105 protein-coding genes (1 of these 105 cut by a window edge) are annotated in these 112,669 nt (G+C 61.9%); 44 read left to right on the forward strand and 61 right to left on the reverse strand.

What is annotated here, in order from left to right; all coding sequences use genetic code 11:
• The first annotated feature begins 38 nt into the window (after positions 1 to 38).
• Positions 39 to 1,307 (forward strand): OmpP1/FadL family transporter, encoded by a 1,269-nt coding sequence (locus AC1Q6D_RS04890; protein ID WP_103405426.1) that lies wholly within the window; start codon positions 39 to 41, stop codon positions 1,305 to 1,307.
• Positions 1,308 to 1,355: 48 nt separating this feature from the next.
• Entirely contained in the window at positions 1,356 to 2,045 is a 690-nt protein-coding gene (locus AC1Q6D_RS04895) for a DUF3313 domain-containing protein (protein WP_103405427.1), read from the forward strand.
• On the opposite strand, the gene ligD is transcribed toward AC1Q6D_RS04895, so the two are convergent.
• Entirely contained in the window at positions 2,046 to 4,133 is a 2,088-nt protein-coding gene (gene ligD, locus AC1Q6D_RS04900; protein WP_103405428.1) for a DNA ligase D, read from the reverse strand.
• Positions 4,134 to 4,314: 181 nt separating this feature from the next.
• On the opposite strand from ligD, the gene AC1Q6D_RS04905 reads away from it, so the two are divergent.
• Positions 4,315 to 4,773 (forward strand): cupin domain-containing protein, encoded by a 459-nt coding sequence (locus tag AC1Q6D_RS04905; RefSeq protein ID WP_103405429.1) that lies wholly within the window; start codon positions 4,315 to 4,317, stop codon positions 4,771 to 4,773.
• A gap of 104 nt (positions 4,774 to 4,877) precedes the next feature.
• Here the strand turns inward: AC1Q6D_RS04905 and AC1Q6D_RS04910 are convergent, their stop codons facing one another.
• Positions 4,878 to 5,615 carry a tellurite resistance TerB family protein gene (locus AC1Q6D_RS04910; RefSeq protein ID WP_103405430.1) on the reverse strand — a complete coding sequence of 246 codons (738 nt, stop codon included), beginning with the start codon at positions 5,613 to 5,615 and terminating at the stop codon, positions 4,878 to 4,880.
• Between the two features lie 261 nt (positions 5,616 to 5,876).
• On the opposite strand from AC1Q6D_RS04910, the gene pcsA reads away from it, so the two are divergent.
• The gene (gene pcsA / locus AC1Q6D_RS04915; RefSeq protein WP_103405479.1) at positions 5,877 to 6,599 is read left to right on the forward strand and encodes a phosphatidylcholine synthase; all 723 of its coding nucleotides are present in this window, start codon (positions 5,877 to 5,879) and stop codon (positions 6,597 to 6,599) included.
• A 4-nt stretch (positions 6,600 to 6,603) separates the two neighbouring features.
• On the forward strand, positions 6,604 to 6,990 hold the full coding sequence (locus AC1Q6D_RS04920; protein ID WP_103405431.1) for a DUF488 domain-containing protein: 387 nt from the start codon (positions 6,604 to 6,606) through the stop codon (positions 6,988 to 6,990).
• 70 nt (positions 6,991 to 7,060) lie between these two features.
• On the opposite strand, the gene AC1Q6D_RS04925 is transcribed toward AC1Q6D_RS04920, so the two are convergent.
• Positions 7,061 to 7,879 (reverse strand): class I SAM-dependent methyltransferase, encoded by an 819-nt coding sequence (locus tag AC1Q6D_RS04925; protein WP_103405432.1) that lies wholly within the window; start codon positions 7,877 to 7,879, stop codon positions 7,061 to 7,063.
• Positions 7,880 to 7,916: 37 nt separating this feature from the next.
• A complete protein-coding gene (locus AC1Q6D_RS04930; RefSeq protein ID WP_103405433.1) occupies positions 7,917 to 8,186 on the reverse strand; it encodes a DUF4242 domain-containing protein in 270 nt (89 codons plus the stop codon).
• 187 nt (positions 8,187 to 8,373) lie between these two features.
• Between AC1Q6D_RS04930 and AC1Q6D_RS04935 the strand changes: the two genes are divergently transcribed.
• Positions 8,374 to 9,342 carry an AraC family transcriptional regulator gene (locus tag AC1Q6D_RS04935; protein ID WP_207291546.1) on the forward strand — a complete coding sequence of 323 codons (969 nt, stop codon included), beginning with the start codon at positions 8,374 to 8,376 and terminating at the stop codon, positions 9,340 to 9,342.
• Positions 9,343 to 9,348: 6 nt separating this feature from the next.
• Here AC1Q6D_RS04935 and AC1Q6D_RS04940 read toward each other — a convergent pair whose 3' ends face one another.
• The 3 genes from AC1Q6D_RS04940 to AC1Q6D_RS04950 all read right to left on the reverse strand — a co-directional run bounded on the left by AC1Q6D_RS04940 (position 9,349) and on the right by AC1Q6D_RS04950 (position 11,221).
• Positions 9,349 to 10,566 carry a cytochrome c biogenesis protein DipZ gene (locus AC1Q6D_RS04940; RefSeq protein ID WP_103405434.1) on the reverse strand — a complete coding sequence of 406 codons (1,218 nt, stop codon included), beginning with the start codon at positions 10,564 to 10,566 and terminating at the stop codon, positions 9,349 to 9,351.
• An 89-nt stretch (positions 10,567 to 10,655) separates the two neighbouring features.
• Complete coding sequence (locus AC1Q6D_RS04945) at positions 10,656 to 10,910, reverse strand: hypothetical protein (RefSeq protein ID WP_103405435.1); 255 nt, start codon at positions 10,908 to 10,910, stop codon at positions 10,656 to 10,658.
• 47 nt (positions 10,911 to 10,957) lie between these two features.
• A complete protein-coding gene (locus AC1Q6D_RS04950; protein WP_103405436.1) occupies positions 10,958 to 11,221 on the reverse strand; it encodes a DUF2790 domain-containing protein in 264 nt (87 codons plus the stop codon).
• Positions 11,222 to 11,526: 305 nt separating this feature from the next.
• Here AC1Q6D_RS04950 and AC1Q6D_RS04955 point away from each other — a divergent pair, with 305 nt between their 5' ends.
• Both AC1Q6D_RS04955 and AC1Q6D_RS04960 read left to right on the forward strand, forming a co-directional pair.
• On the forward strand, positions 11,527 to 12,267 hold the full coding sequence (locus AC1Q6D_RS04955; RefSeq protein WP_047530534.1) for a response regulator: 741 nt from the start codon (positions 11,527 to 11,529) through the stop codon (positions 12,265 to 12,267).
• Entirely contained in the window at positions 12,264 to 13,583 is a 1,320-nt protein-coding gene (locus tag AC1Q6D_RS04960; protein WP_103405437.1) for an ATP-binding protein, read from the forward strand. Before AC1Q6D_RS04955 ends, AC1Q6D_RS04960 begins: the two co-directional genes overlap by 4 nt.
• A gap of 48 nt (positions 13,584 to 13,631) precedes the next feature.
• Here AC1Q6D_RS04960 and AC1Q6D_RS04965 read toward each other — a convergent pair whose 3' ends face one another.
• From AC1Q6D_RS04965 to AC1Q6D_RS04975, 3 genes are all read right to left on the reverse strand, one after another.
• Positions 13,632 to 15,257 (reverse strand): methyl-accepting chemotaxis protein, encoded by a 1,626-nt coding sequence (locus AC1Q6D_RS04965; protein WP_103405438.1) that lies wholly within the window; start codon positions 15,255 to 15,257, stop codon positions 13,632 to 13,634.
• A gap of 241 nt (positions 15,258 to 15,498) precedes the next feature.
• Positions 15,499 to 16,257 (reverse strand): HvfC family RiPP maturation protein, encoded by a 759-nt coding sequence (locus tag AC1Q6D_RS04970; protein WP_103405439.1) that lies wholly within the window; start codon positions 16,255 to 16,257, stop codon positions 15,499 to 15,501.
• Positions 16,235 to 17,089 carry an HvfB family MNIO-type RiPP peptide maturase gene (locus tag AC1Q6D_RS04975; RefSeq protein WP_103405440.1) on the reverse strand — a complete coding sequence of 285 codons (855 nt, stop codon included), beginning with the start codon at positions 17,087 to 17,089 and terminating at the stop codon, positions 16,235 to 16,237. Before AC1Q6D_RS04975 ends, AC1Q6D_RS04970 begins: the two co-directional genes overlap by 23 nt.
• Before the next feature lie 426 nt (positions 17,090 to 17,515).
• Between AC1Q6D_RS04975 and AC1Q6D_RS04980 the strand changes: the two genes are divergently transcribed.
• Entirely contained in the window at positions 17,516 to 18,562 is a 1,047-nt protein-coding gene (locus AC1Q6D_RS04980) for a class I SAM-dependent methyltransferase (protein WP_103405441.1), read from the forward strand.
• Between the two features lie 108 nt (positions 18,563 to 18,670).
• Complete coding sequence (locus tag AC1Q6D_RS04985; protein ID WP_103405442.1) at positions 18,671 to 19,516, forward strand: NAD-dependent protein deacetylase; 846 nt, start codon at positions 18,671 to 18,673, stop codon at positions 19,514 to 19,516.
• 124 nt (positions 19,517 to 19,640) lie between these two features.
• On the opposite strand, the gene AC1Q6D_RS04990 is transcribed toward AC1Q6D_RS04985, so the two are convergent.
• Positions 19,641 to 20,543, reverse strand: coding sequence for a LysR family transcriptional regulator (locus AC1Q6D_RS04990; protein WP_047530549.1), 903 nt, complete (start codon positions 20,541 to 20,543; stop codon positions 19,641 to 19,643).
• 175 nt (positions 20,544 to 20,718) lie between these two features.
• Between AC1Q6D_RS04990 and AC1Q6D_RS04995 the strand changes: the two genes are divergently transcribed.
• The 3 genes from AC1Q6D_RS04995 to AC1Q6D_RS05005 are packed head-to-tail and all read left to right on the forward strand — an operon-like array spanning position 20,719 to position 23,312.
• On the forward strand, positions 20,719 to 21,417 hold the full coding sequence (locus AC1Q6D_RS04995; RefSeq protein WP_047530551.1) for a CoA transferase subunit A: 699 nt from the start codon (positions 20,719 to 20,721) through the stop codon (positions 21,415 to 21,417).
• Positions 21,418 to 21,453: 36 nt separating this feature from the next.
• Positions 21,454 to 22,119 (forward strand): CoA transferase subunit B, encoded by a 666-nt coding sequence (locus AC1Q6D_RS05000; RefSeq protein WP_103405443.1) that lies wholly within the window; start codon positions 21,454 to 21,456, stop codon positions 22,117 to 22,119.
• A gap of 11 nt (positions 22,120 to 22,130) precedes the next feature.
• Complete coding sequence (locus AC1Q6D_RS05005; RefSeq protein ID WP_103405444.1) at positions 22,131 to 23,312, forward strand: acetyl-CoA C-acetyltransferase; 1,182 nt, start codon at positions 22,131 to 22,133, stop codon at positions 23,310 to 23,312.
• A gap of 99 nt (positions 23,313 to 23,411) precedes the next feature.
• On the opposite strand, the gene AC1Q6D_RS05010 is transcribed toward AC1Q6D_RS05005, so the two are convergent.
• The gene (locus AC1Q6D_RS05010; protein ID WP_103405445.1) at positions 23,412 to 24,014 is read right to left on the reverse strand and encodes an NADPH-dependent F420 reductase; all 603 of its coding nucleotides are present in this window, start codon (positions 24,012 to 24,014) and stop codon (positions 23,412 to 23,414) included.
• Positions 24,015 to 24,128: 114 nt separating this feature from the next.
• Here AC1Q6D_RS05010 and AC1Q6D_RS05015 point away from each other — a divergent pair, with 114 nt between their 5' ends.
• Positions 24,129 to 25,031 carry a LysR family transcriptional regulator gene (locus AC1Q6D_RS05015; RefSeq protein WP_103405446.1) on the forward strand — a complete coding sequence of 301 codons (903 nt, stop codon included), beginning with the start codon at positions 24,129 to 24,131 and terminating at the stop codon, positions 25,029 to 25,031.
• Between the two features lie 58 nt (positions 25,032 to 25,089).
• Here AC1Q6D_RS05015 and AC1Q6D_RS05020 read toward each other — a convergent pair whose 3' ends face one another.
• Positions 25,090 to 26,409, reverse strand: a complete 1,320-nt coding sequence (locus AC1Q6D_RS05020; RefSeq protein ID WP_103405447.1) for an Nramp family divalent metal transporter — start codon at positions 26,407 to 26,409, stop codon at positions 25,090 to 25,092.
• A 254-nt stretch (positions 26,410 to 26,663) separates the two neighbouring features.
• On the opposite strand from AC1Q6D_RS05020, the gene AC1Q6D_RS05025 reads away from it, so the two are divergent.
• The 6 genes from AC1Q6D_RS05025 (at position 26,664) to AC1Q6D_RS05050 (ending at position 29,993) form a co-directional block, all read left to right on the forward strand.
• Positions 26,664 to 27,458, forward strand: coding sequence for a hypothetical protein (locus AC1Q6D_RS05025; RefSeq protein WP_103405448.1), 795 nt, complete (start codon positions 26,664 to 26,666; stop codon positions 27,456 to 27,458).
• A 132-nt stretch (positions 27,459 to 27,590) separates the two neighbouring features.
• The gene (locus tag AC1Q6D_RS05030) at positions 27,591 to 28,265 is read left to right on the forward strand and encodes a glutathione S-transferase family protein (RefSeq protein WP_103405449.1); all 675 of its coding nucleotides are present in this window, start codon (positions 27,591 to 27,593) and stop codon (positions 28,263 to 28,265) included.
• 27 nt (positions 28,266 to 28,292) lie between these two features.
• Entirely contained in the window at positions 28,293 to 28,619 is a 327-nt protein-coding gene (locus tag AC1Q6D_RS05035) for a putative quinol monooxygenase (RefSeq protein ID WP_103405450.1), read from the forward strand.
• 255 nt (positions 28,620 to 28,874) lie between these two features.
• On the forward strand, positions 28,875 to 29,066 hold the full coding sequence (relB, locus tag AC1Q6D_RS05040; protein WP_103405451.1) for a type II toxin-antitoxin system RelB family antitoxin: 192 nt from the start codon (positions 28,875 to 28,877) through the stop codon (positions 29,064 to 29,066).
• Entirely contained in the window at positions 29,056 to 29,325 is a 270-nt protein-coding gene (locus AC1Q6D_RS05045; RefSeq protein ID WP_090462998.1) for a type II toxin-antitoxin system RelE/ParE family toxin, read from the forward strand. The genes relB and AC1Q6D_RS05045 overlap by 11 nt, the downstream gene beginning before the upstream one ends.
• A gap of 95 nt (positions 29,326 to 29,420) precedes the next feature.
• Entirely contained in the window at positions 29,421 to 29,993 is a 573-nt protein-coding gene (locus AC1Q6D_RS05050; protein ID WP_103405452.1) for a DcrB/PsbP domain-containing protein, read from the forward strand.
• A gap of 3 nt (positions 29,994 to 29,996) precedes the next feature.
• Here the strand turns inward: AC1Q6D_RS05050 and AC1Q6D_RS05055 are convergent, their stop codons facing one another.
• From AC1Q6D_RS05055 to AC1Q6D_RS05065, 3 genes are all read right to left on the reverse strand, one after another.
• Positions 29,997 to 30,713, reverse strand: coding sequence for an alpha/beta hydrolase (locus AC1Q6D_RS05055; RefSeq protein ID WP_103405453.1), 717 nt, complete (start codon positions 30,711 to 30,713; stop codon positions 29,997 to 29,999).
• Between the two features lie 147 nt (positions 30,714 to 30,860).
• On the reverse strand, positions 30,861 to 31,973 hold the full coding sequence (locus AC1Q6D_RS05060; RefSeq protein WP_103405454.1) for a succinylglutamate desuccinylase/aspartoacylase family protein: 1,113 nt from the start codon (positions 31,971 to 31,973) through the stop codon (positions 30,861 to 30,863).
• A gap of 137 nt (positions 31,974 to 32,110) precedes the next feature.
• Positions 32,111 to 32,890: an ABC transporter substrate-binding protein gene (locus tag AC1Q6D_RS05065; protein WP_047530580.1), complete on the reverse strand. Its 780-nt coding sequence runs from the start codon at positions 32,888 to 32,890 to the stop codon at positions 32,111 to 32,113.
• A 320-nt stretch (positions 32,891 to 33,210) separates the two neighbouring features.
• Here AC1Q6D_RS05065 and AC1Q6D_RS05070 point away from each other — a divergent pair, with 320 nt between their 5' ends.
• Positions 33,211 to 33,855 (forward strand): type 1 glutamine amidotransferase, encoded by a 645-nt coding sequence (locus AC1Q6D_RS05070; protein WP_103405481.1) that lies wholly within the window; start codon positions 33,211 to 33,213, stop codon positions 33,853 to 33,855.
• A gap of 98 nt (positions 33,856 to 33,953) precedes the next feature.
• Here the strand turns inward: AC1Q6D_RS05070 and AC1Q6D_RS05075 are convergent, their stop codons facing one another.
• Positions 33,954 to 34,388 (reverse strand): rhodanese-like domain-containing protein, encoded by a 435-nt coding sequence (locus AC1Q6D_RS05075; protein WP_047530586.1) that lies wholly within the window; start codon positions 34,386 to 34,388, stop codon positions 33,954 to 33,956.
• 101 nt (positions 34,389 to 34,489) lie between these two features.
• Here AC1Q6D_RS05075 and ftrA point away from each other — a divergent pair, with 101 nt between their 5' ends.
• Complete coding sequence (ftrA, locus tag AC1Q6D_RS05080) at positions 34,490 to 35,464, forward strand: transcriptional regulator FtrA (protein WP_103405455.1); 975 nt, start codon at positions 34,490 to 34,492, stop codon at positions 35,462 to 35,464.
• Between the two features lie 54 nt (positions 35,465 to 35,518).
• Here ftrA and cobF read toward each other — a convergent pair whose 3' ends face one another.
• Both cobF and AC1Q6D_RS05090 read right to left on the reverse strand, forming a co-directional pair.
• The gene (gene cobF, locus AC1Q6D_RS05085) at positions 35,519 to 36,274 is read right to left on the reverse strand and encodes a precorrin-6A synthase (deacetylating) (RefSeq protein WP_103405456.1); all 756 of its coding nucleotides are present in this window, start codon (positions 36,272 to 36,274) and stop codon (positions 35,519 to 35,521) included.
• On the reverse strand, positions 36,271 to 36,846 hold the full coding sequence (locus AC1Q6D_RS05090) for a histidine phosphatase family protein (RefSeq protein WP_103405457.1): 576 nt from the start codon (positions 36,844 to 36,846) through the stop codon (positions 36,271 to 36,273). The genes cobF and AC1Q6D_RS05090 overlap by 4 nt, the downstream gene beginning before the upstream one ends.
• A gap of 293 nt (positions 36,847 to 37,139) precedes the next feature.
• Here AC1Q6D_RS05090 and AC1Q6D_RS05095 point away from each other — a divergent pair, with 293 nt between their 5' ends.
• The 4 genes from AC1Q6D_RS05095 (at position 37,140) to AC1Q6D_RS05110 (ending at position 40,503) form a co-directional block, all read left to right on the forward strand.
• Positions 37,140 to 37,271, forward strand: a complete 132-nt coding sequence (locus AC1Q6D_RS05095) for a hypothetical protein (RefSeq protein ID WP_256590340.1) — start codon at positions 37,140 to 37,142, stop codon at positions 37,269 to 37,271.
• Positions 37,272 to 37,384: 113 nt separating this feature from the next.
• Positions 37,385 to 38,401 (forward strand): arginine N-succinyltransferase, encoded by a 1,017-nt coding sequence (locus AC1Q6D_RS05100; RefSeq protein WP_103405458.1) that lies wholly within the window; start codon positions 37,385 to 37,387, stop codon positions 38,399 to 38,401.
• 61 nt (positions 38,402 to 38,462) lie between these two features.
• Positions 38,463 to 39,497 carry an arginine N-succinyltransferase gene (astA, locus tag AC1Q6D_RS05105; RefSeq protein WP_103405459.1) on the forward strand — a complete coding sequence of 345 codons (1,035 nt, stop codon included), beginning with the start codon at positions 38,463 to 38,465 and terminating at the stop codon, positions 39,495 to 39,497.
• Positions 39,498 to 39,633: 136 nt separating this feature from the next.
• On the forward strand, positions 39,634 to 40,503 hold the full coding sequence (locus AC1Q6D_RS05110; protein ID WP_047530601.1) for an isocitrate lyase/PEP mutase family protein: 870 nt from the start codon (positions 39,634 to 39,636) through the stop codon (positions 40,501 to 40,503).
• A 178-nt stretch (positions 40,504 to 40,681) separates the two neighbouring features.
• Here the strand turns inward: AC1Q6D_RS05110 and AC1Q6D_RS05115 are convergent, their stop codons facing one another.
• A complete protein-coding gene (locus tag AC1Q6D_RS05115; protein ID WP_103405461.1) occupies positions 40,682 to 41,755 on the reverse strand; it encodes a diguanylate cyclase in 1,074 nt (357 codons plus the stop codon).
• 190 nt (positions 41,756 to 41,945) lie between these two features.
• Here AC1Q6D_RS05115 and AC1Q6D_RS05120 point away from each other — a divergent pair, with 190 nt between their 5' ends.
• The 3 genes from AC1Q6D_RS05120 to hglS all read left to right on the forward strand — a co-directional run bounded on the left by AC1Q6D_RS05120 (position 41,946) and on the right by hglS (position 45,863).
• Entirely contained in the window at positions 41,946 to 43,400 is a 1,455-nt protein-coding gene (locus tag AC1Q6D_RS05120; RefSeq protein ID WP_103405462.1) for a flavin-containing monooxygenase, read from the forward strand.
• Positions 43,401 to 43,422: 22 nt separating this feature from the next.
• Complete coding sequence (locus AC1Q6D_RS05125; RefSeq protein ID WP_047530608.1) at positions 43,423 to 44,379, forward strand: alpha/beta fold hydrolase; 957 nt, start codon at positions 43,423 to 43,425, stop codon at positions 44,377 to 44,379.
• A 104-nt stretch (positions 44,380 to 44,483) separates the two neighbouring features.
• A complete protein-coding gene (gene hglS / locus AC1Q6D_RS05130; protein WP_103405463.1) occupies positions 44,484 to 45,863 on the forward strand; it encodes a 2-oxoadipate dioxygenase/decarboxylase HglS in 1,380 nt (459 codons plus the stop codon).
• Between the two features lie 67 nt (positions 45,864 to 45,930).
• Here the strand turns inward: hglS and AC1Q6D_RS05135 are convergent, their stop codons facing one another.
• The 5 genes from AC1Q6D_RS05135 to AC1Q6D_RS05155 form a co-directional block, all read right to left on the reverse strand.
• Positions 45,931 to 46,608 carry a type 1 glutamine amidotransferase domain-containing protein gene (locus tag AC1Q6D_RS05135; RefSeq protein ID WP_103405464.1) on the reverse strand — a complete coding sequence of 226 codons (678 nt, stop codon included), beginning with the start codon at positions 46,606 to 46,608 and terminating at the stop codon, positions 45,931 to 45,933.
• Positions 46,609 to 47,259: 651 nt separating this feature from the next.
• Positions 47,260 to 47,853: a hypothetical protein gene (locus tag AC1Q6D_RS05140; RefSeq protein ID WP_103405465.1), complete on the reverse strand. Its 594-nt coding sequence runs from the start codon at positions 47,851 to 47,853 to the stop codon at positions 47,260 to 47,262.
• Positions 47,854 to 48,016: 163 nt separating this feature from the next.
• Positions 48,017 to 49,090: a lipocalin-like domain-containing protein gene (locus AC1Q6D_RS05145; protein ID WP_103405466.1), complete on the reverse strand. Its 1,074-nt coding sequence runs from the start codon at positions 49,088 to 49,090 to the stop codon at positions 48,017 to 48,019.
• Entirely contained in the window at positions 49,080 to 51,551 is a 2,472-nt protein-coding gene (locus AC1Q6D_RS05150; RefSeq protein ID WP_103405467.1) for an ABC transporter permease, read from the reverse strand. The genes AC1Q6D_RS05145 and AC1Q6D_RS05150 overlap by 11 nt, the downstream gene beginning before the upstream one ends.
• Before the next feature lies 1 nt (position 51,552).
• Positions 51,553 to 52,221, reverse strand: a complete 669-nt coding sequence (locus AC1Q6D_RS05155) for an ABC transporter ATP-binding protein (protein WP_103405468.1) — start codon at positions 52,219 to 52,221, stop codon at positions 51,553 to 51,555.
• A 311-nt stretch (positions 52,222 to 52,532) separates the two neighbouring features.
• Here AC1Q6D_RS05155 and AC1Q6D_RS05160 point away from each other — a divergent pair, with 311 nt between their 5' ends.
• The 3 genes from AC1Q6D_RS05160 to AC1Q6D_RS05170 all read left to right on the forward strand — a co-directional run bounded on the left by AC1Q6D_RS05160 (position 52,533) and on the right by AC1Q6D_RS05170 (position 54,043).
• Complete coding sequence (locus AC1Q6D_RS05160; protein ID WP_103405469.1) at positions 52,533 to 53,324, forward strand: ChbG/HpnK family deacetylase; 792 nt, start codon at positions 52,533 to 52,535, stop codon at positions 53,322 to 53,324.
• A gap of 123 nt (positions 53,325 to 53,447) precedes the next feature.
• Positions 53,448 to 53,741, forward strand: coding sequence for a type II toxin-antitoxin system RelE/ParE family toxin (locus tag AC1Q6D_RS05165; protein ID WP_103405470.1), 294 nt, complete (start codon positions 53,448 to 53,450; stop codon positions 53,739 to 53,741).
• Positions 53,742 to 53,743: 2 nt separating this feature from the next.
• The gene (locus tag AC1Q6D_RS05170) at positions 53,744 to 54,043 is read left to right on the forward strand and encodes an addiction module antidote protein (protein WP_090319312.1); all 300 of its coding nucleotides are present in this window, start codon (positions 53,744 to 53,746) and stop codon (positions 54,041 to 54,043) included.
• 32 nt (positions 54,044 to 54,075) lie between these two features.
• Here AC1Q6D_RS05170 and AC1Q6D_RS05175 read toward each other — a convergent pair whose 3' ends face one another.
• Positions 54,076 to 54,879, reverse strand: coding sequence for a class I SAM-dependent methyltransferase (locus AC1Q6D_RS05175; RefSeq protein WP_103405471.1), 804 nt, complete (start codon positions 54,877 to 54,879; stop codon positions 54,076 to 54,078).
• A 178-nt stretch (positions 54,880 to 55,057) separates the two neighbouring features.
• Here AC1Q6D_RS05175 and AC1Q6D_RS05180 point away from each other — a divergent pair, with 178 nt between their 5' ends.
• Positions 55,058 to 55,441, forward strand: coding sequence for a hypothetical protein (locus AC1Q6D_RS05180; RefSeq protein ID WP_103405472.1), 384 nt, complete (start codon positions 55,058 to 55,060; stop codon positions 55,439 to 55,441).
• Between the two features lie 64 nt (positions 55,442 to 55,505).
• Here the strand turns inward: AC1Q6D_RS05180 and AC1Q6D_RS05185 are convergent, their stop codons facing one another.
• From AC1Q6D_RS05185 to AC1Q6D_RS05205, 5 genes are all read right to left on the reverse strand, one after another.
• Entirely contained in the window at positions 55,506 to 56,936 is a 1,431-nt protein-coding gene (locus AC1Q6D_RS05185) for a sigma-54-dependent transcriptional regulator (RefSeq protein ID WP_103405473.1), read from the reverse strand.
• On the reverse strand, positions 56,905 to 58,398 hold the full coding sequence (locus AC1Q6D_RS05190; RefSeq protein ID WP_103405474.1) for a sensor histidine kinase: 1,494 nt from the start codon (positions 58,396 to 58,398) through the stop codon (positions 56,905 to 56,907). Before AC1Q6D_RS05190 ends, AC1Q6D_RS05185 begins: the two co-directional genes overlap by 32 nt.
• A 101-nt stretch (positions 58,399 to 58,499) precedes the next feature.
• Positions 58,500 to 59,615, reverse strand: a complete 1,116-nt coding sequence (locus AC1Q6D_RS05195) for an SCO family protein (protein WP_256590342.1) — start codon at positions 59,613 to 59,615, stop codon at positions 58,500 to 58,502.
• Between the two features lie 17 nt (positions 59,616 to 59,632).
• Positions 59,633 to 62,437 (reverse strand): multicopper oxidase domain-containing protein, encoded by a 2,805-nt coding sequence (locus AC1Q6D_RS05200; RefSeq protein WP_103405476.1) that lies wholly within the window; start codon positions 62,435 to 62,437, stop codon positions 59,633 to 59,635.
• A gap of 185 nt (positions 62,438 to 62,622) precedes the next feature.
• Entirely contained in the window at positions 62,623 to 64,071 is a 1,449-nt protein-coding gene (locus AC1Q6D_RS05205; protein WP_103405477.1) for a sensor histidine kinase, read from the reverse strand.
• Positions 64,072 to 64,363: 292 nt separating this feature from the next.
• Between AC1Q6D_RS05205 and AC1Q6D_RS05210 the strand changes: the two genes are divergently transcribed.
• The 4 genes from AC1Q6D_RS05210 to AC1Q6D_RS05225 are packed head-to-tail and all read left to right on the forward strand — an operon-like array spanning position 64,364 to position 69,989.
• Complete coding sequence (locus AC1Q6D_RS05210; RefSeq protein ID WP_103406624.1) at positions 64,364 to 65,710, forward strand: hypothetical protein; 1,347 nt, start codon at positions 64,364 to 64,366, stop codon at positions 65,708 to 65,710.
• Positions 65,711 to 65,745: 35 nt separating this feature from the next.
• Positions 65,746 to 67,992 carry an Ig-like domain-containing protein gene (locus AC1Q6D_RS05215; protein WP_103406625.1) on the forward strand — a complete coding sequence of 749 codons (2,247 nt, stop codon included), beginning with the start codon at positions 65,746 to 65,748 and terminating at the stop codon, positions 67,990 to 67,992.
• A 59-nt stretch (positions 67,993 to 68,051) separates the two neighbouring features.
• Positions 68,052 to 68,513, forward strand: coding sequence for a curlin (locus AC1Q6D_RS05220; protein ID WP_103406626.1), 462 nt, complete (start codon positions 68,052 to 68,054; stop codon positions 68,511 to 68,513).
• A gap of 27 nt (positions 68,514 to 68,540) precedes the next feature.
• Positions 68,541 to 69,989 (forward strand): curlin, encoded by a 1,449-nt coding sequence (locus AC1Q6D_RS05225; RefSeq protein WP_103406627.1) that lies wholly within the window; start codon positions 68,541 to 68,543, stop codon positions 69,987 to 69,989.
• 870 nt (positions 69,990 to 70,859) lie between these two features.
• Here AC1Q6D_RS05225 and AC1Q6D_RS05230 read toward each other — a convergent pair.
• The 20 genes from AC1Q6D_RS05230 to AC1Q6D_RS05325 all read right to left on the reverse strand — a co-directional run bounded on the left by AC1Q6D_RS05230 (position 70,860) and on the right by AC1Q6D_RS05325 (position 93,237).
• Complete coding sequence (locus AC1Q6D_RS05230; RefSeq protein WP_103406628.1) at positions 70,860 to 71,723, reverse strand: CsgG/HfaB family protein; 864 nt, start codon at positions 71,721 to 71,723, stop codon at positions 70,860 to 70,862.
• Between the two features lie 31 nt (positions 71,724 to 71,754).
• The gene (locus AC1Q6D_RS05235; RefSeq protein WP_103406629.1) at positions 71,755 to 72,174 is read right to left on the reverse strand and encodes a curli assembly protein CsgF; all 420 of its coding nucleotides are present in this window, start codon (positions 72,172 to 72,174) and stop codon (positions 71,755 to 71,757) included.
• A complete protein-coding gene (csgE, locus tag AC1Q6D_RS05240; protein ID WP_047530662.1) occupies positions 72,171 to 72,560 on the reverse strand; it encodes a curli production assembly/transport protein CsgE in 390 nt (129 codons plus the stop codon). Before csgE ends, AC1Q6D_RS05235 begins: the two co-directional genes overlap by 4 nt.
• On the reverse strand, positions 72,557 to 73,096 hold the full coding sequence (locus AC1Q6D_RS05245) for a type II secretion system protein (RefSeq protein ID WP_047530665.1): 540 nt from the start codon (positions 73,094 to 73,096) through the stop codon (positions 72,557 to 72,559). The genes csgE and AC1Q6D_RS05245 overlap by 4 nt, the downstream gene beginning before the upstream one ends.
• Positions 73,071 to 73,445, reverse strand: coding sequence for a type II secretion system protein (locus AC1Q6D_RS05250; RefSeq protein WP_047530667.1), 375 nt, complete (start codon positions 73,443 to 73,445; stop codon positions 73,071 to 73,073). Before AC1Q6D_RS05250 ends, AC1Q6D_RS05245 begins: the two co-directional genes overlap by 26 nt.
• A 4-nt stretch (positions 73,446 to 73,449) precedes the next feature.
• Positions 73,450 to 73,923 (reverse strand): type II secretion system protein, encoded by a 474-nt coding sequence (locus AC1Q6D_RS05255; protein ID WP_047530670.1) that lies wholly within the window; start codon positions 73,921 to 73,923, stop codon positions 73,450 to 73,452.
• Positions 73,924 to 73,925: 2 nt separating this feature from the next.
• Entirely contained in the window at positions 73,926 to 75,761 is a 1,836-nt protein-coding gene (locus AC1Q6D_RS05260) for a secretin GspD/PilQ domain-containing protein (RefSeq protein WP_103406630.1), read from the reverse strand.
• On the reverse strand, positions 75,758 to 76,276 hold the full coding sequence (locus tag AC1Q6D_RS05265; protein WP_103406631.1) for a hypothetical protein: 519 nt from the start codon (positions 76,274 to 76,276) through the stop codon (positions 75,758 to 75,760). Before AC1Q6D_RS05265 ends, AC1Q6D_RS05260 begins: the two co-directional genes overlap by 4 nt.
• Complete coding sequence (locus tag AC1Q6D_RS05270) at positions 76,276 to 76,824, reverse strand: GspMb/PilO family protein (protein ID WP_103406632.1); 549 nt, start codon at positions 76,822 to 76,824, stop codon at positions 76,276 to 76,278. The genes AC1Q6D_RS05265 and AC1Q6D_RS05270 overlap by 1 nt, the downstream gene beginning before the upstream one ends.
• Positions 76,811 to 77,356 (reverse strand): PilN domain-containing protein, encoded by a 546-nt coding sequence (locus AC1Q6D_RS05275; protein WP_103406633.1) that lies wholly within the window; start codon positions 77,354 to 77,356, stop codon positions 76,811 to 76,813. The genes AC1Q6D_RS05270 and AC1Q6D_RS05275 overlap by 14 nt, the downstream gene beginning before the upstream one ends.
• Before the next feature lies 1 nt (position 77,357).
• Positions 77,358 to 78,161 (reverse strand): hypothetical protein, encoded by an 804-nt coding sequence (locus tag AC1Q6D_RS05280; RefSeq protein WP_103406634.1) that lies wholly within the window; start codon positions 78,159 to 78,161, stop codon positions 77,358 to 77,360.
• Positions 78,142 to 79,848: a GspE/PulE family protein gene (locus AC1Q6D_RS05285; RefSeq protein ID WP_103406635.1), complete on the reverse strand. Its 1,707-nt coding sequence runs from the start codon at positions 79,846 to 79,848 to the stop codon at positions 78,142 to 78,144. Before AC1Q6D_RS05285 ends, AC1Q6D_RS05280 begins: the two co-directional genes overlap by 20 nt.
• An 84-nt stretch (positions 79,849 to 79,932) precedes the next feature.
• Positions 79,933 to 80,466, reverse strand: a complete 534-nt coding sequence (locus AC1Q6D_RS05290; protein ID WP_103406636.1) for a response regulator — start codon at positions 80,464 to 80,466, stop codon at positions 79,933 to 79,935.
• 223 nt (positions 80,467 to 80,689) lie between these two features.
• Positions 80,690 to 81,643, reverse strand: coding sequence for a peptidylprolyl isomerase (locus AC1Q6D_RS05295; protein ID WP_103406637.1), 954 nt, complete (start codon positions 81,641 to 81,643; stop codon positions 80,690 to 80,692).
• A gap of 13 nt (positions 81,644 to 81,656) precedes the next feature.
• On the reverse strand, positions 81,657 to 83,207 hold the full coding sequence (locus AC1Q6D_RS05300) for an ABC transporter substrate-binding protein (RefSeq protein WP_103406638.1): 1,551 nt from the start codon (positions 83,205 to 83,207) through the stop codon (positions 81,657 to 81,659).
• Between the two features lie 9 nt (positions 83,208 to 83,216).
• Positions 83,217 to 83,843, reverse strand: coding sequence for an SCO family protein (locus AC1Q6D_RS05305; protein ID WP_103406639.1), 627 nt, complete (start codon positions 83,841 to 83,843; stop codon positions 83,217 to 83,219).
• A complete protein-coding gene (locus AC1Q6D_RS05310; protein WP_103406640.1) occupies positions 83,840 to 84,496 on the reverse strand; it encodes an SCO family protein in 657 nt (218 codons plus the stop codon). Before AC1Q6D_RS05310 ends, AC1Q6D_RS05305 begins: the two co-directional genes overlap by 4 nt.
• A gap of 13 nt (positions 84,497 to 84,509) precedes the next feature.
• Positions 84,510 to 86,462 carry a YncE family protein gene (locus tag AC1Q6D_RS05315; protein WP_103406641.1) on the reverse strand — a complete coding sequence of 651 codons (1,953 nt, stop codon included), beginning with the start codon at positions 86,460 to 86,462 and terminating at the stop codon, positions 84,510 to 84,512.
• A gap of 152 nt (positions 86,463 to 86,614) precedes the next feature.
• Complete coding sequence (mnxG, locus tag AC1Q6D_RS05320) at positions 86,615 to 92,422, reverse strand: manganese-oxidizing multicopper oxidase MnxG (RefSeq protein WP_103406642.1); 5,808 nt, start codon at positions 92,420 to 92,422, stop codon at positions 86,615 to 86,617.
• A 206-nt stretch (positions 92,423 to 92,628) separates the two neighbouring features.
• Complete coding sequence (locus AC1Q6D_RS05325; protein WP_103406643.1) at positions 92,629 to 93,237, reverse strand: lytic transglycosylase domain-containing protein; 609 nt, start codon at positions 93,235 to 93,237, stop codon at positions 92,629 to 92,631.
• 206 nt (positions 93,238 to 93,443) lie between these two features.
• Between AC1Q6D_RS05325 and gspG the strand changes: the two genes are divergently transcribed.
• The 3 genes from gspG to AC1Q6D_RS05340 all read left to right on the forward strand — a co-directional run bounded on the left by gspG (position 93,444) and on the right by AC1Q6D_RS05340 (position 95,824).
• Complete coding sequence (gspG, locus tag AC1Q6D_RS05330) at positions 93,444 to 93,878, forward strand: type II secretion system major pseudopilin GspG (RefSeq protein ID WP_047530712.1); 435 nt, start codon at positions 93,444 to 93,446, stop codon at positions 93,876 to 93,878.
• Positions 93,879 to 93,892: 14 nt separating this feature from the next.
• Entirely contained in the window at positions 93,893 to 95,080 is a 1,188-nt protein-coding gene (locus tag AC1Q6D_RS05335) for a type II secretion system F family protein (RefSeq protein WP_103406644.1), read from the forward strand.
• 159 nt (positions 95,081 to 95,239) lie between these two features.
• The gene (locus tag AC1Q6D_RS05340) at positions 95,240 to 95,824 is read left to right on the forward strand and encodes a hypothetical protein (protein ID WP_492618451.1); all 585 of its coding nucleotides are present in this window, start codon (positions 95,240 to 95,242) and stop codon (positions 95,822 to 95,824) included.
• Positions 95,825 to 95,940: 116 nt separating this feature from the next.
• Here the strand turns inward: AC1Q6D_RS05340 and AC1Q6D_RS05345 are convergent, their stop codons facing one another.
• Positions 95,941 to 96,858: a LysR family transcriptional regulator gene (locus AC1Q6D_RS05345; RefSeq protein WP_103406816.1), complete on the reverse strand. Its 918-nt coding sequence runs from the start codon at positions 96,856 to 96,858 to the stop codon at positions 95,941 to 95,943.
• 161 nt (positions 96,859 to 97,019) lie between these two features.
• On the opposite strand from AC1Q6D_RS05345, the gene AC1Q6D_RS05350 reads away from it, so the two are divergent.
• Positions 97,020 to 98,039, forward strand: a complete 1,020-nt coding sequence (locus AC1Q6D_RS05350; protein WP_103406815.1) for an alpha/beta hydrolase — start codon at positions 97,020 to 97,022, stop codon at positions 98,037 to 98,039.
• Between the two features lie 66 nt (positions 98,040 to 98,105).
• Positions 98,106 to 99,533 carry a mechanosensitive ion channel family protein gene (locus AC1Q6D_RS05355; RefSeq protein ID WP_103406814.1) on the forward strand — a complete coding sequence of 476 codons (1,428 nt, stop codon included), beginning with the start codon at positions 98,106 to 98,108 and terminating at the stop codon, positions 99,531 to 99,533.
• A 93-nt stretch (positions 99,534 to 99,626) separates the two neighbouring features.
• Here the strand turns inward: AC1Q6D_RS05355 and ycaC are convergent, their stop codons facing one another.
• From ycaC to AC1Q6D_RS05380, 5 genes are all read right to left on the reverse strand, one after another.
• Complete coding sequence (ycaC, locus tag AC1Q6D_RS05360; protein WP_047530725.1) at positions 99,627 to 100,253, reverse strand: isochorismate family cysteine hydrolase YcaC; 627 nt, start codon at positions 100,251 to 100,253, stop codon at positions 99,627 to 99,629.
• A 69-nt stretch (positions 100,254 to 100,322) separates the two neighbouring features.
• The gene (locus tag AC1Q6D_RS05365) at positions 100,323 to 102,161 is read right to left on the reverse strand and encodes an amidohydrolase (protein ID WP_103406813.1); all 1,839 of its coding nucleotides are present in this window, start codon (positions 102,159 to 102,161) and stop codon (positions 100,323 to 100,325) included.
• On the reverse strand, positions 102,158 to 102,769 hold the full coding sequence (locus AC1Q6D_RS05370) for an antibiotic biosynthesis monooxygenase (protein WP_103406812.1): 612 nt from the start codon (positions 102,767 to 102,769) through the stop codon (positions 102,158 to 102,160). Before AC1Q6D_RS05370 ends, AC1Q6D_RS05365 begins: the two co-directional genes overlap by 4 nt.
• The gene (locus AC1Q6D_RS05375; protein WP_103406811.1) at positions 102,762 to 103,178 is read right to left on the reverse strand and encodes a DoxX family protein; all 417 of its coding nucleotides are present in this window, start codon (positions 103,176 to 103,178) and stop codon (positions 102,762 to 102,764) included. The genes AC1Q6D_RS05370 and AC1Q6D_RS05375 overlap by 8 nt, the downstream gene beginning before the upstream one ends.
• Before the next feature lie 788 nt (positions 103,179 to 103,966).
• On the reverse strand, positions 103,967 to 104,887 hold the full coding sequence (locus AC1Q6D_RS05380; RefSeq protein WP_103406810.1) for a LysR family transcriptional regulator: 921 nt from the start codon (positions 104,885 to 104,887) through the stop codon (positions 103,967 to 103,969).
• A 226-nt stretch (positions 104,888 to 105,113) separates the two neighbouring features.
• Here AC1Q6D_RS05380 and AC1Q6D_RS05385 point away from each other — a divergent pair, with 226 nt between their 5' ends.
• The gene (locus tag AC1Q6D_RS05385) at positions 105,114 to 105,530 is read left to right on the forward strand and encodes a helix-turn-helix domain-containing protein (RefSeq protein WP_103406809.1); all 417 of its coding nucleotides are present in this window, start codon (positions 105,114 to 105,116) and stop codon (positions 105,528 to 105,530) included.
• 107 nt (positions 105,531 to 105,637) lie between these two features.
• Here AC1Q6D_RS05385 and AC1Q6D_RS05390 read toward each other — a convergent pair whose 3' ends face one another.
• The gene (locus tag AC1Q6D_RS05390; protein WP_103406808.1) at positions 105,638 to 106,462 is read right to left on the reverse strand and encodes an alpha/beta fold hydrolase; all 825 of its coding nucleotides are present in this window, start codon (positions 106,460 to 106,462) and stop codon (positions 105,638 to 105,640) included.
• Positions 106,463 to 106,475: 13 nt separating this feature from the next.
• Positions 106,476 to 107,072 carry a flavodoxin family protein gene (locus tag AC1Q6D_RS05395; RefSeq protein WP_103406807.1) on the reverse strand — a complete coding sequence of 199 codons (597 nt, stop codon included), beginning with the start codon at positions 107,070 to 107,072 and terminating at the stop codon, positions 106,476 to 106,478.
• 358 nt (positions 107,073 to 107,430) lie between these two features.
• Between AC1Q6D_RS05395 and AC1Q6D_RS05400 the strand changes: the two genes are divergently transcribed.
• Complete coding sequence (locus AC1Q6D_RS05400) at positions 107,431 to 110,235, forward strand: ATP-binding protein (protein ID WP_103406806.1); 2,805 nt, start codon at positions 107,431 to 107,433, stop codon at positions 110,233 to 110,235.
• On the opposite strand, the gene AC1Q6D_RS05405 is transcribed toward AC1Q6D_RS05400, so the two are convergent.
• Both AC1Q6D_RS05405 and AC1Q6D_RS05410 read right to left on the reverse strand, forming a co-directional pair.
• Entirely contained in the window at positions 110,200 to 111,684 is a 1,485-nt protein-coding gene (locus tag AC1Q6D_RS05405; protein WP_103406805.1) for an ATP-binding protein, read from the reverse strand. The two genes, AC1Q6D_RS05400 and AC1Q6D_RS05405, sit on opposite strands and share 36 nt — an antisense overlap.
• A gap of 157 nt (positions 111,685 to 111,841) precedes the next feature.
• Positions 111,842 to 112,669, reverse strand: the 3' portion of a protein-coding gene (locus tag AC1Q6D_RS05410; RefSeq protein ID WP_103406804.1) for a GlxA family transcriptional regulator. Its footprint extends 123 nt past the window's final position; 828 of the gene's 951 nt are visible here — the last part of the coding sequence; its start codon lies off the right edge, out of view; it ends in the stop codon at positions 111,842 to 111,844.

Raw genomic sequence — 112,669 nt, forward strand, 5'->3', positions numbered from 1 at the left:
TCTTCGACGGATGTTTATCGACGCAATAAGGAATCCGTATGCAGATAAAGACCTCCGCCCTGCCTGCCGCCACTCTGCTCGCCCTGTGCTGCCAGCAAGCCTGGGCCGGCGGCATCATGCTCTACGAAATCGGCACCGATAACACCGGCCTGGCCAATGCCGGCGCCGCCGCCAGGGCCCAGGGCCCCTCGACGATTGCCAGCAACCCGGCGGGCATGAGCTACCTGCCTGGCACGCAAATCACCGCCGGCCTGCAGGTGCTCTATGGCGACCTGAGCTTCGATCGCGATTCCAACACCAATGTCCCGGGCAGCGGCAGCGGCAATGCCCTCGACCCAATCCCCGGCGGCAGCTTTTTCGTCACCCATCAACTCGATGATCACTGGAGCGTCGGCTTCGGTCAGTACGGCGACTTCGGGCTGGCGGAAAATTACGACAACAACTGGTCCGGGCGCTACTTCGCGCAAAACGCCAGCGTGCTCGGTGTGTCGATGGTGCCGAGCGTGGCCTACCGCTTCAACGACCAATGGTCAGTCGGCATCGGCGTGAAAGCCATGTACGGCATGCTCAAAGCCGACACCGCCATCGACCGCTCGCCCTTCGGCCTGACCGACCGCAGCGACGGCCAGTTCAAGTACAGAGACAACGATTGGGGCTTTGGCGCCAACGTCGGGGTGATCTACGCCCCGCAACCCGGCACCCGTCTGGGCCTGACCTACACCAGCAAGGTTGATCTGAACTTCGAAGACAAGCTGGACGTCAAGGGCGACGGTCCGTTACTGCGACGGCTGGACAACGCCAATACCCAACTCGACATGACGGTGCCACAAACCGTCACCCTGAGCCTGTTCCAGCAACTGGACCGGCAGTGGGCCTTGCTGGCCTCGGTCAACTGGCAGGACTGGTCGGAGTTCGGCCAGGTCGGGGTACAGGTCGACACTACGGCGAACAACGCGCAATCAACCACGATCGACGCCAACTACAAGGACACCTGGCACCTCTCCCTCGGCGCGCAGTACCAGGCCACGCAACAGCTGTTGTGGAACGTCGGCGTGGCGTACGACAGCAGTGCCGTTTCGGACAGCAATCGCACGGTCACCGTGCCGATGGCCGAATCCTGGCGCATTGCGACAGGAGCCACCTATGCTCTTAACAAGGACACCGACGTTAACGTGAGTTGGGCGATGGTCTGGCTGGGTGACATGCCGGTGGATCAGAGCAAAACCCTGTCAGGCGATCGAATTTCCGGTCAATTCGACAATGCCTGGATTCAAGCGGTGACCGGAAACATGACCTGGCGTTTCTGATTTCTGCTGACGAAGAAAAACGACTTTATCCAAGGAGCACACAGCATTATGAACCTGTCCCGAAACTTGCTTATCGGCGCCGCACTGACCGGCCTGCTACTCAGCGGTTGCACCTCGAAGGTCACCGAGAAAACGCAGTACTCCGGCTTCTTGTCCAGTTACGACAACCTGCAAGAAGTACAAACGCCCAGCGGTGGTACGGCGATGCGCTGGGTGAGCCCGTCGTGGAACCCCAATGCCTACGACACGGTAGCGTTCAACAAGCTGGAGCTTTATCCGGCGCCCAAGCCCGATGAGCGGGTCAACCAGCAGACGCTCAACGATATCCAGAACTACATGACCACCAAGGCCAAAGGCACGTTGGGTCAGAAGTACCGCGTGGTGACCACGCCGGCCTCCGCCCCCAAGGGCTCGAAACTGTTGATCATGCGTGCGGCGATCACCGGGGTGAATGCCGAAAACGAAGGCATGAAGTGGTATGAAATCGTTCCGATTGCCGCCGTTGTAGGTGGTGTCAGCGCCGCGACCGGCCACCGGGACCAGGACACCACCCTGTTTATCGAAGCCGAGTTCATCGACGCGAAAAGCAACCAGACCGTGGGCAGGGTTGTGCGCAAAGTGTTCGGCAGCACCCTGGAAAATGATAGCCAGAAGATCACCGCCAAGGATTTCAAAGCGGCCATCGACAAGCTGGGTGCCGACTTCCAGGCCTTCATCAACAAACCTCAAGCGTACTGATTACTGCTTCATGCCGACCCGCCGACGCATGTCGGCGGTGATCGACTGCCGGGTTTTCTTCAGATCCGCCCAAGGCTCATTGCCGACCTCCGCCAGGCGTTCATGCAGGTTATGAATGTTCCACTGGTTGCCGCCCTTGAGCGACTCTACCTCTTCACGAAAGATCGGCACCGACACCGGCAAGCCTTCGCGGGTACGCGCGGCATAGGCGCAGATGGTGGTCGCGCCCAGACCATTGCGCAGGTAATCGATGAAAATCCGCCCGACCCGATTCTTCGGCCCCGACACGGCGGAAAAACGCTCCGGCAGCAGTTTGGCCATGTGGCTGACAATCGCGTGGCTGAAGTCCTTGACCTCATCCCAGCCCGACTTGCGGGTCAGTGGCACCACCAGGTGAATGCCCTTGCCTCCGCTGGTCTTGAGAAACGCCTTGAGTCCCAGTTCATCGAGCACCGAAAGGGTCAACTGGGTCGCCTCGACCATGCGCGTCCATGGCAATGCCGGATCCGGGTCGAGGTCGAGGACGAAGCGGTCGGGCTTGTCGAGATTGTCTGATGTGGCGTTCCAGGTGTGCAGCTCCACGGTGCTCATCTGCACCGCACCGATCAGGGCTTCGGCGTTGTTGATGACCATCATCGGCTGGCCGGTGAGTTTCTGGTCCAGGGTAGTGATGCCGGGAATGGCCAGGTGCTCGGCGTTCTTCTGGAAGAACAATTCGCCGGCAATCCCGTCCGGGGCCCGCACCAGTGCCACGGGGCGGTCCTTGAGCTCCGGCAAAATCCACTCGGCGACACTGGCGTAATATTGCGCCAGTTGCATCTTGGTGCTGCCACTGCTGGCATCGATGATCCAGTCCGGGTGAGTGATACGGACCTTGCCCTTGTCCAGGCCGATTTGTGAGGGCGCGGGGTCGGGATTCTTTTGCGCGGCGGATTTGGCAGCGCTGCTTTTTTTTGTCGGGGCAGTTTTCACGGTCGTCGCACGCTCCTCGGTGATGTCTTTGGCAGGCTTGTCGTCACGCAGGCCATGGAACACGGCATGGCGTACCGAGCCGTCGCGGGTGATTTCGGCAAAGGCCACTTCCGCCAGCAGCCGCGGTTTGAGCCAGTGCATCGTCTTGAACTCGACACCGTCGGGCGGATTGACCACCGCCGGCTTTTTCGTCTGCAAGGGTTTGAGCTGGTCGTGGACGCTGGCCAGGGTCGCCTCGGTGAACCCGGTGCCGACCTTGCCGGCGTAGCGCAGCTCACCGCTGGCACGGTCATGCAAGCCCAGCAGCAATGCGCCAAATGCACTGCGCGAACCCTTGGGATCAGTAAAGCCGACGATGACGAATTCCTGCCGATGCTTGCACTTGAGCTTGACCCAGTCGCTGCTGCGCCGGGACACGTAAGGCGACCCCAGCCGCTTGCCGATCAAACCCTCCATGCGCATCTGACAGGCACTGTTGAGCAACGCCTGCGGTTCTTCTTCAAAGCCGTCGGAGAAACGCAGCAAGGGGTGATCACCGGCCTTGAGCACTGTCGCCAGCGCTGCCCGGCGTTCTTCCACTGGCACTTCGCGCAGGTCCACGCCGTTGAGGTACGGCAGGTCGAACAGGTAGTAGACGATGTGGCTGCTGCGACCGGCCTCGAAGGCATTTTGCAGGGCCTGGAAGTCTGGTACGCCCTCCTCGTCCACGACCACCATCTCGCCGTCGAGCCAGGCCGATTCCAGGTGCAGGGCGGCCAATGCCTTGGCCTGTCCGGGCAGCTTGTGGGTCCAGTCGTGGCCGTTGCGCGTGAAGAGTTTGACCTCGTCGTGGTCGATGCGGGCCATGATCCGGTAACCGTCGAACTTGACCTCATAACGCCACTGGCCATCGGGGACCTTCTCCACCAGCGTCGCCAGTTCCGGCTTGATCAACTCCGGCAATCTGGCTTTGCGCGCGCCGGTCAGTGGCCCGGGGTTTTCCTTGCGTGCCGGGGTGGCCGGTTTCTTGATCGCGTTGGCCTTGGCGTTTTTTCCGCCCGAACGGTTGACCGCGACTGGCTCCGACGTTGCCGATATATCGCGCCTGCGGTTGTCGTCATCCAGGTCCTTGTTCATGGCTCACCTGCTGCTCGCTACAGGACGCGATTGCTCGTCCCTCCCTCAGCAGAGCGAGCCATGCCAACGAAAATTCCATCGACATTGAAAACGCCCGGACAGACGGCCCGCACAGCCAGGGCGGTCGCCGCGTTCCAGTGCTTATACTCAACCGGTGTTGACTCACTCTGGGAGAGCAATCATGCGCACGGTTCACGTCATCGACGCCGGGAATGTTCCAGCGCCAGTCAATGTCGTTGGCGAGACAATCACCATTCTCGCTGGCGGGGACCTGAGTAAACCCTTTGAAGTGCATATCCAGGAGGGGGTGAAAGGTGGAGGCCCGCCCCCGCACTTTCATCCGTGGGATGAAGCATTCCTGGTCATCGATGGCCAGGTTGAAGTGACGGTGGAGGGCAAGGCCACGACTATCTCGCCCGGTGGTTATGTGCATATCCCCGGCGGCTCGGTCCATGCGTACAAGAACATCAGCCCTACCGCGAAAATGATCGGCGTGGTGTCCGACCCGCGCGGCGGGCAGTTCTTTGCCGCAATGGACCGCTTCAAGGTGCCCGAGGACCTGCCACGGATCCTTGAAGTCGCCAAGCGCTATGACGTTACCTTTCTGCTACCCAAGCCGGATGCCACTTCAGCGGGCTGACCGCGTTATCGTTCTTCGCGGACAAGCCCGCTCCCACAGGGATTTGAGACCGCACACCACACTGTGGCTTGCCCGCGATGGCGTCCGAACAGACGACCTGATTTTCAGGCCGCCCCGCCTTTGGCCTGCTGTTCCAGATGCACCTGCAAATCCGGGTCGATGTTCAGCGCCGCCGCCAGTTCGTCCAGGTAATTGCGCTCGGCGTCCAGTTGATCGTCCACCAGCATCACGCTGGCCAGGTACATTTCCGCCGCCATGCCGGGGTCGGTGGCCGACTGGGCCACTTCGCTGGCATCGAGCGGTTTGGCGACTTCGGCATCAAGCCACTGCTGCAGTTGCGGGTCGCCGGTGTGTCGGCCGATTTCAGTGCTGATCATCTGTTTTTCGGCATCGTCGATCCGACCGTCAGCCTTGGCTGCCGCGATTAATGCTCGAAGAATGGCGTGACTGTGCTCCTCGACTTCCGGGCCGGCCAACAGGTCCACGGTGCGGGGTGCCTGTTGCGGCGCGGCGACCTGACTGCGTTGCCAGGCTTGATAGGCCTGAAATGCCATCATTCCCAACGAAGCGAGGGCGGCATAGTGGGTGCCGCCACCGGAACGCGAGGGGGCCGCGCCGCCCATTGGCGAACCACCGCCGAGCAGGCCGCCCAGCAAACCACCCAAGCCACCCAGGCCACCGCCGCCTGCACTGGCAGCGCCGCCACCGCCCCCCAGCAGGCCGCCGAGCAACCCGCCAAGGTCACCGAGCCCACCTTGGGCCGACGCCCCACCCGCGCCCCGTTGCGACATCGAGCCCTGGCCGGCCCGCAATAATTGTTCGAGCAGATCGCTGGTGTTCATGACGGTGTCCTCATCGATGAGAGTGATCCAGTCAGGCAACGATAGCCCTCGCACCCGATTGCGCCACCACCGTTTGGCTGACACGTCCCCCACTCGCGGCCGTAGATTTATCTGCAGTATTTTTTACGGCGCAGCTAAGATTCATGAGTGGTGAACCTTATTCCCGGATACCCGGTCGATACCTGCAACCCGACCCGGTTTGCCGCCGTCCGCCAGATGAGGGTGATGACTGGCTTGCTTCACTTTCTGGAGAACGCCCCCGTGATATCGACACTACACATCGCCAGGCTCAAAGCATGGGGTGCCCATGGTTTTACCGCCACCGGCGTCGTCACTGCCTTCCTCGCGACCCTCGCCCTGCTCGATAACCAGCCGACCAGTTGCTTGCTGTGGCTGGGCGTGGCCCTGATCGTCGACGGCCTCGACGGTGCGCTGGCACGCAAGGTCAATGTGCAGTCGGTGCTGCCCAGTTTCGACGGCTCGATCCTCGACCTGGTGATCGACTACCTGACTTATGTCTTCATCCCGGCGCTGTTCATCTACCGCTACATTCCACTGCCGGACTACACCCTGCTGCTGACCGTGTCGCTGATCCTGGTTTCATCGCTGTTCTGCTTCTGCAACGTCAACATGAAAAGCAAGGACAACTACTTCCAGGGCTTCCCTGCCGCCTGGAACGTAGTTGCCCTGTGCCTGTACATCATCGCGCCGTCGCCGTGGGTGACCTTCCTCACCGTGATCGGCCTGGCGCTGCTGACCCTGACCCGCATGAAGTTCCTGCATCCGTTCCGCGTGCGCCGCTTCATGCCGGTCAATATCGCCGTGACGGCCATCTGGTTGCTGTGCAGTTTGTCGCTGGTGATCAACCATCCGTTGATCAATCCGATGGTCATGGGGCTTTGGCTGCTGATGTCGGCGTATTTTCTGGGGATCTGCTTGTGGCGCACGGCGCTGGAGTGGTTCGAAGGCTCACGGCTCAAGTAGCGCCATGCCCATCCACATCGTGCGACTCGGCTCCCCGCGCCAACCCGAAGAAGGCCTGCGCCTGGGCACCGTGCGCCGCCCACCCCGGGGCGTACCCAAGGCCGAGTTCGCCAGTCGGGATTTCTATGATGTCTGGCAGCCGTTGCTGTCTCCGAGCCAGGAACTGGTGCACGAAGCCAAGTCCGCCGAAGACGAAAAGGCCTGGCACGCCTTCAAACGCAAGTTCAAGGCCGAGATGAACCATCCGGTGCCCAGCCAGTTGCTCGATCTGCTGGCTGCCCTCTCCCATCACACCTCGCTGGCCGTTGGCTGTTACTGCGAGGACGAAGCCCATTGTCATCGCTCAGTGCTGCGCGAGTTGCTGGTGGCACGGGGAGCGGAGGTGGTTTAACCCGCCCGACATCAGTGCAAATTGCCTGTGGGAGCGAGCTTGCTCCCACAGGGGATGATGCCTTGTCGACTTAACGCCTTGTTATCACCACCTCCAGATACTCACCCGGCACCACCAGCGACTTTTCCCCTGCCCGGTTCGACCGGTTGATCAGTTCGATCAGGTCATGTTCCAGGGCCTGGGCGCCGTCGGGTGGCAGCGCGGCAAAGGCCTTGTGCATCGGCCCATACCACGCCCGGAAGGTGTCGATGAAATGCGCCGCCGAGCGATAGCGGAAGTTGTAGATCCGGCGCGTGACCTGGACAAGGAAGTCGTGCTCGTCGAAGTGCGTGCGCAGCCAGGCTTCGGTGCCCCACTGCGACGGCGGCAACGCGCCGGGCGGTGGAGGCAGGTGTTTACCCAGCGTTTTGAACATTTGGCCGACGAAGCCCTCCGGTGTCCAGTTGGCGAGGCCGATCCGGCCTCCCGGCCGGCAGACCCGCGCCAGTTCCGCGGCAGCCTTGGGCTGGTCCGGCGCAAACATCACGCCAAAGGTCGAAAGCACCGCGTCAAAACTGGCGTCTTCAAAGGGCAATGCTTCGGCATCCGCCACCTGAAAGACGACATTGCCATTCAGGCGCTCTGCCCTGACCCGGTCCTCACCGCGTTCAAGCAATGCGGCGACATAGTCCGTCGAGCGGACGATGCAACCTCGACGCGCCGCCGCCAGCGTGGCGTTACCGTTGCCGGCCGCCACGTCGAGCACTCGCTCATCGCACAGCAGGTCACAGGCTTCGGCCAGTTGTTCGCCGACGATTTGCAGGGTGGTGCCGATCACGGCGTAGTCGCCACTGGCCCAGGCAGCCATTTGACGGTTTTTCAGGGCAACAAGATCAATGGGTGTACTCATGAATTCCGCTCCGTTGCGGTTTGGAACGCAACCCGGCTTATTCGGCCGTGGTGGGATCGATGATGTGGGCGACTTCGGAGATGCGATTGGCCGGGAAACCGCTCAGCCTGGCGTGCTCCCTGATCAGCTCTTCGCTCGGCGAGATGTACACGCAATAGAGCTTGTCACCGGTGACATAGCTCTGGAGCCACTGCACCTGCGGCAACTCGCGCAACGCCCGGCAGGACTTTTGCGAAGCGGCTTTCAAATCCCTTTGTGACAGTGTCCCAGCGCCTTGAATCTCGCGTTCTATGACGAACTTAGGCATGGCAACCTCTCATTCTTGTTATGGATGACAGGGCCGGCGGGCCCTGCGTGACCACTATCGCGCCGGGCAAAGTCGGCGTCCTGCCCGATCGTCGGCCAAGACTGTCCGATCGTCCGGAGGTTTCATGCGGGGCCGCTACAGGCTCACAATCAGCTTTCTGACCCACGATCGGCATTGGAAAACCCTCATGGATGCCCTGTCACAGACCCTGCGTGTCGTGCGCCTGGTCGGCGCGATTTTCATCAACGCCCGGTTCACCGCGCCCTGGTGCTATCAGTCACCGAGCGCCGACAGCGCCGCGCCGTTCCTGGAGCCAAACGCCGAACGGGTGGTGATCTTTCACTTGATCACCGAAGGCGAGTGTTACGTCGAACTGGGCAATGACCCGCCGCTGCTGCTGACGGCTGGCGATGTCGTCGTGTTCCCGCAAGGCGACGCCCATCGCATGTGCTCCGCACCTGGCCTGATTCCGGCCAGCGGCGCGCGTCTGGATGCGGTCCTGTCGCGCCGGCCCCGGCAGTTGAGCTACGGCGGAGGCGGCGCGACCACGCGCCTGGTGTGCGGCTATCTGGCGTGCGACACGCGGTTGGCGAGGATGTTGCTGACGGGGTTGCCGCCCGTGGTGCGAGTCAATGTACGCGGCTCGGCGGCCGGTGTCTGGCTGGAGTCTTCGGTGCATTACGCCCTGGCCGAAGCCCGCTCCCCCAGGCCGGGCGGCGAAGGTGTGCTGGCGAAACTGGCCGAGGTGTTATTCATCGAGGTACTGCGTCTGTACATGCACGAACAGGGCAAGGGCCGAACCGGTTGGCTGGCCGGCGTAAGCGACCGGATCGTCGGCGCCGCCCTCAACGCGCTGCACGACAAACCCTGTCACTGCTGGACCCTGGAAGAGCTGGCTCGCACTGCCGGCACCTCCAGATCGGTACTCGCCGAACGCTTCCAGCAACTGGTCGGGATCTCGCCGATGCAGTACCTCACGCAATGGCGGATGTTGCTGGCGGCCAATCTGTTGCGCAGCAGCAACAGTTCGCTGCTGCGCATTGCCGAAGAAGTGGGGTACCAGACGGATACGGCGTTCAGTCGGGCATTCAGGCGAGAGTTCGGGTCGCCGCCAGCGGCGTGGCGGCGCAGTCAGGAAAACCGGACGGCTCATTGATCTTTTTTACGCCGCTGGAGCGACTGCCTTCGCCTCCTCCAGCAACTGCTGGATCATCTTCTCCTGGGTCTCATAGCTGCCTTCACCAAAGTGCGTGTACCGCACCTGCCCCTTGGCATCGATCAGGTAGTGCGCCGGCCAGTACTGGTTGTCGAAGTTGCGCCAGATCGCGTAGTTGTTGTCGATCGCCACCGGGTAGGTGATGCCGTACTCCTTCACCTTGTCCCTGACGTTGTCGATGATGCGTTCGAACCCGTACTCGGGCGTGTGCACGCCAATCACCACCAGGCCGTCCTTCCCGTATTTCTTCGCCCAGTCCTTCACGTACGGCAGGGTGTGCTTGCAGTTGATGCAGTCGAAGGTCCAGAAGTCGACCAGCACCACTTTGCCCTTGAGCGATTCGTTGCTCAGTGCGGGCGAGTTGATCCATTCCACGGCCCCCGTCAGCGAAGGCATGGCGCCTTTGGCGTTGTCCATGGACGAATCGGCCTTGACCTTGCTAACCAGATAATCGACGACCTTCGGCACGGTTTCCAGCAAGCCCTTCTCGACACGGCTGACCCCTTCCGAGGAGGTATTGGCCAAAAGAACGTCATCGGCTCCAGTGGAAATCATCACGGCACCGGCCAACACCGCCACCCCCGCGCCACGACGCAACCAACCGGTTACGGGTATCGAGGGTTTAAGACGATTGACCAGACCACGACCGGCGAAGATCAAGGTGCCGAGGGACAACGCACTGCCGGCGCCATAGGCCAGCAGCAACAGACTGGTCCCGGCATTCGCGCCTTGCAGCATGGCGCTGGTGAGGATCACCCCAAGGATCGGCCCGGCGCACGGCGCCCATAGCAGGCTGGTGGCAACACCGATCATGATCGAACTCAACGGGCCGGACATTTTGCGGCTGTCCGGGTCGATGCGGTTACCCAGCAGAACGAAAGGCCGTGCCAGCCAATCGCCAACCCGTGCGGAAATCAGCGACAGGGCGAACAGCACCATCACGATCAGGGCCACTTGGCGCCCGCTGCTGCTGGCCTTGATCACCCATTCACTGCTGACCACCGCCAGGCTGGAAATCAGGGCGAACGTCAGCACCATGCCGCCCAGGGTCAGCAGGATCGATGAGCGCGTGCGATGGGCGCCGGCGAACAGGAACGGCACGACCGGCAGGATGCAGGGGCTGAGGACGGTCAATATGCCGCCCAGGAAAGCGATGAGTAACATGGGATCACCTTGAAAAAGAGGGTGGCAATGCACGCACGTGCCCCTGCAGGAGCTGGCTTGCCAGCGCCTGCAGGGGACCGCGTTATTCATCAAACTGTCTGGCTATCCTGCTGCTTCCCCTGCGGCGTGCGGCTGTAACCGTTTTCGGCAACGACTTGTCCCTGTGGCGTGCGGTTGTAGCCGTCCTCGGCGAGAAAGGCGTCGCCGCCCTTCTGCGCCACGGGCGTCAGCTGAAAGCAGGTGCTGCTGCCGCAGGCGCTTTGTTCCACAGCGGCGTTGGCGTGGGCAGCGACACCGGAGACGGAGAAGACAATGGCGGTCAAGTAGCGGCTGATGTGGTTCATGGTGTTGTTCCTGGATTCAAAAGGATGGTTATGGCGAATCGTGGGACTCAGTTGTCCGAGTTGCAGCTGTCAGAAATCTTGCGATAGTCCAGGACCCGGGTTTTGTTCTGGGAGTCCAGGTAGGTCAGTTGTGCATTCACGACCCCGCAGGAAGGCGTGGCGTCCTGTTTCGACGACACCACTTTCTTGATGTCCAGTTGCGTGCCGTAGGTGTAGGTTTTAGAGCTGACATCCGCTTCGGCACGGGCCGACAAGGTGCAGATGTTCAGGGCGGCAAACAGGCAAGCGGCATAGACGGCTTTGGTGTTCATGGCGTTTTCCTCAAGGTTTCAACGGATAGGTCGTTTGTTGGCTAGTGGCGGTTGGGCGTGCCTCGATGGAACCTATTAGAAGCCCCTGAGGTATCCCGTATGTGTCGGGAACAGGCGCGGGTAAATCGGCAAGTATCAAAGCCGGGCCGGGATACACAGGGATACAAACCCCCTGAAAATTCGCGTTTTTGCGTCTGTGTGTATCCACCGACTGGCCAGATACACTGCAATACAAAGGGCTACGGGCGAGCGGGCCAAGGCTCGATAAACTGTGCGACATCCCCCACTGACAGAGGCAGGCACCCATGGAACACGTCGATCACATCCTCATCGTTGACGATGACCGCGAGATCCGCGAACTGGTGGGCAACTACCTCAAGAAGAACGGCCTGCGCACCACGGTCGTGGCGGATGGCCGGCAGATGCGCAGCTTCCTCGAATCCACGCCGGTAGACCTGATCGTGCTGGACATCATGATGCCGGGCGATGATGGCCTGATGCTCTGCCGCGAGCTGCGCGCCGGCAAACACAAGGCCACCCCGGTCTTGATGCTCACCGCGCGCAACGATGAAACCGATCGCATCATCGGCCTGGAAATGGGTGCCGACGATTACCTGGTCAAGCCGTTCGTCGCCCGTGAACTGCTGGCGCGAATCAACGCCGTGCTGCGCCGCACACGCATGCTGCCACCGAACCTGGTGGTCACCGAAACCAGCCGCCTGCTGGCTTTCGGGCGCTGGCGCCTGGACACCTCGGCCCGCCACCTGCTCGATGAGGACGGCACCATGGTCGCGCTCAGCGGTGCGGAATATCGCTTGCTGCGGGTATTCCTCGACCATCCGCAGCGGGTGCTCAACCGCGACCAATTGCTCAACCTGACCCAGGGTCGCGACGCCGACCTGTTCGATCGTTCCATCGACCTGTTGGTGAGCCGCTTGCGCCAGCGCCTGCTGGACGATGCCCGCGAACCGGCCTACATCAAGACCGTGCGCAGCGAGGGCTATGTGTTTTCCCTGCCCGTGGAAATCGTCGGTGCCCCCTCGTGAGTCTATCGATGCATTGGCCTCGCACCCTGGCGTCGCGGCTGTCGCTGATTTTCCTGATCGGCCTGATCCTCGCCCAGGCCCTGTCTTTCGGTGCGCAGTACTACGAGCGTTACGAAAGCTCGAAAAACACCATGCTCGGCAACCTGGAAACCGACGTCTCGACCTCCATCGCCATCCTCGACCGCTTGCCGGCCAACGAGCGCGCCGGCTGGCTGCAGCAACTGCAACGGGCCAATTACGGTTATCTGCTCAGTGACGGCGAAAAAGGCACGCCGATGGACATGGACATGCCCGAGGCGCCGATGGCGATGGCCTCGATCAAGGACGCCATCGGCCAGGATTACCCGATGACCTTCACCGACATTCCCGGGCCGAAAAAACACTTTCAGGTGCACCTGAAACTCTCGGACGGCAGCCCGCTGACCATCGACGTACGGCCTTCGATGGTGCCGTTGTCACCCTGGCTGCCCATCGTCCTGCTCGGACAACTGGCGCTGATGCTCGCCTGCACCTGGCTGGCCGTGCGCATCGCCATCCGCCCCCTGAGCCGTCTCGCCGAAGCCGTGGACACCCTCGACCCCAACACCCACCCGGTGCTGCTCGACGAAAAAGGCCCGACTGAAGTAGCGCACGCGGCCAAGGCATTCAACGCCATGCAGGCGCGCATCGCCGCCTACCTGAAGGAGCGCATGCAACTGTTGGCGGCGATCTCCCATGACCTGCAAACGCCAATCACCCGGATGAAACTGCGCGCCGAATTCATGGACGATTCCGCCGAAAAGGACAAACTCTGGAACGACCTCGGTGAAATGGAACACCTGGTGCGCGAAGGCGTGGCCTACGCGCGCAGCATCCATGGCTCCACCGAAGAAAGCCGCCGCACGGATCTGGACTCGTTTCTCGACAGCCTGGTCTTCGACTACCAGGACATGGGCAAAGAGGTCCAGTTGAACGGCAAGAGCGCCGCCGTCATCGACACCCGCCCCCATGCCTTGCGCCGGGTGCTGGTCAACCTCACGGACAACGCCCTCAAGTTCGCGGGTTCTGCCGAATTACTGGTGGAGAAACAGGCCGACGGCAGCGTGTCGGTGAACGTCATGGACCGTGGTCCGGGCATCGCCGAAGAGGAACTGGCCCAGGTCATGCAGCCGTTCTACCGCGTGGAAAACTCCCGCAACCGCAGCACCGGCGGTACCGGCCTGGGCCTGGCGATTGCACAGCAACTGGCGTTGGCGATCGGGGGATCGCTGACGTTGAGTAATCGTGAGGGCGGTGGCTTGTGCGCGCAGCTCAAGTTGCCGGCTCGCTCGGCTTGAAAGACCGGGGTTTCGGGTCAATCCGCAACCCCGGCCATGGGCACCGCGTTAAATGACAAACTTCGACACCAGCGCGTTCAAATTCACCGCCAGGCGTGACAGTTCATGGGAGGCGGCGCTGGTCTGGTTGGCGCCTGTGGCGGACTGCGTGGCGAGATCGCGAATATTCACCAGGTTGCGGTCGACTTCGCGTGACACTTGGGCCTGCTCTTCGGATGCACTAGCGATGACCAGGTTGCGCTCGTTGATCAAATGGATCGACTGGGTGATCTGCTCCAGCGCGACACCGGCGGCACGCGCCATTTCCAGGGTGCTTTGGGTACGGTGATTGCTTTGCTGCATCGATGCCACGGCTTCACCGGTACCGTTCTGGATGCCGGCGACCATCTTCTCGATTTCCTGGGTCGATTGCGCCGTGCGATGGGCCAGCGCCCGCACCTCGTCCGCGACCACGGCAAAACCGCGCCCGGCCTCACCGGCACGGGCGGCTTCGATCGCCGCGTTCAACGCCAGCAGGTTGGTTTGCTCGGCGATGGCGCGAATCACATCCAGCACCTTGCCGATGTCGCGCCCCTGGGCAGCCAGGCCTTCGATCATCAACGAGGTGGTGTGCACGTCCTGGGTCATGGTCTGGATCGCGTCGACGGTCTCCACCACGCGGTCGCGGCCTTCCCGGGCGGCCTGGGTCGACTGGCTCGAGGCTTCGGAGGTCGATACCGCGTTGCGTGCCACTTCTTCCACGGCAGCGGTCATTTCGTTGACGGCGGTGGCCGCCTGTTCGATTTCGTTGTTCTGCTGTTGCAGACCGCGAGAGGCATCTTGGGTCACGGCGCTGAGCTCTTCAGCGGCGGCCCCCAGTTGCGTGGCGGAACCGGAGATCTGCTCGATGGTTTTGCGCAAATTGGCCTGCATGGTCGATAAAGCACCGAGCAAACGCCCCGGCTCATCCTGACCGTCGGCCTCGATGGTTTTGCTCAGATTGCCATCGGCGATGGTCTGCGCCGCCAGCAAAGCGCGGTTCAGCGGCGTGACGATGCTGCGGGTCAGCAACCAGGCCAACAGGATGGTCATCAGCGCGGCCATCACAGCGGCGACCACGATGCCGATAATGGCGCCGCTGTAGTTGGCGCCCGCTTCGGCCGAGGCGGTTTTGGCATAGCCGGTATTGAGTGCCACCAACTTGTTGAGCTGCTCACCCATCTGATCGGTGCCGTCCTTGATCCGCGTGTTGATCAGCGTACGCATTTCATCGAGTCTGTTCTGGCGCGACAATTCCAGCATCTGCTCCTGGGCTTGCATGTAGCTGTCCAGGGTAACGGTGAAGGTCTTGTACAGCTGCGCTTCTTCCGGCTGGGATGGCAACGCGGCATAACTGGCCTGAGCGCTGTGCACCTTGTCGATCAGCGCGCCGATGCGCGTCTGGGCATCCTGCAGCGCTGCCGGATCACGGTTGACCAATACCCGGAACGACAGAATGCGCATGCGCAACACGTTTTCGGTAATGTTGCCAAGAAAACCGACGCTGGGCAGTTGGTTCGTTTCCATGTCCAGGGAGGCCTGGCGGATGATACTCATGCGATTCACCGCAAACACCCCCAGCACAATGACCAGCAGGGCAATGAAGGCAAACCCCAGGAAAGCTCGAGGCGCGATACTCAGATTACGCAGTGACATAGGATGATTCTCGGGTGTTGGTGGCTACGAGCATCCTTGCGTGATCACTGAACGGCAGGCGTCGGCGCGCCCGTTTCAGATGGGCGCCCTTGTTGTAGTGGGTTTGTGTGCGCCTGTTAGTTGTATCGGCCAGGCTTGAGATTTATTGGGGGAATCGAGCAAATAAATTTGAAAGGGTTACGAGTGCTTCAACGGTGAAACACATGGAACGAATGTGCAATGTTCAGATGTCCGCAAAACGTCAGTTGATGGCGCCCACCACCCCTTCCCCATGCAGCTGTTGGATCAATGCCAAACCGTTTTCGAAGAACGTCTGCGAACCGGTCATCCCCGCCTCCTCCGCCAACCCCTGCAACTGCGCACGGCCGTCCAGCCCGGGAAACTCATTCAGGCGCTGCAACAGGCGCCACGCCAGCGGGCTCAGTTCGGAAAACTTTACGCTCCAGTCTTCAGCCCGCCGCACCAGCAACAAGGTCGGCTGATCGGGTGCGGTATCGGGCTGATAATCCGGTCCGACCCGCTGCACCGGCCAGCTATAGGCCAACGGCCAGGCCAGTGGCGAGACGTGCAACGGGCGGCTCGGCAACCCTTCTGCATCGCTGGCCGGCAAAGGCTCGGCCTCGGATTGTTGCAGCGCCATTTCGACCCATTCGTAATGCGCCAGCTCCACCATGAATGGCGGCCAGGAACCCTCGGCCAACGCTTGCGGCCCGGACGCCAGGAACTCGACGAATTCCTCGGTGATCTCGCCGAACTTCGGTGTGTGGGCGCGGTAATCGCGCAGAAAAGCCCGCACCAGCGCACGCCACTGGTCATCACCCAGGATGTTCACCAGCACCGGGAAGGTGCCGCTGATCAACGACGACAGGTTGGCGAACACCAGGTCGCGATAAACCTGTGCCCGCGCCGGGTCCATCTCGGCGGGTGGCGCACAGCGTTCAGGGTCGCGCAGGTACAGGCCCATGCTGTTTTGTTGTTCATGCAACGAGCGCTTGGCCACGGCTTGCCTCCTCCGCCTGCAAGCGGCGAATGGTCTGCAACTCGGCGACCAGTTCGGAAAACACCGGAAAGTTGAAATCGCGCTCCAGCAACGTCGGTCGAGCGCCGAACCGGGCATAGGCCTCGGCCAGCAATGACCACACCGCCGGCTTGACCGACGCCCCGTGGGTGTCGATTTTCAAGGTGTCGGACTCATCGAAATGCCCGGCGATGTGCATGGCCACCACCCGGTTCGAATCGATGCCGGCGAGGAATTCGTGTGGATCGAACCCGTGGTTGATCGCGTTGACGTAAACGTTGTTGACGTCCAGCAGCAAGTCGCAGTCGGCTTCGCGCAATACCGCGTTGGTGAATGTCACCTCGTCCATGTCCTGCTGTGGCGCGGCGTAATAGGAAACATTTTCCACCGCCAGGCGCCGGCCGAGAATGTCCTGGGCCTGACGAATGCGCGCGGCGACGTGGTGCACCGCTTCTTCGGTAAACGGCAACGGCAACAGGTCGTAGAGGTGACCGTCATCGCTGCAGTAACTCAGGTGCTCGCTGTACAGCGGCACGTTGTAGTGATCGAGAAACAGCCGCACCTCTTGCAAGAACCCGACATCCAGCGGTGATGGCCCGCCCAGGGACAGTGACAACCCGTGGCAGGACAGCGGATAGCGTTCGGCCAGTGCCCGCAGTGCCGCCCCATGGGCACCGCCGATGCCGATCCAGTTTTCCGGCGCGACTTCGAGGAAATCGAAATGGCCGGCCGGGGCGGCCTGGAGGTCTTTGATTAAACCGCGACGCAAGCCGAGCCCGGCGCTGGCTTTCGCTGAAATGATGGGGGTTTGCATGGTGTCGATCTCAAGGGTGGTCAGTACGCAATGACAGTTAATCGCAGCGGTGTATCTGTTCTGTGTTCAGCGGTGGCCTTGAATTGAGGGGGACTGTATCGGGAAGGCAGTTAGATACAGTGGGATACATACGCAGGCACTGCTGGCCAAATCCCCGTGGGAACGGCGGTCCAACGATTCGACTTGCCCGCGACCTGGCTGGCGGATCTGGCCTATTTGTTGACTGACACTGCGCTATCGCGGGCAAACCCGCTCCCACAGGGGACCTTCGTCGCCTGGAAAAAACGCCATTCGATCAGCGAACTAAACTTAATGCACCCAGGACATGCAAATCGTCCTGAACATCCCCCACGACCACCGCCCAGCGGCGGCTTGCCCAGGCAAACAATGCCTCTGGACTGTGATCCTCTTGAAGGAGCACACGTGATGGACGAGGCCAGACTCAATGACTTCATGGGCAAACTGGTGAGTGACATGGGCGGCGCGGCGATGCTCGCCAACGTCATCCTCGGCGAAGAACTCGGGCTGTACCGAGCCATGGCCGACAGTCAGCCCGTCACCCCTGAAACACTCGCCGGCAAGACCGGCTGCAACCCACGCCTGGTGCGCGAGTGGCTCAGCGCTCACGCCGCCTCCGGCTATATGGAACACACCGACGGACAGTTCCGCCTGCCCGAAGAACAAGCCCTGGCGCTGGCCATCGAGGACTCGCCGGTCTACATCGCCGGTGGAATCGGGGTGGTCGCATCGTTTTTCCATGACAAGGACAAACTGATCAACGCCATGCGCGGCGACGGCGCCCTGCCCTGGGGCGATCACCATCCGTGCATGTTCAGCGGCACGGAGCGGTTCTTCCGTCCAGGCTACAAGGCCCACCTGATCGCCGAATGGCTACCGGCCCTCGATGGCGTGGTGGCCAAGCTGGAAGCCGGGGCGAAAGTGGCAGACATCGGCTGCGGGCATGGCGCCTCCACCGTGATCATGGCCCAGGCCTTTCCCGAGTCGCGATTTGTCGGCTTCGACTACCACGCGCCCTCCGTCACCGTCGCCACCCAGCGCGCCGAAGAAGGTGGCGTGGCCGGTCGGGCGCGATTCTTCCAGGGCACGGCAAAGAGCTACCCCGGCAACGACTATGATCTGGTCTGCTATTTCGACTGCCTGCACGACATGGGCGACCCGGTCGGCGCGGCCAGACATGCCTACGAGTCACTGAAACCGGACGGCACGGTGCTGCTGGTGGAACCCTTCGCCAATGACTCGCTCGATGAAAACATCAATCCGGTCGGTCGTTTGTTCTATGCCGCCTCGACCTTCATCTGCACGCCCAACTCGCTGTCCCAGGAGGTTGGACTCGGCCTCGGCGCCCAGGCGGGCGAAGCACGATTGCGCAAGGTGTTCACCGAAGCCGGATTCTCCAGTTTCCGCCGGGCAACGGAAACGCCGTTCAACCTGATTCTTGAAGCACGCAAGTAAGCCAGGTTGCCTTTTGTAGGAGCTGGCTTGCCAGCGAAGATGGGTCAGGTACATTGATGTCGACTGACACACCATCGCGAGCAAGCTCGCTCCTACAGGTTTCCCGACATGCTCGACAGCCTGACCCTCGAACAACTCGACCGGCTCCAGCAGCTCATGGACGATCAACCGTACGTGGTTCTGACCGGCGCCGGGATCAGCACCCCGTCGGGCATTCCGGACTATCGCGACAATCAAGGCGTCCGGCGTGGCCGGCAGCCGATGATGTATCAGGAATTTCTCTCCGCGCCCGAGTCCCGCCGACGTTACTGGGCGCGGGCGATGCTCGGCTGGCCACGGGTGCGCCAGGCCCGGCCGAACGTGGCTCACGACACCCTGGCGCGCTTGCAGAGTACCCGGCAGATCAGCGGCCTGATCACCCAGAATGTCGATACCCTGCACGACCAGGCCGGCAGTCATGATGTGATCGAACTGCACGGCAGCCTGCACCGGGTGCTGTGCCTGGACTGCGCCAAACGCAGCGAACGGGATTCGATCCAGCAACAGATGGAAGCACAGAACCCCTATCTGGCCGGCGTTGATGCGGTGCAGGCGCCGGACGGCGACACCTTGCTGGACGCCGCCTTCGAATCCCGCTTTCAAGTACCCCGTTGCCCCTATTGCGCCGGTGAACGGATGAAACCGGACGTGGTGTTCTTTGGCGAAAACGTCGCGCAGGAAACCGCCGCCAAAGCGATGGCTGCGGTGGAAAAGGCGGCCGGGCTATTGGTCGTCGGCTCGTCGTTGATGGCCTATTCGGCATTTCGCCTGTGCCGCGCGGTGGTGGATCAGGGCAAGCCATTGCTGGCGATCAACCTGGGCAAGACGCGGGCGGACGACCTGCTGGACTTGAAGATAGAGATGTCCTGCGAGCAGTTGTTGCCCTTATTGGCACAGCGCCTCACCCACCACTGATGCCACCCAATCCCCGTAGGAGCGAGCCTGCTCGCGATGGATGTCAACGATGACGCGGGCTATCTGAATGCCCGCGGTGTCCTGGCGTCCATCGCGAGCAGGCTCGCTCCTACAAGATGGGTGATCAATGTCCTACTGCCTGCCGACTCAGACTTTCTTCTTTAAGCACATCAAACAACGCCTGCGCCGCCGCCGACAGCTCTCCCCCCGGCAACGTCAACACCCCTAGCGCCCGCTCAACCACCGGGTCGCGCAAGGTGATGCACCGCGCGCCCAGTTCGCGCATCTGCCCGGCGCACAAGGCCGGCACCGCGCTCACGCCCAGTCCGCTGGCGACCATCCGTCCGACCGTGGACAACTGATGGCTTTCAAACTCCACCGGCAATTTCATGCCCCGCGCCTGCAAGTGTTCCTCCAGCATTACCCGCACCGTCGAGGGGCGCTGCAAGGTAATGAATGGTTCCTTGAGCAAGGTCTGCCAGTCGATGTCATCCCGCGTGGCCAGCGGCGAGTCAAGGGGCACGACCGCCACAAAGCGGTCAACGTACAACGGCGTGAAATGCAGCGACGAATTCTGGGTCGGTTCGAACGCCACCCCCAGCTCCACCTGGCGGTCACGGACCATTTCCAGCACTTGCTCGTTGATCACGTCGTTCACCGTGACGTTGACTTTCGGGTAGCGCGCGCGAAAGGTCTTGAGGATCGGTGGCAGCAGGTTGCCAGCGAACGACGGCATGGCCGCGAGTGTCACGCGCCCGCGCTGGAGGGTGAAGCGCTGGCGCAATTCATCTTCGGCATTGTCCCAATCGGCAATCAGGCGGCGCGCCAGCGGCACCAGCGATTCACCCTCGGCGGTCAATGCGACATTGCGCGTATTGCGGGTGAACAATCGCCCGCCCAGGCTCTCCTCCAGCGCCTTGATGGTCAGGCTCAGGGCCGACTGAGACAGGTGCAAGCGCTCGCAGGCCACGGCGAAACTCAGACTCTGGGCCACCGCCAGGAAGGCGCGGATCTGCTTGATGGTCAATGTTCGTTGCTCCAGTTGTAAGCTACGAGCTCTAAGCTGCAAGATCGAAAGCAGCAATTTGATGAGTTTTATCAATTAATACAGCCAAAAAAACAACTTAACAAATCAATCTTGCAGCGTGACACTCAACCCCATACGGCTAGCCAGCCGCCCATAAAGAATAAAAGAGGTGCATATGGCAGGTTTCGACAAGCGCGTGAGTTCCTACGAGGAAGCTCTGGCAGGTCTTGAAGACGGCATGACGGTGATCGCCGGCGGCTTCGGCCTGTGCGGGATCCCGGAAAACCTGATCGCCGAGATCAAACGCAAGGGCACACGCGACCTCACCGTGGTCTCCAACAACTGCGGCGTCGACGGCTTCGGGCTCGGCGTATTGTTGACCGACCGCCAGATCAGCAAAGTCGTGGCCTCCTACGTCGGCGAAAACAAGCTGTTCGAAGAGCAACTGCTCAAAGGCGAAATCGAAGTCATCCTGACCCCCCAAGGCACCCTCGCCGAAAAAATGCGCGCAGGCGGCGCCGGCATCCCGGCGTTCTTCACCGCCACCGGCGTCGGCACCCCAGTTGCCGAAGGCAAGGAAGTGCGCGAATTCCATGGCCGCAAGTACCTGATGGAAGAATCCATCACCGGCGACTTCGCCATCGTCAAAGGCTGGAAAGCCGACCATTTCGGTAACGTGATCTACCGCCACACCGCCCAGAACTTCAACCCGCTGGCCGCCACCGCCGGCAAGATCACCGTGGTCGAAGTCGAGGAAATCGTCGAACCCGGCGAACTGGAGCCGTCGCAGATCCACACCCCTGGCATCTACGTCGACCGGATCATTTGCGGCACGTTCGAGAAGCGCATCGAACAGCGCACCGTGCGTAAGTGATCCCCTGCCCCCGGACCGAATGAAGGAATAACAACAATGGCACTTTCCCGCGAACAAATGGCTCAACGCGTCGCCCGCGAAATGCAGGACGGCTTCTACGTGAACCTGGGCATCGGCATTCCGACCCTGGTCGCCAACTACATCCCCGAAGGCATGGAAGTCATGCTGCAGTCGGAAAACGGCCTGCTCGGCATGGGTCCTTTTCCTACTGAAGAAACCATCGACGCCGACATGATCAATGCCGGCAAACAAACCGTGACCGCCCGTATCGGCGCTTCGATCTTTTCCTCGGCCGAGTCCTTCGCGATGATCCGCGGTGGCCATGTCGACCTGACCGTACTGGGCGCTTTCGAAGTGGACGTACAAGGCAACATCGCCTCCTGGATGATTCCCGGCAAGCTGGTCAAGGGCATGGGCGGCGCCATGGACCTGGTGGCGGGCGCGGAAAACATCATCGTTATCATGACTCACGCGTCCAAGGACGGTGAGTCCAAGCTGTTGTCCCAATGCAGCCTGCCGCTGACCGGCGCCGGTTGCATCAAGCGCGTGCTGACCGACCTGGCCTACCTGGAAATCCAGGACGGCGCCTTCCATCTCAAGGAACGCGCACCCGGCGTCAGCGTTGAAGAGATCGTTGCCAAAACCGCCGGCAAACTGATCGTGCCGGACTACGTTCCGGAAATGCAGTTCGCTGACCAGTGAGGAATCATTCCATGCAAGAAGTCGTCATTGTTGCCGCCACACGCACCGCCATCGGCAGTTTCCAGGGCTCCCTGGCGAACGTATCCGCCGTTGACCTGGGCGCGGCGGTCATCCGTCAGTTGCTGGCGCAAACCGGCCTGGACCCTGCCCAAGTCGATGAAGTGATCATGGGCCAGGTGCTGACCGCCGGTGCCGGGCAAAACCCTGCGCGCCAGGCGTCGATCAAGGCCGGCCTGCCCTTCGCCGTGCCTGCCATGACCCTGAACAAGGTCTGCGGATCCGGCCTCAAGGCCCTGCACCTGGGCGCCCAGGCCATCCGTTGCGGCGACGCCGACGTGATCATCGCTGGCGGCCAGGAAAACATGAGCCTGTCCAACTATGTGATGCCCGGTGCCCGCACCGGTCTGCGTATGGGTAACGCGCAACTCGTCGACACCATGATCAGCGACGGCCTGTGGGACGCGTTCAACGATTACCACATGGGCATCACCGCCGAAAACCTGGCCGAGAAGTACAGCCTGACCCGCGAGCAGCAGGATGCATTCGCCGCCGCCTCGCAGCAAAAAGCCACCGCCGCCATCGAAGGCGGGCGTTTTGTCGATGAGATCACGCCGATCCTGATTCCCCAGCGCAAGGGCGATCCCCTGTCCTTCGCCACCGATGAGCAACCACGGGCCGGCACCACCGCCGAATCCCTGGGCAAACTCAAGTCAGCCTTCAAAAAGGACGGCTCGGTGACTGCCGGTAACGCTTCGTCGCTCAACGACGGCGCCGCCGCGGTGATCCTGATGAGCGCCGAGAAGGCCAAGGCCCTGGGCCTGCCGGTACTGGCGAAAATCGCGGCCTACGCCAACGCTGGCGTGGACCCGGCGATTATGGGCATCGGCCCGGTGTCGGCCACCCGTCGTTGCCTGGACAAGGCCGGTTGGTCCATCGATCAACTGGACCTGATCGAAGCCAACGAAGCCTTCGCCGCACAATCGCTGGCTGTAGCCAAGGACCTGGAATGGGACTTGAACAAGGTCAACGTCAACGGCGGTGCCATCGCCCTGGGCCACCCGATCGGTGCGTCGGGTTGCCGGGTACTGGTGACGCTGCTGCATGAAATGATCAAGCGTGACGCCAAGAAAGGCCTCGCCACCCTGTGCATCGGTGGTGGTCAGGGCGTGGCACTGGCGCTCGAGCGCGCCTAACGCGTTCAACAGGCTGCACGGGGACCCACGAAGAACCGCCGTAGCCTGGTAAAACGCCCGGTGTGACGCAGGTCACACCGGGTTCTTTTTGCCTGGGTTTCAGGCAAATCTGACCAGGTTCAAAATCGGCAAAGGTCCGCCCGGAAACTGTGCCAGCCTGGCCCCGACACTCAGCGTCCCCAGATCGATCCCGAAGAACCCCACTCGCTCGATCAAGTCCACCACCTGCGCCTTGGCGTCGGCATCGTCACCCGAGACAAACAGCACGCGCCGTCCACCCTCCGCTGCCGGATCACGCTCGAGCAATCCCGCCGCCAGGTGGTTGAAGGCCTTGACCACCCGCGCACCGGGCACCCACTCGGCGAACACTTCGCTGGACATACGGCCTTGCAGATCCACCGCTTTAAACGATGGCGCCTCAATCGAGTTGTTGGCATCGATCACGATCCGCCCATCAAACGCCGGCAGACCCGCCAGAGCGGTCGGCAACTTCGACCAGTTCACCGCCACCAGCACGACAGGCTGTGCGGCCGCCTCTTCACGGGTGCCGGCGCGAGCGGTCGGCCCGAGTTCTGCCACCAGTGACGCCAGGCTTTCAGGACCGCGACTGTTGGCGATGACCAGTTCGATGCCTTGACGCGACAGTGCCCTGGCAAACGCTGCGCCGATTGCGCCGGCGCCGATGATTCCGATGGTGCTCATGGTTTTTCACTCCGAGGGGGTTGTGGTTGGAGTGAATACTGCGCTTGCCATTAGCGCTTGATTAGCCGGTAATAACTTGAATGATCTTCAAGCTTTGTTATCAGGTGTCGCCCCATGGAAACCCTCGCCAACCTTGAATCCTTTGTGCGCAGCGCCGAAACGGGGAGTTTTTCCGCGGCCGCGCGGTTGCTCGCACTGACGCCTGCTGCGGTCAGCCGCAATGTGGCAATACTCGAACGCAACATTGGTGTGCGCCTGTTCCAGCGCTCGACACGCAAATTGTCCCTGACGGAAGCCGGCGAACGCTTTCTGGCCAGCATCGGCGGCAATCTGGAGGCATTGCAAACGGCGATCAGCGCCGTGAGCACCGACCGTGGCGAACCCGCCGGCGTGCTCAAGGTGAGCCTGCCACCGACGTTTGGCATCAGTCATGTGTTGCCATTGCTGCCGGCCTTTCTTGTGCGTTACCCGTTGATCCGCCCCGAATGGCACTTCGAAAATCGCCAGGTGGACTTGATCGCCGAAGGCTATGACGCGGCCATCGGCGGGGCGTTCGAGCTGACGCCGGGGGTGGTTTCAAGGAAACTCGTGGCAGCCGATATTGTGGCCGTGGCCTCCCCTGCTTACCTGGCAGGAAAGCACTTGCCTGCCCACCCGTCAGAGTTGTCTCGACTCAATGGCATCGTGATGCGTGGCAGCCGCACCGGGCGCATTCGCCAATGGCTCATGCAAGATGACGCCGGCCATGAAGCCTCGGCCAGCCTGAACGAGAACATCGTGCTCAATGACCCGGCGGCCATGCGAGAGGCGGCGCTACTTGGCTTGGGCGTCACCCTGCTGGTACTGCCTGATGTCCAGGGGCATATCCAGCGCGGCGAGCTCGTGCGCTTGCTGCCGCACTGGCATGCCGATGCGGGGGCGATTTCGCTGTATTACCCGAGCCGTACGCTGATGCCGGCCAAGACCCGGGTGTTCATTGACTTCATGGTCGAGGCGTTTCACCGCGACAGCGCGTGAGGGTTGATCGCCAGTACCAGAGAACCATTGCTCACTGGCGGTACAAGCTTGCTGTCACTCAACCCAGAAACTGCAGGATCAACCAGCTGTTCGCCCCGCTGATCAGCACGAACAACCCCCACGCCAGCACCCGCGTCGGTAACCGGTTCACGAACGGCCCCATGAGCCTGTGATCGTTGGTCATCCGGATCAGCGGGTACAAGGCAAACGGCAATTGCAGACTCAGCACCACCTGACTGAGCACCAGTAACTTGCCAATGGCATCGTCGCCCATCAGCCACACGCCAATGAACGCGGGGATCAATGCCAGCCCGCGGGTGATCAAACGCCGCTGCCAGCAAGGAATCCGCAGGTCGAGGAAACCTTCCATGATCACTTGGCCGGCAATAGTGCCGGTAAAGGTCGAACTCTGTCCCGAAGCCAGCAGCGCAACGCCGAACAGCACGCTGGCCAACGCCCCGCCCACCAGAGGGTCGAGCAGGTGATAGGCGTCCTGGATATCCACGACATCGGTATGCCCGGTCTGGTGAAACGCCGCGGCAGCGAGAATCAGGATGGCCGCGTTGACCAACAGCGCCAGGGCCAGGGAGCCGATGGTGTCGATGCGCGCCAGTTGCACGGCGTCCTGCTTGCTCGCCAGGTCCTTGCCGATCAGCCGGGTCTGTACGATCGACGTGTGCAGGTAGAGGTTATGCGGCATCACCGTGGCCCCGAGAATACCGATGGCCAAATACAGCGGCGCGGCCTCGCCGATGGCGGAGAGTGAAGGCGTGAAACCTCGGGCAACGTCGGGCCAGTAAGGCTTGATCAACAGTAGCTCGACGAAGAAACACGCGCCGATGGTGGCCACCAGCACCAGCATGATCGCTTCCAGACGACGGAAGCCGCGGTTTTGCAGGGCCAGTACCAGCAAGGTATCGAACGCCGTCAGGGCAATGCCGAAGGTCAGCGAACACCCCAGCAGCAAATGGAACGCCAACGCACAGCCCAGCACTTCGGCCAGATCCGTGGCGATGATCGAAACTTCCGCCAGCAGCCACTGCGTGCGCGCCGTCCGCGTGCCGTAGCGCTCCCGGGACAACTGCGCCAGATCACGCCCGGTGGCGATGCCCAGGCGCGAACACAAACATTGCACCACCATCCCCGCCAGACTCGCCAGCAGCACCACGAACAGCAAGCTGTAGCCAAACCGCGAGCCGGCCTCGATGGCGGTCGCCCAGTTGCCCGGGTCCATGTAGCCGATGGACACCAGCAAACCGGGGCCGGCAAAGCGCAGCACACGTTTGAAAAAGGAGGCGTTGGGATCGACGGCAACGCTGCCCGCCACTTCCGGAGGGCAAAAGGGTGCGGTGCCGACTTTGGGCAGGCTGAATTTCACGCGTGGGTCCATCTACAGGTGGGAGACGCCCAGCTTAGACGTTTCAGCGTATACGCAAAACCCTGGGGGAGCCGGGTTGGCGGTGATCAGCGTTTCGCTTCCGATTGTGGAGTTGCCGCTTTCGCTGGCAAGCCAGCTCTACAGAGATGTGCGGTAAGGGAGGGAAATGTTGTATACAAAAAATCAACCGCTATAGAGCAATCCACTGTTCGCAATGCTAACGTTGCCGCCTGAAACAAATTGGAGATGTGCGTGTGCTGATGCTCAAACTGCTGGTCATTCCAGGATTCCTGCTGCTCATTTCCCTGGCCGGTAAACGCTGGGGGCCGAGCGTGGCCGGTTGGTTGTCGGGATTGCCGGTGGTGGTCGGGCCGATTCTGTTTTTCCTCGCCATCGAACAAGGTGAAGCCTTCGCCGCGCAATCGACCATGGCGGCACTGTCGGCGATGTTCGCGATGATCGCCTTCTGTGTGACCTATGCGCAGGTCGCCCAACGCACGGGATGGCCGCTGGCGCTAACGACTTCACTGCTGGTGTGGGCCACGGCGGCGGTGCTGCTGTCGTTGATCCCGCCGTCGCTGCCACTGTCGGTGATCGCCGCCGCAACGGCACTGTTGGCCGCGCCCCACCTGTTCCCGTCGGTACAGCCGATCCTGTCAGGCCCGGCACCCAAGTCCGACAAACTGCTGCTGCGCATGATCGCCGGCGCCCTGCTGACCCTCGCGGTCACCTTGCTTGCCAGCACCGTGGGTGATCGCTGGAGCGGCCTGCTCGCCGTGTTCCCGGTGCTGGGCAGCGTGATGGCAGTGTTTTCCCAGCAAACCCGGGGGCCGGCGTTTACCGCTGCCCTGCTGCGCGCGACGGCGACCGGGATGTATTCGTTCTCGGCCTTTTGCCTGGTCCTGACGCTGGCATTGCCAGCACTCGGGATGAACGCATTCGTCCTGGGAGTGGCGGTGTCCGTGGCGATGCTGGGGGTGACCAAACGCTTGCTGGCACGGCCCGTCGACCCGGCGGCGGACGCTGGACGTACCGCCATCAAGCGCTAGTTGCTTCAGGTCATCGGGCGGACACATTCGATGGTTTCGCACGAGTAGAGCAAAAACCCCGTACGTCAATCGAACGGGTTTCGCTCAACATCAACCTCAGTTCACCACCCACGACTGACTGAGGCCTACACCATGAAATTCTTTTTCCACCCTTCGCCTAATCCGATGAAAGTCGCCCTGCTGCTCGAAGAACTGCAAACGCCTTATGAATTGATCGGCGTCGATACCTTCAAGGGCGAACAACACCTGCCGGCTTTCCTGGCGATCAACCCGAACGCCAAGGTGCCGGCCCTGATCGATGGCGACGCCACGGTATTCGACTCGCAAGCGATCCTGCTGCACCTGGCACACAAACATCAGCGCTTCCTGCCGACCACCGCCGCCGGCAATGCCGAGTTGCTGTCGTGGCTGATGTTCATCGCCACCGGCCTCTCGCCGTTCTCGGGCCAGGCCGTGCACTTCCTGCACCACGCACCGGAGGACCTGCCCTACGCGAAAAACCGCTACCTCAAGGAAGTCGAGCGTCACTACCGCGTGCTCGACCAGCGTCTGGCCGATCACCCGTACCTGGCCGGCGACACCTACAGCATCGCCGACATGGCCCTCTGGGGCTGGGCCAATTACGCGCCGTACATCCTTGGCGAAAACGGCCTGGCGGCCTACCCGAACGTCAAGCGCCTGTTCGATGAAATCAGCGCCCGCCCCGCGGCCCAGCGCGCTCACGGCCTGAAAGGGCAACTGGTGCTGAAAGCCGAATTCGACGAAGAAACCCGCCGTAACCTGTTCCCGCAGAACCAGGCTCAATAACCGTTTCCGACGATCGAAGGTGATGAAATGAGTGATCAAATCGCGTTTATCGTTTACCTGCCCGCCAAACCGGAACGTTTCGACGAAACCCGAGAACGGCTGCTGGACGTCGTGCACCAGATGTCGGCCGAGCCGGATTTCGTCAACACCTGGGTGCACCAACTCCAAGACGACCCGAACACCCTGGTGCTCTACGAAACCTGGAACTGCAGCAAGGAAGACTTCATCACTCGCCACCTGAACAAGCCCTACCGTCAGGCGTATGAACAACGGCTGCCGGAGTTGCTGGCCCGGGAGCGTCGGATCGAGTTTCTGGAGGTGATCAAAAGCTATCCGGTGCGTCGGGAGGATTGACTAAGCCAGACTTTGTAGCGAGGGGGGGCTTGCCCCACCATGTACTGTCTTCATCCCCCTGCAACGGATGATTCGTAGAACAAACGAGGAAATTTCCGACGGCATTTCAGGGTTGGCCGTCGGAAGCCTGGATACTACGATCTGCCTTGGCGGGAGTCGTCAACCGGCACCTTGGCAAGGTGTACTTCATCCAGACAGCAACGACAACTCGCCACAGACCCATTAGACTGACAAGCATTGATTCCGGAGGCCACCATGAGCGCCGAACTTTCCCCCATCGTTTCAGAATTCGAAACCGAAGAGCAGGCCGCCAGCTACGACCGTTGGTTCCGCGCGAAGGTCCAGGCTTCATTGGATGATCCACGCCCAAGGATCCCGCACGATCAAGTGATGGCTGAAATGCGAGCCCTTATCGAATCGAAGCGCAACAAGCGCAATGCTGATTGAGTGGCGGCCTGAAGCGCGGGCCGAACTCTGGCAAATCCTTAATTACATTGGCGATCGTAACGTGGCAGCAGCGATCGACCTGTCCCAAGCCATTGAAGCTGCTACTTCAGCCCTTCCTGAACACCCCTATCTATATCGATTTGGCCGAGTGCCTGGTACCCGGGAAATTGTTGTGCACCCCAACTACCTGGTGGTTTATCAAGTAACGGATCGAATAGAGATCGTGAGCGTTTTACACGCCAGGCAGCAATACCCCTGAGCATCAGCGACCGTCCGTTAGTCCGTACTGGAACCCACCATAACCTCCATGGGATGATCGCCGCCCCATCGCGCGTCCATCCCTGGAGATTTCGAATGTCACTGTTGAGTAAAAAAGCCGTTGTTCTGTTGCTGGCAGCGGCGACCAGTCTTGGGGCCTTGAATGCGTACGCCGCCAAGGCAACGGCCAAGGACACCGCGACGGCGCAAAAAGTCTCCCTGCTCGACGGCAAGTTCACCTTCACCCTGCCCAAAGGTTTCGTCGCCAGCCCGCTGCCGACCAGCCCCACCGGTGCGAGCGGCACCATGTACAGCAACGAGACCACCAAGACCGTGGTGATCGCCGCTGAAAACAGCCTGCCGGAAGGGGTCAAGGTCAAGGACAACGACGGCGAGTTTCTAGACGGCACCGCAGCCGACTTCGACGCCGCGCAACGCAAGGCCCTGCCGGATTACAACAAACTCAGCGAAAAAAGCCTGACCCTGAAAAAAACCGGACTGGGCCTGCGCCAGGTCGACAGCACCGCCACCCAGGGCGGTGGTCAGACCCTCAATACGACGTTGATGGCGGCGTCCGGCAGTCACATGACCGTGGTCCGGGTGATTTCCCGTCCCGGCGACATGGCTGCCCACGAAACCCTGATCAAGCAGATCGTCAGCGGCAAATGAACATCAAGGATTGAGGCGCTGCAACCAGGCACTCAAATCCTTCACCTCGTCGGCGCTGATGTTGTGGCCAACCCCTTGGTAGGCGTGAAACTCAGGTTCGAGTGACGCGCTCTTGAGCAGGCTGTCGGCGTCGGTGCCGTCACTGAACGGCAGGCGTTTATCCGCCGTGCCATGCCCGATGAAAATCGCCAGCGACTGGCGTTTTTCATCCGGTTGCAGCTCCGATTTGAGCACCGGCAGAATCCGTCCGCTCAACGCCGCGATCCCGCCCACTGCTTCGGGGTGGCGCAGGGCGACCTCGTAAGACATGATCGCGCCCTGGCTGAATCCCACCAGAAACACCTTGTCCGCCTCGGTGTGATATTTCTTCGCCGCCTGGGCGACGAAATCCAGCAGCAATTGGGCGCTGGTCTTCAGATCATCTGTCTCGCCGTTGTAGGCACCTTCCCCCTTCTTGCGAAACCACTGGTAACTGCCCTCTTCCATCACCATCGGCGCACGGACCGACAGGTAGGTGTATTGCGCGGGCAAGTCATCCTTGATGCCGAACAGATCCTGCTCGTTACTGCCGTAACCGTGGAGAAAAATTACCAGGGGTTGATCGCGGGAATCGACGTTGGCCTGCTCCAGGTACTTGAGCGGCAGATCGGTTTGCAACGGGGCTTGAGCGTGGACAGCGGCGGACGCCAGCAACGTGAGCAGAGCAAGAAATTTCAACATGGACCTTCCTTCACAGTGCGCAGGATTCGGAACAGAGCCTAACATCTCTTCCCGGCTACGCACTCCCCTGCGAAGGCGTTGACTTGCCAGCGATGGCGATCTCAGCAACCCCATTGCGGGCAAGCCAGCGCCTGCAGGCGAATCGGCTCAGTCGTTGATCAGCTTGCCGACCCGGATCGGATCTCGTCCGGCGACCTTCGCCTGCCAGGTGCCTGGCTGCGTGTAACGGCCGCGGTCGATGGCGAACAACACGCCGCTGGTGCCGGCACAAACCGTGGTGACCTTGTCGTTCAACGGGTCGACCACCTCAAACAGCGCATCGCCCTTCTCCACCCACTCACCGGCATCGCGCAGGAAACTGACCACGCCGTGATGGGGTGCGAACAGGTATTCGGTGCCTTCGAACGGCATGCCTTCGCAGCATTCGACAGGCGCCTCTGGCCAGGTGCCCTGGATGAAACCCTGATCGGCGAGGAAGCCGAGAATGGCTTCGCAATTGGCCTGGGCCTGATCAACGCGGGTGTCGCCCATGCTGCCTAGCTCCAGGGTGGTCGCCAGGTTGGCCGGTGGGATGGCCGCCTCGGGGAACGCCCTGGCCAGACGCAACCATGGCGAGGAACAAGACTCGTCGAACGAGCTACCGCCAGAATCTTCGCACAGCAACGCGACACCGGCCTTCAGGCGCGCAGCCAGGGATCGCCACTGCGGCCAGTGTTGCGGCAGGGCGTAAATGTGGATTGCCGCCTCGAAGTCGCAATGCAGGTCGAGGGTGATATCCGCGTCGCAAGCGTGGCGCAGCAACAGGCGATGCATGGCTTCCAGCTGCGAAGCCGGGCTCGGCAAACCGTCGAGCACCTGGCCCATGGTTTGGCGAATCAGCGCGATATTGGCCTCGGCATCGCTGCCCAGGCGATCACCGATCAACTGCGCCACCGGTGCGCTGAGTTCGACGAACGAGCGGTTGAAGTTCTTGCCGCTGCCCAGTTCGAAGCGGCCCATGTGGCTGCCTTGCAGATGCTGATCCAGCCCAATGGGGTTGGCCACCGGTACCAGTTCGATCACACCCTGCAACCGGCCCTGGTTTTCCAGCTCGGCCAGGCGCTTTTTCAGTTCCCAGGCGGTACGCATGCCGGGCAACTCGTCGGCGTGCAGGCTGGCCTGGATGTAGACCTTGCGAGTGCCCGCGCCATAACGGAACACGCTGAGGGTGCGTTCGGTTCCCAGATGGCTCCAGGGCAGAGTGTGATTGATGCGTTGCATGGGGCGCTCCGATGTCAGCGGCACCAAGATCCCTTGTGGGAGCGAGCAAGCTCGCTCCCACAAGGGATCGCGGCCTGATTGCAAATCATAAAAAATGGCAACCGCGTCAACGGTTGCCACCTTTTTGCACGGTTCGATTACTCGCCGTAAACGTCAAACTTGAAGTACTTGTCCTGCACTTGCTTGTACTTGCCGTTGGCGCGGATTTCGGTGATAGCGGTGTTGAACTTGTCCGCCAGTTCCTTATCGCCCTTGCGCACGGCAATGCCAGCGCCGCCACCGAAATATTTCGGATCGTTGTACTCAGGGCCTACGAACGCGAAACCTTTACCGGCGTCGGTTTTCAGGAAACCGTCGTCCAGGTTGACCGAGTCGGCCAGCAGCGCATCAACGCGTCCCGAGACCATGTCCAGGTTGGCTTCCTGCTGGGAGCCGTAACGCACCAGGACAATGCCGGCCGGTTGCAGCACTTCAGTGGCGAAGCGGTCATGGGTACTGGCGCGCAGCACACCGACTTTCTTGCCTTTGAGTTCGGTCAGCGGGTCCTTCACATCGGAGCCTTCCTTCATCACGAAGCGCGCCGGGGTGTGGTAGTACTTGATGGTGAAATCGACGTTCTTCTTGCGGTCGTCGGTGATGGTCATGGACGACAGGATGGCGTCGATTTTCTTGACCTTCAGTGCCGGGATCAGGCCGTCGAACTCTTGCTCGACCCACGTGCACTTCACTTTCATCTGCTCGCACAGGGCGTCGCCGATGTCCACGTCAAAACCGGTCAGTTTGCCGTCAGGGGTTTTCATCGAAAACGGTGGGTAACCGGCTTCGATACCGATACGGATCGGCTTGGCGTCTTCGGCCACGGCGGTCAGGGACAGCATCGACAGTGCCAGGGCACCGAACATCACTAGCTTCTTCATTTATAACTCCTGTGTGCGGAGGCTTTTATTGGCAGCTTTCGGTCGGTAGCTTGTGGCTGGTAAAGACCGAAGTGGTCGGCAGTCTAGAGTGGCTTCAGGAGGGCAAATTGTGTTTAAGCGACAAATACTTACATAAAAGTGGCCGCAGGAATAAAGGCCAATGGGGTGTGCGCCATCGCGGTGCAAAGGCTGTCAGACAATCCGCCAAATCGAAAAAAAACTTACAAGAATTCAGCTATTTTCCGACCCAAGAATCGCGCTGGCGACCGGGCACTTTTTGCGGCACATTGACCGCCTACCTGCCCCTGAAGAGATGCGTGATGCCGTCCTTGAATCTGATCCAGCACCATCCTGCTGAAGGTCCCGGCGCTATTGCCCTGTGGGCCGAATCCCGTGGTTTGACCCTGAACGTATTTCGCGCCGACCTCGGCCAGTTGCCGCCCGTGAGTGCAGCCCCCGTGATTCTGTTGGGTGGGCCTCATGAGGCGAACGCCGGGCCAGAATGGCTGGAAACCGAACGTCAGTGGCTGGCGGCCAGCCTGGATCAAGGCGCAGCGGTGTTTGCGATTTGTCTGGGGGCGCAGTTACTGGCACTGAGTCTGGGCGGGAATGTGCGGCGGATGGACAGAATGGAAACCGGATGGACGCCCGTGACTTTTGTCGATGGCCAGTCGCTGCAGGTGCTGGAGTGGCACGAAGACGCCATCGACCTGCCACCGAATGCGCAACTGCTGGCCAGCAGCATGCAGTGCGAACAGCAGATGTACCGCGCCGGGCCGACTCGGGTGGGCCTGCAGTTTCATCCGGAGTGGAACGCCGAATCGGTGGCTGTTCTGAATGAGCATTTTGCGGATGAATCGCCATTGCCGCGGGGTCAGCAGGACAGCGCCGCCCATGCAACCGTGTTCGAGTGGTTGCAGGCGACGCTGGATGGGTGGCGGGACGCGTCGTCAGGCACACGCTGAACCTGTGAACCTGGGTACGCGATCGTCAAGAGCATTGAGTCGACTGATGTGGGGCCGTTTCGCGGCCCAGCAGGAACAAGCTCCCTCGCCACCGTTGTTCAGCATTCACATCCAATGGGCGCTGTGGCTGGAGGTTGCACCGCGACGCTCAATTTAAATCCTTCATCCAGCCACCCTGTCACGCCACCGATCATCTCTTTGACCGGATAACCCAGTGCCGCCAGTTTCACCGCTGCCTTGTTCGCGCCATTGCAGTGAGGGCCGGCGCAATAGACCACGAACAGGGTGTTTTTCGGGTAAGCCGCCAGGCCTTCGGCGCTGAGCAATCGCCGCGGAACATTGATCGCCCCCGGTACATGCCCACGTTCGAAGGCCAGCGGGCCGCGCACGTCCAACAGAATGAAATCAACTTCGCCAGCGGCCTGACTGCCATGGACGTCGGAGCAATCGGTTTCGAACGTCAGGCGATTGCTGAAGTGCATCAGGGCAATGGCCGAAGGGGCGGCGGGAATTTCGCGAACCAGGCTGGTCATGGGCAGTACTCCTAAGTGTCGTTGGGTGTGAACACACTTTATCCGCCTGCCCATTGCGGCTAAAGTGGCGCACAAGACACTCACCGGGAATTTTCCGCCAAATGCAGCCTACCCCAGGATCGGTCGCCATTCTGGCCTACGACGGCCTCTGTACGTTCGAGTTCGGCATCGCCGTCGAGATCTTCGGCCTGGCGCGGCCGGAGTTCGATTTCCCTTGGTACGAGCACTGCGTCGCCGCTGTCGATCAAGGACCGATGCGCGCCATGGGTGGCATCCAGGTGCTGGCCGATGGCGGCCTGGAACTGCTCGAACAGGCCCGGACCATCATCATTCCCGGCTGGCGCGATCGCCAGGCAGCGGTGCCCGAGGCACTGCTCGCCGCGCTGCGCCAGGCCCATGCCCGGGGCGCACGGTTGCTGTCGATCTGTTCCGGGGTGTTCGTGCTGGCCGCCACCGGGTTGCTCGATGGTCACCGTGCGACCACACACTGGCGCTACACCACGGAGCTGGCGCAACGCTTTCCGAACATTCTGGTGGACCCCGATGTGTTGTATGTCGATTCAGGCCAGTTGATTACCTCGGCGGGCAGCGCTGCCGGCATCGACGCGTGCCTGCATCTGGTGGCTCGGGATTTCGGCACACAAGTGGCCAATTCGGTGGCACGGCGGCTGGTGATGTCGCCGCAACGCACCGGTGGCCAGGCGCAATTCATTCCGACACCGGTCAGTCCCGCGCCGCGCAGTGATCTTTCCCGCGTCATGCAGTGGGCACGGGAGCGTTTGCATGAGCCGCTGGAAGTACGTGACCTGGCCAGCGAAGCGGCCATGAGCGAGCGGACCTTCCTGCGCCGCTTCAGCGAAGCCAGCGGCCAGTCACCCAAGGCCTGGCTGCAACATGAACGCCTGGGCCGCGCCCGCGAACTGCTGGAAAGCACCGATCAAAACACCGAGCAGGTTGCCCTGCGCTGTGGTTATCGTTCGGTGGAGAGCTTCCGGGTGGCGTTTCGCAGCGTGGTCGGTGTACCGCCGTCGGTGTATCGGGAGCGGTTTGGGCGTGGGGTCAAGGCCCTTTCTTGAGGAGGCCTTGTGGGCTCCATCGTCAGAACGCCGCCCGAACAGACAGGAAAATCCTCAAGGCTTGCGCAAAAGATAGGTGTCCATGATCCAGCCATGGGCCAGTCGGGCCGCCTTGCGCACCCGCTCGATCTCATCCGCCACATCCTTGAGCTTGCCGCTGATCAGGATTTCATCCGGCGTCCCCAGGTAGGCCCCCCAGTAAATGTCGGTCTCCCGATCCGCTACCTGATGATAGGCATCCTGGGCATCGAGCATCACCACCAGGCTGTCGGCATCGCTCACCTGACCGGCGGCGAGGCGCCGGCCGGTGGTGATTTCAATCGAGCCGCCAATTTGATTGAGCGTCACCTTGTGCTGCGCCGCCAACGCCTGAACGCTGGTGATGCCCGGGATCACCTCGAATTCGAAGGCACAGGCGCCTGACGCCAGAATCGCCTGCAAGATGCGCAGGGTGCTGTCATACAACGCCGGGTCACCCCAAACCAGGAAACCACCGCACTGGTCGTCGGACATTTCCTCATTGATCAGCCTCTCGAAGGTCCGCTGCCTGGCCAGGTTCAGGTCGTCGACACTGGTCTTGTAGTCCACATCCCCGCGCTCGCGCTCAGGGCTGCGGGCTTCGACGAAGCGATATTGGCGATCGGTGATGTAGCGTTCGCAGATGTCACGGCGCAGGTCGATCAGCGTGTCCTTGCTCTGGCCCTTGTCCATCAGGAAAAACACGTCGACCTTGTTCAGCGCCTTCACTGCCTGAATCGTAATGTAGTCGGGGTTGCCGGCACCGATGCCGATGACCAGTAGTTTTTTCATCCGCATCTTTCCTCGGGCTCAGCGCCCGCCAAGCGCAATCGCCAGCAACCCTGGAACCGGAGCTCGACGCTCGACAGCGGCTCGACATCAATCAGATTGAATGCCGAACCGTGCAGCACGTACGTCAGCGCGGCGCGGATGACAAACGGATGCGTCACCGCCACCACATGTCCCGGTGTCGCCTGCAATGTCGTCAGCCAGGCGCCCACCCGCTCAGTCACCTGGATCACCGACTCGCCACCGTGGGGCGCCGAAGCCGGGTCGGCGAGCCAGGACTGTAGCCATTGCGCTTCGGATTTTTGCAGGTCATTGATGCGCTGACCGCTCCAGCGCCCGACATCGCAATCGCGCAATGCCGCGACCACCTCAGCGTGGCTGCCGAACAGTTCGGCGGTCTGCCGTGTACGCAGTTCCGGGCCGCACAACAGCCGTGGAGCATTTTTGAATTGAGCACGACGGGAACCCCGCGCCGATTGCCAATCCATCTCCAGAGGTTCATCCGTAGGAAACCTCGCCAACTTTTGTGCGACGGTTCGAGCGTGGCATATCAGGGTCAAACGGGTCGCCTGCACGAAGGATTACTCTGTCGATAGAAAGTGAGGTACGGCGACTTGCCGGTGGTCGCGCAATTGTGACGCAAGAAAGGTGGTCGAAGGGGCCTTTCGTCTGACAACAAAAGCTGTCTTCGATCTGTTTATAGGCAATGCCCTACACGCCTGGCCGTCATCCCCGTCGCCATCGGCGTACAGGCATTTCGCTCAATTTTCGGCGTTGAAAAACCGCAGCAAAATTAACTAGACAGGCCGTGCGCCTTAATTAAATACTGATTTCAACGGATTATCGCCCCCATCCAGCAGGAGCCCGGATGCCCTCATTTAACGACCCGATCATTGACACCCGTCTGGACAGTTCACCGTCCACAGCCACGCGCCACCCGATCAGTCCCGGCCTCTGCAACGAGGCAGGCCTGATACCGCGCGCGGTCAATCCGCAATAGCACCTGAAAAAGAGCGGCGTCCGACAAGACAACCGCCGATCAATCCGTGGAAACCGACAGTGATCGTCAGGTTCGGTGCCAGCCACCGAACGCTTTGATACAGGAGTGCATCCATGCTGGTGTTGCGTCCAGTGGTGTTAACCGACCTGCCCCAATTGCAGCGGCTGGCCCGCGAAAGCCTGGTGGGCATTACGTCGCTGCCAGACGACCGCGAATGCTTGCACGATAAAATTCTCGACTCATGCACCTCGTTCGAGCAATCCGTCCAGAGCCCGGGCCCGGAAAGTTACTTCTTCGTGCTGGAAGATTCGGCGACGCGGCGACTGGCGGGCTGCTCGGAAATTCTCGCCATGGCGGGTTTCAGCGAGCCGTACTACAGCCTGCGCAACCGCAACTTCAACAGTGCCTCGCGGGAGCTGAACATCGAGCATGGCGTGCCGGCTCTGTCGCTGTGCCACGACCTCGGCAGCCATACCTTGCTGCGCGGTTTTCATATCGATCCGACGCTGGTGCGCACGGCGTATTCCGAACTGTTGTCACGGGCGCGACTGCTGTTCATCGCCGCCCACGCGCCGCGCTTTGCCGACGGGGTCATCAGCGAAATCGTTGGTTTCAGCAACGATGACGGGCATTCGCCGTTCTGGGATGCGCTGGGCAAGCACTTCATCGACCTGCCCTATGTCGAGGCCGAGCGGCTCTGCGGGCTTGAGAGTCGAGCGTTTCTTGCCGAACTGATGCCGCAATACCCGATCTACGTGCCAATGCTGCCCCAGGCCGCGCAAGACTGCATCGGCCGGGTTCACCCCGATGGCCAGGAGGCCTTCGATATCCTCGAGCGCGAGGGTTTCCAAACCAACAGTTATGTCGATCTCTTTGACGGCGGCCCAACGCTGTATGCGCGCACCGGTGGCATTCGTTCCATCGCGCAAAGCGTGACCGCCACGGTGAAACCCGGCTCATCCATCGACGCCCGTGGCCGCTACCTGCTTTGCAATGACTCGCTGGAGAATTACCGCGCCATCGTCGCCGACCTGGACTACCGCGCCGGACAGCCCCTGACCCTGGACACCGAGATGTGCGCGGCCCTGAAGGTGAGCGAAGGCAGCCCGATCCGGCTGATTGCCTTGTGATCCGCTTCCCTCACGGCGCACAACGACCGTCCCCGTGCAGGCTCGCGCAAGGAGTTGCAGCATGATAGTTCGTCCGGTCCAGGTGACCGATCTGCCCGCCCTGCTCGCACTGGCCCGGCAGGCTGGTTGCGGATTGACGTCGCTGCCGGCCAACGAAGAGCGCCTGCTTCACCGATTGCGCTGGGCACAAAGAACCTTCGCCGAACAAGTCGAGCGCGCCGACGCCGATTACCTGTTCGTCCTCGAAGACGACGACCAGCAAGTGGTGGGCGTCAGCGCCCTGACCGGGGCCGTGGGCCTGCGCGAACCCTGGTACAGCTACCGGGTCGGGCAGACGGTCAGCTCATCACCGGACCTGGGCATCGAGCGGCACATCCCGACCTTGTTCATGAACAATGAAATGACCGGTCAATCGGATCTGCGCTCGCTGTTCCTGCGGCCCGATCGACGTCAGAGCCATCACGGCCGGTTGCTGTCCCTGGGGCGTTTGTTGGTCGTGGCCGAGTTTGCGCACCTGTTCGGGGACAAGATAATCGCCGAACTGCGCGGCAGCGCCGACGAAAAAGGCTGCTCTCCCTTCTGGGACAGCGTCGGTCGCCACTTCTTCAAAATGGACTTCAAGCACGCCGATCAATTGTCGTGGCTGGGCAACAAAGCGTTCATCGCGGAACTGATGCCGCGCCAACCGCTGTACGCCTGCCTGCTGACCGAACAGGCCCAGGCGGTGATCGGCAAGCCTCACGCAACGGCCGAGCCGGCCCTGAAGATCCTCACCGCCGAAGGTTTTGCCCACAAGGGTTACATCGACATCTTCGACGCCGGCCCGGTGATCGAGTCCCCCGTTTCGAACATCCGCAGCGTGCGCGACAGTCAGTTACTGGAGCTGACCATCGCCCCCCCGGACGATCAGGCTCCCGTGTGGCTGATCCACAACCGTCGCCTGGAAAACTGCCGCATCACCGCCACCCCGGCGCGCCAAGTGGGCGACCGCCTGATCGTCGACCGTCTCACCGTCAAACGCCTGCAACTGCAACCCGGCGATTCGGTCCGCGCCGTACCGCTGCGCCCACAACAGCCGCAGGCGGTGGCGGCGTAATCGCTCCCGAGTCGCCCACTGTTGGGCATCATCTGCAAATTCGTCATCATTCTCGACCGCCCCCCGTGATAGCCTTTTACGTCTTCGGCGTTGACACTTTTGCTCAAGCCCTTCCATTCCCATTGGTGGAACTCATATGTCCAGGCTTTCTCATCAAGATTTGCGCCGCAGTTTTCGTCAATTACTCGCATCCAACACCTGCTACCACACGGCGTCGGTCTTCGACCCGATGTCGGCGCGCATTGCGGCGGACCTGGGGTTTGAAGTGGGTATTCTCGGCGGGTCGGTCGCGTCGCTGCAGGTACTGGGTGCCCCAGACTTCGCCTTGATCACCCTCAGCGAGTTCGCCGAGCAGGCCACCCGCATCGGCCGCGTCGCCCAACTGCCGGTGATCGCCGACGCCGACCATGGCTATGGCAACGCACTCAACGTCATGCGCACCATCGTCGAGCTCGAACGTGCCGGCGTGGCCGCCCTGACCATCGAAGACACCTTGCTGCCGGCGCAATTCGGCCGCAAATCCACGGACCTGATCACCGTTGCCGAAGGCGTCGGCAAGATCCGCGCGGCCCTGGAAGCCCGGTGTGACTCGGAATTGGCAATCATCGCCCGCACCCACGCAGGGATTCTTCCGGTGCAGGAAATCATCAGCCGCACCAAGCAATACCAGGCCGCCGGGGCGGATGGCATCTGCATGGTTGGGGTGAAGGATTTCGACCATCTGGAACAAATCGCCGAGCACCTGAGTGTGCCGCTGATGCTCGTGACCTACGGAAATCCGTTGTTGCGTGATGACAAACGCCTGGCCGAACTGGGCGTGCGCATCGTCATCGACGGCCACGGCGCCTACTTCGCCGCGATCAAGGCCACCTACGACAGCCTGCGCGAACAACGACAAATCTTCACCCAGGCCGCCGACCTGAGCGCAACCGAATTGACTCACACCTATACGCAACCAGCGGAATACATCCGTTGGGCGGAAGAGTTCATGCACGTTAAAGAGTGAGGGCGACAAACGTTAATTGCGTGAAACCCCATCCCCTGCTCGCGATGGACGTCAACGATGACGCGGGCTGTCTGAATGCCCGCGTTGCCTGGACGTTCATCGCGAGCAGGCTCGCTCCTACAGTGGACCCGGTACACCTGCAGGTGACTGGTCGGCTTTCAGGCCGCCTCAATAAACATCAAACCGAATCGAGCAGCTCGTACTGAGAGCGACCATCGCTGCAGCAAATGACCCGGTTACGCCCCGTCGTCTTGGCCTCGTACAATGCCTGGTCGGCATCGCCGAGCCACGAGGTCGCGTCACTGTGGCCAGGGTTGAACGCCGCCAAACCGATGCTAAGGCTGACTTTCAGCGCCGGGTTTTGCTCGTAGCCCAACGTGGCAAAGCGATCACGCAGCGCCTCCATGACCGCCGCCGCGTTGTTCAAGGGCAAATCCGGAAGAATCACGCAAAACTCATCACCGCCATAACGCCCGGCGACGTCGGTGGCACGCAGGTTCTGCTTGAGCATCTTGCTCAGCTGTCGCAACACGATGTCGCCGGCGACGTGACCGTAAGTGTCATTGATGTTTTTGAAATGATCGATGTCGATCAGCGCAATCGCCCCACCCTGGTGCTGGCGCTGGCAACGCTGAAACTCGACTTCCAGTTGATCCTTCCAGGCGCCGTGGTTGAGCAGACCGGTCAGGCTGTCGGTTCGGCTCAGGGCCAGTAATTCACTTTTTTGCCGGCCGAGGGTATGGGCCTGGCGAAAGCAGAGCCAGCCCAGCGCCAGCGGGTAAAAACACATCAGGGGCAAGCAGGCGTAGAGTTGTAACTGACTGGTTTCTGGAATGAACAGCGGCTTGAAAATCAGCCACCCGATGCCGATCCCCAGGATCTGCGTGACGCTGCCCGCCAACAGAAAACGCAAGCCGCCGATCGCCACATTGTTCATGGCCATCATGGAAATGGTGGTCGCGCTGGGCAGCGGATTGAACTGCATGGCTGCGACCCAGAAGCCACCCAGAAAGGCGTCAACCAGCAGGTTACGGTGTTCGGCATGATAGGGAGCCTTGGCCCGACGCGCCGATTGATAGGCCAGGTGCGGCCAGATCAGACCGTTGAACAGCATCAGTGCCCAGACCCAGGGTGCCGGGTTCAGGGGGTACATCGCCACACTTACGCACAACAGCCCCAGCACCAGGCCGAGCATGCGCGACGTGTAGAGCCTCCTGGCCAGTGAAAGTCCTTTCACTCCCGTCTTTCCCATTGGGCCCCCTCCACAGAGCGGTACCTGATGATTCCAGGGTTGCGCGTATTTCTCGGAGTCTAACAGGGTAACGTCAAATAGCCATCACCGGCGGGCGGGATGAATACCGTGGCATAGCCGTCAAGCGTACGCTCAATGTTTGGCTATACATGAAGACAGGCTTGACGCAAAAACGAGAAAGAGGAGGCCCATGCAGACCTTTCAGGTGTTGATCATAGGTAGCGGCTTTGGTGGTCAGTGTGCGGCGGTCAACTTGCTCAAGGCTGGCATCACCGACTTCCGCCTGCTCGAGCGGCGTGACTTCTTCGGGGGCACCTGGTGCCAGAACACCTATCCGGGCGCTGCGGTCGACGTGCCCTCGCCCCTTTACTCGCTGTCTTTCGCGCCCTACCGCTGGACACAGATGTTCGCCGAACAGGCCGAACTGCATCGCTACACCCGCTATGTCGTGGAGCACTTCGGACTGCGCGACCGGGTGGAACTGCAGGCCAATGTCGAACACGTCGAATGGGACGACGAAAGCAAACGCTGGGCGGTCCACACGGCCGGCAAGGGCACCTTCTACGCGCAGTTCCTGATCAATGCCACCGGGCCCCTGAGCCAGCCTGTGGTGCCACGCTTCGAGGGCCAGGAACGCTTTCGGGGCAAGACTTTTCACACCAACAACTGGGATCACACCTACGACTACCGCCAAAAACGCGTGGCCATCGTCGGCAGTGGCGCCAGTGCGGCCCAGGTGATTCCGGCGATTGCCCCGGATGTCGAGCACCTGCACGTATTCCAGCGCACGCCGCATTGGGTATTGCCCCGGGCTGACCGCTCGTTTGGCCGTTTCCAGCGCTGGTTGCTCGGGCTGAAACCAGCCTACACATTGCTGCGCTGGCTGATTTACTGGCAATTCGAAACCCGGGTGATTGCCTTCAAATACTCGAAACCGGCGATACGCATGGTCCAGCACCAGGCCTTGCGCTTTATCAAACGCCAGGTACCGGACGCCGAACTTCGGCGAAAACTCACGCCGGACTACACCATCGGCTGCAAACGGGTGATTCTGTCGAGCACGCTGTACCCGGCACTGGGTCGCAGCAATGTGACGCTGCACAGCCGTGAACAAGGCATCGCCGCCCTCGATGAAACCGGCATCATCATGCAGGACGGGCAACACATCGATGTGGACCTGATCGTCTGGTCCACCGGCTACGACGCCACCGACGGGGTGATCTCCTACCCGGTCACCGGCAAGCATGGCACTCGCCTGAAAGATGTCTGGGCCCCGTTCCCCCGTGCCTACCTCGGCACCAGCCTGCCGGACTTTCCCAACCTGTTTATCGTCACCGGTCCGAACACCGGCATCGGCCACACGTCGGCGCTGTTTATCATCGAATCGCAGATGAATTACATCCTCGATTGCATTCGCACCCTTGAATCGCGAGGTTTACGCAGCATCGAAGTTCGCCCCGAGGCAGAACGTACCTACACTGAAATGATCCATAGAGAAATGGAACGCACCGTGTGGAAGTCAGGAGGCTGCCACAGTTGGTATCAAAGCAAGAGCGGTCATGTGATTGCCATGTTTCCGGGGTTCAGTTTCAGCTTCCATCGCTTGACCCGAGCCCTGAAACCCGCCGATCACATCTTGTCCTGAACCGTTAGAAGGAAGGCGCCTGATGCTTTTACTGGTTGTCGCTATCGCGGTCTTTGCCGCCTGGAGCTGGTTGAGTTACCCGGCCGTCGGCTACTGGCTTTATGACTTGAGCGTGGCCACCGAGGCCAAACTGTACAAGTTGCACAAGATCGTCGTGCCCATTTCAGAAATGACCGTCTCGACCTGGCAAGGCGGCCCTTATGAGGCGTCCAGCAACGTCTTGATGCTGCACGGCTTCAGTGCCGACAAAAATCTCTGGCTGCGTTTTGCCCGGCACTTTGTCGGCAGCTACCGGGTGATCATCCCCGACATCGCCGGCCATGGCGAAACCGGCTTCAAGGAAGGCGGCGGCTATGACATCCCGCTGCAGGCCAAGCGCATGATCCAGCTGCTCGATGTCTGTGGGGTCGACAAGGTCCATGTGATCGGCAACTCGATGGGCGGCTACATCGCTGCATGGTTGGCGGCCACCTATCCGGACCGCATTGCCTCGGTCGCCCTGTTCGACCCGGCGGGTGTCACCGCGCCCGAACCCAGTGACCTGGAACGGCACTTGGCCAAGGGCCACAACCCGTTCCTGATCAACTCCCGGGAAGAATTCAAATACTTCTATGGCATGACCATGGCCGCCCCTCCCTGGGTGCCGCGCGTGGTGCTGGACGCCATGGCTCATCGTTATGAACAGGCACGCGACGAACTGGAAGAAATCTTCCGCGACTTTCGCGCCAGCCCACCGATGGAGCCGAAGCTTCCAGGCATACAGGCGCCGGCGCTGTTGCTGTGGGGACGCAAGGATCGCTTGATCGACGTCAGCAGCGTGGCCATCTGGAGCAAAGGCCTGGCCAACCTGCGCGTGGAAGTCTGGGAGGGTATCGGGCACATGCCCATGGTCGAAGCGCCAGCCGGTTCGGCACGCCTGTATCGGGAGTTTTTGGCATCCCTGCGCTCGGAAAGCCCTCAGGATCAACGCCTGCACTGAGGATGCAGTCCTTTGCAGAATGAAGTTCGTCAGAAACTTCGTTTGTCGGCGACGCGGAAGGCTGCGATCTTTTGCTCAACGTCACCGCGCCAGGAATTGTGTTCATGAATCATCCGAACTTCGTCAGCCCCGACCTGATCCGCCAACGCTTCTCCAAAGCGATGTCCGACATGTACCGCGAAGAGGTACCTCTATACGGCGCGCTGATGGAACTGGTGGAGCAGACCAACCGTCATGTGCTGGACAGCGATCCGCAAGTGGCCCGGCAGTTGAACAGCACCGGCGAAATCGAGCGCCTGGACCTGGAGCGCCATGGCGCGATCCGTGTCGGCACGGCGACAGAACTGGCGACCCTCGCCCGTCTGTTCGCGGTGATGGGCATGCAGCCGGTGGGTTATTACGACCTGACGCCGGCCGGGGTGCCTGTGCACTCCACCGCGTTTCGTGCCGTGCATGAAGAGGCGCTGCAAGTCAGCCCGTTCCGGGTATTCACCTCGCTGTTGCGCCTGGAACTGATCGAGGACCTGGAGCTGCGGGCATTCGCCCAATCGACCCTCGACAAGCGCTCGATCTTCACCCACACCGCGCTGACCCTGATCGACTGCGCCGAAACCCAGGGTGGACTCACCGAATCACAAGCCCGGGATTTCGTCGAGCACGCGCTGGAAACCTTCCGCTGGCATCACAGCGCTACCGTCACCGCCGAGCAGTATCGCCAGCTCAGCGCCCAGCATCGCCTGATTGCCGATGTGGTGGCTTTCAAGGGGCCGCACATCAATCACCTGACGCCACGCACCCTGGACATCGATATCGTCCAGGCGCAAATGCCGGCGCGCGGCATCACCCCTAAAGCCGTGATCGAAGGCCCGCCCCGCCGCCAGTGCCCGATCCTATTGCGCCAGACCAGTTTCAAGGCACTCGACGAGCCGATCGCGTTCACCGATCAGGCCGAGGCCCGGGGCAGCCACAGCGCCCGCTTCGGTGAAATCGAACAACGCGGCGCAGCCCTCACCCCTAAAGGACGGGCGCTGTACGACCGTTTGCTCAATGCGGCGCGCGATGAGCTCAAGGATTTCCCCAACGAAGCCAACGCCGCACGCTATAACGCGCTGATGGTGCAACATTTCAGCGAGTTTCCCGACACCTATGAAGGCATGCGCCAACAGGACCTGGCGTACTTTCGCTATTTCGTGACGGAAAAAGGCCAGGCCGCAAAGGCGCTGAACACCTTGACGCTGGAGGACCTGGTCAGCGGTGGCTATCTGCGGGTCGAACCCTTGGTGTACGAAGATTTTCTGCCGGTCAGTGCGGCGGGGATATTCCAGTCAAACCTGGGGGATGCGGCACAAACCCACTACGGAGTGCATTCCAACCAGCAAGCGTTCGAGCAGGCCCTGGGCCGTCCGACGATTGATGAACTGGGGTTGTATGCCGAGACACAGCGGCGTTCGATCGAGCAGTGTTTCGCCGAATTGAAGAAATAGTCGTAAAAAAATCGCAGACCGTGACAGCCCCCGCAGGAGCTGTCACAGGCTGCGATGGTTTGATGTTCTACTTCAGTTTCGCCAACAAGGCTTCGGCAGCCGCTTGCGACGACGCCGGATTCTGACCGGTCAGCAACAGACCATCGGTCAGCACATAGCTCGCCCAGTCAGGCCCCTTGGAATAAATTCCGCCCTTGGCCTTGAGTTCGTCCTCCACCAGAAACGGCACGACGTGGGTCAATTGCACCGCTTCTTCTTCGCTGTTGGTAAATCCCGTCACCTTCTTGCCCTTGACCAGTGGCTGACCATCGGCGCCCTTGGCATGACGCAACACGCCCGGCGCATGGCACACCGCCGCGACCGGCTTACCTGCCTTGTAAAACGCTTCGATCAGCGCGATTGAATGTTTATCTTCGGCCAGGTCCCACAACGGCCCGTGGCCGCCAGGGTAGAAGATTGCGTCGTAATCGTCGGCCTTCACCGAGCTGAGTACGACCGTCGACGCCAACGCCGACTGTGCTGCGGAATCCTTGCGAAAGCGCTCGGTGGCTTCGGTTTGCGCGTCCGGCTCATCGCTTTTCGGGTCCAGCGGTGGCTGGCCGCCCTTGGGCGAGGCCAGGGTCAACTGAACCCCGGCGTCCTTGAAGGCGAAATACGGGGCGGCGAATTCTTCCAGCCAGAACCCGGTTTTCTTGCCGGTGTTACCCAATTGATCGTGGGACGTTAAAACCATCAGGATTTTCATATCGTCTTCACTCCGTCTCGGGACTGCAGTGGGGGCATTAGCCGTGATGCGCACAATGTTGCACATCGATCCTGCCGTATGACCTTCGTAAGGTGCTGATCGTTCGGCCTGCCGGGTGCCAAGCATACTGCGTGATAAGCGAAATCACCTGTCGATAGCCACATTGAACTCAAAACAAGTCGCGCTTCAAACAGCTGCAAGCGCTGCGTTTCAGCGACCGTAACATGGCCTGGACCTGATGAAACATCCGAAACTTCAGCGTTCGATAAGTGGCGTTCATTGCCAATCGGGAAAGTCGGCACAAGCGCAATCAATACCGAGCTGCGCGGGCGATCAATTTATTTCTTGGGGGGCATAAAGAAAACAGACAGGACTGACGGCTGATCAAAGTGTTCGCCCAGTGCATTGGCCTCGGCAATCCTTGCACTGGTAAAGAGCCCCTGCGCTGGGCGAACGAAACGCATTTTAATTGATGTCGCCGGGAAAGTCCGCGCTTACAACATGAAATTTGCAGTTACATCTATTACTGAAATATCAGCGGACAATTTATTCAAACAAATAAACTCAAACTCACCCGCTCATTTCTGAATAGCAGATTGTTCTTGTACAACGCTTATACAAGAACAATCACCCTGTAAACCAAATATCCATTTATTTCAGAGTGGTTACTTTTAATACATCGGTATAAGTCACCACCACACTCTGGCCTTTTTTCAGGTCCTTGAGTTTGGCCTGAACTTCAGGTCGTTGGACGTCGACCGTCTTCGACTGGCCGGCAGGGTTTTTAAACGTCACACGATGGTGCTTGAGATCGATATCCGTGATCTGCAACTCCACCTTCACCTGACGGTAGGCTTCTCCACCGGGCTTGGTCGAGCCTGGTGCATTGCGTACTTCGCCTGTGTATTCGGTAGTGCCAGGCAGGCCTTTGTCGACGCTGGTGTCGAGGGAGACCGCGACCGAGTGCAGAACATCGACCTTGACCTGATCACCGGGCTTCAGCTTGTCCAGGTTCTTGGCCTTTTCAGTGAGTTGCAACGACACCTGATTGCCTTCAGGGCCTTCCAGCACCACCTGACGGTTAGGGACGTCGACCGACACGACTTTGGTGGTGACATGATCGGAAATAACGGATTCCGCCAGCGGGATGTCCGCAGCGAAAGCACTGAGGCTGGCAGTGGACAACACAGCAGCCAGGCTGATTGCCTGGGTCAATGTGGAGAGCTTGCGTGTGTGACGTTTCATAGCGGTACTTTCCCTGTGAAGAATGGCAGCGAAAGGCGCTCCACCTTGATCAAGCGCCGACCGTGCCGATGAGCATAGACGCAGATCAGGGAGTGCTCGCGGTTTCTTGCACTGTGGATTCGCTGGATGGTCGCGCCTCGTCGGGGGCGTTCGGTGTTCCGGCTCAATACCCGGTCATTTCCAGATAGCCCTGTCCGCCATGGCTGCCACTCAAGCGTACCGGCCCTTCCCAGTACGGAATGCGCAAATTCATCCAGGCGTTTGGGTTGAGGGCGCTGATGATGATGTCCAGGTGCTTGCCGGGAATCTGGATCGACCAGCTGACCGGCATCGAACGCCCGGCCACCCTGGCGCTGTCCTTCACCGTGAGGCGGATGTCGCCGGCCTTCAACAGCTGCGTCTGCCCCTGGGCGTCGATCCACGTACCGGTCAGGTAAGGAGCGCCGTCCTTTTGCCGCATGCGATAGAGCATCACCTGTTCGCCGCTGTCCAGGTGTAGGGAAAACCAGTCCCATCCCGTCTGGTTGGCAGTCAGGGGCTGGCTGCTCCATTCACGGTCGAGCCACGCGGGACCGCTGACTTGATAGCGCTGGCCATCGATCTCCAGGCTGCCGCTGGCCTCGAAAAACGGCTGGCTGTAGTAATACGACGCCTGGCCCTGTTCGGACTTCTGGCTGAACCCCTTATCCCCTTGCAGCACCGATGGCTTTGTCGATGTCAGCCGCAGTTGATAGCCGAACCCCTTGTCGCGGGCGCTGAGTTGCAACTCTGTCAGTGGATCGGCACCCGTTGCCTGACTGCTCAAATGCCAGTCGTCGATCCACGCATTGAACGGCGTCAGGCTCACTCCGGCCTGGCCAACGCCGCCACGGGCGTAGCGTTCGGCGGCGTGATGCACCGAGGCCGAAGTCACGGCCGCGTGGCCGAGCCACAGCGTCTGATTAACCCAACCTGCCTGCTCGGGTGTGGCTGTCAGGGCACTGCGAAACAGCGTCCATTGCACGCCGAATTCACGGCCCTGCTCGTCCTTGAGGTTGGCGGTGACGTACCACCACTCAATGCGAAAGCCATCGTGGGGGCCATGATCCGCCGGAAAACCAAACACGCGACCCGGGACCACCGGGGTGAATGCGGCCGCTTGATTGCCGAGGCCGGCAAAGCCTTTGTCTGCCGGCACCGGCTGATCGCAACCGCCAAGCAAGGCCGCGATCAGCCATACGCCCAGCCTAATCCTCATGGGCAAAAGTCCTCAGCAGGTCAGCCGGTTGCGTGCGGTACAGCGAATACAGCGGCCATGCCGAGGCCAACAACGTTGCCAGCAACGCCAGCCCCATCAGTTGCAGCAATTGCAGCGGGAACACCCGCAACGGCAGGCGCCAACCGAAGGCCTGGACGTTGATCACCGCGTCCAGGCACCAGGCCAGGGCAATGCCCAGCGGCAACGCCAGCACCAGCGTCAGCAGCGCCAGCAACCAGGTTTGCCCGAGGTTGAGCAGCATCAGTTGCCGGCGCGTCACGCCCAGCGCCCACAGTGGCGCCAGTTGTCCGAGGCGGCTTTGGCTTTGGGTCAATAAGCTGATGAACAGCGCCACACCCGCTACGCACAGCGTCAGGCTATTGAGCGCGGCGGTGGCGGCAAAGGTGCGTTCGAACACTTGCGAGGACCAGCCCTTGAGCCGGGACTGATCGACGATGCGGCTGTCATCGAGCGCGAAACGCGCTTGCAGCGCCGTGACGAACGGTGTGATCAATGCCGGCTCGATGCGCAGGTTGAAACGGTTCGGCGTCAATTGCGGCCAGCCGCGCAGCAGGTGGTTGACGTTAACCAGCACGTGGCCCTTCGGATTGCCGTAGTCGGCGTAGATCCCGACGATGCGCGGTGACCACTGGCCCGTGGGCGTGGGAATCGTCAAGTGATCGCCCAGTCGCACTTTCAAACGCCGGGCCAGTTGCTCGCTGAGCATCAACGCGTCGTCCTTGGCCAGACGATCCCAGGGGTTGTCGCCCAAGGCTTCGAGCAGTGGCCAATGCTCGCGGTAAGTCGGGTGATCGATCACGCCGAAGACATCCACCGGCCAGCCTTGCAACTGGATCGCCACTTGCCAGGTCGGCAGCACCGCCGTGAGCTGCGGCTGTTGTTTGAGCCAGGTGTGCAGTTCACGGGACTGGGCCGGGTTTTGCGGATTGAGGTACAGCTCGGCGGTGAGCCGTTGCTCGAGCCAGTTGCTGAAGGTCTGGCGAAAACCGGCGGTCATGCTGCCGGCCCCGATGTTCGCCGCCAGCGCCAGGAGCAAGGCCATCAGTGCCAGACTCAGGGCGGGCAATTGCTGACGGCAATCGGCCAGAAACCATTGGCCGAGCACGGATCGACTGCCTCGGAGCAAGCCATTGAGCAACGTATTGAGCAACACCGGCAAGGCCAGCGCGGCCCCCAGCAGCAGCGTCGCCATCAGGACGAAACCGCTGGCCAGGCTGTCACCGCGCAGCAACGCCAGCCATGCGACAACCAAGGCCATCGCCGCCACCCAGCCCTGGCGCCACAGCCACCGCGCATGGGCCTGATGCCAGGCCTGCGGATTGGCCAGCGCCAGTAACGGCAAACGCGCCGCCCGCCACAAACTGTTGGCGCCGGCCAGCAAGGCACCGAGCAGGCTGAGGCCGATCCCGCTGAGCCACCACAGCGGACTCAGGCTCAACTGCCCCGCCACTTCGGCGCCATACAACCCGCGCAGGCTGGCGGCGACATCCGGGAGCAATACGCCGGCCAGCCAATAGCCGCTCACCACGCCGGCCACCCCGCCCATCAGCGCCAGCACGCCCAGCTCGACGGCCAGACAGGTGATCAGCATCCGCGCACTCACCCCACAGGCACGCAGGGTTCTGAGCAATCCTCGACGCTGCTCCAGCGCCAGTCCGATGGCGGCGTGAACGATGAACAGGCCGACCACGAATGACAAAAAACCCAAGGCATCGAGGTTCAGGTGAAAGCTGTCGGTCAGGCGCGCCAGATTGTTTTCTTCGCCAGCGGTCTTGAGCTGAAGTTGCCCCTTGAGCGCCTCCGGCAGCGTCGCGGTGAAGCCCTTGGGCAGCAGCAGACGCGACAACTGATCCGGCAATCCAAGAATCTGTTGGGCGAACCCGATGTCCACCAGCAACACCCCGGGGGCCATGTCGCCTTGCGCGTGCAAGGGCGGCAGTATCTGACCATTTGCCGCGAGCGGGCGCGCCCCTTCGCTCAACCCCAGGGCCTGCAAAGTCTGCGGCGAAATCCAGGTGCTGCCCGGTGCCGTGAAAAATCCGACAATTTGTTCAATGGCCAGGGCCTGCCCGGCCACCGCCGCACCGGCCGGCAGTGACACCGGCTCGATGCCCATCAGTTGCAGCCGCTGCTCCTCATGACCCTGAAGTATCAGCCGGCCCTGCAACACCGGCGACACTGGCCAGCCCGCGCGGCGCAGGTCGACAAACAGCTGCTGTGAGAAGGTCCCGCCCCCGGGCGCGCTGAGACTGGCCTGAGGTTCGCCGCCAATCAACTGACTGGCGCGGGCGTAGCTGTCACGCGCCTGGCTGTTCAACGCTTGCACGCCGGTCAGCAGACTGGTGGCCAGCCACAACCCGGTCAGCACACTGAAAAACTGCACCGGATGCAGCCGCCAATGGCTGAGCAACGCGTGCAGGGTCTGGCCGAAAATACGCATCTCAGCGCGCGCCTGCGCCGGCCAGACGCCCGCCGTGCAGCACCACTTTATCGGCCAGCCGCGCCGCGACGTGGGGGCTGTGGGTGACCATCAGCAGGGTCGTCGGGCTGTCATCGAGCAGTTCCAGCAACAGCTTGAGCACGTCATCGCTGGTGGCTTCATCGAGGCTGCCGGTGGGCTCGTCGGCCAACAGCAACGGTGGCCGCGACGCCAGGGCACGCCCCAACGCCACCCGTTGCTGCTGCCCTCCGGACAACTGCTCCGGATATCGCCGCAGCAACTCGCTCAACCCCAGGCGCTGCACCAGATGCGCCTGCCAACGCGGATCATGCCGCCCCGCCAGTCTCGCATGAAACGCCAGATTGTCCTCCACCCGCAGGCTGCCGATCAGGTTGAACTGCTGGAACACCAAACCGATCTCGGTGCGCCGCCAGTTCGCCAGTTGGCTTTCGTTCATCTGCTCCAGGCGATGCCCGCCACTGCGGATACTGCCGCGATCCACCTTGTCCAGACCGGCGATCAAGTGCAGCAAGGTGCTCTTGCCACTGCCCGACTCGCCCATCAGTGCCAGGCTGCTACCGGGTTTCAGGGTCAGATCGACCCCTTGCAACACCGGCAATGGCCCTTGGGGAGTGGCGTAGCTTTTGAAGACGCCGCGGACTTCAAGCATGGAAGAACCTGTTGGATGAGCGTGGGCCAAGAATAGCGGGACTGAATGCTTTTTGTCCGTCGACGATGGCGGCCGCGCCCGGTCTGCGGCGAATTACAAGACTGACGACCGTTTATCGATTTGCACGGCGCCTTTTGCAGCCCTTCCTGTGTGAAGCAAATCCAGCAGGGGCAAGCGCTTGATCGCAATGGGCCGCGGAACCGGAAAATACCCGTCTGACCGTTGGCGGTGATGGATGTTGGAGGCTGGTCTATACCCCTTGGATTGATTTCCGAGTGTTGGAATCCACCGACCTTCCATGGAGGACGAACATGCCGCACCGAGTCATAGTCAATGCTGACGATTTCGGCCTCAGTGCCTGCGACAACGCGGTGATCCTGGGAGCCTTCCAGGCTGGAGTCATCAGTTCCACCACCGCCATGGCCAATATGCCGGCCTTTGAAGCGGCGTGTTCAATGGCCCGGCATCCGTTGCTGGAAGGACGCGTCGGCCTGCACTTCAACCTCACCGCCGGCCGCCCGTTGAGCCGGCGCATTCTGACGCGCCGGACCTTCTGCGACAGCGCCGGCCTGTTTGACCTCAACCTGTCCCGCGCCCGTCTCTGGCTCGGCCATCAGGATCGCCGCGCCGTACACGAAGAACTCGAGGCGCAATGGCAACGCTGCCTGGACAACGGTGTCAGGCCCAGCCATCTGGACTCCCACCAAAACGTGCACACCATCTGGCCGATCGGCGAAATCGTCGCGCGTTTCGCCGCCCACCAAGGGGTTCCCGTACGCCTGGCGCGTAATCTGGGGCCCACGCAGAGCCTGCCCAAACGCATGTTCAAGCAACTGCTCAATCACCGCTTGAACAGCCTGGCCGGCGCCACCGCCGACTACGTGGGCACTCCCCAGGATTTGCGCAACACCACCCCACCGGACGACGGCCTGCTGGAGATCGTCGCCCACCCCAGTCAACTGGGTGCCGACTTTGGCGATGCTTGTCTGGATCAGGGCGAGTCGCTGAGCGAACTGCTGGAACAGCGACTGCCGGGAGTGCCGAGGGTGGCCTATGGCGTGGCTGGCTTTACCCTGGACAACCCTGCGGAGTCGGCAGAGTAAACCTTCGCAACTTTTGCAACAGGATGTCGGAGCCACATCGCCCTACACACCCTTGGGAAAAAACACGAGTACGCAAGGAAATGTCTGACTGCCCAATCGTATCCACTTGGATACAGTTGGGTAATGAATTATCTTGTTCAGCAAACCAGCATTTTCGTGCAATGGCACGCTTCAGTTCGCGATGTGCGAGCCAGGATTGCCATAGCTCGCCGCATTGAGCGCGCTTCTGCGGGTAACCTTGGCGATGTCAAGGCAGTAGGTGACGGCGTTTCCGAAATGCGCGTGGACATAGGCGCGGGCTATCGAGTTTATTTCACTATGCGAAACGGTGTCGTCATCGTCCTGCTGGCCGGTGGCGATAAATCCTCACAAAGCACTGATATCAAACGTGCAAAAAAATTGGCAAAGGAGGTTTAACCTTGAGCCAGACTTTGACGACTTTCGACATGGCAACACTGCTCGACAGTGAAGAAGCTATCAGCGAGTACCTCTCCCAAGTACTGGCAGACGGTGACAACGAGGAGTTTCTTCGCGCTGTCGGCTACGTGATAAAGGCCCGTGGAATGACCCAGATAGCCAAGGATTCAGGCATGGGTCGCGAAAGCCTGTACAAGGCCTTCGCCCCAGGAGCGAAACCGCGATTCGACACGGTATTGAAAGTCATTCATGCCCTCGGCATTGATCTTTGCGCACAACCTGGCCATGTCATCAATCACTGAAATGTCTGATTGGATGCCCTTCGCCTGGCCACTTACTTCACCGCCACCAAGGTAAAACACAACGGCAACTGCGCCGCTTGCTGCTGGTAGCGATCATAGAGTTCCTCGCGGTTGGAATGCGGGTACTCCTTGAAGTGGCTGATCTGCAATCCGGCCGCAATGGCGCCGGTGAAGATGGCGCCCAGGGTGTGGACGAACCAGTAGGACGCAGCCGCCGGTTGCTCGACTTTGCCTTCGTAGACGATCGGTTGGTTCTGGACAAAGGGCTCGGCACGAAAGTACGAGCTGTCCAGGCCGAAAGGGTCGGCGGACTCGGGATCGAACATTTCCAGGAACGGGTGGGTTTCGTACACCACCAGCGCGCCGCCCGGCTTCAGGGTCTGTGCCACGTGGCGGAAGAACTCGCCGATGTCCGGCATCCAGTTCAATACGCCGATGGTGATCAGCGCCAGGTCGAAGCGACCCTGCAACTGAAGCGGCAAGTGGTGAATGTCCGCCTCGATGAATTCGGGATCACGGGGTGAGCGCGACGCCAGTTCCCGCGCCTGATCGAGAAACGCCGCCGACTGATCGACACCCACCACATGCCTGGCACCCAGTGCATACAGCGACAGGCTTTCGCGACCGTTGTTGCAACCCAGTTGCACCACCGCCTTGCCGTCGACCCCGATCTGCGTCAGCAACCCGGTCAGGGTGTCATCCAGGCAAGAGAAATCGGCATGAGTCACCAAGTTCAGCAGCGCCTGCCATTCGGCGCTGTCCTTGTGGTGTCGGGCGGAGTCATTCCAGGCATCGCGGTTGCTGGCGATGGCTTTATCTTTTGTCGGCATTTCCATTGCACACTCCAGAATCGGGTCTTGATTGACCGCGCCGATTCTAGTCCATGCCTGGCATTCGCCCCATCCGGGCTTTGTTGTGATCTTGTAAACCCGGCCGCACCGACGCCTGGCCACGGGAGCGCTATAGTTAAAGGCCTTGGGGAAATGCGCGAAAGCCGATTTCGCAGGTGCTGCCATGAACAAGACCGAACAGACGCTGTTGCTTGCCTTCTGCCTGACTGCCGCCACGACGGTGTTCGCGGATGACAGCCTGATGCAAACCGACCAGGCCAATACCGAATTCCATTATTACGGGGCAGACCAGCCCTTCGCCCACCCCTCGCCACCGTCCATAAACACCGTGCCGCCAGGGTCGTACATCCCCACAGCGCCCGGTGATTTCATTCCGGTTTCCAGCGAGCACGTGTTCTCCGACTCACGCCTGCCGACGGTGGCCGATACTACCGTTCGCGTGTTCATCCGCTCCTACGATCCGGAACGCGGTGTCTACGTCAACCAGGAAGTCCTCGACCCCTCGTGCATGATGGCCTGTCGCAGCGCACCGGACCCGGCCCTGTAACGGGCAGCTCCAAGCTCCAAGCCTCAAGCTTGGAGCTTGGAGCTTGGAGCTGCCCCCCCCCCTACTACCACTGCCGCTTGTCCGGGCGAGCGAGGCCGAGTTTTTCGATCCGGTAACGCAGCATGTCGCGGCTCAGGCCCAACAGGCGCGCGGACTTGGTGACGTTCCAGTCGGTCTTGTCGAGCATTTTGCGCACCATGTCACGCTCCACTTCCGGCAGGTTCATCGACTCGGTGCCGTTATAGGACGGACGTGGCTCGCTGGGGGGCGGCTCGTGCTGAAACATCGGCGGCTCGTCCATCAGGCTCAGGCAGACATTCAGCTGATGGGCGGCGATGGTGTCGCTCTGGGCCAGCAACACGGTTTGCTCGAGCATGTTGCGCAACTCGCGCACGTTGCCGGGCCAGCTGTAATTGAGCATCAACTCTTCGGCCTGATCACTGAAATGCAGGTGTGGCTTGCCATAGCGTTTGCCATGAGTCGCCAGAAAGTGGCGGGCCAGCAACAGAATGTCTTCCCCCCTGGCATACAGGCGCGGCACCTTGATCGAGATGATGCGCAGACGGAAAAACAGGTCGCGGCGGAACTTGCCCTGCTGGACCATTTGTTCAAGGTTGCAGTTGGTGGCGCTGATCACCCGCAGATCGACTTTGCGCTCCTTGACCGAACCGACCCGGCGAATCGTCCGGTCCTCCAGCAGCTTCAGCAACTTGGCCTGCAGCAACAGGTCCATTTCACCGATCTCATCGAGAAACAGCGTGCCGCCATCGGCCGCTTCGACCAGACCGAGGCGACGGTCCTTGGCGTCGGTGAACGCGCCCTTCTCGTGGCCGAACAACTCCGACTCCACCAGATTGGACGGAATCGAGGCGCAGTTGAATTCGATGAACGGCCCTTTGGCGCGTGGACCGTCGAAATGCAGGGCCCGGGCCACCAGCTCCTTGCCGGTGCCGGTTTCGCCTTCCACCAGTACCGGTGGCAGATCGGAGTTGGCCATGCGGCGTTCGGCGTCGAGCAACTGGCTGATGGTGCCCTTGAGGTAAGCCATCGGTGCCGACTCACCGATCAGTGCCTGCACCCCGGATTTCTGCGCTTCGCGTTCCTGGTAGAACGACAGCGTGCGCTCCATCCGATCAGTGGCCAGGGCCTTGTCCAGCAGCAGCTTGAGCTCTGGCAAGGCCACCGGTTTGGTCACGTAATGGAAGGCGCCTTCTTTCATCGCCACCACGGCGTCTTCGACATTGCCGTAGCCCGTCATCATGATCACTTTCAGATCCGGCGCGCTGATGCGCAATCGCTGGATCAGGTCGTGACCGCTCATGCCCGGCAAGGAGTTGTCGGTCAGCACGACGTCGGGAACGAAGGTTCCCAGTTGCTCCAGCGCGTCTTCCGCCGAGTGGCAGACGGTCACCTCGAAGTCCTTGCGCTCCAGGTAGGTCTGAATATTCTCGGCGAGCAGTTCATCATCCTCGACCAGCAATATGCTGTGCTCCATATTCCCCTCCCGTTGCCACTTTAAAATTGAGACGGACGCAGGTTCCTTCCTGCTCCTGGCTGGTCAGTTCGACCGAGCCTTCAAAGCGCTCCATGATTCTTTTGACCAGGGCAAGGCCAACGCCAAGTCCCCCTTGTTTGGTCGTGAAGAACGGCTTGAAGACCAATTGTTGTTGTTGCCGGGTCATGCCCTTGCCGGTGTCATTGATCATCAGACTCACCTGCCCGGGCGACGTCGATTCGACATCGATGCTCAACACGCCGCCCTTGGGCATGGCTTCCAGGGCATTGGCGAACAGGCTATTGAGAATTTGCGTCAACAGCACCTGTTGGCTGACGACCGGTGGAACACTCTTGGGCGTGAAGCGCACTTCGACATTCGAGCGTTTGATCAAGGGGTCGAAGGCGCTCAGGGCGTCGTCGACGGCCAACACCAGATCGACGTTTTCATCGTCGTCATTCACCGGGCGCAACGACACCAGCAACTCGCGGACCCAGCGTGACATGCGATCGACTTGGCTGATGATGTCGCCGATGTTTTTCTGCGCGGTCTGGCTGGCGATTTCCTGAGCCAGTTCGGCGCTGGAGCGGATGTTCGCCAGCGGGTTACGCAGACTGTGGGCGACCGCCGAGGACATTTCCCCCAGGGCGACAAACGTCTCGTTGGCGATCAGTTGTTTCTGCTGACTCTGCAGCAGCATGGCCGCCCGCCGCACGATCCAGAACAGCCCCAGGTAAATGGCCGCGCCACCGAGCAGGGTCGCCAGCCAGATCGCCTTGAATCCACGCTGGATGCGCGCCACCAGATCGACCGGCTCCTTGTAGATTTCCACCATGGCAATCACTTTGCTTTTGTCGGCGTTGAACATCGGGATGTAGTTCTCGACGAACAAATATTCGGGTTCGCGCAGCAGTTTTTGCTCGGGACGCTCTTCATCGATTTCGTGGTAGCTGGTGGACACCGTCTCCTTCATTTCGAAGGACTCGTCCAGCTCCTCGTCGCCTTCGACGCGCATGCCGATCATTTCCGGGTTGGTCGACCAGACCACGGTGCGATCCAGTGCATACACCACCGCCAACAGACAGTCCGGCAGGTGCTCGACATGGTCGAGAAACTCTATGCGGGCAGCGGCCCGAGAACCGGGATTGACGTCGGGGTAGGCGTTGTCCAGCCGCGGGTCGAGCATTTCGCCCATGGTCCTGGTCGTGGTGATCCCGGCATGGCGAATTTCTGCGTCACCAATGGCCTGAATGAATTGGGCGGTGAGCATCGAATCGCGCTCGATGCTCTCTTCAACCACGAAACGCGTGGACACATAACCCAGCCCCAGGGCCACCGCAGCAATGATGAAAAAGCTGGCCAGGGAAAACCAGCGCACCAGATTGAAGGCCGGACGCCAGCCCTTGCCGGGTGCGGCCGGAGTATCAGGCGCAGGTGTTTTTTGTTGTTCTAGTATCTGCATGGAACCGTCCTGGATACTTGAAACCAGTCTTCTTAGCCATGTTCCGAATCAGTGTAGGTGGCAATGATCGGGATAGGCTGCCCAATGAAAGTATTTCGCCACTATTGCGCCAGGGTCTTATCGGCTGCCTGGCCGGGCAGCGCGATGGCGTGACGATGTTCCGGCTCTTCTGCGCGGGTAGCCAACGACGTCGCGACCGGATGCTGACGGTCGGTCTCTTCCTGGAGGAAGTCGATGATGGACTGCGCCGAATGCTCGTCCATGCGCAGGTTGGGCATCGGTATCTTGTCGAAGCGTTCGAACAGCTCCATGGCGATGGGGTCTTTTTCCGCGAGCATGCGGTCCGGCTCGCGAATCCAGCGGTTGAGCCAGGCCGGATCACGTTGTCGGGTCACGCCGACCAGATCGGGGCCAATGCTGCGCATGCCGATGCCCTGCCCGTCCAGCGGGCCAAGGCTGTGACACGACGCGCAGCGGGTGCGAAACAGTTCTTCGCCATTGCTCGGCGGCCGGATGGGCGGGGCGTCGGCGTAGCTCTGCTCAATGCTCGGTTGCTTCCAGTTCTGCAAGGTGTTGGCCAGTTGATCGGCCAGAATCCACGGGTTTTCGAACGGCGACGCTTTCATCCAGCGCCCGGTTTGCTGGTTGCCGACAATCAGGCTCAGGTTGTGATCCTTGCTGCGCCCGTTATCGACACCTTCGATGAACAAGCCCAGTTTTTGCCGCAACTCGGTGACATCGGCGAATTCCCCGGTGAGGAACTGCCACCCCGGCCCGACCTGGAAGCGTCGCGCATAAGCCTTGAGCACGGCGGGTGTATCGCTCAGGGGATCAATGCTGATGGAATAGAAAAAAACGTCCTTGCCGACCCGGTCGCCGAGCAATTTCTGCACCTGGCGCAAACGCGCGGTTTCCAGCGGACACGAGTCGCTGCAGGAGGTGAAGATGAAGTTGATCACCACCACTTTGCCCTTGATCAGGTCATCGAAAAAACGCACCTGCCGACCGTCCTGGTTGGTCAGCAGGGTGTTGGGGAAATAGTCGCCACCCCACGGGGTGGCGGAGTCGGCGACCGCCGTATCAGCGGCTGTCGGCAGAGGGGCGGGTGTCGACGGCGACTGGCCGGCGACCAGCAACTGGCTGGCCAGCACGCAGGTCGCCAATACCAGCACCAGGTGCATGCCCCAGTCTCGTGAGCGTGGTGTTTGCCACTTCATGTCGACACCCTCCCGGTTCATGGTTTAACGGTCACTTGTGGGCCCAAGCCATCGCCCGTGCGGAAAGTTGGCAACGCGGCGGAGTTCACGTAGCGCACACCGTCCCAACTGGGCAGCGGTGTCGGCATCAACTGGAATTGCCCGGGCTTCTCGATGTCCCAACGCAGCAGCATCGAGTTGTCCTCATGCTGGGTGTTGTGACAGTGCTCCATGTAGGTCCCGGCAAATTCGCGGAAGTTGATCGCCATTTCCACGCTGTCCAGGCCATCCTTTTCCGAGCCGATGCGGTACACGTCCTTGCGTGCCCATTTCTCCCATTCCGGTGGCGCCTTGCCGCCGCGACTGAGGATGATCCCTTCCTCGAAATGCACATGCACCGGGTGACTCCAGCCTGTACCACCGGCCTTGATGTTCCACACTTCCAGGGTGCCGAAACCGGCGGCCCCGGCATCGGTGGGGCCGCTGGCCAACTGGGTCGATGCGTTCAAGCGACGAGGGTCCATGTGGAAGCCGAAGCCGCCATCGGTCTTGACCGTCCACGGTGCTTCATCAGTGCCATCGGAGCGACCGAAGACGAAGGTGCGGTGACGGGCCTTGGCCAGCAGCGCCTTGTCGGCAGCGTTGTCGCGGTGGATCTTCAGCGGGATCATCACCAGGCCTTCAGCCTTGCCCGGTTTGGCCGGCTCGTACAGCGCCGGGTCCATGGCCAGGTCCTGACCGGTGTAGGGTTTGACGTTGAGTTGCAACACCTTGCCCACCGCCGGATCGCCCTTGTCCCACTGCGGTCCCTTGCTGGTTTGCTTGATCACCGCCAGGTATTTCTCGGACAGCACGTCGGCCAGGGAGACCGGCTCTTTCGGGCCTTTGCCATCGTCGTGCACCAGCAGGTTGACGAAGAAAATCTTGTCGCCCGGCTTGATGCCGTTTTTCGCGAAGTTGACGATGATGTCGAAGCGCTCGGCAATCCCCTGGGTAGGCAGGATTGCGTTGTGGTTCTGTTTATCGCCGTCAGCGTCGAGGTCCATGGTGCCGTCGAAAGGCACGCTGTGCTCCATGATGTTGCCGTCGTTGGCAATCATGTGGAACGGCACGCGGGCATAGGACACACCCGAGCCCTTGGGTCCCTGGAACTCGCCGCTGGTGCCCTTGATTTCACGTACCAGCGCAAACTTGTAGTAACGCGATACCGAGCCGTTGAGCATGCGGAAGCGGTAGCTGCGGGCACGCACATCCAGGCTCGGTTTCCATTGCCAGTTGACCAGCACCTGGTCACCGATAAAGCCATCGGTGTTGAACGGGTTGAACCACAGCTGACCGTTCTGATCCCAGGCCTTGTCGGCGAACACCAGGTTGACGTCGTAGTCGCGGTTACCCCACGGCAAGGCGCTGCCGCTGGGGAAACGCAGGTTGACGCCGTCGTTCACCGACTCGTTGCCACGGTCCAGGGCGCTGTAGTAGTTCATCATCGCCGCGTTGCCCTTGTAGACGTTCTGCGCGGTGAAATCGAGCATGTGGTCGTGGAACCAGTGGGTGCTCATGGTTTCGCGCCAGTCGCCACGGATCTTGATCGTGCCGTTTTCGCAAGTCTTGCGGCTGGGATTGACGTCGTTGGTCCACAGGGTTTCACCGGGTGCGCAGGGGAATGCCGCGCGTGGGTCATGGGCGTCGGTGTTGATGCTGTCATAGCCTGCCAACTGGATCGGCCAGCGATAGTCGTAGTACTGACCCGGGAAGAAAAACGCATTGGCATAGCCGTCGCTTTCCGCCGGCGCGTGACCGTTGTGTTCGTGGGTGCTGATGGTGTGCAGGCCAAACCCCATGTTCGCCGACGGGTCGATGGGCAAGCCGTTGTAGTGGCGCATCAGCACCGGTTGGCCGTAACGCACCATCAACAATTTGGGCGGCAGGGTGCCGTCGAAGGTCCACACCGAGTTGTGGTTCTGCACGGGCATGGCCGGGTGAAAGCGCGCATCGACGCCCTTGGCGGTACCATCCGTGGCCGGCACACCGGCGACGTTGTGATAGAGGCCACCGGGGCCGAACTCACCGACGGCATAGCCGTGCATCTGATGACTGTCACGCCAGCCGCTGTTGACCCGCGCACCGGTCTGCACGGTCTTGTAGGCCATCTGTGGGTAGAACTCGTTCCAGCGCTGATGCGACCAGCCCTTTCCTGGCGGCCGACCTTCAGCCGACGAACCGATGCGACGGTTGAGGAAATACTCGATCTGCGCCTGCCATGGGTTGCGGTCCACCACATTGGCATACTGACTGGGGAATGGCGTCAGCCCCGGTTGGCGCATGAACGCATCGAGTGCGGCACTGGGTGGCGCACTGCGGGCCGCACTGTTGGGGTCTTGTTGCGGTAACGGGCCAATGGCCGCCGGTGGAAACGGCAAGGGCGCCGCAGGCGTGGTGGGGTCGAGTTTTTCCGGACCGAATTCCTCGAACAGCACCAGTTGCTGCGTGAACGGTTGGGCACCAAACAACGGGCTCGGCTTGCCATTGGTGGGGTAGTTGAAACTGGTCTGCACCGTGGGCGGCAGAACGTTCTCTACCCGCGTGGAGTCACGCGTGCCTTTGACCCCGTCGGGCAAATCGAAGGAATCTTCGTTGGCCTCAGGCATGGTCAGGATGGCATTCAAGGCGGCCGGCTCGTCCGCCGGTTCGTCGTAATACGCAGAAGGATCAGTCGGTTCGGGCTGTCGCTCGTCGTCTATGGGGCCAGCGCGCAGCGTCCCTGTGCTGAGTGTCATTGATAGGAGGACGCTCAAGGGCGCCAGGCCAAACCACTTGAAGGGATACCGCGCTTTTCTGTCCATCACCAGCCGCCTCGTATGCGTGAAGGGGGTGATGGGGGTTTTGCAATTAGCTCGCCAAATTTGTAACAGCGTTATACAAAAGAATTAATACTCAGTGAAACAATGGCTTATCAACATCAATGCGCCATGACTTGAAAAATGACTGGGGAATGACACCCGCTAGCGGGGAAAGTTCGCCCCCATTTTCAGGGAATCAATTTGAACGACAGACGGACACGCGTACCCTCGCCTTCGCGACTGTCCAGCGTCACAGCCCCGCCAAAACGCTCCATGATGCGCTTGACCAACACCAGCCCGACGCCAAGCCCGCCGCGCTTGGTGGTGAAGAACGGTCGGAAGGCCATGGCGCGCTGTTCTTCGTTCATGCCTTTGCCGGTATCACTGATCACCACACAAACGCTACGGGAGTCGGTCGGCTCCAGGGTGATGGTCAGCGTACCGCCCTCGTCCATGGCTTCCAGGGCATTGGCCAGCAAACTGTTGAGGATCTGCGTCAGCTGTATCGGTTGGCTCAACACCATCGGCGTGTCCTTGGGCTCGAACACGACATTGATCCGGGCCTTGGCGATCTGCTGTTCATAAGCGCCGAGCGCATCATGCAGCGTGGCCACCAGGTTCACCGACTCGGCCACGTCACTCAACGGTCGCAACGATTGCAGCAACTCGCGCACCCACTTCGACATCCGGTCGACCTGACCGATGATGTCATTGATGTTCTTGTGCGCAGGCCCACTGTCGAACTCCAGGGCCAATTCAGCGCTTGAGCGAATGGTCGCCAGCGGGTTGCGCAAACTGTGGGCGACCGCCGACGACATCTCGCCCAGGGCGACAAAGGTTTCGTTGGTGATCAACTGCTTTTGCTGCTGCGCCAGCAAAATCGCCGCACGCCGCACAATCCAGTACAACCCCAGGTAAATGATGCCGCCGCCCAGGGCCGTGGCCAGCCAGATCAGCACCAGGCCGCGCATCATGCGATTGATCAGGTCCTGGGGCTCTTTATAGATCTCGACCATCGCGGTGACCTTGTCGCCATCGGCATCGAACAGCGGAATGTAGTTCTCGATGAAGATGTATTCCGGAGGCGTCACGAACTTCTGCTCCATGCGGGTCTTGTCCACATCGTGATAGCTGGCCGATACCGGAATCATTGAGTCGAAGGCCCGATCCAGGTCTTCATCGGCATGAATGGTGGTGCCCATCAACGCCGGGTTGGTCGACCAGATCACCATGCGGTCGGGGGCATAGACGTTGGCCAGGATCACGTCGGGCAAGTGCGAGATGTGGTCGAGGAATTCACCGCGGGCATTGGCCCGGGCCATCGGGTCGACGTCGGGAAAGTCGCGGTCTTTGCGCGGGTCGAGCAATTCGCCCATGGTCCGCACGTTGGGGATCGACACATGGCGCACCTCGGCCGAGGCAATCGCGGTCAGGAACTGCGAGGTCAATAACGCATCGCGCTGCACGCTTTCGGTAATCACGAACTTGGTCGATACCGAACCCAGCGCCACCGCCACCGTGCCGATCACCGCCATGCTGATGAGCGAAAACCAGCGCAGCAGATTGAACGGCTGCTTGCGCCTGCTCAAGCGGAGGTCGCCCTTCTCGGACGCCAGTGTTTTTGCCTGCGTGGTCATGGACGTTTTTCCGACAAAACCCCTACAGGATTTATAGCCCACTAATGGCAGTTTGCCCGACATTGGGCTTGATTCCCCCCACCCCTTCCCCACCCATGCGGCTATCCCCACCTCCCCCCAATGCTGGGGAAAGAGGCCCGTTCCCAAGATCGGGTCAGCGCCCTCGCTTGCACCGCGCAAGCCTTTGGCTCGGGCTTCTGAGGGGCATTTCCAGCGGTTGGTATGGAAGTTGCCGAAGCCCTGTCAACTGACCCATCCCCAAGGGGCAGGTACTCTGATAGAGGGAATACACATGCACCCTTTACTGTCCAAAACCGCGACCGCCCTGGTTGTGACCGCCCTGGCCCAGGGCATCGCCCAGGCAGCGCTGTTTGCCGTAGACCCCGGGCCCTACTCACCGGCCATCGGCTCCTTCGCCTCCTGGTACCAGGACACCCATGGCCGGACGCTCGATTTGTGCCTGTCCAAGGCTGTCAGTTCGCGAGTACCGAGTGCGCCCGGAGCTCCCACCTACATGTGCAGTCTGCTGCCGGCTCCGGGGATCTTCGACGATGCGCAACCGGTGGTCTTCCCGAGCAACTTCCCCGATGAAGCGTTCTGGTTCACCGGTGACGGCTCCATCGTCGATGCCGCTCGCGGTGTCAACCTGACGTACGTCAGTGCCGTCGAAGCTGCCTTCAGCGGTGGCGATCCGGTCGATGGCGACCAGATCAGCTTCGCCCGCATCCGCATTCGCGTCGACGTGCCCACCGCGGGCACCTACGTCATCACCCACCCCTATGGCGTCGAAGTCTTTAACGTCGACACCCCCGGCCGCCGGGCGATCAACATGACCCGGGACATCGGGATCGGCGCGCCGAAGACCTACGACGGCGCGCTCAAAGGTGACGTCGGGCCGTTCCTGCGCAGCGTCAATGGTCCCTACACCGAAACCAACCCGGTCACCGGTTCCGCCGAGCAATTCGTCGGCGACCCGAACCTGGTGGAAGCCTTCACCGGCAGCCCGTTCAATACCAACTACATCCGCATTGAAGGCCCCAACGGGCTGGATCTGCGCACGACAGTGATGGCCATCTCCGGCAAGTTGTCGACGGTGGTCCGGCCGACCCCGATGATCGCCCAGCGCAGCACCTACTCGCGCACGGCCGGCGCCAGTGCGCCCGTGGCCCAGCAGGACGTTTTCGTGCTGGCCCCGCCGCCGCCCGCCAAGGTGACCCTGGACAGCAACAACCCGGTGCTCAACCTGACCGAGGCCGACACCACCGGCAGTTGGTACGCCCAGTCCGCAACCAACCCGACGTTGCCGAGCACCTTGCAGGTGACCGCCGACAATCACCTGGCCATCCCCAGCAGTACACCGACCACCTTGCCCATTCCCCTGACTGACCTGGTGGTGATTTCACGCGCCGAGTACAGCCTGAGCACCGGGCAAATCACCGTGGTCGCCTCCACCAGCGACGAAACATCGCCGCCCGTGCTCACCGCCACTTCCGCAGGCGGTGCAACCATCGGGGCCTTGAGCGGCGACGGTGCAGTGAAAACCCTGTCCACCGGGATCTCACCGATTCCGCCAGCCAAGGTTCAGGTGACGTCATCCAATGGCGGCAGCGATACCGAAGAAGTGGTCATCGTGCAATGAACGCTCACATGGCCAGATCCTCATCAGGAGGCATCATGAACAAATTGCCACGCCTGGCGCTCAATGCCCTGGGACTGACTCTATCGCTATCCGGCAGCGCTTTCGCGCAACTCGCCGCCGTTGACCCCGGCCCTTATACCTTTGCCACGGGGAAATTCCCGATCTGGTATCAGGACAACAACCTGCTGTCGATGGAACTGTGCCAGTCCCGGGCCGTGAGCTCGCGAGTGGCGGCCGCCACACCAGCGGCCTACATGTGCACCCTGCTGCCAAACCCGGGCATTTTCGACGACACCCTGCCGATGGTGTTCCCGGACAATTGGCCAGACGAAGCGTTCTGGTTCCTCGCCGGCGCCACCATTCCCAACAACGCCGCAGGCTATGGGATGGATGCGTACGTGGCGGGCATAGAAGCGGCATTCGCCGGGGGCATCCCGCTCGATGGCGATCAAATCAGCTTTGCGCGGATTCGCATGCGCATTAGCGTGCCTGTGGCCGGCACCTACACCATCACCCATCCCTATGGTGTCGAAACGGTCAATGTCACCACGCCCGGTCGGCGCGCCATCAACATCACCCGGGACATCGGCGTCGGGGCACCGGGGGTTTTCAACGGGGCATTGAACGGCGCGATCGGCCCCTTCCTGCGCAGCGTCAACGGCCCTTACACCGAAGTGAACCCGGACACCGGGACCGTCGAGACCTTCGTCGGCGACCCTAACCTCACCGAACAAGTCACCGGCAGCCCCAACAACACCAACTTCGTGCGCATCCAGGGCCCCGCCGGGACCATCGAGACCAACCTCTTCACCGTGTCCGGCAAGGTCCTCGATAACCGGGCGCAAACAGCGGTGGAACTCAACCGCGCCACTTACCGCCGAACCTCGTCGGGCACCGGCACCAGCACCCGGGTCGAAGTCTTCGGCAAGGCCGACAACAGCTCCACGCTGTGCTTCCGCGAAACCGTCGCCCTGGTACCTGGCCCACCGCCAACCCCCTGCCTGACCAACCTCACCGGCGACGGTACGGGTCTGTTCTTCGGCCATCGTCTGTTCAACGGCCCCGTGCCTGCGGTGGTGGTGCTGACCGCCACCGATCCCACCGGCACCACTCGCCCGACTGCCGTTTCGAGCAAGCTCAATGACCTGGTGAAAATCCAGACCGCTCGCTACAACTGGAGCAATCACAGCCTGCTGATCGAGGCGACATCCTCTGACGAAGTGGCGGTTCCGGACATGGTCGCTCAAGGCTATGGCCGCCTGTCGAAGTCCGGCACCCTGCAACGCCTGACGGTGGCGGACCTGCCGCAACCACCCGCCAGGGTCACCGTCAAATCCGCCGCCGGCGGCAGCGACACCGAACCTGTTGTGGTGGTCGGCGCCGCACCAGACACTGGCGAGAACCAGGCGCCGATCGCCGTGGCCGACAGCGCGAGCACCAGCTTCGGCGTGCCGATCACCCTCAACCTGCTGGCCAACGACAACGACCCGGATGGCAACGTGCCGCTGAGCATCACCGCGCTCACTCAACCGGCCGCCGGTCAGGGCACGGTGGCGTTGAGCGGATCGACCGCCGTGGTCTACACCCCACCCGCGGTGGTCAATGCGCCACTGACCACGACCTTCACCTACAAGGCGCAAGACGTCAAAGGCCTGGCCTCGGCCAATCCCGCGACGGTGACCATTACCGTGGCGCCCAACCAGCCTCCGGTAGCCGTCGCCGACAGCGTCGCGACCCTGGGTGTGGCGATCCCGATCAGCGTGCTGGCCAACGACACCGATCCGGAAGGCAACGTGCCGCTCGCCGTCGCCAGCTTCACCCAACCACCGACCGGTCGCGGCACCGTCACCAGTAATGGCACGGTCCTGACCTACACCCCACCGGCCACAGTCACCACGGCCTTCACCACGACCTTCAGCTACTTCGCCCGGGACAGCTTCGGTGCTGTGTCGACGACGCCGGCCACGGTCACGGTGCAAGTCTCGCCACGGCCTGCCGCGGAAACCTTCACGGTGACCACGGCCACGGTGTCCGCCCGTTCCAATAACCGCTTCACCTGGGACTTCGCAGGCACCTCATCGGTGACCACCGGCAACACCATCACCGTCCAGGTCAGCACCCCGACCGGGCTGCAAACCCTGGGCACGACCACTGTGCCGGTGACCGGTCGCTGGAGGCTGACGGTGAACAACACCACCACGGTGATTCCGTCGGCGAACCCGACAGCCACCATCACCTCGTCCCAAGGCACCGTGCGCACCGTGTCGGTGATCTCGAACTGAGCCCTCGCCCCATCGACTCCCGAGTCGATGGGGCTGGCCTCCTCCCACAGGACAACGCCATGAATGCGTCGACCGCCGCCCTGCTCTGCCTGCTTCTGCTTTGCGGCAGCGTAGGCGTGCGCGCCGACGACTTGATGGAGAACGAGGACCTCGCCCCTGCCGCCGATCTCGGCGAGCTGCCACCGCTAATTGGCCAGCACGCACTGATCGACCAGAACGGCCAGGCCAACATCGCGCTGTTGCAGCAGAACGGTCAGTCGCTGCTCGGCCAGATCGTGCAGTCGGGCAGCAATCAGGAAGCCTGGATCCTTCAACAAGGCAGCGACCTGATGGCCTTGATCACCCAGCAAGGTTCTGGCAACGCCGCTTCGATCATCCAGAGCGGCAGCCACAACCGCGCGCAGATCGCCCAGAACGGCAACAACAACGACGCCAGCATCGAACAGGCCGGCTCGGGACAGCAAAGCGCCGTCACCCAGGCCGGCAACGGCATGAGCGTATCGGTCAAACAATATCGCTAAAGCACTGCACCACTTGGAGGTTTCACCATGTTCAAACTGACGCCCCTCACCGCCGCCATCCTGGTCATTGTCAGTGCCCAGGCCTTGGCCGACGACAGCCTGTCCACGCAAACCCAGTACGGTACCGCCAACATCGCCGATGTGAAGCAGACCGCGGCTCCGCTCAGCACCGCCACCCAACTGCAAACGGGCCAGGGCAACGATGCCGCCGCCGTGCAAGACACGGCCACCGGAACCATCAGCCAAACCCAAAGCGGCGACTACAACGCCGGCTACGCCGAGCAATTGTTCGAGGACAACAGCACCATCACCCAGAACCAGGCCGGCAGCTCCAACATCAGCCATGCCAGCCAGTCAATCGGTATCGGCGGCGGCGAAGCCCTGCAACAACAGGAGGGCACCGGCAACTTCTCGTTCATCTACCAGGACAGCCAGGAAGGCACGACCGCCAAGACCTACCAGTACGGCGACGGCAACGAAGCCAACATCGAACAGATTCAACTGGGCGCGGGCAACAACGCTGTGATCATCCAGTACGGCACCACCAACTACGCGACGGCCGAACAGATCGGCCACATGGGCGGCCAGATCGACATCAACCAGGCCGGCAGCACCAACTACGCCTATGGCGACCAGCGCAACGGCACTGGCGGCAACCTGAGCATCAACCAGTCCGGCGACGCCAACGGCACCGAAATCTGGCAAGACACCCAGATCGGCGCCAAGGCCACCGTCTCCCAATACGGGCAGACCAACGAAACCGTGGTCGACCAGAGCTTCGGCGAAAACAACGTGGCCCAGGTGGTGCAAGTCGGCGACCTCAACGCGATCTACGCCGACCAGTTCGAGTCCATGGGCTCGACCCTGGCGCTCTATCAAACCGGCTCGAGCAACGTGCATTTCACCTACCAGAGCGGCGATAACCATACGCTCAACGCCACGTCGGTGGGTACCGGCAACAAGGTCTACGCCAGCAACTGGAAAGGCCCGGAAAAAGGTGGTCAGTTCGGTAGCAACCAGCGCGCGACCCTCAATCAGAACGGCACCAACAACGTCGCCAACTTCACCCAGAAAGGCGCCGGCCACATCATGACCACCAACCAGACCGGCACCGGCAACAAAACCACCGTGACCCAGGCCGATTCCTACAACGAGCTGTACTTCGACCAGAACGGCAGCGACAACATCCTCATCGCCGACCAGCGCGGCACCACCAACCTGGCCCAGGGCAGCAGCAACGGCAGCGGCAACAGCACCGAGTTCAACCAGGAAGGCACCGGCAACCAGGCGTTCACCACGCAGCTGTATGGCGAAGACAACGTCATCACCATCAAGCAGGCTGACACCATGAACGTCGCCTACGTCACCCAGGGCGGCACCGCCAACATTGCCAGCGTCAATCAGAGCGGCGTGGCGCAGACCGCCAACGTGCAGCAGTTCGGTACGGCCAACTCGGCGACTGTTTTGCAGAAGTAATTGTGTGGTGTGAAAAGCCGCGGCCCTTTGCGGGGTCGCGGTTTTTTTATGGATCGTAAAACGACTTGTGTCGGGCGAGCTTGCTGCGGGCGGCGCTCCGACGATGATCGTTAACGATGACGTGGGCTGTCTGAATGCCCGCGTTGCCCGGACGTTCTTCGCGAGCAGGCTCGCTCCTACCGTGGATCGGGTGCACCTGCGGGTGATTGGTCGGCTATAAGGCCGCCATCGCTGGCAGGCCAGCTCCCACAGGAGATTGGGGCAGCTGCAGGTGATTGGTCGGCTGTCAGGCCGCCTTCGCTGCGATGCGGCGACCCGACAAGCCAGCTCCTACAGAAAAGCAAGGCCCACAACCCCGCTCTTCACCACTCATCAGGCCGAGCGTTAGCTCGCCTGCAGCTTTTGATCTTGATCCACCCGCCCCTTCGGTAGGCTGAGTGGAGGTGTGCATCCGGGGAGTGGCGCGCAGCGCCGTTCGACGCAGTCGAACACGCTGCATGTAGGTTGAAGCGAAGCCAACCGGAGGGCAGTGTCCCCGGATGGATACCGCAGCGAAGGAACGCCGAGCCCTAGCGAGGGGCCGGACGCTCGGGGCGAGCCTTTTTGGGTACTTTTTTGGCGTTTGAAAAAAGTGCCTCGCCGTAAGGGCGAAACCATAAGCCGCCGTTACCGCAGCAACGGATATGTACTCAATCAACAACACACAGGTCGGCTGTCAGGCCGCCATCGCTGGCAGGCCAGCTCCCACAGTAGATCGGGTACACCTGCGGGTGATTGGTTGGCTATGAGGCCGCCATCGCTGCGATGCGGCGCCCCGACAGGCCAGCCCCCACAGTCGATCGGGCTACACCTGCGAACGACCACCCAACATCACTCTTCCTGCCCCTCAGTACCCACCTTGTTTTGCGTCAGATAGCGATCCAGCGTCGCATTAGTGTCCGGCGAATTATCCCCGGCCACCTGCCACAAACGCCGCTCGATGCCCTGGGCCAACAAATGCCCCACCGCCGCCTCGATCGCCGACAACACACACAACTGCGCCGGTTCGTTGGTGGTGTAACCGACTTCAGCCTCAAGCAATTTCTTGAATTCGATGAACTTGAACACCCCGGCGCTGCGGCCCACGGAGTAGATGGTCTTGCTGGTCATCACGTTGGCCAGCACCTGACCGCTGCGCACGTCCACCGCCCGCAGGTTGACCGTGACCTGATCCACGCGATATTCCCGGGAAATGTCGATGCCCAGGTAGCGCGCCCCTTCCCCGCCGCTCTTCACGTTGGTGTCGTAGGCGATGATGCCGCCCTCGAGCATCATGTTCGCCGCTTGCAGCGGTGGCAGTTCAGCCTGGATGTTCACCGGGGTATTGGGTTTCTTCTGCGAAGCGCGGATGATCTTGCGCTCGGTCAGCAGGTTTTGCAGCCCTTCACGCTCCAGCACCACGAACCAGCCGCTGGCCTGCAGGGCGTCCATCAGCATGCTCGCCGCGCCCTGGGTCACGCTGGTGGAGAAGGAACTGGCGGGCGTCGGTTTGTACTGCCCGGTCTGATCGCGGAAGCCATAGACGACCGCCATCAAGCGGCCCTTGGGCCGTGGCATGTTCAACAGATCGTAGTAGGTCGAGGCCCTGGGGGTCAGGGTCGGGGTTTCGGTGTCCTGCTCGGCGCCGATCGGCTCGCGCAGACCGCAGCCTTGAAGCGCCGCCAACAGCATCCCCAGCACAATTATTTTTTTCATGTCCATTACTCCCCGTCGTCCCGAATCCCCATCAAGGGGCCAGGCCATTGACCTTGATTTCCGACAGTTCGCCCGTCGCGCGGTCCGTCACTTCAATCGTCAGTTGCCCTGAGTCGTCGACGACATTGACGATGAAGGCATCGGTGGACAGGCTTCCCGTATTGCCGGCGGAGATGTTGTCCAGCAACTGCCCCAGCAGCCTCGATTGCAATTGACTGCTGAACCGCTCCAGGGCCGATGTCCCCGCCACGCTGGTGCGATTCTTCAAGTCCGGGTCGTCAAAATCGTTTTGCGCCTGAGCATTGTTGAGCAGCCAGGTGCCGTTCAACGGGTTGCCGCCAAACGACGGGTTGATCGGCGTGTAGACCAGTTCGGTGGCCTGGACCAGCCCACAACTTCCCAACCCGAGCAGCCAGAGCCCCAGGTGCCGCGAGACCGTTTTCGATTTCATAGTTCGTCCCTCTCAAGGTCCGTGGTGTCCTGCAACAAGGCTTCCAGCTTGCGCTGGACAACCTGCCCGCGTACCCAGTCGGCGGCGTCATAGGCCTCGTCCTTGAGCTCCACGGTGTTCGGCGGCAGGAAGCGCCGATAAACCAGACGCTGTTGATATTCCACGGTCACCAGGCTGCCCCAGCGAGCCGATGGCCGTTCGCGTACCACCAGGTTGAAATCCATCGGGCTGGTGGCGCGCAGGCGTTCACTGAACGCGTAGTAAAACTCGTGGCCGATGTGCGAGATCGTGTCGTCGATGATGAAGCCGAGCATTTCGTCCTCTTCGCCGGCCGAGGCGACACAGCTGCTCAGCACCAGGATCAAGGCCAGGCAGAAACGCTTCATGGCTGCAACGCCTGAGGGGTTTTGCTCTGGCCCTTGGCCGGGCCGGACGCACCATCGAGAAAGGCCTTCTCGGCCACGAACTGCCAGTCCTTGTAGCTGGCCATGCCGTTGAAGTCCGACCACTGGCTGGGAAAGTCCGCCTGTTTGAGCGGTTTGTCCGTGGAAGAACTGGCGATACCGGTGATACGGCCGTCGAAGCCGCGCATCAGGAACCAGTCGCCACCGCCAATCGGGTCCGGATAGAGCTGGCGCAGATGATGTTTGGCGTTGGGAAACCGCTCGTCCTGCAGCAGGTCGGCGAGTTCTTTCGGGTACTGGGCCAGGCCTGGCGAACTGCGGTAGTAGCTGCGCAGTGCCTGGGCGTACTGGGTGCCGACCCACAACAGTTGACGTTCGCGATCGCGGCGCGAGGCGGTGGCCCACAACTCGCCGGCACTGGCCAGGCCCATGCCCATCACCATGATCAGCAGCAGCACACCCAGGTAGGTGAAACCGCCCTGCGCAGCAGGCTTACCACTCGGAATAGAGGCTGCCATCACGCGCCCTCCCGGTGGCTCCGCTCTTGATATCAGCCACCCCGCCCTGAACGCCATCCGGCGGCGCCACCAGGACCCAGGCGTCCTTGCGCTCGGCGATCGGGTCCATTGGCTGGTTGCGCAAGTAGCGCTGCTCGACCATTTGCTCGATGGAATCGGGATAACGCCCGGTGTCGCCATAGTAGTGATCGAGGGCTTCACGCATGGCCGACAGGCTTTGGCGCAAGGTGGTCTCTTTCGAGGCTTCGAGGCTGTTGAAATAACGCGGCAAGGCGATGGTCATCAGGGTCGCGATAATTGCCATGACCACCATCAATTCGAGCAGGGTGAAACCCTTTTCCCGGCGCATAGATTCACCACTCCCGGTAGGCGATGCCGTTGAGACCCTTGCCCCGGGCCCTGGAGTAAACGTCAAAGACGTCCGCGCCCTCCCGTGGGTTTTGAGCCGTGCTGTCATAGGCGCGCAACCCCCAGCCACCGTCGTCGTCACGCTTGGCCGGTGCCAGCGGATCGTGGGGCACGCGCCGCAGGAAATAGAACTTGGCCCCTTTGGCGCTGCGCACATCCCGCACACCCTCCACCAGCACTTTCAAGTTCGGCGGGTAGCCGCTGCTGTCGAGGGATTTTTCGATGTAACCGGCGTCGAAAGCCCGTTTGTAGGCGTCGATGGCATCGCGGATCTGGTACAGCGCGGTGCGCAGTTCCTGCTCCTTGCCCCGGCGCACCACGGTCTCGGTCAGCGGCGCAGCCAGGCCGGCCAGGAGGCCGACCAGGGCGAGCGTCACCACGACTTCGATCAGGGTAAAACCGCGTTGCGAGGCGTTCATGATCAAGGCTTCCCGACGCTGACTTCGACGTTGGTGGAGGCCACCGGCCGATCGAGGCGCTGAGGCTGGACCGACGATTCCAGCTCACGATTCGGCGCCTGGATGTGCATGCTGGTTTCGGTGCCGGTGGTGAATTCCATGTCCGACGGGCTCTGGTACGGCAGGTTGCGCACCACCCGTGGGGTGATCGACAGCACCAGTTCGGATTTGCCGACGGTGTCCTTGTTACTGCCGAACAGGCGACCCAGACCGGGGATATCGCCAAGCCCCGGGATTTTGTTGCCAGTGGCGCCATGGTCGTTGCGCATCAGGCCGGCGAGGATCTGGGTTTCACCATCATGCAGGCGCAGGGTGGTCTGGGCGTTTCGGGTATCGACCTGCACCGGAATCGTGCCCTGGCGGGTCGGTTCCAGCGGCGTGGCGTTACTGACTTCCAGAGCGATTTTGATCGCCACTTCGTTGTTCAGGTGCACGGTAGGCTGCACTTCCAGCTTCAGACCGACATCCAGGTACGTCACGCTTTCGGTGATCACCGGGCCCTGGGTCGACGGCACCGAAGTGGCGCTGATGATCGGTACACGCTGACCGATGTGGATACGCGCCTGTTCGCGGTTGCTGACGCGGATCACCGGGCTCGCCAGGGTATTGATGTCGTTGTCCTGGGCGTTGATCTTGGCCTGCGGCGACGGCGAGATGCTGATCCGGCTGGAATCGATGCCCTTGAGCTGATCGAGCAGCGTGACCGCCGAACCGTCGCTGTTGACCACGCCGAAGGTGTTCGGCCATTGCAGGCCGAGGTCGAGAATGCGCTGGGTGGCGACTTCCATGACTTCCACTTCCAGCACCACTTCAGGGTTGGACTGGTCTTGGGATTGCAGGAGTTTTTCCGCCATGCGGATGGCATCGCCGGTGTCGCGCATGGTCAGGGTGTTGAGCCGTTCATCGACGAATACGTCGCGGGTCTTGAGCATGGTCTTGACCATGTTCAAGGCCGTGTTGGCATCGATGCTGGTCAGGTAAAAGGTGCGCATCACCAGTTCCTGATAATCCTTGAGCTTCTGCGGCGAATCCGGGTAGATCAGCAGGGTGTTTTCGTTCACCACTTTCTGATGCAACTGGTTCTGTTGCAGCAGCAGTTCCACCGCGTCTTCGATGCGCACGTCACGCACGAAGATGGTGGCTTTCATGTCCGGGCGCAGGTCTTTGTCGAAAATGAAATTCAGACCGGCGACCTGGGACAGCACCTCGAAGATGGTCTTGAGGTTGGCGTCGCGAAACTCCAGGGTGACGGGCTTGTCCAGGCGCGTGCGCAGTTGCGGATAGGGAATCACATTGCGGCTCTGCACCAGGCGCACATTGCTTTGCAGTTCCAGGGCGCCCTCATTGTTCGGGTCCAGTTCGAGGATCTGTTTGACCTGACGGTCGGCGGCGTAGATGTCGCCGCGACGCAGATCCCCACGGGCCAGCTCGAGTTTTTCATCGAGGCTGCGCAAATGATCGAGCTGGCGTATGGCGTCCTGGGCCCGGCGGTTGTTCGGCTCGATGGACAACACCCGGCCGTAGGTCAGACGGGCCGAGGCGAAGTCGCGCTGGGTGCGGCTCATGTCGGCCTGGCTCAGCAGCGCTGTCACCGCACGGGCCCGTCCGCTGGTCAGTGCCAGGTGCAATTCGGTATCGCGGGGATTTTCGCGCAGGCCTTCCTGGATCCGCGCCAGGCCGGCTTCGTACTGACCCGACGCCATCAGGTCGCTCCCCTCGTCCCTGGCCAGTTGCGCCGAGCTGCACGCGGCCAGCCCCGCACAGAAACCCAAGCTCATCAGCAATCGGAATGTGTTCATTGCGCGCTCCCCACAGACAGAGTCTGGGACAAATGCAGAGGCAGATAGACCAGGCTCAGTTCCATGTCGGAAATCCCCTCGATCTTCCATGTTGCGTCGATCACATCCCCTTTGCGCACGACGTAGATTTTCTCGCCGCTCTGCAAGAACACCTGCAGATCGGTACGGTCATCCATGCGGCCAATGAACTGGAAAGGCATCGGCGGTGCAGTGGGGACCTGCACCACCGGTGCGACGTTGACGGCTTGTTCGGTGACGCTGGCCAGGGTCGGCGCAACCTTCCAGCTACGGGGGGCGAACAGGTCGCCGGCCGGGCTCAGGTCCTTGATCGCCGCCGGCGCGCCCGAGGCTGACGCGGCCGCCAGCTCGCCATGGGTTTTGCCTTTGGCGGGCGTGGCCACTGCCGCGACATCGGCCTCGCCGTCGCCGGCCTGTTTCAAGTAGTCGGGCAACCAGGCCAGCGCCGCCGCCACACCGAAGAACGCTACCCAGCCCATTGCGCGTTTGCTGTTCATCATGACCTCGACAGGTAAAGGGTCATGCGGATCCGCCCGGTCAGGTCGGTGTCGGCGATCTTCTTGCGCTGCAACTCCACGTCCTCCAGCACCACCGCCGGCAACTGGCCGAGCAAGGCGTGCAGGAAGCGCCGCAGTTGCGGGTAGCTGCCCCGCACCGGCAGCAGGATCTGGTAGCGCGCCAGGTGGGTTTTCGGATCGATGCCCAGGGAATACTCACCACGAGCCAGGGTGATGCGTTCCTGGGCGGCCAACGCATAGATCTTGTCGATGGCCACGGTGGCCTGCGGCTGGGTCGGCAACTTGCTGCGGAAATCATCCAGTTGCCGTTGCGGCACCACCGGCGCGGCCACGGTGCCGTCTTCGACTTTGGCCAGGTATGCGCGGGCTTCGCGGGTCTGCTGGCTGAGCTGTTGCACGGACTGCCAGTCCGGCAGCAAACCGGCCAGGCCATAGGTGAGCGCCAGCACCAGCATCGCCAATCCCGCCAGACCGGGCACGCCCAGGCGTTGCAGGTACTCATGGACGATCAATCTAGGGATTTGCATCGCCAATCTCCCAGGTAGCCGACAAGTTGAATTGCACCGGGTGCTCCGGCACGTTGGCGACGATTTCATGGCTGAGAAGCGACACATCGGACAGCTCGTCGCTGGCTTCGAGGCGCCGGTGGAAGTCGAGCATGGCGTCCAGGTCCCGTGCCTCGGCGCTGATCCGCAGCTGGCCCTTGCGGGCGTCCGGGGTCAGGGTCAGCAAAGCAATGTTGTCGCGGGGCATGGCTTCGAGGGTGGCGAACAACTGCTCCCAGGGGCGGCGCAATTGCTGGGACACCTTGCGCATCTCCGCCAGGTTCTGTGCCTGTTCGCGGATTTGCGCCGGGGTCAGGTTGACCTTGCTGCCCGTGTCGCCGGTGAGCACGCGCTGGGCGGTTTGCAGGTGGCCTTGCTGTTGTTCGGCCTCCGCGCTGAGGTGTTGCTGGATCACGATGCAGGTCAGCACCAGCACCACACCACTGGCCAGCAGGCTCCAGCCCAGCGGGCTGGCGCGACGACGCGGTTGAAAGTCGAGCATCAGGGCGCGCATGTCAGGCCACCGCCCGGGACATGACGTACAGGCAATCGTGTACGGATGTCCGGTCCTCTTCGAGGGTACGCAGGTGCACACCGGGTACGTCGGGGTGCGAGTCGATGCGGGCCGGCGCATGCAGGTAAACGCTCAGGGGCCGTTCGCTGGTGGAGGCCTGCAACTGGCTTTCGCGACCGATCAGGGCCGCCAGGGCGGCATCGCTGTCACTGCTGCCCACCGAACGCACCGCCGCCCAGCGCCCTTCGCGCGCCAGCAACAACACACTGCGCACCGGTTCGGCGACCACGAACAGGAAGTCTGCGGCGTCGAAGCTCTTGTCGAAATGATTGAACGCAGCCATCAGGTACGGCTGCACTGAACGCAGTTTCAGGCCGCGACCGCTCACCAGTGTGCGCAGGCGCTCGAGCAAGTCCTGCGGCAGCGCACTGGCGACGCGGTCGTAGCCGGCCGGTTCGGCCGAGAGCACCAGGCTCCAGGGTTGGCTCGGTACGCCGTAAAGGTCTTCGAAGCACAGTTGGGCAAACCCGCGCAGTTCTTCCGGGCTGCTGATCTGATCGCTCCAGGGCACCAGGCAGAAACGGCTGAAATGCCCGGAGACCACCACCGTCAACTCCGCACCGGCGCGGGCATGCTCGCCCAGCAGCCGGTCGAGGGTTTCCAGGGCCACGGCCCAGGCATGGAAACCTTCATCGATGAAGCCGACGCTGCCCAGCCACAGGGTTTCGCTGCCCTGACGCCGACCCAGGCCGACACCACTGGCGCCGAGGACGGCGATATAACGCTCACGAGATAAAAGTGACACGATTGATCTCCTCGAGAGTGGTCCGGCCGTGTTGCACCAGTTCCAGCGCCGACTCGCGCAGCAGGCGCAAGCCACGTTTGCAGGCGTGGGCCTTGATTTTCGAAATGGGTTGGCGCTCGACGATCATTTGCCGCAGTTCGTCGTCCAGGTGCAGCAGCTCGGCAATCGCGCTGCGTCCGCGGTAGCCGGTGCCACGGCAATGGCCACAGCCCTTGCCGTGCACGAAGTGGTAGTGAGCGACCTGCTGCGGGTCGAGCCCCGAGGTTTGCAGTTCTTCTTCAGTCGGGGTGTACGTCGTGCTGCAGCTGCTGCAGACCAGGCGAATCAGTCGCTGGGCCAGTACTGCGTTGAGGGCGCTGACCAGGCTGTAGGGGTCGATTTCCATCTGGGTAAAGCGGCCGATCACGTCGAACACGTTGTTGGCGTGAATGGTGGTGAACACCAGGTGCCCGGTGAGTGCCGATTGCACGGCGATCTGCGCGGTGTCGGGGTCGCGGATTTCCCCGACCATGATTTTGTCCGGGTCGTGGCGCAGGATCGAGCGCAGGCCCCGGGCGAAGGTCAGGCCTTTTTTCTCGTTGACCGGGATTTGCAGCACGCCCGGCAGTTGATATTCCACCGGGTCTTCAATGGTGATGATCTTGTCCACACCGTGGTTGATCTCGGTGATCATCGCGTACAGCGTGGTGGTCTTGCCGCTGCCGGTGGGGCCGGTGACCAGCACCATGCCGTAGGGTTCGGCCGCCAGCCGGCGCAGTTGGCGCAGGGTTTCGTCTTCGAAGCCCAGGGCTTGCAACTGCACGCCGCAGACCTTGTCCGCCAGGTCCTGTTTGTCGAGCACCCGCAGCACGGCGTCCTCGCCAAAAATGCTCGGCATGATCGACACCCGAAAGTCGATCTGCCGGCCGCTGATACCGATCTTGAAGCGACCGTCCTGGGGCACGCGCTTTTCGCCGATGTCCAGTTCGGCCATGACCTTGACCCGGGAAATCACCTGTTCGGCGAACTCGTTGCCCTGGATCTTGCTGATGTTGTTCAGCACGCCATCGATCCGGTACTTGATCACCAGGCCGCTGCCGGTGGTGCCCAGGTGGATATCGCTGGCGTGCATTTTCAGCGCGTCGTACAGGGTCGAGTTGACCAGTTTGACCACCACGCTGGAGTCTTCGCTGATGCTGGTCAGGGACAGGCTTTGCAGGTTATCGATTTCGCTGCCGGCGTCGCTCTGGGCGTTGAGTGACTCCACGGCGTGGAAGCTCTCTTCGTGGCGTGCCAGGTAGGCTTTCAGGTCGTCGGCGTGCACCAGGTACAGCGGTGCGCCGTGCAGGCAATCATCGATCCAGGCCAGACGGGCGGTGTCGAAGGGGTCGGCAAACACACCGATGACCGCATCGTCGTGACGCAGCAGGGTGAATTCGCGCTTGAGGCATTGGGCCAGGGTGACCCGGTCGAATACGGGGGTGGCTTGAAACAGGCTGTCGGTATCGAGCACCGGGTAATGCAGGGTCGCACCGAGGCACTGGATGAAGGGCATGGGGGCCAGTTCGCAAAGCTCCCCGAGGGCATCCAGCATCCGTTCACCGGAACTGGCGGCCAGCGTTCGCGCCTGGGCTAATTGCTCACTGGAAAAACGGCTGGGTAGACACGCCGACGGCGACGGCTCGACAACAAGGGATAGACGGTCCATGGCTTGCTCTCCAACGCCCGGGGCTTTGAGCCCTGTCGGCGCGGCGAGCTGGTTCGGCGGGGGCCGGAACCTCTTGTCGCGCCACTACTCCCCGGTGAGCAATTGTTCGTCGTCTGGCGCCATGGAGGCCGATGAACTTCGTCGGCGATCGGCAAGCACCCAGCTACCGTCGTACAACTGCAGCGGGAAACTTTCGGTCCTGCTCTGGCGTCGTTCGACGAATCCTTCGGAATCCTTCACACCTGCTTTGGGTTCGCGCTTCATCCCCAGAAGATCACAAACTGCACGGGCCAATTCCGCCAAAGGAAAGGGTTTGAACAGGATGTGGCTGACGCCCAGTTGCCGGGCCCGCTCGCAAACTTCTGCGGTGGGGTGGCCTGTGATCAGCACAAAATGACACTTCCTGTTCTGGCGGACGGCATCGAGCACCTCAAAACCTTCCATATCGGGCAAGCGGTAATCGAACACCATCACATCGGGTGAAAAGCGTTCGGCTTCGCCAATCGCCGCTTCACCGGTGTGCGCTATCCGGACTTCCAGCGCTTGCGCCTGCAGGTACCCCTGGAGGTTTTCCGCCAGCAGCTGTTCGTCTTCAACAACCAGTACTTTGTTTAACAAGGTGGACTCCTTGAAACCGCAGGGCCGATTACCGAACCTGGTGGAGTGCGCGCCTTCAACAGGTCTAACGCACACTTCATGCCAGGCCGGGCGCCGGTCGTTTTATCGCTTCATGTCCTTGAATTTAAAAACAATGCCTTTTCGTCCACTTACCGTTCCCCCCAAAAACGGGGGAACCCGAACGGATTTGCATTGAATCGATTCCCCACTTTTGGGGAAAAGCTCAATCATCGTCAACCCGTTCGATCCGATTACTGGATCGCAGCTGCGCCAGTGCCTGTAGACGAGCCTGAACCTGTTTCTGCCGGGCAAGGTACGCCCGGACCATGTCAAGTCCTTGCTCCTCTGTGACATCGGCGGCCTCCACTCGGTTCTCCAGATAAATCAAATGCCATCCCACGTCCGTGCGCACCGGCTCGCTGAGCGCACCCGGCGCCAGGGCAAAAGCTGTCGCTTCAAACGCTGGCAGCATGCGCCCCCGGGGAAAGTAGCCCAGTTCGCCGCCCTCGCTGGCCGAAGCGTCTTCAGACCCCTCCCTGGCGACACTGGCAAAATCGGCACCATGCGTGATTCGGGTACGCATACCTTCCAAGCGTAGTCTTGCGGCTTCAACAGTGGAAGCATCCGCTCCCTGAGGCACCTTGATCAGGATATGCCTGACCTGTACTTCCTCGGGCCGGCTCATCTCGGCGCGGTGCTCCTCGAAAAATGCCCGTACCTGTTTTTCATCAAGCTCGCCGACTTGGGTGAGGTCGGCGAACACTTGCTGGGCCGCCAGTTCACGGCGGGTGTATTCGGCATAGCTGGCCTCATCGAAACCGGCGTCTTCCAGGCGTCGGGCGAACACCTCGGCACCACCGAAGGCCTGGCGGGTCTTCTCGACCTGGCTTTGCACCGTGGCATCGCTGATCACCACCCCGCGCTTGAGCGCCTCCTGCCAGAGCAGTTCCTTGTCAATCAAGGCATCCAGCGCCGCCTTGCGCAGCTGCTTGTAAGCCTTGGGATTGCGAATATTGCCCACCGAGCGCCCCTGATCCTCCAGGTATTCGGCGAAATAACGCTCCAGGCGCAGCTGGGAAATTTCCTCGCCATTGACCCGCGCCACGGCCGGACCGTTGCTGCAGTATGCCGCTGGCACCCACAGCGCCCACAGAACCAGCAAAGTGTTGAGTTTCATCTACGGCCTCCGGTCAAGGCATCGCGGCAATGGGTTTGTAAGGAGCAACCAGGAAAAAACGCTGGTCAGGCAAGTCCACGGTGACGATGTGCGCGCCACTGAGGCCCTGGCGCCGACCCGGCCCGAAACTGATCAGCGGGGTCAGTCCGGTATCGAAGTCATGCAGGCCTTCCAGGGCCTCGATCAGTTTTTCACGACTGGCATCACGCCCGGCCTGCTTCATGCCTTCGCTCAAGAGCATCATCGAGCTGAACGCACCGACTTGCAGAACCGCATGCTCGCCGCCCAGTTTCTGTCGCTCGCGCACCTGGGTCAGGGCCAGGCGCCCGGCCCGCGTCCAGTCGCTGGGCACAAACGGATAGGCCAGGAATACCCGACGGGAAAAGCCGCTGGGCACTTGCAGCAAATCACCCGCCACCTGATTCGAAGCAGCGAACAGGTAAGGCACCTGGCCCGCCGTCTGCAAGCGCTCGGCGAGCAGACTGAAACCGCCGCTGCTGCCCATGTAAAACACCGAACGCGAACCCAACGGCAAGTCATCCTGCGTCGCCCCATAGGCTTGCAGGCGCACTTTCTCCCAGGCGTTGTCTTGCAGGTACCGGGCGAGTTTCTCTGCGGCCAGCCGTTGACCGGGCTCGTCCGGGTAGGCGATCAGCGTCGGTCCCTGCAACACCCGCAAGGTGGCAGTGGCGTAATTGGCCAGGGCAATCATTTGTTCGCGCAGCCCCGGCAGCGGCTCGAAGATCTCTCGACTGGCCTGGGTCGCGCCTTGCAACGACAGCGGCCCGATCAGGGGCACACCGGCCTGCTCCAGGCGTGCTGCCATGTCCGCTTCCAGCGCTGGCGCCAGCGGTGCGATCAGCGCGAACACCTGCTCCTTGTCGATCAACTGGTCCAGCGCGCGCATGGCGCTGGCGCGGTCGGGGCCGGGATCGAGAATGGTCAGGCGCAACTGCCGACCATGAATCCCGCCCGCCTCATTGATGCGCGCCACGCAACCGTTGAGCACCGCCGCCACCGTGGCGCCCTCCTCGCTCAGCGCGCCCGTGCCCGGTAACAAGGTGCCCAGGTGCAGACTGTCAGCGTCGAGGCCCGGATCACGGTCATCGGCCAGGCGCTTGAGGTAGGCCGTGAGGTTGTGCTGATCTTTCATCGACAACACGAACCTGGGCATCGCCGGGTCGAGTCGATTGTTGCCGGGATCGCGCCCCTCCTGAATCGCCCTGGCCAGCGTGCCCTCGGTGTAGGCCGGGTAACTGCGCCCGTTGATTTGCTGCTGGCCATAGGTGCTGGAGAGCCGCGTCCAGGTCAGGTCCGGCGGCCGCACGCCGCCTTCGGGACGGCCGATGCCATCGCGGCCATGGCAATTGACACACGGCAGGCTGGTGGCCGGCAGCAACATGCCGGCCGCTCCGACCCGGGCCATGATCGGCTCGCCACTGGCCGACACCCCCTCGCGGTACAGGCGTTTGCCGGCGCTTTCGCCGGGGGCCAGCGTCAACGCCTGGGCGCTCAGGCTGATGCCAGACACCATGAGCAGGCCGAGGATGAGGGCTTTTTTCATGGCCCGGACTCAGCGACCGACCACAGGCATTGTCAGCAACTGCAAGCGCTGGGCAATGGCGGCGGCGGGGGCATCGGGCCGGATTTTGCTCCAGCGCTTATTGGCCACGTCGCCGACGATCAACTGCGTGGAGTGCTGCTCGGGGGTCGGCACGATCTGGCCGATGCGCCCCAGGACAAGGTCCATCTGCGCCTTGTCGCCGGTAAGGAAAAGCCAGTGGGGGCCATCGACGCCCTGCTTCAAGGTGTAAGCCTTGAGTACCGCCGGGGTGTCCCGCAGCGGATCACTGGTAAGGGAAATAAAGGTGATGCCCTCCGCCTGGTCGCCCAGCACTTCGCGTACTGCCTTGAGCTTCTGGGTGATCAGGGGGCAGGCGTCGGTGCAACTGGTGAAAATCACGTTGAGCAGCACCACCCGGTTCTGCAGCGCGTCGCTGTAGAACCGCAGGGTGTTGCCGTTCTGGTCCTGCAACGGGGTGTCGGTGAACCAGGTTTTTGCGTCGCGGGTGCCGCCCGCCGGTTGTGCCATGGTTGCAGCAGACGCCGGTGCCGGTTCTTGATGGCCTTCGTGGGCGAAGGCCAGCGCACTGAACAGGCAAAGGCAGGCACTCAGGACCATGCGGTCAAGGGTTCTCATGGCTGATTCTCCATGGCGACGGCCGTGTGCTTGGCGTGGACATTGCGCTGACCGCTGAGTTTCTCGACTTCACGGCTCAGCACCGCCGGGTCGGTGAAACCGTAAAAACGCGTCCAGTGACGGCTGTTGCCATCGCCGACCAGAATCAACGGCGCATGGTTCTTGAAGTCGCCGCTGAAGGAGCCAAGGCCCTTGAGGGTTTCGTTGACCGACTGCGTGGTGCCGGTCAGCCAGCTCCAGCCCGGGCCGTTCTGGAAGGTCCGGGCATAGTCGTTCAGGCGCTTGGCGTCATCGCGCTGCGGGTCGATGCTGATCGACACCAGTTGCACCTCGGTACCGACCCGTGCGCCGAGCTGTTTCTGCACCTTGCCCATGATCGAAGACACCACCGGGCAGACCGTGGTGCAGCTGGTGTAGATGAAGCTCATGACCACGATCTTGTTGCTGACCAGGTCTTTTTCCAGGCGCACGGTTTTGCCGTTCTGGTCCACCAGCGCCACGTCGGCGAATTTGACCTGGGTGCTCTCGGGGGTGGCGCTCCTGGCCTGCATGTCGTGACCGGCATGTTCATCTGCCGAGTGGGCCAGTGCCTGGCCGATGCCGACAGCCAAGAGGCAGAAGGTCAGCAGGCCACGGTGTGCAAATCGGTTCATGTCGATGTCCTCTTCAATGAGTCTGGCCGGGGGTCACCCGAACACTGGCAAAGGTCTGGTCGCCGAAATTCGCCCCCAGTGACGCCGCACGCACGTGCAGGTACCAGGCGCCTTGTTGGTTGAGGTTGACCGGGGCTTCATACACCCCGTTGCCGATTTCCACGGCCGCGACCTCCCGAGGCCGCGAAGTCGGGGCCAGGAAGTAACGCACCTGAACGTCCTTCACCCCGCTGCGCTCGGTTTTCTGCTTGCCCTGGACGATGCGAAAACGCACGACATAGGGGTTGCCCAAAGCAGCGGTGGAGGTGTCGAGCATGAACTCCACGCTTGGCACGCCAGCGAGGTGATCGAGGTTCTTGTCGGCCTCGACCACGGCGGTGAAGCAATGAATGATGTTCGGCTGGTTGAGCAGGAACGCCACGTCGAAACGCCCGGCCGGCGGCAGCTTGATCCGTGCGCTGTACAGCCCCGGCTCGACTTCGCGCAGGCTGCGGTCGATCACCAGCGCCGCCCGTGCCACTTGCCCGCGATTGGGGTAACCGGACATCGGGGCGTTCATGCCTTCGGCGTAGAAGTAGGTGGTGTTGTCCACCGGGTTGACCACGAACACCGCGTTGTCGTCCCGCGACACCGCCAGGCTCGCGGCCAATGGCAGGTCACCGGCCAGGCGCGGCGCCTGGGGCCCGGCTTCGAAGCCCTGGCTGATGGGCGTGCGGCCTTCACCCAGCGACGCCAGGTTGATCATCGTCACCTTGGGCGAGGCCAGTCCGCGGATATAGGCGTAGGCCTTGGTGAACACCACCTGATAGGGCTCGGCGGACACGTCCAGTTCATGGATCAACGAGTCGGTGGCGGCGTCGATGACCGCCGCCTGGTTCTCCAGGGTATTGAGCACGATGCCGAAACGTCCGTCGGCGCTGAAACCCATCGGGCCGAGGCCCTGCTTGACCTTGATCACCCGCCGCACCGACTGGCTCGCCGCGTCCACCACCGTAACCGTGCCGTCCTTGCCGTCGGCCACATAGGCCGCGCCGGACAGTGGCGAGTACACCACCGACAACGGGTGCGAGCCGGTCTTGAGTTGTTTGATGATGGTCAGGCTGGCGATATCGATGATGCTCAGGGTGCCGTCGTCGCGATTGGTGACGAAGGCGAAACGGCTGTCCTTGCTGAAGGCGATTTCGTGATGGCCGCCCCCCGTGGCCAGGTGCTTGAGGGTTTTCAGGCTGTGAGTGTCGATCACCGTGACCCCGGACTGCTGCGCTGCCTGCGCGTTGTTGCCGACCCACAGCAGGCGTTCGTCCGGTTGCAGCGCGACACGTACCGGGTTTGTGCCGGCCGCCACCGAATCCACCAATTTGAATTGCTCGCTGTCGATCACCGCGACTTCACCCGCCGTCGGCATCGACACGAACACCCGCTTGTTGTCCCTGGGGGTGACCCAGTCCATCGGCGGTTGCTTGATGTCGATCCGCGCCAGGGTGCTGGTAATGCCGCCCACCGACACCGACGGATCGACCACCGAGACACTGGCATCGCGGTTCATCACCATGAGGAAGTAGCTGTTGAGATCGAGCAAGGGGCGTGCGCCGATGCTCGACTTGAGGAACACCCCGACCCGCGCCTTGCAGCTCTGTTCGCGGCCCTGGGCCTGGTCGGCGGCGACGGTCTCCGGGTCCAGCCAGGCGCCCGGTGCAACGCCCGCCAAGGGCTGGCCGGAAGCCTTGTCGGTAATGCGGAACTGCACGTCGGCGAACTGCCCTTCGCGCAATACGCCGTCCGCGCCCAGCGGCTTGACGTCGAGCGCCACCGACACGCCGTCACGCTCCAGCGACTGTCCGCTGCGGGTATCGGGCAACGCAACGTCGTTGAGCAAGGCCGCAGGTGAAGTGCGCCATACCCCGAGGCAGATCAGCGCCACGCCGACAATCAACGCGCCGCTGGCGATTTTGATGGTCCTGTTCATGCCAACACTCCCCTTCAGATCTGTGTCTGACTCATCGCCCCCTGAGGGAGCGAGCCTGCTCGCGAAGAGGCCAGCACATCCAACATTCATGTGTCTGACACTCCGCCATCGCGAGCAGGCTCGCTCCCACAGGTGTTGCGTTGTTTCCCGGCCTACGGCGCCGGTGCCGGCTCCGGTTCGTTGGTCACCCGCAGCAATCCCCACAGCCCGGCGGTGTTGCCATAGGCGCCGTAATCGCGGAACAGGTAATCACCCGGTATCGCGTTGCTGCCACCGGCACTCGGGTGCATGAAGCTGAAATGCGCCGCCGGCAGGATGCTTTCGTGGGCGCCGACGTACATCGACATCGGGTTGTAGCCAAACCGCACCGAACCCACGCCAGGCGTGCCCATCGGGTAGCCACCGGTGTCGCTCTTCTCGGGCTGGAACGGGTTGACCGACCAGACGTGTCCGTCGAGCTGGAAGGTGGTGCCGCGACTGCCGCCGGTCGGCATCAGGATGTGCGTGCGGAACGGTTGCCCCGGTTTGACGTACAGCACCGGCGTCTGCGGATCGCCGCCCACCAACGCGTTGCTGAAAGCCATGTGCGCGTTCTGCACATCGCCGTAGCCATGACCGTCGGCGTGGCCAAACGGCGCATCCGGGGCCAGACCGAAGCGGTACCACATCGGCTCTGTCTTGAAGTTGATGGCCATGCTGGAGTTGTCCTGTGGATCGGTCGGCACGCCCGCCTCCGAGGCTATGCCTTCCACCGGACGACCATTGGCCCAGCGCATGTTCAAGGCCTTCTGCCAGACCATGGCAAAGTCGCGATAAGGGGTTTGCCCCGGCGCGGTGACGGTCGCATTGACCTTGCGGGTGTCTTCCGTCCAGGTGGCGCCCACCGGCAGGATGCTCATCGCTGCGCCCAGGCCTTTTTGCGGCTGCTTGATCACGTCTGCCGGCGTGATGTTCAGCCCGCCGAACTCCACCGCCGTGGCGTTGATGTTGTCGACATTGCGGCCCAGTTGGGTAATCGGTTTGCCTTCACGCTCCAGGTGCCCGGCGTAGTACTGATAGGTACGGGTCGGGTACGGTCCGGTATTGCCCACCCGAGGCGGCACGGTCTGGATCGGGTTGGTGCCGACGTTGGTGCCGTCGGATTTGGTGATGTCGTAAGCCAGCAATTGCGCGTGCAGGCCCACGGTGCTCGATGGCCGCAGCAGGTTATTGCTGAAGGTGGTCGAGCCCTCGCCGCCGTTGCGGTCACGCTTGACCATGCCCATCACGGTGGCCGTCTGGGGCAGGTCCGGCATCACGCTGGGCAGACGGTTTTCCAGGGTGATGTTGATGCAGTCACCGGCCGCCGCACGCAGCACCAGCGGTTCCACCGGCACGCCGGGTTTGAGTTTGCCGGTGACCGGGTCGAGGTCGGCCTTGCGCACATAGAGGATCGCGGTCGGGTCATGCAACGGCCCGCTTTGCCCGCCGATGGTGAAGGTCACACCGTCTTGAGGGTCGGTCACGGTGACTTGCGGGATGCTCACCGCCCGCGAGTTGAAGACCAGGGTGCCACCGGCCGGATTCAACGGCCCGCCGACGTGCTGTCCAAGCCCCGCCGAGTCACCGATGGCCAGCCCCAGGGGGTTGCCGAGGATATCGTTGGCCAGGGCCGCGACCACTTCATAGTTGCGTTGCGGGGTCGGCCGGGTGCCGATGCCGTTGGGGTTGGCGCCGATCCGCGGGCAGGTGCCATCGAAAGCCACGGTGTTGCGCATGCCGGCCGGTTTCGGGTTGTTCGGCAGCGCGAACAGATCGTTGCGCTGGGCCGTGTAGTTGCGCATCACGCCCCAGATGCCACTCCAGTACCCTTCAAGCGAGGCGTCCATGGAGTACAGGTAGTCACCGGTGGTGGCCGCCGAACTGGAGAGCATCGAGACCGGCGCGATGAAGCCCATCTGCTCGGAAATCCCGATCATCTGCGACGCGCGCCAGCCGGAGTTGGAGCTGTTGCCGAAACCGGAACCGCTTTGCAGCCACTTCACACCGTGCAGGGTGACGTTGTGCTCCTCTTCGTGACCGCCGGCATGCACCCGCAGCCGCACGTTGTCGCCGGTGTAGGTGCGCAGCATCGGGGTGAACGGGTCACCCGGTTCGGCGCCGCCCTTGTTGATGTGCGGCGGGAACAGGGTGGTGCCGCCGGTGGGACCGGTGGCCGCGGTAATCAGGTTCGGCGCCAGGTTCATCGCCGGGATCGCACGGTCGGTACGGCTTTGCATGGCGTACGCCAGGTCGCCGCCCAGGCCATCGGCCTGCATGCCGCGCTTGCCGTCCGGGCCGACCTTGTTCGGGTCGTACACCCGCAGCGCCAGCGGTTCGTTGCGGTAATTGACCACGAACATGCCGGGGTCATCGACCGAAATCGCTTGCGGGCAAGGCCGGCTTGGGCAGCCCGGCATCAGACCGCCACGGGCTTCGACCACTTGCTCAAGCAGGGTCTCGGCTTCCTTGCGCACCGGCGGATTGATCGCGTAGCGGAAGCTGTCGGCGGTGGCCGGGAAGCTTTGCGCGTCAGGTATGCCATTGGGACCGGCGCCCACGTACACCCCGGCTTCATAGGCGTGCTGGAAGTCGCTGTATTCGAGGAAGAACTCACGGAAGCTGTCGTTCTTGCCGTCACCGTCCAGGTCGCCGGTAGAGATCACTGCTTGCCACGACGTCGGCCCGCCGTCCTGCCGCGCGCCGCTGTACAACGGCTCGCCGGTTTCGGCGTGGAACCAGGTGGAACCGGCCGGTTCGGCCAGCACGGTGGCGTACAGGCCAATCTGCTGGTGCGTCGATGGGCCGAGGTGGTCGTGAGTGAAGATGGTGCCCAGGCCACGGTCGACGCCCTTGGTGTTCACCACCGGATCGACGAACCAGCGTTGCATCGCCGTGCGCGCGCCGACCCAGTCGGCCCGGCCGTATTGGCCGAAGAACGGGTGCGCCTTGGCTTTCGGGCACGCGGCCGTGCCGTCGCGCGGGTCGGTGCCTTCGCACTGGTTGAACTGGCGAATGGCATGGATGCGCTCTTGCACGGCACCCGGGGAAAGGATGCCGTCTTCGTAGTTCCAGCCGTTGGCCGAACCGTCGGCCGCCGTCAGGTCCCATTTCGGCAGGTGGATGTGCTGGCCGATCACGTCGGTCGGTGTGCGCACCTGATAGTCGTCCATCTCATAGATCGCCGGTACCAGGTTGGTTTGCTGGTACTGCACGCAATCGAAGGTGTTCATGCGCATCACCAGCGGCTCTGGCGGACGCTGCTTGGTGATCACCGGCCAGGCGTCTTCCCACAGCGCGAGAATGCGCGCCTGCGGGAAGTGGTAGCCGACTTTGTTGTACACCGCGTCGAACTGAATGTTCGCCGCCTTGTAGATGCGCGGGCGGTCGGCGGTGAAGGTCGAGGCACCGCTGAACGACATGCCGTCGATCCGCTCACCGCTGTTGAACTCACCGCTGCCGGCGCTGCTGGTCAGGCGCTTGGCCCGGTCATCCATGCACGGCTCATAGTACGGTGCGCCCGCCATCGGCAGCGCACCGTTGGTGCGGAAGTTGCGCGCCACCACCTGGTTGCCCGGCAGCACGGCGAAACTGGGGTGTTCTTTTTTGGCGTGGAACGCCATGGCCGCCTGTTCGACTTCGGTGCCTTCTTCGGGCAGGTACAGCGGCTTGGCGCGGGTCACTTCCTTGGAGAAATCCAGGGATGTGGTCACCGTGTGCGCCTCGCCGCCAGAGGCGAAACCGTCCAGCGAGTGACGCCCCAGGCCACCATCCCAGCCACCGGACTGCGCCGGATCGAGGTTGGCCCACAAGGCATTGCCACTCGATTTCAAGGCCTGGGCCTTGGCGGCGTCGAGCATGTCCAGCGGTGGGGTAGGCGGGCGTTGGCCGACCGAACTTTCCATGCCGCCGATCCAGAAGGGATAGCCCGGGTTCTTCAGGCTGCCGTCGGCATTGCGGTTGGCTTCGCTGCGGTCCACCAGCGCCAGCGAGCCAATCGCCTGGGCGCTACCGCCATGATGCCCGCTGTCATCGTCGCCCTCTTCATCGTCGTCATTGGCGGCCACCAGGGACTCGCTGATTTTCGGTACGACCGCGACTTTGCCCGGCATCGGCGCCATGGCTTTGCCAGGCAGCGGTACCACCGCCGGAATCGGCGTGCCGGCCACAATCTCACCATCGGGCAAGGCCCGTGCACCCGCCGCCGGTTTGCCACTGCGCAGGGCATAGGGTTCGCTGTGGTAACCGTCGGCGCCCTGTTGCGAGACTTCGAGTTTGGTGCCTTCTTCAAAGACGTCATGGACCCGCCACATGCTCCACATGCCTTGGGCAAAGTGCGGGTAGAAGTGGCAGTGATAAATCGCATCGCCCGCTACCCGGTTACGGTTGCCCGAACCGCCATTGGCGATTTCATAGGTGTAGCCGGCGCCCGGCCCGATGCCCTGTGCGTCCACGTAGTCGGAGTTGTCGTCGTTGGGGTTGAACAGCCACTGATGCCCGTGCAGGTGGAAGATGTGCTGCTCATGGCCGTTGTGGGTGTTGCGGAATTTGACGAAGTCGCCGATGTAGCTGTGGTTGACGTTGGACGGCTCGGACGGATACAGCGCCATGGTCGCCTTGACCCCGACCTGATCGGCCTTGGGCACTTCACCGGGACGAATGTTTTCCAGCCCGGCGTTGGCCGGTACGTCCACCAGCATCGCCACGTCGCCGACGGTGTGAGAGCTGAGGAAGAATTCTTCATAGGCACAGGACAGGCAATCGTGCATCGGCCCCACGCCCAGTCGGTTGGCCACGACTTCGGCGCCCATGCCGCCGGAACCGTAGTTGATCATGAAGCCATCGCGGGTCGGCTCCAGCACGTGGGCCATGACCGGGTCGGCCCAGTAGCCTGGAAACGCCTGGGTCGCGGCGGTTTCATCCTGGAACTGCGAAGCAAAGTCGCGGAAGGGCTCTAGACGATTGGGCAGCGCCGGGTTGCGTTTGCCCACCGATTCCAGCGGATAGGTCGAGGGTGGAAAGCTGCCGTCGGCGTTGCTGCCCATGACAATGGCGTCGCTTTCGCTGGAAATGATTTCGTTGCCGTCGACCATGTTGATGATCGGCGTGCCGGCCTTGCCTTCACGTATCCAGGGCTGGCGCTGCGGGTAGCGCGCCTGGTAATCGACGATCGGCTGGCCGGCCGGGGTGCGCCCGGTGGTGGCCAGGCGCATCTCTTCTTCGGTCACGGTGTTGCGGTAGGTGCGACCGCCCTTGGGCACCACCACCACTTCGCCGAACAGCCCGTTGGCCACGTTGCCGGCCGCACCTTCGCCACCGAAGGTCGCGCCACGGCTGCTGGCGGCGAATGCGCCTTCACGCTCGGCGTACAAGGTGTAGCTGCGCGTGGCACCCGGCGGGATCAAGGTATTGGCGTTGCGTCCGGTAAACGAAGCGATGTCGTCGATGCTGTTGACCGCTTGCATGCCGTTGACCTGGAAACCGACATGGCGGTCAGTGACCTGCTCATCGACCTTGAAGGCATTCTCGTTGCCGACTTCGACTTCACCCTCCACGCCGCCATTTTCGTGCGAACCGGGGTTGGCCTGATAGGCCAGGAGGTTCTGCAGGTTGATGGTCAGGCAGTCGCCGGCGGCGACCCGCAATACCAGCGGACGCGGACGCTTGTCGGGGCGCAGCGACACCTTGCCCGGCACCGCGGCGCCGCCCTGAGCCAGGGATATCTCATGATCATCGACCACATCGCGACGCAGGGCGAAGATCATGCCGTTAACGTTTTGCGCACCGAGGCGGTTGAACATCAGCGGCTGATCCAGCGCCACGACGTTGGCCACCAGATTGCGCTCACAGCGCGCAGCCGCTTCGGCCAACTCGACGCCGAACATCGAGGCCGCCAGCAGCAACAAATGAAAGACGGATGGAACGTGGAAAATGCCGGTCATGATCACGGGCCTCGCTGTGGGTGCTCACAGGGAATAATTCTCGACAACTCCGTTGAGCAATCTGCATGCCATAAAAATTACGTTTACTTTTCATACAGTTACGATTGGCACTTGATACATCGGGGGATAATTCCCCACTTATTCCCCACTTTTTCGCCGGGGCCACCATGCCCCAATGTTGGGGAAAACCACCCCACGGCTTTCGGTTACAGCGGGGCGTCGGCCGACAAGCCCTGCAAACGCCGGTACTGGCGCAGCACGCTGGGCACATAACGCTGGGTTTCGGCGAACGGCGGGATCACGCCGCCACGGCTGAGCACCGCTTGCGGCCCGGCGTTGTAGGCGGCCACGGCGAGGGCGATGTCGTTGTCGAACAGGGTCATCAGCCGCTTGAGATAACGGGCGCCGCCCTGAATGTTGGCCTTGGGGTCGTAGACATCGGTCACGCCCATCTCGCGGGCCGTGTCGGGCATCAATTGCATCAAGCCACCGGCCCCCTTGGCGGACACCGCACTGGGGTTGTAGGCCGACTCGGTCTTGATCACCGCGTGCAACAGCGCGGCCGGCAACTGGTTGGCCGTGGCCGCCGCCGACACCAGCTCGGCGTAGGGTTGCGCGGCAATCATCTGCGGCTGTTGATCGAGGCTGACCACCGCCGCCGCGGGCTCGTGGATGACCCGTTCATAGTGCCGACCGGGGCGGTGGACGTTGGACAGGACGAAGTTGCCCCTGGCATCCGTGGACACGAACACATCGGCTTGAGCGACGCCCGCCAGCAGCAGGCAGCCGAGCATTCCCGTGGTGAGTGCTTTCATTGTTATGCCTCCCCTGCCCGGCCCCGAAAATTGGGGGTTATGCCCCAATGGCCAGTCGTGAATCAGCCATACGCAAGCACTGTGCCGAAAGCGCAGAAGCCCATGGCACGCGGGTTACAGGGAGATGCCCAAGCCTTGAGCAATCCTTTGCATGGCAATTGCATAGGGCCCTGTTGCGACCCTTCTGCCGACTGTGTGAGGTCATCATGAATCAGCGACTGTGTTTCGCCCCGCGTGCCCAACGCGGCTTCACTCTGCTCGAACTGCTGGTGGTGCTGGTGGTGCTGGGGTTGTTGGCCGGCATCGTCGCGCCGAAATATTTCGCTCAGTTGGGCCGTTCCGAAGTGAAGGTGGCCAAGGCGCAAATTGAAGGACTGGGCAAGGCCCTGGACCTTTACCGCCTGGAGGTCGGCCATTACCCGTCAACCGAACAGGGTTTGCAGGCGCTGGTCACCGCGCCCAGTGACGAACCCCACTGGACCGGTCCGTACTTGCAGAAAAAGCTGCCTCAGGACCCTTGGGGCCGTAACTACACCTACCGCTACCCTGGCGAAAACGGCGAGTACGACCTGCTGTCCATGGGCAAGGACGGGCAACCCGGCGGCGAAGGCGAGAACGCTGAAGTCACCAGTTGGCAGTGACGGACATGGCCACCATGCGATTTCATCTCAAAGCCGTCGGCAAGGCCGGCGTGGTTTCCATGACCGTCGAGGCACCGGGTCACAGCGAGGCGCGGCGCATCGCCGAAGACCAGGGCCTGCGGGTGGTCAGCCTGCACGCCGAACGTCATTGGCGGGCGTTGCGCCTCAAGCAGCGCGAGACGTTCAACCTGGTTTTGTTCAGCCAGGAATTGACCACGTTGCTCAATGCCGGCCTGCCGTTGATCGATGCGCTCGAAAGCCTGGCGGAAAAAGAAACCGCGCCCCAGGCCCGCAAGACCTTGAGCGAGCTGGTGCGCCTGCTTTATGAAGGCAAGTCGTTTTCCCAGGCGTTGGCCCAGTTGTCGGCGGTGTTCCCGCCGTTGTACGTGGCCCTGGTGCAGTCCAGCGAGAAGACCGGCGCCGTCGGCGAAGCACTGGGCCGCTATGTCAGCTATCGCCAGCGCATGGACGAGGTCCGCCAGAAGATCATCAGCGCCTCGATCTACCCCATGCTGTTGTTGGTGGTCGGGGGTGGCGTGGTGCTGTTCCTGATGGGCTATGTGGTCCCGCGCTTCAGTCTGGTGTTCGAAGGACTGGGGTCAAACCTGCCGTGGCTGTCGCAGATCCTGATGAGCAGCGGCATGTTCCTGCACGCCCACCAGGGCGAGTTCTTCGGCGCCTTGCTGGCCATCATCGTCGTCCTGGTGCTGCTCAAGCGCCAACCGGCCTTTCGCCGGGGCGTGGACCACCTGATCGAAAAACTCCCGGCGGTACACCAGCGCATTTTCATGTACGAACTGGCGCGTTTTTATCGCTCCCTGGGGATCCTCTTGCAAGGCGGCATTCCCCTGGTCACCGCCATGGGCATGGTCCGTGGCCTGCTCACGGTGGCCTCGCGCACACGCCTGGACCAGGCGTGCGAACGGGTACGCGAAGGGCAATCGCTGTCGACGGCGCTGGAGCTCAATCATCTGGTGACCCCGGTGTCCCTGCGCCTGCTGCGCGCGGGTGAGCAGTCCGGCAACCTCGGGCAAATGATGGAGCGCAGCGCCGACTTCTACGACGAAGAAATCAGCCGCTGGATCGAATGGTTCGTGCGCCTGTTCGAACCCTTGCTGATGACCTTCATCGGCCTGTTGATCGGGGTGATCGTGATCCTGATGTACATCCCCATTTTCGAACTGGCCTCGAGCATTCACTGACCGCTCTGGAACGGGGCCTGGGACCACGACGGACGATTTATCGACGTCGCAAATGAATAAAGCGGGACGTTGAGGTGTTTATCGACGGTTCCTGCTGAATAAAGCAATGCACTGCATTGTTTATCAACGTTCCACCTGAAGAAAAAGACGGAGATCGATATGCACATGAACAAGCTTATGCTGGCTGTTGCAATTGGCGCAGTTCTGTCGGCATCTACCGTACTGATTCCGGACAACCTGTCCGGGGTTTCGAGCGCTCACGCAAAAGAAGGGGGTAGTGGTGGAGGTGGCGGCGGCCACGGTGGTGGTGGCGGTAGTGGCGGTGGCGGTGGCGGTAGTGGCGGTGGCGGTGGTGGTAACGGTGGCGGCCACGGTGGTGGTGGTGGCGGAAGTGGCGGCGGCGGTAATGGTGGTGGAAGCGGCAGTGGTCACGGTGGAAGTAGCAGCAGCGGCAACAGCGGCAGCGACCATGCTTCGGGGCACAGCGGCAGCACAGCCTCCTCCGGTTCGGGACGCAACAGCAGCCACGCAGAACCGGGTGATGATCACGGGGTTCATCGTGGCGGCGAGGTAGGTGACGACCACGGCGCTCACCACGCCGGACAACAGGCGGGCGACGACAACGGCGCTCACCATGCCGGACAACAGGCGGGCGACGACAACGGAGTCCATCGTGCCGGCGAAGTCGGTGATGATCGCGGCGTGCATGTGGGTGGCGAAGCAGGCGATGACAAACGGACCTGACATTCACTCATCAACACACGATCTGTGGGAGCTCGCTCCCACAGATATCCAGGCACCCACAACATCTGCGCCCGACACAAATCCCCTGGAGTTGGCTTGCCAGCAAAGGCGGAGTGTCAGGCACCATCCCTATTGAGTGGACTGCCCGTCTCACTCTGATCCAGTCGCTCGCGCAAAAACTCGATCAACGCCTGCACCGGTCGCGATGACTGGCGGTGTTGCGGGTACACCGCCGACAGGGTCAACGGCTCGGGTCGGAACTCGTCCAGCACCGGCACCAATCGCCCGTCGTTCAATGCCGAACCGACAATGAAGGTCGGCAGGTAGGTAATGCCCATCCCCGCAATCGCTGCGTCCTTGAGCAACTCGCCATTGTTGACCCGCATGCGCCCGGTGACGTTGACGGCCAGCGGCTTGCCCTGCCCTGCGAAACGCCACTGCACCTGACGGCCGTGGCCGTAAGGCAGGCAGTCATGGTTGTGCAAGTCTTCAGGCTTGAGCGGCGTGCCGCGCTCGCTCAGGTAAGCCGGGCTGGCGCAATACACTCGCTGGATGGAGGCGATGCGACGGGCGATCAGCGTCGAGTCTTCGAGAATGCCAATGCGCAGCGCCAGGTCGTAGCCCTCGCCCAGCAGGTCCACCGGCCGGTCACTCAAGTCCACTTCCACCGTGACCTCGCGGTAGCGCTGCAAAAACGCTGGCAGCAAGCACCCCAGATGGGCCAGGGCAAAGGACAGCGGCGCACTGACGCGAAGGGTGCCGCGCGGCTCGGTGGTCTGGCCGGCGATGCCCTGCTCCACCTGCTCGACCTCGCTCAGCAAGCGCAGGGCCGATTCGTAGTAACTCTGCCCCAGGGGCGTGACGTCCAGGCGCCGGGTCGAACGATTGAGCAATCGCACGCCGAGGCGCTCTTCGAGTTGCATCAAGCGCCGACTGACAAATTGTTTGGACAGCCCCAGTTGATCGGCAGCGGCCGTGAAGCTGCCGGAGTCCATCACCTGGCAAAAAATACGCATGTCTTCAAAGGGATTCATTGTCACGCTCCAGTTGACAGTAAAACACTTTATAGCGGCTTTTTCCCGTTCAGGCACCCTATTAATCTGTGCTCACGGTGTTGCTGAGGCCTGAATCACCCTGCCGCCAGCAGCCTGAAACCCAGGTACTTAACGTCCAAGAATTCAAAAAAGGATTTGCCATGAACATCGTCAAGAAAACCCTGACCGCTTCCCTCCTCGCCCTGTCCATCGGCAACGCATTCGCCGCAGGCAGCCCCGGCGTCGAACACAACACCCAGGCCTTCCTCGAAGCCCTCGCTGCCGGTGGTGGCAAACCGCTGGAGCAACTGAGCCCGAAAGAGGCCCGTGCGGTGCTGACCGGCGCCCAGGCCTCGGTGAAAGTTGACCTGTCCGGTGTCGAGGTGAGCGACCGCGCGATCAAGGTCGATGGCCAGACCCTCAACCTCAAGGTCGTGCGCCCGGCCAAGGTCAACGGTGAATTGCCCGTGTTCATGTTCTTCCACGGTGGCGGCTGGGTACTGGGCGACTTCCCGACGCACCAGCGGCTGATTCGCGACCTGGTGGTGGGTTCCGGCGCCGTCGCGGTGTATGTCGACTACACACCATCGCCCGAAGCGCATTACCCGACCGCGATCAACCAGGCTTACGCCGCGACCCGCTGGGTGGCCGAGCACGGCAAGGAAATCGGCGTCGATGGCCAGCGCCTGGGCGTGGCCGGCAACAGCGTCGGCGGCAACATGGCGGCGGTCGTTGCCCTGATGGCCAAGGAACAGAAAACCCCGGCACTGCGCTTCCAGCTGTTGATGTGGCCGGTGACCAACGCGCAGTTCGACACTGGCTCGTATCGGCAATTTGCCGAGGGCCACTTCCTGACCAAGGGCATGATGCAGTGGTTCTGGGACAACTACACCACTGACAAGGCCGAACGTGCGCAGATCCATGCCTCGCCACTCAAGGCCGGCGCCGAACAGCTCAAAGGCTTGCCGGCCGCCCTGGTGCAGACAGCCGAATTCGACGTCTTGCGCGACGAAGGCGAAGCCTATGCCCGTCACCTCGACGCGGCGGGCGTGCCGGTCACGGCGGTGCGCTACAACGGCATGATTCATGACTTTGGCCTGTTGAACCCGCTGAGCCAGATTCCGGAAGTCCAGGCCGCGATGCGTCAGGCAGCACTGGAGCTCAAGACACACTTGAACTGAGTCCTGTAAAAAGTCTGCCTTCGGGCAGACTTTTTTTGGTCCGCCTTTTCTAAATGGAGTTTGCCCATGTCCTTTCTCCTGGCTCACCTGCTGTCCTGGAGCGCCCTGTTGCTGGTGATCGATGCACTGCTCTGGCACCTCGCACCGTTCAAGCACCGCGTCACTCAAATCGGCTGGCGCACCGGCCTGTTCCTGGTCTTCAGCACGCTCATCATCAATGCAGGCGTCAGCCCGTTGCAGGCACCGTTGTTCGCCGATGATCGCGTGGCGCAACTGGGGGCCACCGCACTCGGGATTCTCTGGTGGCTGTACGCGGCGCGGGTGCTCACCGAAGTCATTGGCCTGGTGCTGATGCGTCGCATCGGTCACAGCGGCCGACTGTTGCAGGATGTCATCGGCGCGCTGGTGTTTCTGGCCGCGATCGTCGCGGCGGCGGGCTATGTGCTGGAGTTGCCGGTAAAAGGGCTGCTGGCGACCTCCGGGGTGGTGGCCATCGTGGTCGGCCTGGCGTTGCAGAGCACCCTGAGCGATGTGTTTTCCGGCATCGTGCTCAACACCACCAAGCCGTATCAGGTCGATGACTGGATCTCGATCGACGGCGTCGAAGGCAAGGTGCTGGACATCGACTGGCGCGCCACCCACCTGCTCACCAGCGCCGGCAGTACCGCCGTGGTGCCGAACTCGGTGGCGGCCAAGGCGAAGATCGTCAACCTCAGTCGCCCCAGCAACATGCACGGGGTGTCGATCAGCATTCAAGTGCCTAACCACATTCGTCCGCGTCGAGTCCTCGACGCGTTGGACCGCACGCTCCAAGGCAGCAGCAGCCTGCTCTTGAACCCGGCGCCCAAAGCGGTTTTGAAAGAGGCCGGCGAAACCCTGTCCGAGTACGTGGCCAGCGGTTTCATCGCCGAACTCGGCAAAAAAAGCGAAGTGCGCAATCAGTTGTTCGACCTGGCCCATCGGCACCTGGAAGCGGCCGGTATTTCCCGGCAGCTCGATGGGGTGATCGAGCCATCGACGCGGGCGCGCGCCTTGCTCGACGAGGTGAAGATTTTCCGTTCGCTGAGCGAAGACGAACGCGATCAATTGGCGCAGTCCATGACCGCGCAACAGTACGCAGCGGGCCAGGTGGTATTGGGACTGGGCGAAGTGCCCGACAGCCTGTTCGTGATTGCCACTGGCGTCGTCAGTGCTTCGGTGCCTGACGGCGCCGGACAAACCGAAGCCGGCCGGATGGGGCCGAGCGAGGTCATGGGCGAACAAAGCATCCTCGCCGACACCCCCTCGCAAGCCACGTTCACCACCCTGACTTCGTGCATCATTTACCGCCTCGACAAATCCCTCACCCGCCACTGCATGGAACAGCGCAGCGAAGTCGGCCAGGCCTTGAACAAACTGCAAGCCGTGCGGGAGCAGAACAGCCGGCTGGCGCTGATGAGCAAACCGGTACCGATCAAGAAAGGCGGTTTTCTCGGCTGGTTGCAAAAACGCTGAGGCCAAAATGCCCGCGGGTTGGCGAATGCTGTTCTGTTATGACGAACAACTTTGCTCCAACGCGCGGGCATTTCGCGGTGTCAGTGAAACGGCTTATTTGGCAGTGAACTTGGTATAGCTGTTGATCAGGTTGCGGTAGTTCGGCAGGCGGTTCGACAGCAGATTCGCCAGGCCTTCCATGTCGTTGCGCCAGTCGCCCTGCAGCTCGCACGCCACGGCGAACCAGTTCAGCAGGTGCGCACCGGCAGCCGACATGCGCGCCCAGGCGGCTTGTTGCACGGTGGTGTTGAAGGTACCGGACGAGTCGGTGACGACGAACACTTCATAGCCTTCGGCGATGGCCGACAGGGTCGGGAACGCCACGCAAACATCCGTCACCACACCGGCAATGATCAGTTGCTTGCGACCGGTGGCCTTCACCGCTTTGACAAAATCCTCGTTGTCCCAGGCGTTGATCTGGCCAGGACGGGCAATGAAGGGCGCATCCGGGAATTGCTCTTTCAGTTCAGGCACGATCGGGCCGTTGGGGCCGCTGTCGAAACTGGTGGTGAGGATGGTCGGCAGGTTGAAGAACTTGGCGATGTCACCCAGGGCCAGCACGTTGTTCTTGAACTCGTTGGGCGAGAAATCCTGCACCAGCGAGATCAGGCCGGTCTGGTGGTCAACCAGCAGTACAACGGCATCGTCTTTGTTCAGGCGTTTGTACGGAACATTGCTCATAAGAAACTCCTTGGTGGATGGATATTGCAGGTAGCGCCGGGCCATCGGGCCGGCGCTTTTTTGTATTCGTCAGAAAGCAAAGCACGAGCAGCCGAAAGCGCCCCAGAAACCGGCGAAATCACTGACCGGTGCGTTTGACAGTCGCGCCCGCTCATGGCTGTGGGAGTGCACCTTGCAAGGCCCGCTGCACTGGTGAACCTGCGCCTGCAGCGGCGAGTTCGGCCGCCAGTGCCCCGGCACTTTGACCACCGGCGACCAGTCCGGCAGCACCGGCACACAGGCCGGCCCGAGTTTTTCGAAATCGCCGGCGGCGTACACCACCTTGCCGCCGACCACGGTCAACACCGACTCGATCCACTTGATCGCTTCTTCATCGACGCTGAAAAAGTCCGCGCTCAATGCCGCCACGTCCGCCAATTGCCCAACCTTGATCTGGCCCTTCTTGCCCTGCTCGGACGAGAACCAGGCGCTGCCGTGGGTGAACAGTTCCAGAGCGGTCTGGCGCGACAGGCCTTCGGCATGCAATTCCATGCCGCCGACGGTGCGGCCGCTGACCATCCAGTACAGCGAAGTCCACGGGTTGTAGCTCGACACCCGCGTCGCGTCGGTGCCGGCACCCACCGGCACGCCTTCGGCCAGCATGCGTTTGATCGGCGGCGTGGCTTCGGCGGCTTTGGCGCCGTAACGCTCGACGAAATATTCGCCCTGGAACGCCATGCGATCCTGAATTGCGATGCCGCCCCCCAGCGCCCTCACCCGTTCGATGTTTTGCGGGGTGATGGTTTCGGCGTGATCGAAAAACCAGGGCAAACCGTTGAACGGGATGTCACGGTTGACCTTCTCGAACACGTCGAGCATGCGGCTGATGGATTCGTTATAGGTGGCGTGCAAACGGAACGGCCAGCGCTGCTCGACCAAATGACGCACCACCGGTTCCAGTTCGTCTTCCATGGTTTGCGGCAGGTCCGGGCGCGGCTCGAGGAAGTCCTCGAAATCCGCCGCCGAGAACACCAGCATTTCCCCGGCGCCGTTGTGCCGCAGGTAATCGTCGCCCTGGTGCAGGGTCACGCTGCTGGTCCAGTTCTTGAAGTCGGTCAGTTCTTCCTTGGGCTTCTGGGTGAACAGGTTGTAGGCGATGCGCACGGTCAGTTGCTGGTCCTTGGCCAACTGCTCGATGACCTGGTAGTCGTCCGGGTAGTTCTGGAAACCACCACCGGCATCGATGGCACTGGTCAGGCCCAGGCGGTTGAGTTCACGCATGAACTGGCGAGTCGAGTTGACCTGATACTCCAGTGGCAACTTCGGCCCCTTGGCCAGCGTCGAGTACAGAATCATCGCGTTGGGTCGCGCCACCAGCATGCCGGTCGGCTCGCCATTGGCATCCCGGACAATCTCCCCGCCCGGCGGGTTCGGGGTGTTGCGGGTATAACCGGCCACCCGCAGCGCCGCGCGGTTGAGCAAGGCGCGGTCATACAAGTGCAGGACGAACACCGGGGTATCGGGCGCGGCCTGGTTCAGTTCTTCGAGGGTCGGCATGCGTTTTTCGGCGAACTGGAATTCGTTCCAGCCCCCCACCACCCGCACCCATTGCGGCGTCGGCGTACGATCGGCCTGGTCCTTGAGCATGCGCAAGGCATCGGCCAGGGACGGCACGCCTTCCCAGCGCAGTTCGAGGTTGTAGTTCAGGCCGCCACGGATCAGGTGCAAGTGCGAGTCGTTGAGGCCCGGAATGACGCAGCGCCCCTTGAGGTCGATCACTTGCGTGGCCGAACCGCGCAGGGCCATCGCTTCGGCATCGCTGCCCACGGCGACGAAGCGGCCGTCGCTGATGGCCACCGCGCTGGCGAGCGGTTTCTCACGGTCAACGGTATGGAATTGGCCATTGAACAGAATCAGATCGGCGTTCATCGCGTTTCCTTGGTCTGGGTGGATGAGGATAGCCAAGGCGCGAACAAACGCGTTGCCATTGGCATGAACAGGTACACCACCGACAACACGATGGTCAGGGTGATCAGGAAGGTCGCGACGAGGTAGTTGGAGAGCCAGGCATTGAGCTTCAACAGCGGCCCCCAGAGCAGCGGCACCAGCAAGGTGTGCGGCAGAATCACCAACAGCGTCACCACGGCCTGCTTCCAGCGTGGCGGCGGCGAGCCCGCCTCGGCCGCTGGAGCAAACCAGAACTCGTTCACCGGGTTGACTTCGGTCTGGTCGCCGTCGGCCAGCATGGGTGTGGCTTCGCTGATCAGCGCCTGACGCTGCTCCGAGTCGAGCCAGCGTTGCATCGCCTCGGTGGAGCAAAACCGCAGGACGCAGGTGTAGGTGTCGAGGCCGGCGTGCTTGCCACGAACCACGTCCACCCCCAAGTGCCCGTCCCATTGCCCGGCCACGCGGACAATGTTGCGCAGCCAGGCTTCGTAAGGCGCTTCAAACCCGGCCTTGACCCGGTGCTTGATGATCAGTGTCACGACCTCTTCGAAACCGCGCACAGGTGTGTCGAGCAAATTGGATTCAGGCATAACGAAAGGCTCCGCAAAATCGGTGATTGAACGCCAGCGGCCCCGGCCCGGCGATGAGGATGCTGGTGAACAGAATCAACAGCAGCCAGCCGAACTGGCCTTCGGCCAAGCTCCATTGCGGATGCACGATCAGCAACGCCACCAGCAGCACAAATAGAATAGGCAGGCAGGCCAGGCGCACCAGCACCCCGGCGACGATCAGCAACGGGCACAGCACTTCGGCAAAAATCGCCAGCATCAGCGTGAGATTCGCCCCCAGGTGGAACGGGTCTTCAATGCGCTGCAACTCGACAGCGTAGTTGAGCAGCTTCGGCAAACCATGCACCCACAACAGAAACAACGCCGCGCTGACCCGCAAGAAAAGCAGCCCGACGTCCCTGGCCCGTTCATCCCAACGCGAAACAATCATGACCGCCCCGCTCAGTTGAAAAACTACCGGCGACGAGGCGCCGGAACTTGATTCGATAGTGACGGGGCCAGGGCGGGAAAAATTGGATGTACGTGCTCTTTTTGCGCGGGGCTCGTGGCCACAGGGCGACATAGGTGCCTGTAGGAGCAAGTCTGCTCCGGGCAGCGCTCCGACGATGGTCGTCAATGATGACGCAGGCTGTCTGAATGCCCGCGTTGCCCGGTCGTTCATCGCGAGCGGGCTCGCTCCTACAGAAAAGCAAGGCGCGCCACCCCGCTGTTCACCACTCATCAGGCCGAGCGTTAGCTCGCCTGCAGCTTTTGATCTTGATCCACCCGCCCCTTCGGTAGGCTGAGTGGAGGTGTTCATCCGGGGAGTGGCGCGCAGCGCCGTTCGACGCAGTCGAACACGCTGCATGTAGGTCGTCGCGAAGCAGACCGGAGGGCAGTGTTCCCGGATGGATACCGCAGCGAAGGAACGCCGAGCCTCAGCGAGGGGCCGGACGCTCGGGGCGAGCCTTTTTGGGTACTTTTTTGGCGTTTGAAAAAAGTGCCTCGCCGTAAGGGCGAAACCGCCAGCCGCCGTTACCGCAGCAACGGATATGTACTCAGTCAACCACACACAGGTCGGCTGTCAGGCCGCCATCGCTGCGATGCGGCGCCCCGACAGGCCAGCTCCCACAATGGATCGGGTGCACCTGCGGGTGATTGATCGGCTGTCAGGCCGCCTTCGCTGCGATGCGGCGCCCCGACAAGCCAGCGCCTACAGCAGATCGGCGGCACACCCGATCAGGCAGGAATCGGCAACGACACCGACATGAACTGACTGATCCGCGAACGCAACCAACGCTCCGCCGGATCATTGTCATGCACCCCGCTCCAGGCCATCGACAATTGCGCCGCGTCGATGGCGAACGGCGGGTCTTCGGCACGCAAGCCACACCCTTCCACCAACGCACAGGCCGCATAGTCCGGCACCGTGGCGATCATTTCGGTGCCGGCGAGCAACGCGCGCAAGCCACTGAACTGCGGCACACCCAACACCACCCGGCGGGTGCGACCGAGCTTGGCCAGGTCCAGATCAATGTTGCCGCTCAGGTCCCCGGAAAACGACACCATGGCATGGGGCCGTTCACAATATTCGTCCAGGGTCAGGGTCCCCGGCCGCTTGTCGCCACGCAGCACTTTGCAGGGAATGTCGCGCAGTTTCTTGCGCTTGGCATTGGCCGGCAGGTCCGTGGTGTAGCTCACGCCCACGGAGATTTCCCCCGATGCCAGCAACGCCGGCATCAACAGGTAATTGGCCCGGCGCACGACCACGACAATGCCTGGCGCCTCTTCTTGCAGCTGACGCAACAGCGGCGGAAACAAGCCGAACTCGGCATCGTCCGACAGGCCGATACGAAACACATCGCAGCTGGTCGTCGGATCAAATTCCTTGGCCCGGCTGACCGCCCCGGAGATGGTGTCCATCGCCGGTTGCAGCTCCTTGAGAATCGCCAGCGCCCGCGCGGTCGGCTCCATGCCACGGCCATTGCGCAACAGCAGCGGGTCATCGAACAGGTCGCGCAACCGCCCCAGGGCAGCACTGACCGCCGGTTGGCCCATGAACAGCTTTTCCGCCACGCGGGTCAGGTTTTTTTCGAACATCAAGGCTTCGAAAATCACTAGCAGATTCATGTCTACACGGCGCAGATCGTTACGGTTCATGGGCACGGTTCCTTGTGTGATTAACCAGGCGCGAAGGCGTTGATTGTCTCTGACTTTACTCAAAACTGCCCGCTTCACCCGGGAGGAATTAACAACGTTTAACTCGTCAGGCACAGGGCCGCGCCCAAGAATGAAAACCTCTGCGCAGAGCTGTTTTTCTTCCAGAGGGAAGGCACTGGCCAACAGGCCGTACGCCGTTGCGTTCCCACCGACACGGACATTGGACATGGCTCACTCACAGCAAACCCTCGCCCGCGCCCCGGTCAGCGAACCGTGCAACACCGGCAGTGGCGGCCTCAGCCCACAGCGCGAACGGCTGGTGAAGCAACTGATCCTGGATCGCCTGGGCGACAGCCTGGAAGTCACCGAACTGGCCCGGGCCTGCGCCCTCTCGCGCAGTCATTTCTCCCGTGCGTTCAAATGCAGCACCGGCTATTCGCCCCAGGAATGGATTCGCCAACAGCGCATCGCCCGGGCCAAGCTGTTGATTCAACACACTGACCTGAGCCTCACGCAAATCAGCCTCGAATGCGGCTTTTGCGATCAGGCGCACTTCTGTCACATGTTCACCCGCAGCGAAGGCATCAATCCGTTTGCCTGGCGCTGCCGGGCGGTGCGCTCCGTCCGTCAATTGTCCCTGTAAGCCCACGGTTTGCCGGCGCTGGCGATTTCACGATCACCTTCGTCGGCAAGCCGTGCTGCTGCAGGGTTGCGTTATCGCGATGCAACCCTGCGGTGGTTCTCCAGGACTTAACCCTTCAGAAACGCCAGCAAATCGCTGTTGAGTTGATCCTTGTGGGTGTCCGTCAAGCCATGGGGCGCGCCAGGGTAGACCTTCAGCGTAGAACCCTTGACCAGCCCCGCCGAAGCGATGCCCGCCGCTTCGATCGGCACCACCTGATCGGCGTCGCCGTGCACCACCAGGGTCGGCACGTCGAACTTCTTCAGGTCCTCAGTGAAGTCGGTTTCCGAAAACGCCTTGATGCAGTCGTAGGCGTTCTTGTGGCCGGAGGTCATGCCCTGCATCCAGAACCAGTCGATCATGCCTTGGGACGGCTTGGCGTCAGGTTTGTTGAAGCCGATGAACGGGCCGCTGGCGAGGTCTTTATAGAGTTGCGAACGGTTCGCCAGTGAGGCCTGACGAATGCCGTCGAACACCTCGATCGGCAGCCCGCCTGGGTTGGCCGCCGTCTTGAGCATCAGCGGCGGCACCGAGGAAATCAGCCCGGCCTTGGCCACCCGACCGGTGCCATGACGACCGATGTAGCGCGCCACTTCGCCGCCTCCGGTGGAGAAACCGAACAGCACGGCGTCGCGCAAATCCAGGTGTTCGATCAGTTGCGCCAGGTCATCGGCGTAGGTGTCCATGTCATTGCCGAACCACGGCTGGCTGGAACGGCCATGCCCTCGGCGATCGTGGGCGATGACGCGGTAGCCCTCGGACGCCAGGAAAATCATTTGCGACTCCCAGCTGTCGGCGTTGAGCGGCCAACCGTGGCTGAAGACAATCGGCTGACCGGTGCCCCAGTCCTTGTAGTAGATCTCGGTGCCGTCGCGGGTGGTGAACGTGCTCATGAGGCGTGCTCCTTTACGTGAGGGTTGGGGTGATGCAATGGGATACGGGCCCCATGCGCTCGGCCAGCCGCGCCACCCGTTCACCCAAATGGGCGGCGGTGCAGCGGTCTTCAGGGGGCGGCGCCAGGTCGGGGGACTGTTCGACATTCGACTGGGCCATGGCGCCCAGCGAACTGCCCAGCCGGTTCAATTGCCCGTCGAACACGCCGGTGCCAGAGCGCGCGGGCAACAGGTCGAGGCCGACCCAGATCATCGAATGCTGGGCGGCGAACACGGCCATTTGCAGCAAGGTATTGAGTTTGTCGCCGCACAGGCAGCCGGAATTGGTGAAGCCGGCTGCCAGCTTGTCGCGCCACGGCTGCGCCAGGTAAAACGCGGCCGTGGCTTCCATGAAGCCCTTGAAGGCGGCGGAGGCGCTGCCCATGTAGGTCGGGGCGCCGAAAATGATCGCGTCGGCCTGGTGCAAGTGCTCCCAGTGCTCGTCCACCTCTTCTACCGCGATCAGCCGGCAGGTGCTGCCCAGGTGCCGCTCCACCCCTTGAGCCACGGCTTCGGCCATGACCCGGGTGTGGCCGTAGCCGCTGTGATAGACCACGACCACCTTGCTCATTGCGGTGTCCTCCAGACAGGCAAAATCCATGTAGATGCCGCCGCAGGCTGCGCGTGATTTTAGAAGCTAAAATCAACGACTCGCAGGCGATGACAACGCTTACAGGATTGGAGTTTTGGGTGTAGAGCAGACGCAGGACGAGTTAAACGTTGTTAATTTTTCCTGGCGCACCAAAAGCCTCGACCGCACCTTTGTCAGCTTCGAGCCCAATTAACACGGGACCGGGCAATAGGCTGGCAAACGCAGCGGTCGATACTGGCACCATGCAGTCACCCGAGCCATGCATTGCGTTCGGGTAATAACCTGATAAACATGTTCGAAAGCCGCGAACTAGACGTATGCAACCAGGAGTGAACCGTTGACCTTTTCCCCCGAGCAGGCTGTCCATTTCGGACCCTACAGGATCTACCCCGGACAACGCCTGGTGATGGAGGCCGACCGCCCCCTGCGCCTGGGCCGGCGGGCCATGGATATCCTGTTGATCCTGCTGGAGCACGCCGGGAATGTGGTCAGCAAGCAACACCTGATGACCGAAATCTGGCCCAACAGCGTGGTGGAAGAAATCAACCTGCGGGTGCACATGGCCGCCCTGCGCAAGGCGCTGGGGGACGGTCAGGCCGGTCAGCGCTATATCGTCACCGTGGCCCAGCGTGGCTACAGTTTTGTCGCGCCGTACTCGCTGGAGCACATCGAAGTCGACCGGCCAAGCGAGCCGGTCGAATCGAGCAGCCATAACCTGCCCCTGCGCCGCACCCGCATGATCGGCCGGCAAGCGCTGGTCGACAGCCTGATGACGCACCTGCCGCGCCAGCGTTTCATCACCCTGGTCGGCCCCGGCGGGATCGGCAAGACCACCGTGGCGCTGCGGGTCGCCGAACAGCTGATCGGTCGCTATCGGGACGGGATTCGCCTGCTGGACCTGGCGCCGATCAACGATCCGTCGATGATCACCGGTCATCTGGCGACGCTGCTCGAGCTGTCCCTGCATGATGCAGAACCCTTGAACAACCTCGCCTTGTTCCTGCGTGAGCGCCAGATGCTGCTGGTCATCGACAATTGCGAGCACCTGATCGACAGCGTGGCGCTGCTGTGTGAAAGCCTGCTGCGTGGCGCGCCGCATCTGCACATCCTGGCCACCAGCCGCGAGTGCCTGCGGGCTGAAGGCGAATTCGTTCAACGCCTGGAGTCCCTGGACTGCCCCCCGCCCATCGCCGTGCTGGACCGCGCCCAGGCCCTGAATTTTTCCGCGCTGCAACTGTTCGTCGAACGGGCCATGGCCAGCCACGACAGCTTCGAATTGACTGATGCCGATCTGCCGCGGGTCATCGATATCTGCCGTCGCCTCGATGGCATCCCGCTGGCGCTGGAGCTGGCGGCCGGGCAAGTCGCCAGCCTTGGCCTCGAGGGTTTGCTCAGGCAACTGCAAGGCAGCTTTCGCCAGCTCACCCCGAACAACCAGTCAGCCCTGGGCCGGCATCAGACCCTGCGCGCCACCCTGGACTGGAGCTTCGATCTGCTCAGTGTCTGCGAACAAACTTGCCTGCGCCGACTCGGGTTGTTCCGTGGCGGCTTTACCCTGACGTCGGCGGCGGCGGTGATCGTCGGCGAACAGGTGGAAACGCGCGAGGTATTTGGCTCGATTACGCAACTGGTGGCCAAATCCCTGCTGAACGTGGACGTCGGTGACGAAGAGGTGTTCTACCGCCTGCTCGACACCACGCGCAGCTATGCCCTGGAAAAACTCGAACAGGCCGGCGAGTTGCCCGCCACCCGCGAACGCCATGCCGAACGCTGCCTGGCCTTGATGCATCAGGCGCAGAACGACTGGGAGCACATTCCGACCCGCCTGTGGATCGAGCGCTATGCCCGTAGCCTGGAAGACGTCCGTTCGGCGCTCGATTGGGGATTGTCCGTAACGGGGCCGCATACCCTGGCGATCCGTCTGACGGCGACCTCGACGCCCCTGTGGCAGGAACTGTCGCTGCTCAAGGAACACGGCGGGTATGTGCGCCGCGCGCTGGCCTTGCTCGATGCCGCGCCCGAGCCCTGCCCGCGCTTGAAAATGTCCCTGAAACTGGCCTTGGGCAGCGCCTGTTATCACGCTCAGGGCGGCACGGCGGAAACCGTCGAAGCCTTCGTCAGCGCCCGCGCCCTGGCCAGGCACTGTGACGATGTGGCCGGGCAATTGCGTGCGGTGTCCGGGCATCTGGCGGTCAACCTCAGCTGCGGCAACTATCAAATGGCCCTGGAACAGAGCCAGCAATTCGACCGCCTGGGGCTCAACGGCGATGCGCTACTGGACCTCAGCACCCACCGCCTGCGGGTGCTGGCCCTGCACTTCGCCGGGGATCAGCATCGGGCGCGGGTGAATGCCGAGGAAGTCATCCAGCGCATGGCCCACAGCGGCCATCTCAACCGCTTCACCCATGGTTTTGGTGTGCAATATGACCAGAGCGTTGCCGCCCTGACCATCCTCGCGCGCATCCTCTGGATCCAGGGCCAACCGGAACAGGCCTGGCGCACGGCCCGACAGGCGCTGGACATTGCGCTGCAGATCAATCACGGCACGTCCATCTGCTACACCCTGGCACTGTCGGGCTGCCTGATCGCCCACTACAACGGCGACACCCGCACCGCCCGCGAGCTCTTGTGCCTGCTCCAGGAACAGGCGCAAAAACACTCGGTACAGCTGTTCTATTCCTGGGCACAGCACTATGCACAGGTCATCCACCGTGCCGACGCGCCGGCATTGCCAGGCCCGGGCGCAGGTTTGATCAAGGAAATCATGGTCACGCTGGACAGCACATACATTGATGACGATTTGCTGCAACGCGCCGACACCGGCGCGGCGGGCTGGTGCACGGCGGAGATTCTGCGGGCCCGGGCCGACGCACTGCTGGCAGCCGGTAGCCCGGCGAGCAACGACGCTGCCGAGAGCATGCTCGTCAGGGCGCTCAACGTAGCGCAGCACCAGGGAGCCCGGGCCTGGGAGTTGCGCAGCGCCACTTCACTGGCGCGGCTGTGGCAGCATCAGGGACGCTATCGGCAAGCCCATGAGCTGCTGGCGCCGATCTACCAGCGCTTTACCGAAGGCTATGCCACCCCGGACCTGATCGCCGTGCGACGCCTACTCGGCGAGTTGCAGGAGCACTTGCCGGCCTGATGGCTTGGGGGCCCGAGCGATGTGAGCGGCGTAACGCATTTCGAAGGTGCATAAGGCGCCACTGTGTTCGAGTTTTTCCAGGGCGTAACGGCGGGTGGTGTTGAGAAAACGGTAGCGCGTCAGCCCATCGACCTGTTCGCGCGACAGCAGCGATTTGAGCGCCAGGCCCTCCATCACGTGGCGCAGGGTGGCGGGCAACAAGGTTGCGCAACTGATCACCCCCATCGCCGCGTCCAGGGTAAACGCCGATTTGAATACCGCCAGACGCTGCAGCACGATTTGTTCCACCGGGCTCAGCCGCTCATAGCTCCAGTCCAGGGCGGCCTTGAGCGTCTGGTGGCGCGGCACGGCGGTGCGTCGCCCCCGGGTCAGCAGTTGAAAACAGTTACCCAGCTGGGCTTGCAGCCCCACCAACGCCAGCGCATCGATCTGCGCCGCCGCCAGCTCTATCGCCAGGGGCAAGCCGTCGAGGTGCTGACAGATTTCGCGTATGGCCTTGAGGTCCTGTTCGCGCAAGGCAAAGCTTTGTTGGCGGGCTCGGGCACAGCTGACAAACAGCTGCACCGCCGAATAGCCCATGACCTCGGCGACACTGCCCAGGGCCGACGCTTTCGGGACCAGAAGCGGTGGCAGCAAATGGACCGATTCGCCCTTGGCCAACAGCGGTTCGCGGCTGGTGGCGAGAATCGACAATCGGGGTGCCGTCATCAGCAGCGCCTCGACCAGTGTCCGGCAACGTTCGAGCAGGTGCTCGCAATTGTCGAGAACCAGCAACGCATGCCATTGCCCCAGCGCATCGAGGTCGGCGCCCACCTCCAGATCCAGAGTGCGGGTCAGATGATCGACCACGTGCGCCGGGTCATCGATCATCGCCAGATCCACCCGCCACACCCCGTCACGGTAATGCTGCAGCAGCAGTTCGGCGACTCGCACGGCCACGGTGGTCTTGCCGATGCCGCACGGCCCGACCAGGGTCATGAAACGCCGTACCGGGAGTTGCCGCACCAGGCTGCCGACCACCGCATCGCGACCGGTGACCGGTGTCAGGCGCGCAGGCAGATTGTGCTGTGGTTTTTGCAGGTTTTCGAAGGCGACGGACGCGGCCGCCGCGACCTGGCGCACCGGTGCGACGAAGCTGTAACCACGCTGGGGAATGTTGACGATGTAACAGTGACCGTTCTGCCCGTCACGAAAGGCCCGGCGCAGTGCGGCGATGTGCACGCGCAGGTTGATTACCTCAACCACCGACCTTGGCCAGACCTGAGCGATCAGTTCGTCTTTGCTGACCACCGAGCCGGCGTGCTCGACCAGCACCTGCAAAATATCCAGGGCCCGTCCGCCCAGGCGCAGCGGCTGATCGCCTTCCACGACCAGGCGTTGATTCAGATGGAACGCGAAGGGGCCGAAGTGCAGCACCGTGTCGCCGTTGATATCTCTGAGGCTATTCATGCATCGTCACCTGCTGGAACCTGCCCGGCACGCGAGTCCATCCAGGCTCCGTACCTTCCTTGCAATGAGTTCAGGGGTATCTTGGCAGGCCTGGGTGACGGTACAACTGCCACAGGGGGAGCGTCACGGTCATTACGGTGCGCGCGACGGACACGGGCTAGCTGAACTGCTCTCGGTACTGGGTCGGGGTCAGGCCAAGCTTTTCACTGAACAGAAAACGCATGTGTCGCACGCTGCCAAAGCCACTCTTGAACGCCACGGTCTTGAGCGGCAAATCACCGGTTTCCAGGAGGTTGCGGGCACAGTCGATGCGTGCGCCTTGCAGAAACTCCATGGGCGTCATGTTGACTTCCCGGGCAAATACCCTGGCGAAGTGCCGTGGGCTCATGCTGGCCAGACTGGCCATGCGCTCGATGCTGAAGGCTTCGTCGAGGTGTTCGAGCACATGGTTCTGCACCCGGGTGATGGCCGTTTCATGGGGGGCCACCGCCGCCATCAACGGGCTGAACTGTGCCTGACCGCCCTGGCGCTTCATCACCACCAGCAGCACCTTGGCGACGTCCTGGGCGACTTTCTTGCCATGGTCTTCAGCGACCACCGCCAGCGCCAGGTCGATGCCCGCGGTCACGCCTCCAGAGGTGATGAGGTTGCGGTCCTGGACGTAAATCTGGTCAGTCTCGACGGTGGCCCTGGGGAAGCCCTTGATCAGGCGCTCGGTGTAGTGCCAGTGGGTGGTCACGCGAAAGCCGTCGAGCAGACCGGCATGGCCCAGCACAAACGCCCCGGTGCAGATCGAGCCATAGGTTCGGGATCGACTGACGTTGTGCTTGAGCCAGTCGAGCAAGGGTGGATGTTTTTCGTTGTAGGCACCGGGGCCGCCGGGCACCAGCAGCAAATCAAAGCCGTCACAGGCCTGGTCGATAGGCTGGTCGGCCTGCACCTTGACGCCATTGGACGCCCGCAGTGCACCGGGTTCAGTGCCAAT

Source organism: Pseudomonas sp. MT92 (genome assembly GCF_058792515.1).

Excerpts from the sequence above, each read along its gene's own strand:
- AC1Q6D_RS04890 (WP_103405426.1), top strand. The coding sequence starts at position 39 with ATGCAGATAAAGACCTCCGCCCTGCCTGCCGCCACTCTGCTCGCCCTG.
- AC1Q6D_RS04895 (WP_103405427.1), top strand. The coding sequence starts at position 1,356 with ATGAACCTGTCCCGAAACTTGCTTATCGGCGCCGCACTGACCGGCCTG.
- ligD (WP_103405428.1), bottom strand. The coding sequence starts at position 4,133 with ATGAACAAGGACCTGGATGACGACAACCGCAGGCGCGATATATCGGCA.
- AC1Q6D_RS04905 (WP_103405429.1), top strand. The coding sequence starts at position 4,315 with ATGCGCACGGTTCACGTCATCGACGCCGGGAATGTTCCAGCGCCAGTC.
- AC1Q6D_RS04910 (WP_103405430.1), bottom strand. The coding sequence starts at position 5,615 with ATGAACACCAGCGATCTGCTCGAACAATTATTGCGGGCCGGCCAGGGC.
- AC1Q6D_RS04920 (WP_103405431.1), top strand. The coding sequence starts at position 6,604 with ATGCCCATCCACATCGTGCGACTCGGCTCCCCGCGCCAACCCGAAGAA.
- AC1Q6D_RS04925 (WP_103405432.1), bottom strand. The coding sequence starts at position 7,879 with ATGAGTACACCCATTGATCTTGTTGCCCTGAAAAACCGTCAAATGGCT.
- AC1Q6D_RS04930 (WP_103405433.1), bottom strand. The coding sequence starts at position 8,186 with ATGCCTAAGTTCGTCATAGAACGCGAGATTCAAGGCGCTGGGACACTG.
- AC1Q6D_RS04935 (WP_207291546.1), top strand. The coding sequence starts at position 8,374 with ATGGATGCCCTGTCACAGACCCTGCGTGTCGTGCGCCTGGTCGGCGCG.
- AC1Q6D_RS04940 (WP_103405434.1), bottom strand. The coding sequence starts at position 10,566 with ATGTTACTCATCGCTTTCCTGGGCGGCATATTGACCGTCCTCAGCCCC.
- AC1Q6D_RS04945 (WP_103405435.1), bottom strand. The coding sequence starts at position 10,910 with ATGAACCACATCAGCCGCTACTTGACCGCCATTGTCTTCTCCGTCTCC.
- AC1Q6D_RS04950 (WP_103405436.1), bottom strand. The coding sequence starts at position 11,221 with ATGAACACCAAAGCCGTCTATGCCGCTTGCCTGTTTGCCGCCCTGAAC.
- AC1Q6D_RS04955 (WP_047530534.1), top strand. The coding sequence starts at position 11,527 with ATGGAACACGTCGATCACATCCTCATCGTTGACGATGACCGCGAGATC.
- AC1Q6D_RS04965 (WP_103405438.1), bottom strand. The coding sequence starts at position 15,257 with ATGTCACTGCGTAATCTGAGTATCGCGCCTCGAGCTTTCCTGGGGTTT.
- AC1Q6D_RS04975 (WP_103405440.1), bottom strand. The coding sequence starts at position 17,089 with ATGCAAACCCCCATCATTTCAGCGAAAGCCAGCGCCGGGCTCGGCTTG.
- AC1Q6D_RS04980 (WP_103405441.1), top strand. The coding sequence starts at position 17,516 with ATGGACGAGGCCAGACTCAATGACTTCATGGGCAAACTGGTGAGTGAC.
- AC1Q6D_RS04985 (WP_103405442.1), top strand. The coding sequence starts at position 18,671 with ATGCTCGACAGCCTGACCCTCGAACAACTCGACCGGCTCCAGCAGCTC.
- AC1Q6D_RS04995 (WP_047530551.1), top strand. The coding sequence starts at position 20,719 with ATGGCAGGTTTCGACAAGCGCGTGAGTTCCTACGAGGAAGCTCTGGCA.
- AC1Q6D_RS05000 (WP_103405443.1), top strand. The coding sequence starts at position 21,454 with ATGGCACTTTCCCGCGAACAAATGGCTCAACGCGTCGCCCGCGAAATG.
- AC1Q6D_RS05005 (WP_103405444.1), top strand. The coding sequence starts at position 22,131 with ATGCAAGAAGTCGTCATTGTTGCCGCCACACGCACCGCCATCGGCAGT.
- AC1Q6D_RS05010 (WP_103405445.1), bottom strand. The coding sequence starts at position 24,014 with ATGAGCACCATCGGAATCATCGGCGCCGGCGCAATCGGCGCAGCGTTT.
- AC1Q6D_RS05015 (WP_103405446.1), top strand. The coding sequence starts at position 24,129 with ATGGAAACCCTCGCCAACCTTGAATCCTTTGTGCGCAGCGCCGAAACG.
- AC1Q6D_RS05030 (WP_103405449.1), top strand. The coding sequence starts at position 27,591 with ATGAAATTCTTTTTCCACCCTTCGCCTAATCCGATGAAAGTCGCCCTG.
- AC1Q6D_RS05035 (WP_103405450.1), top strand. The coding sequence starts at position 28,293 with ATGAGTGATCAAATCGCGTTTATCGTTTACCTGCCCGCCAAACCGGAA.
- relB (WP_103405451.1), top strand. The coding sequence starts at position 28,875 with ATGAGCGCCGAACTTTCCCCCATCGTTTCAGAATTCGAAACCGAAGAG.
- AC1Q6D_RS05045 (WP_090462998.1), top strand. The coding sequence starts at position 29,056 with ATGCTGATTGAGTGGCGGCCTGAAGCGCGGGCCGAACTCTGGCAAATC.
- AC1Q6D_RS05050 (WP_103405452.1), top strand. The coding sequence starts at position 29,421 with ATGTCACTGTTGAGTAAAAAAGCCGTTGTTCTGTTGCTGGCAGCGGCG.
- AC1Q6D_RS05055 (WP_103405453.1), bottom strand. The coding sequence starts at position 30,713 with ATGTTGAAATTTCTTGCTCTGCTCACGTTGCTGGCGTCCGCCGCTGTC.
- AC1Q6D_RS05060 (WP_103405454.1), bottom strand. The coding sequence starts at position 31,973 with ATGCAACGCATCAATCACACTCTGCCCTGGAGCCATCTGGGAACCGAA.
- AC1Q6D_RS05065 (WP_047530580.1), bottom strand. The coding sequence starts at position 32,890 with ATGAAGAAGCTAGTGATGTTCGGTGCCCTGGCACTGTCGATGCTGTCC.
- AC1Q6D_RS05070 (WP_103405481.1), top strand. The coding sequence starts at position 33,211 with ATGCCGTCCTTGAATCTGATCCAGCACCATCCTGCTGAAGGTCCCGGC.
- AC1Q6D_RS05075 (WP_047530586.1), bottom strand. The coding sequence starts at position 34,388 with ATGACCAGCCTGGTTCGCGAAATTCCCGCCGCCCCTTCGGCCATTGCC.
- ftrA (WP_103405455.1), top strand. The coding sequence starts at position 34,490 with ATGCAGCCTACCCCAGGATCGGTCGCCATTCTGGCCTACGACGGCCTC.
- cobF (WP_103405456.1), bottom strand. The coding sequence starts at position 36,274 with ATGAAAAAACTACTGGTCATCGGCATCGGTGCCGGCAACCCCGACTAC.
- AC1Q6D_RS05095 (WP_256590340.1), top strand. The coding sequence starts at position 37,140 with ATGCCCTCATTTAACGACCCGATCATTGACACCCGTCTGGACAGTTCA.
- AC1Q6D_RS05100 (WP_103405458.1), top strand. The coding sequence starts at position 37,385 with ATGCTGGTGTTGCGTCCAGTGGTGTTAACCGACCTGCCCCAATTGCAG.
- astA (WP_103405459.1), top strand. The coding sequence starts at position 38,463 with ATGATAGTTCGTCCGGTCCAGGTGACCGATCTGCCCGCCCTGCTCGCA.
- AC1Q6D_RS05110 (WP_047530601.1), top strand. The coding sequence starts at position 39,634 with ATGTCCAGGCTTTCTCATCAAGATTTGCGCCGCAGTTTTCGTCAATTA.
- AC1Q6D_RS05115 (WP_103405461.1), bottom strand. The coding sequence starts at position 41,755 with ATGGGAAAGACGGGAGTGAAAGGACTTTCACTGGCCAGGAGGCTCTAC.
- AC1Q6D_RS05120 (WP_103405462.1), top strand. The coding sequence starts at position 41,946 with ATGCAGACCTTTCAGGTGTTGATCATAGGTAGCGGCTTTGGTGGTCAG.
- AC1Q6D_RS05125 (WP_047530608.1), top strand. The coding sequence starts at position 43,423 with ATGCTTTTACTGGTTGTCGCTATCGCGGTCTTTGCCGCCTGGAGCTGG.
- hglS (WP_103405463.1), top strand. The coding sequence starts at position 44,484 with ATGAATCATCCGAACTTCGTCAGCCCCGACCTGATCCGCCAACGCTTC.
- AC1Q6D_RS05135 (WP_103405464.1), bottom strand. The coding sequence starts at position 46,608 with ATGAAAATCCTGATGGTTTTAACGTCCCACGATCAATTGGGTAACACC.
- AC1Q6D_RS05140 (WP_103405465.1), bottom strand. The coding sequence starts at position 47,853 with ATGAAACGTCACACACGCAAGCTCTCCACATTGACCCAGGCAATCAGC.
- AC1Q6D_RS05145 (WP_103405466.1), bottom strand. The coding sequence starts at position 49,090 with ATGAGGATTAGGCTGGGCGTATGGCTGATCGCGGCCTTGCTTGGCGGT.
- AC1Q6D_RS05150 (WP_103405467.1), bottom strand. The coding sequence starts at position 51,551 with ATGCGTATTTTCGGCCAGACCCTGCACGCGTTGCTCAGCCATTGGCGG.
- AC1Q6D_RS05155 (WP_103405468.1), bottom strand. The coding sequence starts at position 52,221 with ATGCTTGAAGTCCGCGGCGTCTTCAAAAGCTACGCCACTCCCCAAGGG.
- AC1Q6D_RS05160 (WP_103405469.1), top strand. The coding sequence starts at position 52,533 with ATGCCGCACCGAGTCATAGTCAATGCTGACGATTTCGGCCTCAGTGCC.
- AC1Q6D_RS05165 (WP_103405470.1), top strand. The coding sequence starts at position 53,448 with ATGAATTATCTTGTTCAGCAAACCAGCATTTTCGTGCAATGGCACGCT.
- AC1Q6D_RS05175 (WP_103405471.1), bottom strand. The coding sequence starts at position 54,879 with ATGGAAATGCCGACAAAAGATAAAGCCATCGCCAGCAACCGCGATGCC.
- AC1Q6D_RS05180 (WP_103405472.1), top strand. The coding sequence starts at position 55,058 with ATGAACAAGACCGAACAGACGCTGTTGCTTGCCTTCTGCCTGACTGCC.
- AC1Q6D_RS05185 (WP_103405473.1), bottom strand. The coding sequence starts at position 56,936 with ATGGAGCACAGCATATTGCTGGTCGAGGATGATGAACTGCTCGCCGAG.
- AC1Q6D_RS05190 (WP_103405474.1), bottom strand. The coding sequence starts at position 58,398 with ATGCAGATACTAGAACAACAAAAAACACCTGCGCCTGATACTCCGGCC.
- AC1Q6D_RS05195 (WP_256590342.1), bottom strand. The coding sequence starts at position 59,615 with ATGAAGTGGCAAACACCACGCTCACGAGACTGGGGCATGCACCTGGTG.
- AC1Q6D_RS05200 (WP_103405476.1), bottom strand. The coding sequence starts at position 62,437 with ATGGACAGAAAAGCGCGGTATCCCTTCAAGTGGTTTGGCCTGGCGCCC.
- AC1Q6D_RS05205 (WP_103405477.1), bottom strand. The coding sequence starts at position 64,071 with ATGACCACGCAGGCAAAAACACTGGCGTCCGAGAAGGGCGACCTCCGC.
- AC1Q6D_RS05210 (WP_103406624.1), top strand. The coding sequence starts at position 64,364 with ATGCACCCTTTACTGTCCAAAACCGCGACCGCCCTGGTTGTGACCGCC.
- AC1Q6D_RS05215 (WP_103406625.1), top strand. The coding sequence starts at position 65,746 with ATGAACAAATTGCCACGCCTGGCGCTCAATGCCCTGGGACTGACTCTA.
- AC1Q6D_RS05220 (WP_103406626.1), top strand. The coding sequence starts at position 68,052 with ATGAATGCGTCGACCGCCGCCCTGCTCTGCCTGCTTCTGCTTTGCGGC.
- AC1Q6D_RS05225 (WP_103406627.1), top strand. The coding sequence starts at position 68,541 with ATGTTCAAACTGACGCCCCTCACCGCCGCCATCCTGGTCATTGTCAGT.
- AC1Q6D_RS05230 (WP_103406628.1), bottom strand. The coding sequence starts at position 71,723 with ATGAAAAAAATAATTGTGCTGGGGATGCTGTTGGCGGCGCTTCAAGGC.
- AC1Q6D_RS05235 (WP_103406629.1), bottom strand. The coding sequence starts at position 72,174 with ATGAAATCGAAAACGGTCTCGCGGCACCTGGGGCTCTGGCTGCTCGGG.
- csgE (WP_047530662.1), bottom strand. The coding sequence starts at position 72,560 with ATGAAGCGTTTCTGCCTGGCCTTGATCCTGGTGCTGAGCAGCTGTGTC.
- AC1Q6D_RS05245 (WP_047530665.1), bottom strand. The coding sequence starts at position 73,096 with ATGGCAGCCTCTATTCCGAGTGGTAAGCCTGCTGCGCAGGGCGGTTTC.
- AC1Q6D_RS05250 (WP_047530667.1), bottom strand. The coding sequence starts at position 73,445 with ATGCGCCGGGAAAAGGGTTTCACCCTGCTCGAATTGATGGTGGTCATG.
- AC1Q6D_RS05255 (WP_047530670.1), bottom strand. The coding sequence starts at position 73,923 with ATGAACGCCTCGCAACGCGGTTTTACCCTGATCGAAGTCGTGGTGACG.
- AC1Q6D_RS05260 (WP_103406630.1), bottom strand. The coding sequence starts at position 75,761 with ATGAACACATTCCGATTGCTGATGAGCTTGGGTTTCTGTGCGGGGCTG.
- AC1Q6D_RS05265 (WP_103406631.1), bottom strand. The coding sequence starts at position 76,276 with ATGAACAGCAAACGCGCAATGGGCTGGGTAGCGTTCTTCGGTGTGGCG.
- AC1Q6D_RS05270 (WP_103406632.1), bottom strand. The coding sequence starts at position 76,824 with ATGCAAATCCCTAGATTGATCGTCCATGAGTACCTGCAACGCCTGGGC.
- AC1Q6D_RS05275 (WP_103406633.1), bottom strand. The coding sequence starts at position 77,356 with ATGCGCGCCCTGATGCTCGACTTTCAACCGCGTCGTCGCGCCAGCCCG.
- AC1Q6D_RS05285 (WP_103406635.1), bottom strand. The coding sequence starts at position 79,848 with ATGGACCGTCTATCCCTTGTTGTCGAGCCGTCGCCGTCGGCGTGTCTA.
- AC1Q6D_RS05295 (WP_103406637.1), bottom strand. The coding sequence starts at position 81,643 with ATGAAACTCAACACTTTGCTGGTTCTGTGGGCGCTGTGGGTGCCAGCG.
- AC1Q6D_RS05300 (WP_103406638.1), bottom strand. The coding sequence starts at position 83,207 with ATGAAAAAAGCCCTCATCCTCGGCCTGCTCATGGTGTCTGGCATCAGC.
- AC1Q6D_RS05305 (WP_103406639.1), bottom strand. The coding sequence starts at position 83,843 with ATGAGAACCCTTGACCGCATGGTCCTGAGTGCCTGCCTTTGCCTGTTC.
- AC1Q6D_RS05310 (WP_103406640.1), bottom strand. The coding sequence starts at position 84,496 with ATGAACCGATTTGCACACCGTGGCCTGCTGACCTTCTGCCTCTTGGCT.
- AC1Q6D_RS05315 (WP_103406641.1), bottom strand. The coding sequence starts at position 86,462 with ATGAACAGGACCATCAAAATCGCCAGCGGCGCGTTGATTGTCGGCGTG.
- mnxG (WP_103406642.1), bottom strand. The coding sequence starts at position 92,422 with ATGACCGGCATTTTCCACGTTCCATCCGTCTTTCATTTGTTGCTGCTG.
- AC1Q6D_RS05325 (WP_103406643.1), bottom strand. The coding sequence starts at position 93,237 with ATGAAAGCACTCACCACGGGAATGCTCGGCTGCCTGCTGCTGGCGGGC.
- gspG (WP_047530712.1), top strand. The coding sequence starts at position 93,444 with ATGAATCAGCGACTGTGTTTCGCCCCGCGTGCCCAACGCGGCTTCACT.
- AC1Q6D_RS05335 (WP_103406644.1), top strand. The coding sequence starts at position 93,893 with ATGCGATTTCATCTCAAAGCCGTCGGCAAGGCCGGCGTGGTTTCCATG.
- AC1Q6D_RS05340 (WP_492618451.1), top strand. The coding sequence starts at position 95,240 with ATGCACATGAACAAGCTTATGCTGGCTGTTGCAATTGGCGCAGTTCTG.
- AC1Q6D_RS05345 (WP_103406816.1), bottom strand. The coding sequence starts at position 96,858 with ATGAATCCCTTTGAAGACATGCGTATTTTTTGCCAGGTGATGGACTCC.
- AC1Q6D_RS05350 (WP_103406815.1), top strand. The coding sequence starts at position 97,020 with ATGAACATCGTCAAGAAAACCCTGACCGCTTCCCTCCTCGCCCTGTCC.
- AC1Q6D_RS05355 (WP_103406814.1), top strand. The coding sequence starts at position 98,106 with ATGTCCTTTCTCCTGGCTCACCTGCTGTCCTGGAGCGCCCTGTTGCTG.
- ycaC (WP_047530725.1), bottom strand. The coding sequence starts at position 100,253 with ATGAGCAATGTTCCGTACAAACGCCTGAACAAAGACGATGCCGTTGTA.
- AC1Q6D_RS05365 (WP_103406813.1), bottom strand. The coding sequence starts at position 102,161 with ATGAACGCCGATCTGATTCTGTTCAATGGCCAATTCCATACCGTTGAC.
- AC1Q6D_RS05370 (WP_103406812.1), bottom strand. The coding sequence starts at position 102,769 with ATGCCTGAATCCAATTTGCTCGACACACCTGTGCGCGGTTTCGAAGAG.
- AC1Q6D_RS05375 (WP_103406811.1), bottom strand. The coding sequence starts at position 103,178 with ATGATTGTTTCGCGTTGGGATGAACGGGCCAGGGACGTCGGGCTGCTT.
- AC1Q6D_RS05380 (WP_103406810.1), bottom strand. The coding sequence starts at position 104,887 with ATGAACCGTAACGATCTGCGCCGTGTAGACATGAATCTGCTAGTGATT.
- AC1Q6D_RS05385 (WP_103406809.1), top strand. The coding sequence starts at position 105,114 with ATGGCTCACTCACAGCAAACCCTCGCCCGCGCCCCGGTCAGCGAACCG.
- AC1Q6D_RS05390 (WP_103406808.1), bottom strand. The coding sequence starts at position 106,462 with ATGAGCACGTTCACCACCCGCGACGGCACCGAGATCTACTACAAGGAC.
- AC1Q6D_RS05395 (WP_103406807.1), bottom strand. The coding sequence starts at position 107,072 with ATGAGCAAGGTGGTCGTGGTCTATCACAGCGGCTACGGCCACACCCGG.
- AC1Q6D_RS05405 (WP_103406805.1), bottom strand. The coding sequence starts at position 111,684 with ATGAATAGCCTCAGAGATATCAACGGCGACACGGTGCTGCACTTCGGC.